Source organism: Xanthocytophaga agilis (assembly GCF_030068605.1).
Classification (GTDB): Bacteria; Bacteroidota; Bacteroidia; order Cytophagales; family 172606-1; genus Xanthocytophaga; species Xanthocytophaga agilis.
Map to the genome: position 1 here is coordinate 57,672 of NZ_JASJOU010000006.1, position 115,343 is coordinate 173,014.

At 37.4% G+C, this 115,343-nt stretch carries 98 protein-coding genes and 1 tRNA gene; 45 read left to right on the forward strand and 54 right to left on the reverse strand.

The window, feature by feature from the left end; genetic code table 11:
- Positions 1 to 320 precede the first annotated feature (320 nt).
- Positions 321 to 827: a YfiR family protein gene (locus tag QNI22_RS18320; protein WP_314512832.1), complete on the forward strand. Its 507-nt coding sequence runs from the start codon at positions 321 to 323 to the stop codon at positions 825 to 827.
- 120 nt (positions 828 to 947) lie between these two features.
- Here QNI22_RS18320 and QNI22_RS18325 read toward each other — a convergent pair whose 3' ends face one another.
- From QNI22_RS18325 to fcl, 16 genes are all read right to left on the reverse strand, one after another.
- Positions 948 to 1,784 (reverse strand): fumarylacetoacetate hydrolase family protein, encoded by an 837-nt coding sequence (locus tag QNI22_RS18325; protein WP_314512833.1) that lies wholly within the window; start codon positions 1,782 to 1,784, stop codon positions 948 to 950.
- 119 nt (positions 1,785 to 1,903) lie between these two features.
- Entirely contained in the window at positions 1,904 to 2,737 is an 834-nt protein-coding gene (locus tag QNI22_RS18330; protein ID WP_314512835.1) for an FkbM family methyltransferase, read from the reverse strand.
- A 203-nt stretch (positions 2,738 to 2,940) separates the two neighbouring features.
- Entirely contained in the window at positions 2,941 to 3,915 is a 975-nt protein-coding gene (locus tag QNI22_RS18335; protein WP_314512836.1) for a nucleotide-diphospho-sugar transferase, read from the reverse strand.
- 8 nt (positions 3,916 to 3,923) lie between these two features.
- Positions 3,924 to 5,129: a glycosyltransferase family protein gene (locus tag QNI22_RS18340; protein WP_314512838.1), complete on the reverse strand. Its 1,206-nt coding sequence runs from the start codon at positions 5,127 to 5,129 to the stop codon at positions 3,924 to 3,926.
- A 4-nt stretch (positions 5,130 to 5,133) separates the two neighbouring features.
- Positions 5,134 to 6,213: an NAD-dependent epimerase/dehydratase family protein gene (locus QNI22_RS18345; RefSeq protein WP_314512839.1), complete on the reverse strand. Its 1,080-nt coding sequence runs from the start codon at positions 6,211 to 6,213 to the stop codon at positions 5,134 to 5,136.
- Between the two features lie 102 nt (positions 6,214 to 6,315).
- Complete coding sequence (locus QNI22_RS18350; RefSeq protein ID WP_314512842.1) at positions 6,316 to 7,380, reverse strand: NAD-dependent epimerase/dehydratase family protein; 1,065 nt, start codon at positions 7,378 to 7,380, stop codon at positions 6,316 to 6,318.
- A 30-nt stretch (positions 7,381 to 7,410) separates the two neighbouring features.
- On the reverse strand, positions 7,411 to 8,724 hold the full coding sequence (locus tag QNI22_RS18355) for a glycosyltransferase (protein WP_314512844.1): 1,314 nt from the start codon (positions 8,722 to 8,724) through the stop codon (positions 7,411 to 7,413).
- A 119-nt stretch (positions 8,725 to 8,843) separates the two neighbouring features.
- Positions 8,844 to 10,055 carry a glycosyltransferase family 4 protein gene (locus tag QNI22_RS18360; RefSeq protein WP_314512846.1) on the reverse strand — a complete coding sequence of 404 codons (1,212 nt, stop codon included), beginning with the start codon at positions 10,053 to 10,055 and terminating at the stop codon, positions 8,844 to 8,846.
- 144 nt (positions 10,056 to 10,199) lie between these two features.
- Positions 10,200 to 11,162 (reverse strand): glycosyltransferase, encoded by a 963-nt coding sequence (locus tag QNI22_RS18365; RefSeq protein WP_314512847.1) that lies wholly within the window; start codon positions 11,160 to 11,162, stop codon positions 10,200 to 10,202.
- Positions 11,159 to 11,800 carry an acetyltransferase gene (locus QNI22_RS18370; RefSeq protein WP_314512848.1) on the reverse strand — a complete coding sequence of 214 codons (642 nt, stop codon included), beginning with the start codon at positions 11,798 to 11,800 and terminating at the stop codon, positions 11,159 to 11,161. Before QNI22_RS18370 ends, QNI22_RS18365 begins: the two co-directional genes overlap by 4 nt.
- Positions 11,794 to 12,873: a DegT/DnrJ/EryC1/StrS family aminotransferase gene (locus QNI22_RS18375; RefSeq protein ID WP_314512850.1), complete on the reverse strand. Its 1,080-nt coding sequence runs from the start codon at positions 12,871 to 12,873 to the stop codon at positions 11,794 to 11,796. Before QNI22_RS18375 ends, QNI22_RS18370 begins: the two co-directional genes overlap by 7 nt.
- A 220-nt stretch (positions 12,874 to 13,093) precedes the next feature.
- On the reverse strand, positions 13,094 to 14,203 hold the full coding sequence (locus tag QNI22_RS18380) for an FkbM family methyltransferase (protein ID WP_314512851.1): 1,110 nt from the start codon (positions 14,201 to 14,203) through the stop codon (positions 13,094 to 13,096).
- 148 nt (positions 14,204 to 14,351) lie between these two features.
- The gene (locus QNI22_RS18385; RefSeq protein ID WP_314512853.1) at positions 14,352 to 15,578 is read right to left on the reverse strand and encodes an ABC transporter ATP-binding protein; all 1,227 of its coding nucleotides are present in this window, start codon (positions 15,576 to 15,578) and stop codon (positions 14,352 to 14,354) included.
- Between the two features lie 52 nt (positions 15,579 to 15,630).
- Positions 15,631 to 16,455, reverse strand: a complete 825-nt coding sequence (locus tag QNI22_RS18390; RefSeq protein WP_314512855.1) for an ABC transporter permease — start codon at positions 16,453 to 16,455, stop codon at positions 15,631 to 15,633.
- Positions 16,456 to 16,537: 82 nt separating this feature from the next.
- The gene (locus QNI22_RS18395) at positions 16,538 to 19,864 is read right to left on the reverse strand and encodes a PKD domain-containing protein (protein WP_314512856.1); all 3,327 of its coding nucleotides are present in this window, start codon (positions 19,862 to 19,864) and stop codon (positions 16,538 to 16,540) included.
- Positions 19,865 to 20,040: 176 nt separating this feature from the next.
- Complete coding sequence (gene fcl, locus QNI22_RS18400; protein ID WP_314512859.1) at positions 20,041 to 20,973, reverse strand: GDP-L-fucose synthase; 933 nt, start codon at positions 20,971 to 20,973, stop codon at positions 20,041 to 20,043.
- A 367-nt stretch (positions 20,974 to 21,340) separates the two neighbouring features.
- Between fcl and QNI22_RS18405 the strand changes: the two genes are divergently transcribed.
- From QNI22_RS18405 to QNI22_RS18415, 3 genes are all read left to right on the forward strand, one after another.
- Positions 21,341 to 22,306, forward strand: a complete 966-nt coding sequence (locus QNI22_RS18405) for a toxin-antitoxin system YwqK family antitoxin (RefSeq protein WP_314512861.1) — start codon at positions 21,341 to 21,343, stop codon at positions 22,304 to 22,306.
- Positions 22,307 to 22,484: 178 nt separating this feature from the next.
- Positions 22,485 to 23,432 carry a ComEA family DNA-binding protein gene (locus tag QNI22_RS18410; protein ID WP_314512862.1) on the forward strand — a complete coding sequence of 316 codons (948 nt, stop codon included), beginning with the start codon at positions 22,485 to 22,487 and terminating at the stop codon, positions 23,430 to 23,432.
- 83 nt (positions 23,433 to 23,515) lie between these two features.
- Complete coding sequence (locus QNI22_RS18415) at positions 23,516 to 24,025, forward strand: phosphoribosyltransferase family protein (protein ID WP_314512864.1); 510 nt, start codon at positions 23,516 to 23,518, stop codon at positions 24,023 to 24,025.
- A gap of 382 nt (positions 24,026 to 24,407) precedes the next feature.
- Here the strand turns inward: QNI22_RS18415 and QNI22_RS18420 are convergent, their stop codons facing one another.
- On the reverse strand, positions 24,408 to 24,959 hold the full coding sequence (locus tag QNI22_RS18420) for a hypothetical protein (RefSeq protein ID WP_314512866.1): 552 nt from the start codon (positions 24,957 to 24,959) through the stop codon (positions 24,408 to 24,410).
- A gap of 424 nt (positions 24,960 to 25,383) precedes the next feature.
- On the opposite strand from QNI22_RS18420, the gene pruA reads away from it, so the two are divergent.
- The 5 genes from pruA to QNI22_RS18445 all read left to right on the forward strand — a co-directional run bounded on the left by pruA (position 25,384) and on the right by QNI22_RS18445 (position 32,017).
- The gene (gene pruA / locus QNI22_RS18425) at positions 25,384 to 27,015 is read left to right on the forward strand and encodes an L-glutamate gamma-semialdehyde dehydrogenase (RefSeq protein WP_314512868.1); all 1,632 of its coding nucleotides are present in this window, start codon (positions 25,384 to 25,386) and stop codon (positions 27,013 to 27,015) included.
- 513 nt (positions 27,016 to 27,528) lie between these two features.
- On the forward strand, positions 27,529 to 29,145 hold the full coding sequence (locus QNI22_RS18430) for a GAF domain-containing protein (RefSeq protein ID WP_314512870.1): 1,617 nt from the start codon (positions 27,529 to 27,531) through the stop codon (positions 29,143 to 29,145).
- Between the two features lie 99 nt (positions 29,146 to 29,244).
- Complete coding sequence (locus tag QNI22_RS18435) at positions 29,245 to 30,222, forward strand: ADP-ribosylglycohydrolase family protein (RefSeq protein ID WP_314512871.1); 978 nt, start codon at positions 29,245 to 29,247, stop codon at positions 30,220 to 30,222.
- Positions 30,223 to 30,304: 82 nt separating this feature from the next.
- Positions 30,305 to 31,183 carry a bestrophin family protein gene (locus QNI22_RS18440; RefSeq protein WP_314512873.1) on the forward strand — a complete coding sequence of 293 codons (879 nt, stop codon included), beginning with the start codon at positions 30,305 to 30,307 and terminating at the stop codon, positions 31,181 to 31,183.
- A 9-nt stretch (positions 31,184 to 31,192) separates the two neighbouring features.
- Positions 31,193 to 32,017 (forward strand): Rossmann-fold NAD(P)-binding domain-containing protein, encoded by an 825-nt coding sequence (locus QNI22_RS18445; protein ID WP_314512875.1) that lies wholly within the window; start codon positions 31,193 to 31,195, stop codon positions 32,015 to 32,017.
- Between the two features lie 13 nt (positions 32,018 to 32,030).
- On the opposite strand, the gene QNI22_RS18450 is transcribed toward QNI22_RS18445, so the two are convergent.
- The 4 genes from QNI22_RS18450 to QNI22_RS18465 all read right to left on the reverse strand — a co-directional run bounded on the left by QNI22_RS18450 (position 32,031) and on the right by QNI22_RS18465 (position 35,199).
- A complete protein-coding gene (locus QNI22_RS18450) occupies positions 32,031 to 32,858 on the reverse strand; it encodes an XAC2610-related protein (RefSeq protein WP_314512877.1) in 828 nt (275 codons plus the stop codon).
- 367 nt (positions 32,859 to 33,225) lie between these two features.
- Positions 33,226 to 33,546 carry a thioredoxin gene (trxA, locus tag QNI22_RS18455; protein ID WP_314512879.1) on the reverse strand — a complete coding sequence of 107 codons (321 nt, stop codon included), beginning with the start codon at positions 33,544 to 33,546 and terminating at the stop codon, positions 33,226 to 33,228.
- A 67-nt stretch (positions 33,547 to 33,613) separates the two neighbouring features.
- On the reverse strand, positions 33,614 to 34,024 hold the full coding sequence (locus QNI22_RS18460; protein ID WP_314512881.1) for an OsmC family protein: 411 nt from the start codon (positions 34,022 to 34,024) through the stop codon (positions 33,614 to 33,616).
- A gap of 317 nt (positions 34,025 to 34,341) precedes the next feature.
- Positions 34,342 to 35,199 carry a helix-turn-helix domain-containing protein gene (locus QNI22_RS18465; RefSeq protein ID WP_314512883.1) on the reverse strand — a complete coding sequence of 286 codons (858 nt, stop codon included), beginning with the start codon at positions 35,197 to 35,199 and terminating at the stop codon, positions 34,342 to 34,344.
- A gap of 178 nt (positions 35,200 to 35,377) precedes the next feature.
- Here QNI22_RS18465 and QNI22_RS18470 point away from each other — a divergent pair, with 178 nt between their 5' ends.
- From QNI22_RS18470 to QNI22_RS18520, 11 genes are all read left to right on the forward strand, one after another.
- Positions 35,378 to 36,856, forward strand: a complete 1,479-nt coding sequence (locus QNI22_RS18470; RefSeq protein WP_314512884.1) for a gluconokinase — start codon at positions 35,378 to 35,380, stop codon at positions 36,854 to 36,856.
- A 303-nt stretch (positions 36,857 to 37,159) separates the two neighbouring features.
- Positions 37,160 to 38,452 (forward strand): sensor histidine kinase, encoded by a 1,293-nt coding sequence (locus QNI22_RS18475; RefSeq protein WP_314512886.1) that lies wholly within the window; start codon positions 37,160 to 37,162, stop codon positions 38,450 to 38,452.
- A 246-nt stretch (positions 38,453 to 38,698) separates the two neighbouring features.
- Positions 38,699 to 39,118: a response regulator gene (locus QNI22_RS18480; protein WP_314512888.1), complete on the forward strand. Its 420-nt coding sequence runs from the start codon at positions 38,699 to 38,701 to the stop codon at positions 39,116 to 39,118.
- Positions 39,119 to 39,281: 163 nt separating this feature from the next.
- Positions 39,282 to 41,102 (forward strand): molecular chaperone HtpG, encoded by a 1,821-nt coding sequence (htpG, locus tag QNI22_RS18485; protein ID WP_314512890.1) that lies wholly within the window; start codon positions 39,282 to 39,284, stop codon positions 41,100 to 41,102.
- A gap of 378 nt (positions 41,103 to 41,480) precedes the next feature.
- On the forward strand, positions 41,481 to 41,978 hold the full coding sequence (locus tag QNI22_RS18490; protein ID WP_314512891.1) for a hypothetical protein: 498 nt from the start codon (positions 41,481 to 41,483) through the stop codon (positions 41,976 to 41,978).
- Positions 41,979 to 42,246: 268 nt separating this feature from the next.
- Positions 42,247 to 42,408 (forward strand): hypothetical protein, encoded by a 162-nt coding sequence (locus QNI22_RS18495; RefSeq protein WP_314512893.1) that lies wholly within the window; start codon positions 42,247 to 42,249, stop codon positions 42,406 to 42,408.
- Between the two features lie 117 nt (positions 42,409 to 42,525).
- A complete protein-coding gene (locus QNI22_RS18500; RefSeq protein ID WP_314512896.1) occupies positions 42,526 to 43,602 on the forward strand; it encodes a molybdopterin-synthase adenylyltransferase MoeB in 1,077 nt (358 codons plus the stop codon).
- A gap of 72 nt (positions 43,603 to 43,674) precedes the next feature.
- Entirely contained in the window at positions 43,675 to 44,115 is a 441-nt protein-coding gene (locus QNI22_RS18505; RefSeq protein WP_314512898.1) for a molybdenum cofactor biosynthesis protein MoaE, read from the forward strand.
- A gap of 30 nt (positions 44,116 to 44,145) precedes the next feature.
- Positions 44,146 to 44,784, forward strand: a complete 639-nt coding sequence (locus tag QNI22_RS18510) for an alpha/beta hydrolase (protein ID WP_314512900.1) — start codon at positions 44,146 to 44,148, stop codon at positions 44,782 to 44,784.
- Positions 44,785 to 44,911: 127 nt separating this feature from the next.
- Positions 44,912 to 46,537 (forward strand): Stp1/IreP family PP2C-type Ser/Thr phosphatase, encoded by a 1,626-nt coding sequence (locus tag QNI22_RS18515; RefSeq protein ID WP_314512902.1) that lies wholly within the window; start codon positions 44,912 to 44,914, stop codon positions 46,535 to 46,537.
- Between the two features lie 123 nt (positions 46,538 to 46,660).
- Positions 46,661 to 49,198: an ABC transporter permease gene (locus QNI22_RS18520; RefSeq protein ID WP_314512903.1), complete on the forward strand. Its 2,538-nt coding sequence runs from the start codon at positions 46,661 to 46,663 to the stop codon at positions 49,196 to 49,198.
- Positions 49,199 to 49,267: 69 nt separating this feature from the next.
- Here the strand turns inward: QNI22_RS18520 and QNI22_RS18525 are convergent, their stop codons facing one another.
- Positions 49,268 to 49,777: a methylated-DNA--[protein]-cysteine S-methyltransferase gene (locus QNI22_RS18525; RefSeq protein ID WP_314512905.1), complete on the reverse strand. Its 510-nt coding sequence runs from the start codon at positions 49,775 to 49,777 to the stop codon at positions 49,268 to 49,270.
- A 210-nt stretch (positions 49,778 to 49,987) separates the two neighbouring features.
- Here QNI22_RS18525 and QNI22_RS18530 point away from each other — a divergent pair, with 210 nt between their 5' ends.
- On the forward strand, positions 49,988 to 51,211 hold the full coding sequence (locus tag QNI22_RS18530) for a CehA/McbA family metallohydrolase (RefSeq protein ID WP_314512907.1): 1,224 nt from the start codon (positions 49,988 to 49,990) through the stop codon (positions 51,209 to 51,211).
- A 145-nt stretch (positions 51,212 to 51,356) separates the two neighbouring features.
- Here the strand turns inward: QNI22_RS18530 and QNI22_RS18535 are convergent, their stop codons facing one another.
- The gene (locus QNI22_RS18535; RefSeq protein WP_314512909.1) at positions 51,357 to 53,102 is read right to left on the reverse strand and encodes a RagB/SusD family nutrient uptake outer membrane protein; all 1,746 of its coding nucleotides are present in this window, start codon (positions 53,100 to 53,102) and stop codon (positions 51,357 to 51,359) included.
- Positions 53,103 to 53,147: 45 nt separating this feature from the next.
- On the reverse strand, positions 53,148 to 56,186 hold the full coding sequence (locus QNI22_RS18540; RefSeq protein ID WP_314512910.1) for a SusC/RagA family TonB-linked outer membrane protein: 3,039 nt from the start codon (positions 56,184 to 56,186) through the stop codon (positions 53,148 to 53,150).
- 996 nt (positions 56,187 to 57,182) lie between these two features.
- Between QNI22_RS18540 and QNI22_RS18545 the strand changes: the two genes are divergently transcribed.
- The 5 genes from QNI22_RS18545 (at position 57,183) to QNI22_RS18565 (ending at position 60,599) form a co-directional block, all read left to right on the forward strand.
- Positions 57,183 to 57,590, forward strand: a complete 408-nt coding sequence (locus tag QNI22_RS18545) for an acyl-CoA thioesterase (RefSeq protein ID WP_314512912.1) — start codon at positions 57,183 to 57,185, stop codon at positions 57,588 to 57,590.
- 164 nt (positions 57,591 to 57,754) lie between these two features.
- A complete protein-coding gene (locus QNI22_RS18550; protein WP_314512914.1) occupies positions 57,755 to 58,717 on the forward strand; it encodes a YihY/virulence factor BrkB family protein in 963 nt (320 codons plus the stop codon).
- Positions 58,718 to 58,903: 186 nt separating this feature from the next.
- A tRNA-Ser gene (locus QNI22_RS18555) sits at positions 58,904 to 58,991 on the forward strand.
- A gap of 209 nt (positions 58,992 to 59,200) precedes the next feature.
- Positions 59,201 to 59,542, forward strand: a complete 342-nt coding sequence (locus QNI22_RS18560; protein ID WP_314512916.1) for a hypothetical protein — start codon at positions 59,201 to 59,203, stop codon at positions 59,540 to 59,542.
- Positions 59,543 to 60,020: 478 nt separating this feature from the next.
- Entirely contained in the window at positions 60,021 to 60,599 is a 579-nt protein-coding gene (locus QNI22_RS18565; RefSeq protein ID WP_314512917.1) for a hypothetical protein, read from the forward strand.
- Between the two features lie 47 nt (positions 60,600 to 60,646).
- On the opposite strand, the gene QNI22_RS18570 is transcribed toward QNI22_RS18565, so the two are convergent.
- Positions 60,647 to 61,141, reverse strand: coding sequence for a hypothetical protein (locus QNI22_RS18570; protein ID WP_314512919.1), 495 nt, complete (start codon positions 61,139 to 61,141; stop codon positions 60,647 to 60,649).
- Between the two features lie 258 nt (positions 61,142 to 61,399).
- Here QNI22_RS18570 and QNI22_RS18575 point away from each other — a divergent pair, with 258 nt between their 5' ends.
- Positions 61,400 to 62,632, forward strand: coding sequence for a hypothetical protein (locus tag QNI22_RS18575; protein ID WP_314512921.1), 1,233 nt, complete (start codon positions 61,400 to 61,402; stop codon positions 62,630 to 62,632).
- Positions 62,633 to 62,649: 17 nt separating this feature from the next.
- Positions 62,650 to 63,447, forward strand: coding sequence for a 2OG-Fe(II) oxygenase family protein (locus QNI22_RS18580; protein ID WP_314512922.1), 798 nt, complete (start codon positions 62,650 to 62,652; stop codon positions 63,445 to 63,447).
- Between the two features lie 64 nt (positions 63,448 to 63,511).
- Here the strand turns inward: QNI22_RS18580 and QNI22_RS18585 are convergent, their stop codons facing one another.
- Together QNI22_RS18585 and QNI22_RS18590 are read right to left on the reverse strand one after the other, a co-directional pair.
- Positions 63,512 to 64,624, reverse strand: a complete 1,113-nt coding sequence (locus QNI22_RS18585) for an FAD-dependent monooxygenase (RefSeq protein WP_314512924.1) — start codon at positions 64,622 to 64,624, stop codon at positions 63,512 to 63,514.
- Between the two features lie 80 nt (positions 64,625 to 64,704).
- Positions 64,705 to 65,571, reverse strand: a complete 867-nt coding sequence (locus QNI22_RS18590; protein ID WP_314512927.1) for an AraC family transcriptional regulator — start codon at positions 65,569 to 65,571, stop codon at positions 64,705 to 64,707.
- Between the two features lie 217 nt (positions 65,572 to 65,788).
- Here QNI22_RS18590 and QNI22_RS18595 point away from each other — a divergent pair, with 217 nt between their 5' ends.
- Together QNI22_RS18595 and QNI22_RS18600 are read left to right on the forward strand one after the other, a co-directional pair.
- Positions 65,789 to 66,604 (forward strand): SDR family oxidoreductase, encoded by an 816-nt coding sequence (locus QNI22_RS18595; RefSeq protein WP_314512929.1) that lies wholly within the window; start codon positions 65,789 to 65,791, stop codon positions 66,602 to 66,604.
- A gap of 157 nt (positions 66,605 to 66,761) precedes the next feature.
- Entirely contained in the window at positions 66,762 to 67,673 is a 912-nt protein-coding gene (locus tag QNI22_RS18600) for a helix-turn-helix domain-containing protein (protein WP_314512932.1), read from the forward strand.
- Positions 67,674 to 67,685: 12 nt separating this feature from the next.
- On the opposite strand, the gene QNI22_RS18605 is transcribed toward QNI22_RS18600, so the two are convergent.
- The 6 genes from QNI22_RS18605 to QNI22_RS18630 all read right to left on the reverse strand — a co-directional run bounded on the left by QNI22_RS18605 (position 67,686) and on the right by QNI22_RS18630 (position 72,500).
- On the reverse strand, positions 67,686 to 68,099 hold the full coding sequence (locus QNI22_RS18605; protein ID WP_314512934.1) for a hypothetical protein: 414 nt from the start codon (positions 68,097 to 68,099) through the stop codon (positions 67,686 to 67,688).
- Positions 68,100 to 68,332: 233 nt separating this feature from the next.
- The gene (locus QNI22_RS18610; RefSeq protein WP_314512935.1) at positions 68,333 to 69,295 is read right to left on the reverse strand and encodes a helix-turn-helix domain-containing protein; all 963 of its coding nucleotides are present in this window, start codon (positions 69,293 to 69,295) and stop codon (positions 68,333 to 68,335) included.
- 102 nt (positions 69,296 to 69,397) lie between these two features.
- Positions 69,398 to 69,850: a nuclear transport factor 2 family protein gene (locus QNI22_RS18615; RefSeq protein WP_314512938.1), complete on the reverse strand. Its 453-nt coding sequence runs from the start codon at positions 69,848 to 69,850 to the stop codon at positions 69,398 to 69,400.
- Between the two features lie 291 nt (positions 69,851 to 70,141).
- Positions 70,142 to 70,963 (reverse strand): alpha/beta fold hydrolase, encoded by an 822-nt coding sequence (locus QNI22_RS18620; RefSeq protein WP_313992124.1) that lies wholly within the window; start codon positions 70,961 to 70,963, stop codon positions 70,142 to 70,144.
- A 546-nt stretch (positions 70,964 to 71,509) separates the two neighbouring features.
- The gene (locus QNI22_RS18625; RefSeq protein WP_314512940.1) at positions 71,510 to 72,148 is read right to left on the reverse strand and encodes an NAD(P)H-binding protein; all 639 of its coding nucleotides are present in this window, start codon (positions 72,146 to 72,148) and stop codon (positions 71,510 to 71,512) included.
- Positions 72,149 to 72,212: 64 nt separating this feature from the next.
- A complete protein-coding gene (locus tag QNI22_RS18630; RefSeq protein ID WP_314512942.1) occupies positions 72,213 to 72,500 on the reverse strand; it encodes a hypothetical protein in 288 nt (95 codons plus the stop codon).
- A 168-nt stretch (positions 72,501 to 72,668) separates the two neighbouring features.
- On the opposite strand from QNI22_RS18630, the gene QNI22_RS18635 reads away from it, so the two are divergent.
- Entirely contained in the window at positions 72,669 to 73,028 is a 360-nt protein-coding gene (locus QNI22_RS18635) for a hypothetical protein (protein WP_314512944.1), read from the forward strand.
- 102 nt (positions 73,029 to 73,130) lie between these two features.
- On the opposite strand, the gene QNI22_RS18640 is transcribed toward QNI22_RS18635, so the two are convergent.
- The 3 genes from QNI22_RS18640 to QNI22_RS18650 all read right to left on the reverse strand — a co-directional run bounded on the left by QNI22_RS18640 (position 73,131) and on the right by QNI22_RS18650 (position 77,624).
- Positions 73,131 to 74,465: a GntP family permease gene (locus QNI22_RS18640; RefSeq protein ID WP_314512946.1), complete on the reverse strand. Its 1,335-nt coding sequence runs from the start codon at positions 74,463 to 74,465 to the stop codon at positions 73,131 to 73,133.
- 124 nt (positions 74,466 to 74,589) lie between these two features.
- A complete protein-coding gene (locus tag QNI22_RS18645) occupies positions 74,590 to 76,722 on the reverse strand; it encodes a xanthine dehydrogenase family protein molybdopterin-binding subunit (RefSeq protein WP_314512948.1) in 2,133 nt (710 codons plus the stop codon).
- Positions 76,723 to 76,865: 143 nt separating this feature from the next.
- Entirely contained in the window at positions 76,866 to 77,624 is a 759-nt protein-coding gene (locus QNI22_RS18650) for a M48 family metalloprotease (protein ID WP_314512950.1), read from the reverse strand.
- Positions 77,625 to 78,188: 564 nt separating this feature from the next.
- Between QNI22_RS18650 and QNI22_RS18655 the strand changes: the two genes are divergently transcribed.
- The gene (locus QNI22_RS18655) at positions 78,189 to 78,962 is read left to right on the forward strand and encodes a DUF2490 domain-containing protein (protein ID WP_314512952.1); all 774 of its coding nucleotides are present in this window, start codon (positions 78,189 to 78,191) and stop codon (positions 78,960 to 78,962) included.
- Between the two features lie 68 nt (positions 78,963 to 79,030).
- Here the strand turns inward: QNI22_RS18655 and QNI22_RS18660 are convergent, their stop codons facing one another.
- Both QNI22_RS18660 and QNI22_RS18665 read right to left on the reverse strand, forming a co-directional pair.
- Entirely contained in the window at positions 79,031 to 80,422 is a 1,392-nt protein-coding gene (locus QNI22_RS18660) for an efflux RND transporter periplasmic adaptor subunit (protein WP_314512953.1), read from the reverse strand.
- 72 nt (positions 80,423 to 80,494) lie between these two features.
- Complete coding sequence (locus tag QNI22_RS18665) at positions 80,495 to 81,961, reverse strand: TolC family protein (protein ID WP_314512955.1); 1,467 nt, start codon at positions 81,959 to 81,961, stop codon at positions 80,495 to 80,497.
- A gap of 258 nt (positions 81,962 to 82,219) precedes the next feature.
- Here QNI22_RS18665 and QNI22_RS18670 point away from each other — a divergent pair, with 258 nt between their 5' ends.
- Positions 82,220 to 83,047 carry an aminotransferase class IV gene (locus QNI22_RS18670; protein WP_314512957.1) on the forward strand — a complete coding sequence of 276 codons (828 nt, stop codon included), beginning with the start codon at positions 82,220 to 82,222 and terminating at the stop codon, positions 83,045 to 83,047.
- An 11-nt stretch (positions 83,048 to 83,058) separates the two neighbouring features.
- On the opposite strand, the gene QNI22_RS18675 is transcribed toward QNI22_RS18670, so the two are convergent.
- Positions 83,059 to 84,198 (reverse strand): acyl-CoA dehydrogenase family protein, encoded by a 1,140-nt coding sequence (locus QNI22_RS18675; protein ID WP_314512959.1) that lies wholly within the window; start codon positions 84,196 to 84,198, stop codon positions 83,059 to 83,061.
- A 315-nt stretch (positions 84,199 to 84,513) separates the two neighbouring features.
- Here QNI22_RS18675 and QNI22_RS18680 point away from each other — a divergent pair, with 315 nt between their 5' ends.
- The 7 genes from QNI22_RS18680 to rfbA all read left to right on the forward strand — a co-directional run bounded on the left by QNI22_RS18680 (position 84,514) and on the right by rfbA (position 92,571).
- A complete protein-coding gene (locus QNI22_RS18680; RefSeq protein ID WP_314512961.1) occupies positions 84,514 to 85,824 on the forward strand; it encodes a UDP-glucose dehydrogenase family protein in 1,311 nt (436 codons plus the stop codon).
- A gap of 90 nt (positions 85,825 to 85,914) precedes the next feature.
- Positions 85,915 to 86,862: a UDP-glucuronic acid decarboxylase family protein gene (locus QNI22_RS18685; protein ID WP_314512963.1), complete on the forward strand. Its 948-nt coding sequence runs from the start codon at positions 85,915 to 85,917 to the stop codon at positions 86,860 to 86,862.
- Positions 86,863 to 87,031: 169 nt separating this feature from the next.
- Positions 87,032 to 88,321 (forward strand): nucleotide sugar dehydrogenase, encoded by a 1,290-nt coding sequence (locus QNI22_RS18690; protein ID WP_314512965.1) that lies wholly within the window; start codon positions 87,032 to 87,034, stop codon positions 88,319 to 88,321.
- A gap of 86 nt (positions 88,322 to 88,407) precedes the next feature.
- On the forward strand, positions 88,408 to 89,433 hold the full coding sequence (gene galE / locus QNI22_RS18695) for a UDP-glucose 4-epimerase GalE (RefSeq protein ID WP_314512967.1): 1,026 nt from the start codon (positions 88,408 to 88,410) through the stop codon (positions 89,431 to 89,433).
- A 73-nt stretch (positions 89,434 to 89,506) separates the two neighbouring features.
- Complete coding sequence (gene rfbB / locus QNI22_RS18700) at positions 89,507 to 90,562, forward strand: dTDP-glucose 4,6-dehydratase (protein ID WP_314512969.1); 1,056 nt, start codon at positions 89,507 to 89,509, stop codon at positions 90,560 to 90,562.
- A 90-nt stretch (positions 90,563 to 90,652) separates the two neighbouring features.
- Complete coding sequence (locus QNI22_RS18705; RefSeq protein ID WP_314512971.1) at positions 90,653 to 91,642, forward strand: SDR family oxidoreductase; 990 nt, start codon at positions 90,653 to 90,655, stop codon at positions 91,640 to 91,642.
- Between the two features lie 68 nt (positions 91,643 to 91,710).
- On the forward strand, positions 91,711 to 92,571 hold the full coding sequence (gene rfbA / locus QNI22_RS18710; RefSeq protein WP_314512973.1) for a glucose-1-phosphate thymidylyltransferase RfbA: 861 nt from the start codon (positions 91,711 to 91,713) through the stop codon (positions 92,569 to 92,571).
- A 134-nt stretch (positions 92,572 to 92,705) separates the two neighbouring features.
- Here rfbA and QNI22_RS18715 read toward each other — a convergent pair whose 3' ends face one another.
- From QNI22_RS18715 to uvrB, 7 genes are all read right to left on the reverse strand, one after another.
- Positions 92,706 to 96,263: a VCBS repeat-containing protein gene (locus QNI22_RS18715; protein WP_314512975.1), complete on the reverse strand. Its 3,558-nt coding sequence runs from the start codon at positions 96,261 to 96,263 to the stop codon at positions 92,706 to 92,708.
- Between the two features lie 80 nt (positions 96,264 to 96,343).
- On the reverse strand, positions 96,344 to 97,876 hold the full coding sequence (locus tag QNI22_RS18720) for a RagB/SusD family nutrient uptake outer membrane protein (protein ID WP_314512977.1): 1,533 nt from the start codon (positions 97,874 to 97,876) through the stop codon (positions 96,344 to 96,346).
- 46 nt (positions 97,877 to 97,922) lie between these two features.
- The gene (locus QNI22_RS18725; protein ID WP_314512979.1) at positions 97,923 to 101,474 is read right to left on the reverse strand and encodes a SusC/RagA family TonB-linked outer membrane protein; all 3,552 of its coding nucleotides are present in this window, start codon (positions 101,472 to 101,474) and stop codon (positions 97,923 to 97,925) included.
- Positions 101,475 to 101,504: 30 nt separating this feature from the next.
- Positions 101,505 to 102,533 carry a FecR family protein gene (locus QNI22_RS18730; protein ID WP_314512980.1) on the reverse strand — a complete coding sequence of 343 codons (1,029 nt, stop codon included), beginning with the start codon at positions 102,531 to 102,533 and terminating at the stop codon, positions 101,505 to 101,507.
- 209 nt (positions 102,534 to 102,742) lie between these two features.
- Positions 102,743 to 103,348 carry an RNA polymerase sigma factor gene (locus tag QNI22_RS18735; RefSeq protein WP_314512982.1) on the reverse strand — a complete coding sequence of 202 codons (606 nt, stop codon included), beginning with the start codon at positions 103,346 to 103,348 and terminating at the stop codon, positions 102,743 to 102,745.
- Positions 103,349 to 103,597: 249 nt separating this feature from the next.
- The gene (locus QNI22_RS18740; protein ID WP_314512984.1) at positions 103,598 to 104,548 is read right to left on the reverse strand and encodes a 1-phosphofructokinase family hexose kinase; all 951 of its coding nucleotides are present in this window, start codon (positions 104,546 to 104,548) and stop codon (positions 103,598 to 103,600) included.
- Positions 104,549 to 104,657: 109 nt separating this feature from the next.
- A complete protein-coding gene (uvrB, locus tag QNI22_RS18745) occupies positions 104,658 to 106,679 on the reverse strand; it encodes an excinuclease ABC subunit UvrB (protein WP_314512985.1) in 2,022 nt (673 codons plus the stop codon).
- A 282-nt stretch (positions 106,680 to 106,961) separates the two neighbouring features.
- On the opposite strand from uvrB, the gene rlmD reads away from it, so the two are divergent.
- The 3 genes from rlmD to QNI22_RS18760 all read left to right on the forward strand — a co-directional run bounded on the left by rlmD (position 106,962) and on the right by QNI22_RS18760 (position 109,588).
- Positions 106,962 to 108,383: a 23S rRNA (uracil(1939)-C(5))-methyltransferase RlmD gene (gene rlmD, locus QNI22_RS18750; RefSeq protein WP_314512987.1), complete on the forward strand. Its 1,422-nt coding sequence runs from the start codon at positions 106,962 to 106,964 to the stop codon at positions 108,381 to 108,383.
- A 21-nt stretch (positions 108,384 to 108,404) separates the two neighbouring features.
- Positions 108,405 to 108,779, forward strand: coding sequence for a hypothetical protein (locus QNI22_RS18755; RefSeq protein WP_313992056.1), 375 nt, complete (start codon positions 108,405 to 108,407; stop codon positions 108,777 to 108,779).
- 380 nt (positions 108,780 to 109,159) lie between these two features.
- On the forward strand, positions 109,160 to 109,588 hold the full coding sequence (locus tag QNI22_RS18760) for a hypothetical protein (protein ID WP_314512990.1): 429 nt from the start codon (positions 109,160 to 109,162) through the stop codon (positions 109,586 to 109,588).
- Here QNI22_RS18760 and QNI22_RS18765 read toward each other — a convergent pair.
- Positions 109,512 to 109,826, reverse strand: a complete 315-nt coding sequence (locus QNI22_RS18765) for a hypothetical protein (protein ID WP_314512991.1) — start codon at positions 109,824 to 109,826, stop codon at positions 109,512 to 109,514. The genes QNI22_RS18760 and QNI22_RS18765 overlap by 77 nt on opposite strands.
- Positions 109,827 to 110,021: 195 nt before the next feature.
- Between QNI22_RS18765 and QNI22_RS18770 the strand changes: the two genes are divergently transcribed.
- On the forward strand, positions 110,022 to 110,432 hold the full coding sequence (locus QNI22_RS18770) for a hypothetical protein (protein ID WP_314512993.1): 411 nt from the start codon (positions 110,022 to 110,024) through the stop codon (positions 110,430 to 110,432).
- Here QNI22_RS18770 and QNI22_RS18775 read toward each other — a convergent pair.
- The 4 genes from QNI22_RS18775 to QNI22_RS18790 all read right to left on the reverse strand — a co-directional run bounded on the left by QNI22_RS18775 (position 110,429) and on the right by QNI22_RS18790 (position 111,855).
- Positions 110,429 to 110,761, reverse strand: coding sequence for a hypothetical protein (locus QNI22_RS18775; protein WP_314512995.1), 333 nt, complete (start codon positions 110,759 to 110,761; stop codon positions 110,429 to 110,431). The two genes, QNI22_RS18770 and QNI22_RS18775, sit on opposite strands and share 4 nt — an antisense overlap.
- Complete coding sequence (locus tag QNI22_RS18780; protein ID WP_314512997.1) at positions 110,762 to 110,908, reverse strand: hypothetical protein; 147 nt, start codon at positions 110,906 to 110,908, stop codon at positions 110,762 to 110,764.
- 153 nt (positions 110,909 to 111,061) lie between these two features.
- Positions 111,062 to 111,295 (reverse strand): hypothetical protein, encoded by a 234-nt coding sequence (locus QNI22_RS18785; RefSeq protein ID WP_314512999.1) that lies wholly within the window; start codon positions 111,293 to 111,295, stop codon positions 111,062 to 111,064.
- A 260-nt stretch (positions 111,296 to 111,555) separates the two neighbouring features.
- Positions 111,556 to 111,855, reverse strand: coding sequence for a hypothetical protein (locus tag QNI22_RS18790; protein ID WP_314513000.1), 300 nt, complete (start codon positions 111,853 to 111,855; stop codon positions 111,556 to 111,558).
- 319 nt (positions 111,856 to 112,174) lie between these two features.
- On the opposite strand from QNI22_RS18790, the gene QNI22_RS18795 reads away from it, so the two are divergent.
- Positions 112,175 to 112,675, forward strand: a complete 501-nt coding sequence (locus tag QNI22_RS18795; RefSeq protein WP_314513001.1) for a hypothetical protein — start codon at positions 112,175 to 112,177, stop codon at positions 112,673 to 112,675.
- 172 nt (positions 112,676 to 112,847) lie between these two features.
- On the opposite strand, the gene QNI22_RS18800 is transcribed toward QNI22_RS18795, so the two are convergent.
- The 3 genes from QNI22_RS18800 to QNI22_RS18810 form a co-directional block, all read right to left on the reverse strand.
- Complete coding sequence (locus QNI22_RS18800; RefSeq protein ID WP_314513002.1) at positions 112,848 to 113,267, reverse strand: hypothetical protein; 420 nt, start codon at positions 113,265 to 113,267, stop codon at positions 112,848 to 112,850.
- 480 nt (positions 113,268 to 113,747) lie between these two features.
- Entirely contained in the window at positions 113,748 to 114,137 is a 390-nt protein-coding gene (locus tag QNI22_RS18805) for a hypothetical protein (protein WP_314513004.1), read from the reverse strand.
- 11 nt (positions 114,138 to 114,148) lie between these two features.
- Positions 114,149 to 114,739: a hypothetical protein gene (locus tag QNI22_RS18810; protein WP_314513006.1), complete on the reverse strand. Its 591-nt coding sequence runs from the start codon at positions 114,737 to 114,739 to the stop codon at positions 114,149 to 114,151.
- Between the last annotated feature and the right edge of the window lie 604 nt (positions 114,740 to 115,343).

Consider the following 115,343-nt stretch of genomic DNA (forward strand, 5'->3'; position numbering starts at 1 on the left):
TGCATAAATCAGGAAAACGAGATCTCCGTCAAAAATGCTCATGATAAGTAGGATAAGTGATAGATGAAACACAAAATTAATCAATAAACTTTACTTATTGAGGGTGAAATAATACATATATCACCTAAAATCTTACGTGCAAAGTACAGATAGTTCATTCACATTTCATTAGAGGAGAGAATCAAAGTATAGATATCAATATCATGCAAAAGAGCAAAAAACTACTACAGGTAGGTTGGATGATAATAACATGATTTTCGCAAGTAAGTGAACAACTATATTTGTTGTCTAAAAATCAACAACCCTTTTTATTAACGACTATGAGAAAAACTCTTCTATTATTTGTTTTAATGCTGTTGGCTCTCCCCAACAAACTTTGGGCCCAGGAGAATGATTACCGTATTCATGCTGTATTCTTATATAACTTCACCAAGTATGTACAGTGGCCAAGTGCAGGGCAATCAGGAGATTTTGTTATTGGCGTAGTTGGCAACTCATCGATTTATGATGAATTGGTAAAGATAACCAATGGCAAAATGGCTGGTACACAAAAGATCGTTGTAACGAAGTTTAAATCAGCTGATGCAATCACTAACTGCCAGATGTTATTTGTTCCTTCTCAGGTTAACTTCGAAAATGTGCAATCTAAACTTGCTGGTAAACCTGTGTTGTTAATCACAGAGAAACCGGGGCTTGCTCAAAAAGGTAGTAACATAAACTTTGTAATTAAAGAAAACAAATGGCGCTTTGAATTGAATGAGAATTCTACCCGCCAGGCCGGATTAAAAGTATCTGCTGAATTGTCTAAGCTAGCTATCAGTGTTTAATCCCATGTATGTTAGTGGCCCATTAAAACATTTGTATTAGATTGACTTTTCTGAGCAGAAATAATAATAAAGCCTCATACATAGTGTATGAGGCTTCTCTTTTTAAGAAAAAGAATATGATTACTCAACTATTGTAGTAAGTAGTCCTATAGGTGAAATACTTATCAGGATCTCATCCCCACTATGTAATGTAAACTCATTAGGGGGAACGATACCTGTACCTGTCATAAGATAACATCCTTGTGGAAAAGAACACTCCCGATAAAGATAGTCAACAAGTTCTGTATGCTGACGTTTCATTTGATCAAGAGTTATTTTACCATAGAAGACAGGATGATTATCCCGTTTGATCTCCATCTGGATTGCTGTATCTATAGGTAATGGCATTTGAGGTACATATAAACAAGGACCTAATCCTGCAGAGCCATCATATACTTTTGCCTGAGGAAGATACAGCGGATTTTCGCCTTCAATACTGCGGGAGCTCATATCATTCCCAATAGTATATCCTACAATTTTCCCATTTGCATTTATAAAAAGAGTTAGTTCCGGTTCCGGTACATTCCACACAGAGTCTTTTCGAATACGAACCTTTTCATTAGGGCCTGTAACCCGATAAGGTGTTGCTTTAAAAAATATTTCCGGGCGATCTGCCTCATATACTTTATCATAAAAAGTACCTCCTCCTGAATCTTTGGATTCTTCCATCCGAGCTACTTTGCTACGAACGTAGGTAACACCAGCTGCCCATACTTCTTGTGTACCAATAGGTGGTAAAATGGTATGTTGATTAAGAATATCAGAAACCCCTACAGGATATTTATTTTGTATGGTTAATTGTAGAAACTCATACAATTCATCCCTGTTTACCAGAGTATCCCAGTCATGATAAGGTGAATCATATATTATTCCTTCATTTTCAATAAAAATGGCAGTAGTAGTGCGGTAAATCTTCATAAGTAGAGATAGTTTACTTGCAAAAGATACTACTTTAAAAATGCTCGAGAAAGAATATTATAAAATTTTGATATTTTACTTAACAGAAAGATGATGATAATTATAAAAGCGAATGGTGATTAACTTTTGAGAAAGTCATTTAAATTAATCTTTCTGGAAATTGCCAGATAGTTTCCGATTGCAAAAATTTCATAATCATAATTATAAGTAGACATAGGATATAATCCATCGCGCATAATTCGGAACAAAGTATAATTATCATTTAATAAATTGAAGAAATCTTCAAAGTATGTTCGAGAATCGATATTCCTGCTTCCAAATTCAAACTGAATAAAATCAATTTGCTGTGATGCTAAAAGCTCTTTACCTCCTTTAAGTACTGCTAGTTCATTTCCTTCAACATCTATTTTCATAAGATGGATATGAGAGATTGCTTCAGAAGAACAAAATTCATTTAAACATTTAATCTCAATTTGTGTTTGTCCATCATACCTATTAACTATGTCATCCCTTTTAGAATACAAGGAATTTAAAGTACTGTCCTGTGAGCTAGTAAAGAATGTTAAAACTTCAGGGGAATCTCCTAATCCAAATGGATATAAAGAGATATATGGGTAGGAGGAAAGTCTTCGAGAAAGTTTCTGAAATGTTTCAGGTAAAGGTTCAAAAGATTTCAACTCCATTTTCTCTCCAAAATTCTGAATGAGGCTTTGTGCGTATTGTCCTTCATTTGCTCCAATATCAAAAATCAGGGGCTTACTGTGATACTTAGTAAAATACTTATGTAGTTTCTTAATTAACCATTCTTCCCCATTGTCATCTATAGAACGGTGTCGGAGATTAAAACCTTTGATGCTAATACTATATAACAAACCAAAAAAAGACTGAAATTGCTTCTTCCCATAGATAGGGTTTAGTATTAAATCAATAAGTGAAATAAGTATTTTCTTCATAATCTGATCATATACTTCTAGAATATAGGCTGTCTAAATGGGTTTTATAATATTGGAAAAGAAGATCCTAATTTTATAAAATACTACTATAAAAGTTTTTGCTATAACTTTCTTCTAATCTCCTTGTTGAAGAATGTATATCTGAACAGGTATTTGATTATCCAATTATTTTTTCCTAGTAAAAAAAGAATAGTTCTTAGATCTTAAATTTGAGTAAAGATTAAAGTTTCTTTTATTTTTTTCATCTTTTGCCATATAGATGGAAAATATTTATAGGCGATATTTCTTATATTATTTGCGAGATTGAAGGAACGCCTGTGAATAGCTTTATGAAATATATAGGCATCTGCTTTACGATTCAATTTTAATTCGCAAGGGTGGGAGATATAATCTAGTTCAAAAGAAGGTATATTATCTAATGGATGATTGAGATGTGTAGTATGTGTAGCGTCTGGTGAGAAACCTATATTAGAGACCAGATTTTGATTTGGTGTAATGCAAATTCCATTATTTTTCCAAATAATATAGGCCCATTGATAATCCCAGGTATCTACCTCATGATTATTTTTATTTTTTACTGTTTGTAATATTCTAAGCCAATAATCACGTTCTCTTTTGCTTTGGAATATCTCATAACTTTTATTGGCAGCAAATTCATCTAGATTTTCTATTTGTATATTATACCTTGACCACGCTCTACGCCAACTAGCCCATCCCCATTCATGAGGGTAAATTGAGAAATAATAAGAATGTACTCCCCTCCTTTTACCAAATTGAAAGCTAGTGCCAGAAATATGCATAACCTTTTCATTATCTTGGTATTTTTGCAGTAATTCTTCACAATATGGAAAAAAACTTTGCACGGGAACACAATCATCTTCCAGAATAATCCCTTGTTCAACATGTTCAAAGAACCAGGTTATTGCTGTTGCAGGACCAAAACCACATCCCAGGTTTTCTTCTTGAAATAATGTTTTAACATTACAATCCCAATTAATTCCGTCTAATACAATTTTTTTGACTAATTCACACTTTTCTTTTTCACCTTCTTTATTTAGTCTTGGGGCATCTGCTGCAATAAAAAGGTATTTGGGCTTGAGTTTTTGAATCTGTTCAAATACTTTTCTAGTTGTATCTGGACGATTAAAAATCAAAAACAAAACGGGTGTTGAAAACATAATAGTATTTAAACTTTACTTAAAACAGTTGCAAATTTTTCGTCAAGCCGATCTATACTATGTAATTGACGATATACTTCGAAATTAGCTATAGGAAAAGGCTCTTTTTTTATTTTATCATACAAAGTTTCTATTGCTTCAATACATTGATCAATATTGCCTGCCTCTACAGTCTCCCCTAATTGATACTTCTTTACATCCTCTCCTACACAAAATGTATCCTGAGCTAATACATATTTCTGAAATATAGCGGCTTTAGTGAGCCGATTGCTAGCACTTGTAAAGTTATCATATACTAGGAAAGGAACATCTAATGCTGTAAAAACTGCATTATACTGGCTTCCTTCATTTAGCTTATCTAAATAAATGAAGCAATTTTCTGGTAATTCATCAAAGAAAGATGTAATCTGTTGAAGCTCATTTCCGGGAAATTGAGAGGTTATAAATTGGCCGACAAAAACAAAAAAGAATTTTTCTTTTGACGCTTTTTGAGCAACTTGTAAAAGAGTCAATACGCCCTGATGCCTATGAAGCCCAATAGCGCCAATAATGATCCTTCCCTTTGCTTTTTCCTTTATTTGTTTAGCTATTTTTTCATTACTATCGGGTGGAGCATCATCTGCGATCTCTGGAAATAAAACTACATCCTTTGATATTCTGGTTTGTAACAACGTAACAATACCTTCATCATGAATAACAACGTTTTGGCAGTGATTCGCTGTAAGTGCAATATCTATATCTGAAGGTGATGGTTTTGTCTTTAATGTATGAGCTAATGTTCTTAAATATCTTGGATGAAAATATAGACCCGACCATGCATAAGGGAATACTATATCTAAGAAGAAAGGTATCAAATATCCTGACAAATAAGAGTCAAGCCATGCAAGAAAGACAAAAGAAACTTTTTGGTTATATTTCTTTTCTGCTTGCCCGATAGTTTTATGTAAATGCCTCCATCGATACAAGATAGAAGCTGGCTCATTAAATCTCTTTAAAGAGATAAATGTCTTATCTGGTAAACTATAATTGAAATTACGTATTTGGTCCTGAGTCCAATCTGGATGAACATCTGCTATCCACTTCTCTAATGTTTCTTCTACAGGTTTGAAACACCAAACAGTGTAGCCTTTGTTAATTAACACTTCAGAAAATATTCTAAGATACGCTGTGTGATGTCCTCCCGATAGCGGGTCAACCAATGCAATAATTTTCATTATTCTATTTTTCTAATTCTACAGACCAACGCTCAACATTAAATTCATAGATCTCCTGTAAGATTCCTTCAACATTATACTTTTGTTTCCATTGTGGATAATGTTGAGCAAACTTATTACAATCACTAACCCACCAGATATGATCACCTATTCGATTTTGCTCCGAATATTTCCAGTTTAATTTCTTTTGAGTAATTCTTTCACAAATTGTAATTCCTTCCAACATAGAGCAGTTGCTAAATCTTCCACCTCCAATATTATATACTTCACCAATACGTGGTGCTTTATAAAATTCGTAAAAAACATTTATCAGATCTGCACTATGGATATTGTCACGAACCTGCTTGCCTTTGTATCCATAAATAGTGTAAGGGGTTTCCGTTACAGTACACTTCATCAAGTAAGCTAAAAATCCATGTAATTGAGTACCAGAATGATTTGGGCCCGTAAGGCATCCTCCTCTAAAACATGCTGTATTCATACTGAAATATCTGCCATATTCCTGTACAAGTATATCTGCTGCTACTTTCGATGCGCCAAACAGACTGTGTAATGTCTGGTCAATACTCATATCTTCCCTAATACCTGTATGATAGGTGTGGCTAGGATTTATTTCCCAACGATGCTCCCTTTCTTCCAATGGCAAATGGTTAGGAGTATCACCGTAGACTTTATTGGTAGATGTAAATATGAAAACAGCATTAGGTGAAAACTGGCGGGTTGCCTCTAAAAGATTGAGTGTTCCATTTGCATTTACACCAAAATCTGTAAAAGGATCTTTTACTGCCCAGTCATGTGATGGTTGGGCTGCTGTATGAATAATCAACTTCAGATCATGTGAATATTTCCTGAAAATAGAGAAGATCTCATCTTTGTTTCGAATATCTACATTGTAATGCTTGTAATGTCCTTTAAGGTCTTGCTCCAGACGTTGGCGTTGCCATTCAGTTGAAGCCTCCTCCCCGAAGAACTCCTTACGCATGTTATTATCAATACCAATTACATCAAATCCTAAACCTGCAAAAAAACGAGTAGCTTCTGATCCAACTAAACCGGCAGAGCCAGTAATGCATACTATACTCATGTAAAAACAATTACTAAGTGATTAAAATATAATAAGTTACAATAATACTTTATTCTTGTTAAATAGGTTAATGGATGTAGTATAAAATTAAAGTTTGCAAAATCAGGTATTTAGGATAGGTTCGAGCATTCTTTCATTTTTCTGGATCCATTCTGTTATTTCATCTACAATTTGACTCACTGGAATAGTAGGAGACCATCCACATAATGTCTCAATTTGTGAATAATCAGAAATATAGACTTTTAGGTCAAGAGGGCGATTTTCTTTTATCTTATCTATAAGAGTAGCCTTTCCTGTACTTTTCTCACAAAGTGTAGTTAATTCTTGTAAAGAAATACTGTTTTTCAAACCACCACCTATATTAAAGGTCTTTCCTGCAAAAGTTTTAATGCTATGAATTTGTATATCTATTAGTTTAAACAGATCCGTTGGGTGTAATACATCTCGTACCTGTTTACCTTCTCCTCCATATCCTATATAATTTAATTTTTGTTGCCAATAGTGTCTTGCTACCCAAAGAACCATAAATCCTTGATCTACTTTTCCCATTTGTCCAGCACCTCCAATAACACCGCATCGATTAATAACTGTTGGAAGGTTGTTGACTGAAAAATATTCCTGAATAAGTAGTTCAGAAGCAAGTTTTGTAGCCCCATAAAATGAGCGGCTACCTGTAAGTGGAAAATCTTCTGATATACCTTTTTCAGAAACGCCAGGTAAAGTTTGGGCGGATTGCCAGGTAAAGCGTGTTGGAAGTTCTGAGGTTACAACACTTTCCAAACTGGCTATAGGATAAACCCGACTTGTAGATAGAAAGATAAATTTTGCTTGGAATTTTTTAGCCAACTCCAGACAATTCACGGTTCCAAACAGATTATTGTTAATTAGCTGGGTCATTGATGAGTTAAGCCCAGCTAATACCGATGGTTCTGCTGATGCATCTATCAAACAATCAAAAGGCTCAATGCCTTCTAAATCTTCAGGGTTACGGATATCCGCATGAACAAATGTAATAGCGTGTGCCTTTAATCGTGTTAGATTTAGTTCTGATCCCCTTCTTTTAAGATTATCCAAACAGGTAACCTTATAGTGTGGATATTTTTCTTTGAAGGAAATAGCTATATGAGAACCCACAAAGCCTGCCCCACCAGTAATGAGTATATGCATAAAAAAGCTATCTAAGACTTATTAAGAATATTAGTTGTTTTGAAGTAGTTCATTGTACAATTTAATATAAGCTCTTGACTGTACTGAACTATCATATTTTTTTACAGCCTCATCCCGGATTTGCTCACGATTAAAGATCTTCGGGTTATCCATAAAAATGTTTAGTTGTTTGGCCAGTGCATCTACACTTACATTATCACATAGGTAGCCGTTAACACCAGATTTAACCATGTCGGGAATTCCACCAATGGGAAATCCAATTACTGGGGTACCACACAATAGAGATTCTAAGACAGTATTGGGAAGATTATCTTCAATAGATGGTATAACAAAAATATCAGCAGCAGAATAAACCATACTCATTAAACGTTCATCCGAAAAACTTCCCAATTCAATAAAGCCATTATTGGTTGACTCAGTACTTTTGGCTCCTACAGCGCATAAAGTTACTTTGTCCTGTAACTTTAACGCTTTCAAGGCATCTGATAGGTACTGATATCCTTTTCGTTGATTATGTATATTATGGGAAACAAATAGTATTACAGGCTTATCTACAGGAAGCCCAAGTATATCTCTGGAATATGCTTTATCTCTGGGTTTAAATACTTTGCTGTTTAATCCATATGGAATATGCTCATGTCTGAAATCCTTAAATAAAGAACTCTTTTTTGATTCATTTAATAACCAGATTGATGGTGATACAATTGTAAAGTTTTTCATCCCCTCCAAAGATTTTTGCTTAACTTTTAATGTGTCAGCTGTATAGTTTGAGTTATCTGTACCTTTTAGCTGGGGACAATTTGTACAGCCTGATATATATCCATCACATCCTTCTGAATAGACACAGCCACCAGTGAATGGTGTCATATCATGTAGAGTCCAAACTATAGGTTTTAGCTTATTCGCAAAAAATGTGGTGTAATCTAAAAAGTTGTTAATCATACAATGTAGATTAACAATTTCAGCTTCTTTGTACAAAGGATGTTGCTCTATTCTATATTGTGAATGAGCAAAGTGGAAGGTTTCTGATCCATATTTTTTCTGACTAATGATTTTTGCCTCATAAGTCATCTTTTTATTAAAAATTGCTTCCTCATCTCTGCCTAATTCATACAGAACCTTTGTATAGATTTTTTTGCTTAATGGAATACTTTTCTTTTTTCTTCTCTGCTCATTTACATGAAATTCATAAAAACTATGTCCATGAGGAATTTCTTTATGTGGGTGTTCAAGCATAAGTAGCTCAGATGATACTCCATCCTCTAATAGTGCCTGATGTAATCGTATACAGGACTTAGCTGCCCCACCTGCTGAATTATTTGTGGTTGATGTTAATACTTTCATTCCTACGTGATATCTTCTTTGGGCTCTTTTAAATATGCTAACTGTACACAGAAGAGTAGCACTCTTTTATTAATCCTGTGAAAATATACAATATTGATTTAAAATCTATTCGCCAGATATTATGACGATTGATTATGCGCGTTTTCTGGTTGTTCAATACCTGGATTGACTTTTTTTATGATATTAAGAATTTGAGGTGCACAAGCAGATGTTATATATTTGTGAGCTACTTTCTTTTTAGCATTTTCTCCGAACGTATATCTTATAGATGGATTCTGCTTCAGATATATTATTTTTTGGGCCATACTTGAAATATTCAAATAAGGAACTACAAAGCCAGCATTCTCTTCTACTAATTCTGGCATTCCTCCTCCTCCTTCAAAACAAATGATAGGTTTACTCAATAACGCATTTTCTAAACACACCAGCGGAAAAGGATCTTCCCTTGAGAGCAAAGTAAATATATCAAAACAAGAAAAATAGGAGATAGGATCTTTTTGTGGTCCTATTAAACGAATAAACTTATTCACATTTGTTCTTTCTGCGTCCATATTTGCTACAAAATAATACTCACTATCAAAGTTACCACCTACCCAAATAAAATAAATATCCTTTGTAGAAATTTGTGAGTATACTTCTTTTACTAATTGTATGAGTAAATCGAATCCTTTTCTTAGATCCATAGTACCTGATAAGCCAACTATAAAGGCATCATCCGGTATATTTAAAGACTGTTTTATCTTGCTAGAATTAGAGGTAAGAGTTATATTATCAGGTACAAATTCATACACTATATCAACAACCTGTTCCTTTATTTTATGTTGCTCTACAAGATTCTTTTTTACGACATTAGCAACAGCTATATAATGGTTCGTGTATTCAAAAAGATAGTTGAAGTTTTCTGGATCATTATATTTTTGGGTAAAGTGAAATGCGTATTCTAGTTCATGAACATGAGTAATTACTCTGCAGTTTAAGAAGGATAAAAAATGTAAAAGCTTTCCACTTTCTATAGAATTTGCATAGATCAATCCAATATTATGTGCTTCTAACGCTTTTTTTAGATTTTTATAATAATTAGGCAACCCTATATACGTATTCCAATTGCCTATAACTTTTCCTTTAAGTCCATTGAGTGGAGTATACGGAAATGGATATAAGTAAGTGGGTGCAATTGCCTCGAATTCAGAACGTAATTCTCCATCCTTTTTCAATAGAATTACAAAATAGATATTTGTATTTTGTTTTAACCACTTTAAAAAATGAAGTAATACAATTGGTGCTCCTGTTCTGGAAGCTTCATGGCTTACAAATAATATGGAATTGAGCATTTTCTGATAATATAATCAATGATAAGCAAGAGAAGGTTTCTTTTTTAATAAGTGTTCTATTTGGGTTCTTGTTACTATTTGAGTAGTTCATAAATAAAATATTTATTAGGTAACTTAATACTTATCAATCATATATTCAATATTTTATTGCTTCTTAAGAAACCGTAATCCTCCAACTAATAATATTCTAGAAAGTTCTTGAATAAAAAAGGGACCTTTAGTTTGTATAGGTTCTGTATTATAATGATAATATTTTAAAAGCATCTTTACTGCATAAACTACTTTACCATTGATGATCGCTGTTTCTTTTTCCTGAACAAGATCTGGCTTTACGAGAGAAAATAAATGTTGTCTTGCCTTTTTTTTGCCTTTATCTAGGAATGGAATATAGTGTGACGGAAGATTTTTTTTTAAGAAATCGTATATGTTTATAAGTTTTTGTGTTTGTTCAATATATGTTAAAGTAGACCATACACCACCATTGTGGTATCTGTATACACCCATCGCCTCATTAAAAAATTTTATCTTACCAAATTGAGCAACATACAAACTTAATGTCCAGTCTCCTACCTTGGCATTAATAAGCCAATCCGGAAGCTTGGTAATGTTTTTTCTGGAAAAAACTATTGAGGGAGTAGAAATGTAATTTTCTAGGCAAAGATCTTTATAGGAAGATGTTTCCGATTGATCTTTGTTACTTTCATAATTTAAATGTTCTCTAGATTCATAATGGAGAACTACTTTGTGAAAACAGATACTATAGTCAGTATTTGCTTCCAGAAAGTTTATTTGTTTTTGTAATTTTTGAGAGCAGGTCCAATAATCATCTCCATCTAATAAAGCAATAAAATCCCCTGTACAACTACTCAATGTAGTTGTAAAATTTCGCATCATACCTAAATTATTGTCAGGTAATAATAGACGGATCTTATCAGGGTGTTTGTTTTTATAAATTTGGATTATTTCTCTAGTATTATCTGTAGAACAATCATCTCCAATAACCAACTCATAGTCAAATGTTGTTTCCTGCATTAATACACTTTCAATAGCCTGAGCTATGTATTTTGCATGATTATACGTAATCATGCAAATACTTACTTTTTTCATATTGGATTTAATTTCTTAATTTCCTTTGCTGGCATTCCGACAACCAGAGTATTTTCATCTACATCTTTTGTTACAACGGCTCCTGCTCCAACAATAACGTTTCTTCCTAGTTTTACTTTTGGTAAAATCACTGCTCCTGTACCTATATTGCAATAATCGCCAATTTGGCAATTACCAGATACATGAACTCCTGGAGATAGTTCACAAAACTCACCCATAATTGTATCATGTCCAATTGTACAATTTAAATTTATAAGACTACCTCTACCAATTGTAACATCATTAGTAATGACAGTTCCTGTCATTATGTTAACACACTCTCCTATCTTATTATTATAGTGTCCTATATTCGCAAAAGGAGAAATTATTGAAGTAGGTATCCCTCCCAACTCAATAAAACGTTTGTATAATGCGGCCCTACTAGAAGGGTTACCAATGCCTAGATTGAAGCCATTTCCATATTTTGTAAAATAATTTGATGCTTCTTCAAAAGTTTTTATGACAGGAAATTTATCGTATAGTATATCTGGTATATCTGTAGATACATTGTCAAAAAAAGCTAGATTGTCAGTTAAGTTAATCTGATAAGCAATTTCTAATACTTCTTTCGCAAATCCTTTTGCTCCTATTATTAACATAGTATTGTCTTTTTGATTAAAGATGTAATCTGATTTATTTCCTCCATTGTAATTTCTGTGTGAAAGGGTAAGCAAAGAACTTTTTTAGACAATTCCTCTGCTATAGGAGTAGCTTGATAAGTTAAGTAAGGCAAGTTGTTTAATGAAGGATAAAAGTATCTTCTTGGGAAAATATTTGCCTCATTTAAAGTTTTACGAACTTGGAGAAGGTCTTCTTCACTAGAAAAAATGACAGGAAAATATGCATAATTATAATCTGTATTGTTTCGAATAGTAAGAAGCTTTAGATTAACTTCTTGCAATGCATTGATATAATATTCATACATGTCTTTTCGACTTCTTAAGATATTGGCAAACTGTGGTAATACACATAACCCCATTGCTGCATGAAATTCAGAATTCTTGCCATTTATTCCTACACCCCAGAACGCTTCCTGCCCATTGTGTCCAAAATTACGCATATAGCTAATTTTGTCTGCCAACTCATCGCTATTTGTTACTATAGCACCACCTTCTACAGTGTGAAAGATTTTGGTTGCATGAAAACTCAAGGTTGATATATCTCCAAAATTTAATACAGATGTATTTTTATATTTTACACCAAATGCATGTGCTGCATCATAGATGACCTTGAGATTATTTCTTCTGGCTATTTCTTCAATGACTTCAACATCACATAGATTGCCATATACATGTGTTGCTAGGATGGCGGAGGTATCAGATGTAATAGCGTGTTCTATGAGATCTGGATTTAAACAAAGATAATCTGGTTCAATATCTACAAAAATAGGCTCACAGTTTTCCCAAACTAATGAAGAGGTCGTTGCTACATATGAAAAAGGTGTTGTAATAACTTTTCCTTTTAAATCCAGTGCTTTAATAGCTATTTGTAATGCAATTGTACCATTATTTACAAAGAACAAATGTTTTACTCCCAAATAGTCTTTTAATCTTTGTTCAAGCTCTATAACTAAAGGACCATGATTTGTAAGATGTACCCTTTCCCAAATACCTTTCAGGTACTCGATATACTCTTCCAGAGGAGGAAGATAAGCCTTTGTAACATTAATCATCTATAATAGCTCTTTTTGTAAATATTGTATTGTGAAAGGTAAGCTAGGGCGTATAATACCTGGCCACTTTTGATGCCAGAATGTTTCTTCTCTATAATCGTGAACTTCAAACTTTAGACCTTCCTTTAAATGATATACAACTACAGATTTATATTCAGTATTTTGTAATTAGTATATACTTTTTACCTAATTATATAGAGTAAATGATTTGTAAAAGGCTCTATACTATAGCAAATAAAACAGTTTCTTCTGCATGAATGGTGTAATGGCCTAAATAGAATTTATATCCCAAGTTCAAGGACTCTAAATAGTTAGGAATGCTGAAAAAATCATCCAGTGAATGATAAATGGCTATTGCAAGTTTAGGCTTAAATTTACATATTGTGTCTTTAGCTCCATATAAAGCAGATAACTCTACACCTTCAATATCCATTTTTATATAATCAACCTTTGTGATTTTATTTTTTTGGACAATTTCGTCAATTGTAATAGTTTGTGTTGTTTCATTATTTTCTCCTAAGGAGTTAAAATCAACACGGCTTCCTGGCCCATTGTCAATGTAATATATTTGCTCATTTGATGTACTCCATAAAGGGTTGGGAACAACTGTAATCCGTTTCTCGAGACTTGGATTTAACTGCAAATTTTTATATAAAAGTTCTATATTACTTGGAATAAATTCAATTGTATAGACATGACCTTTGCTCCCAACTTCATTGGCAAAATATAATGCTGTATCTCCCCAACAACCGCCTGCATCAATAACAACATCATTTTCCTCTGCTTTTATTAAAAAAGAGCCTTCACTGTATTCATATTGTTTTATTACAAAATCTATTAGGATACCCATTGTGTTATAATAAAGTTGAATAGGAAAGCCAATAGATTCTAAGTTATATTTATATAAATTCCAGTTTAAAAAATTAATTTTAACAAAATCGTTTTTCTGTGCTAGGTTATCAATTGAGATAAGATAATTCCAATAGTTTGAATTATTTACAGGAAGCTTTACTTTTTGAAATCCAAGAATTCTGTAAGCAATAATTTTTGTTAGCAAAGCCTTAGACGCTTCAGAATTTAAGATATTATATAGATATTCTAATCCTTCAAAATAGGGATCTAAAGATTGTATAGTTGATATTATAGAATCATTTTTCTTATCAACTTTAAAATAATTTTTCTTATTCAGATATTCTTTAACTTGTTTTCTGATAAAATTTTCTTTAACAGAATGATTTTGTTTAGTGAAACGATAAGTATCAAAATTATCCTCAAAGTTATTATACATATTTAATAATAGCTCATTAGTGAAAGCAGTTATAAATTTCATATATTTTATTTCTAAATATTAAAATCCTTCTCTATAGTGATATATTCCAGTCGATTTTGCTAAATCAAGTATCAGTCTATTAACTATTTTATAGATACTCGATATAAACTTCCAGAGGAGGAAGATAAGCCTTTGTAACATTAATCATCTATAATAGCTCTTTTTGTAAATATTGTATTGTGAAAGGTAAGCTAGGGCGTATAATACCTGGCCACTTTTGATGCCAGAATGTTTCTTCTCTATAATCGTGAACTTCAAACTTTAGACCTTCCTTTAAATGATATACAACTACAGATTTATCTTTAACAACCATGAGATCCAACATATAGTTACCATCATTCAGTAAATTTCCTGGTATTGTCAGAATGGCTTCATAAAAGCCTTTTTCTAGGTTTTGACTATCACTGGCAACAGCAAAAATCGTTTCTCCTTCAATAGTATACAGATGAGAGCTAAGATTGATATAAATATCTGATTGTAAAATCTCAAATTTAATGGAGATGTGTAAAGGTGTACGCACATCAATTTTTTCTATATTATCTACATATTTAGGTATAAGTTGAAATTTTTCAATAGAGACAACTTCGTTTCCAACTGGAGTTTCTATTGAAAGTTTTTCCAATGCTTCATCTTTTAGATAATGGTTTATTGCATTACTTGCTGAACCTATATAACCTATCTTACCTCTTTGAATAACAATACCTTTTGAGCATAAAGCTTTTACTGCTGTCATATTATGGCTTACAAAAAGAACTGTACGTCCTTGTCCTGCAACTTCACCCATTTTACCCAGACATTTTTTTTGAAATTCGGCATCTCCTACGGCAAGTACTTCATCAATGATTAAAATTTCGGGTTCAAGATGTGCAGCTACAGCAAAGGCTAAACGGACATACATACCACTACTATAAAATTTCACAGGGGTATCTATAAATTTGGATACACCTGAAAATTCTACAATTTCATCAAATTTAGCTTTGATTTCCTTCCGGGTCATTCCTAAAATTGTTCCATTTAAGTAAACATTTTCTCTTCCTGACAATTCAGGATGGAAACCTGTTCCAACTTCTAGTAAAGAAGCAACACGACCATTGATTTCAATTCTGCCCTTTGCTGGTTCAGTAATACGAGAAAGTATTTTAAGTAAGGTACTTTTTCCAGCCCCATTTTTTCCAATCAATCCAACAGCTTCACCTTTATTTATTTCAAAGGATATATCTTCTAACGCCCAAAAGTCTTGAGTTGGTAAGCTTTTTTGGGATCCTCTCAATTGATTCCATTTCTTTGTAAGACTATCTCTAAGTGAACCGCTTTTTTGTGCTCCAATCTGGTATAGCTTAGAGAGGTTTTCTACTTTTATCGCAATGTCGGACATTCTTTAATTAATATTTACTCTCTGTTAAATTCTTTCTTTTTTGTTGCACACTCTAAACAATGTCAGCCATAACTCTTTCAACTCGACGAAAATAATATAAGGCTGATATGAATAATCCTGTAGATAGTCCAAATGAAATAAAGGAATAAAAATTTGGAGGATCTGTACCTAATAATGACCAGCGAAAACCTTCAACTATTGCAGCCATTGGGTTCAAATAAAATAACCATTGATAATCAGTATTGATTAAAGTTGTGGGGTAAGCAATAGGAGTTGCATATAAGCCGAACTGAACCATAAAAGGAACAATTTGTTGAAAATCTCGATAGCGGATAGTAAGAGCACTAAGCCAAATTCCTACAGATAAAGCCGTAAGAATAGTCATGAAAATATAAAATGGAAGAAATAGAATATTTTCAGAAGGAGTGATTCCATACCAAAGCATTAATATTAATACAAATAACAAACCAACTCCAAAATCTACAAAACCTACCAAAGCCTTTGATAGTGGAATAATAAGACGAGGAAAATAAATTTTCTGAATCATTCCCTGTGCGCCAATAATAGAATTGCCTGCCTGGTTCATTACAACAGAAAAATATGTCCATGCACTCATCCCACAGGCTGCATATAACGCATAAGGTATATCAGATGGAATACTTTTGGAAATACCAACCGCTTTTCCAAATACTACTGTAAAAATAATAAGAGTAAAAAGAGGTTGAATAACAGCCCATAAAACACCTAAAAAAGTTTGAGCGTAACGTACACGTAAATCGCGATATGCCAGAATGAAAAAAAGATCTCTGTAAGCAATTAACTCTTTAAAGTTTATGCTGAAATTACTTCGATTGGCATCAATAATAAGCTTCGACATTTAATAAAGAACTGAGTTTAACTCAGAAAAGATAATTTATTAAGCAACAAGTTTCAAAACTACAAAATCCTTTTGGCAACACCTACTGAACAATAAATTTCTGTACTTGTACAGAATCACCATAACGTAATATCAATAAATACATTCCTTTATTTGTGACAGAAAGACTCGGAAAAATCTCTAACAATGTAAAAGCATTAAAATTTATTTGAGTATTTGTCAAGGTTGTTTTCTGAATCAGAGCTCCTGTTGTAGTATATATTTCAAAATAGACAGGTCGTTTTTCAGAAAGTGAAAAGCCTACTTTTACATTAGATAAGAGGTCTTTACTAATAGGGTTCGGAAATATTAGTAAATTGTTGATAGTGGAAATATTAAGTGGTATTTTTTGAGTAACTACAGCCTCACACCCATTTTGATGAAAAGAAGTTAGTATTACTTCATAAATTCCTGGTTGTGAATAAGTATGTATGGGGCTCATTTCTGTGCTTTTTATATTATCTCCAAAGTCCCATACATACTGGCTGGCATTGGTAGATTGGTTTATAAAAGAGATTGTTAATGGGTCTGTGGAAGATTGGTTATATGTAAAGATCGAGTTGGATGAGGGTAAAACCGGAATAGTTTTAGAAAGGCTGCTGGTGCAACCAGAAGAAGTAGTAACTGTTAAATTTACAGTCAAAGATGTTAAGGTCTTTGGTATAGTTATGGAGGGTTGTTCTACTACAAATTCACCCAAAGTGCCAAAGTTCCATCTCCAGGTAGTAACAGGGTCATTTGTAGAAATAATATCAGATTTAAATACAACAGTAGTATTGGCACATACTGTTGTATCAGGACTAATGCTTATACCAACTCCTCCTGCTGCAACAGTCTTTGTTAATGTATTGGTACACCGTGATGCAGACGTTACAGTCAACTGCACAGTGTAAGTACCAATTTGAGAATACGTATGAGATGGATTTTGCTCTGTGGAGGGTGTGCTATTATCTCCAAAATCCCAATACCAAGATATTATACTGCCTCCTGAAGGTGGCTGTGATGTATTGGTAAATATAACTTCACGTGTATTACAATTGGATTGAGCAGTAAAATTGGCGACAGGAGATGCAATAACTGTTATAGACTTGGTAAGTGAATCTATACAGCCAAAAGAATTTGTTACTTTTAATTTTACCTGATAGGTTCCTGCACTTGTGAAAGCATGAATAGGATTAGGACTTGTAGAGCTATTTTCAGCACTTTGAGAATCTCCAAAGTTCCAGTCCCATTGTTGAATCGACCCATTATTAGCTATACTTTCATCTGTAAATTGTGTCGCCTCTCCTGCACAAGCAAGGGCAGTAGAGAAAACAGGTGTAGGCAATGAATAAATGGTAACAGATTTTGTTAAAGCTACACTACAACCCGTACTATTCTCAATAGTTAATGTAACCAGATAAGTACCAATTTGAGAATATGTATGAGATGGATTTTGCTCTGTGGAGGGTGTGCTATTATCTCCAAAATCCCAGCTACGTGAAACCAGATTTGTTCCACTCCCAAAAGTAGTTTCATCAACAAATTGTGTTTTGTTTCCTAAACATGCTTGACTAAATGAAAAAGCTATATTAGCACCCTCTTGTAATAGTATAGATTTGATAACATTTGTTTGGCACCCGCTTTGTCCTGTAATAGTTAAGGATACTGTTTGTGTGCCAGAAGATGTAAACTTATGGACTGGATTTTGTTCTGTAGAAGTTGTATTATCACTAAATTTCCACTCCCATTTTACTATCGGATCATCAATGACTGTGGATGCATCTTTAAACTGTAAGGTTTGATATGAACAAGAAGTAGTAGGTAATTCTATATCAGCTGTAGAAGATTGATAAATCTTAACAGATTTAGTAGTTTTATAGGTTTTATTGCACAAATCCCGAAGTGTGAGTGAAACAGGATAATCTTTGGCAGTTGCATAAATATGCTGTACTGGATTTTGAGTAGAAGTTTGACCATCTCCAAAGTCCCAAAAATAAGATACTATTGTATTTCCCTCTACAGCCCCCGCAGCTGTAAATGTCACTGCTTGATTTACACATTGATTGCTTACTTTGAAATCAGAATCTATAAGAGGTCTGACAAAAACAGAATCTGTATAATAGGATACACCATTTTGATTATCTGTTGAAGTAAGCATAATCTTTTGCCATCCACTTTGACTATAAGATATGACGGATGGAATGGCTAATTCTGAGCTAGTTATAGAAGCATTACAGTCTGAATATACTGCTTTTACAACTTCCTTGTCTGTATATCTTAGACCAATAAAAAATGTCTCTGAATTCTCGCTCACAATATCCGGTCCTGCTATTTCTGTTGCTTCAAAGTTGAAAATTCTTTTTATAGAAGGTGTATTTTGAATATCCTGCCCAAAATTAAAATCTATAACCTGAGTATCAAATTGAGTAACAATTGCATGGATATTTGATTCATCGACCACTAACGAAACAGAAGTAAGGGCTGTTCCAAATGGAGATGCGTTAGTAATTTCTGTTACCCTAGGTGAAGAAAAAAGACGCTCTCCAAATTCCAGTAAGAATAATTTATTATTAAATGATGCTGCTACTCCAATCCATTTATTGCAATATCTTTTAATGGAAACTTTCATAATGCCAGAACCTTGAGGGACATCTTGAACAGGGCTTGTAACAATGATTTTATCATTTGTTGGGTTATTAGCAAGCGTATTCCCAAAGTTTACGATAGTAAAAGTATTGCTCTTATGGTTTAGTATAACAGAGATATATTCACCATTATCATTGACAATTTCTAATCCTCTTGGAATTTCGAGTAAGCCATGCAAACTTGTTATATAGCTGGCAGTTGGGATATTAGTAAGCTTATCTCCAAAATATAAACGTACAATATCCTCTGTATTTGAAGAACTTGTGGTTAAATCACCTACAATACCAAACCATTCATTGCCAATTTTGATAAGTTTCATTTGATCTGGAAGTGATAAAAGTCCACCTGGATTACCCAAATTATTAATTGTCGGCGTGTTATTTAGATTGTTGCCATAATCTAATCTTATAATAGTATTATACTCAAAGTCTGTAACAAAACTATACCAGTTAGCTCCATCTTTTACAGTAGTTATTCCAAGTGCCAAACTACTGAGAGATGGTAGAGCAGTTACAAGTTTATATGTTGGTACTTTTTTAAGATCACCATTACAAAAATCCCATGAATAAAGGGTTGCTCCTGTTGATGTGTTACTGATAGTTATATTTTCTCCTATGCAAACTGTATCTGGTAAAGTAAAGCTTGGCCGAGGACATTGGGCTTTGCTAGTTGAAATTGCAAAGAAAAATGCAATCCAGACAACAAAAACCTGCCATGGCTTGCTAAGAGTAAAGAGCTTCATATTGTAAGTCAACAGTTTACACAAAGATAAAGTATGAAATAAAAAAATCCGCAAGAGTGTAAGTTCTTGCGGATTTTTATTTGATTCCTATAGTCGCCACACTACCCTTTAGATAAGAATTAGTATGTGTGCAATTGATGTGAAATAAGTCCAGTTAAAATATGTTCAGAATTAAATCAGGCTGTTACAGCTTCTGAATATTCCTGATACACACGACGTAAACCGTCTTCCAAGCTAATGCTATACTTCCATCCAAAACTTGCTAGTTTGCTTACATCCATTAGTTTGCGGGGCGTTCCATCTGGCTTAGAAGTATTCCATACAATCTGGCCTTCATATCCTATAGTTTTTTGAACCAGTTCAGCCAGTTCCTTTATACTGATATCTTCTCCTGTACCAATGTTTACCAGACCTGGTTCATTGTACGTTTCCATTAAATAAAAACAAGCCGCAGCAAGATCATCTGCATGTAAGAATTCACGGCGAGGAGAGCCACTTCCCCATACTTCTACAGTAGGTGCACCGTTTATTTTTGCTTCATGAAACTTACGAATCAATGCTGGTAAAACGTGTGAGTTATTCAGATCATAATTATCATTAGGACCATATAGGTTGGTAGGCATTACAGAGATAAAATTACAGCCATATTGACTACGATAAGCATCACACATCTTAATACCTGCTATTTTAGCAATTGCATAAGGCTCATTGGTTGGCTCTAGTTCGCCTGTTAAAAGATAGTCTTCTCTTAAAGGTTGAGGTGCCATTTTAGGATAGATACAAGAAGATCCTAAAAATAAAAGCTTCTTAACACCATTGCGGTAAGACTCATGAATGATGTTGTTTTGAATCATCATATTATCATAGATGAAATCAGCCCGATACGTGTTGTTGGCATGAATACCTCCTACTTTTGCAGCTGCCAGAAATACATAATCTGGTTTCTCATCTTCAAAAAACTGGCGTACTGCTGCCTGGTTACGCAAATCCAACTCAGAAGATACACGAGTAACCAGATTGTTATAGCCTTCAGCTTTTAGCTTTCTGACAATAGCTGAACCTACCATACCACGGTGACCAGCAACGTAAATTTTAGCGTTCTTTTCCAATTCTGTATGTGTTTGTATATAAGAAATTACGAATGTATTAGCGATAATAGCCTTTTCAGCTTCAGAAAATTTTTATAATAACTTACATATATATGTTTTTATTCCATTAATAACTAAACATATACTAGATGTAAGCACTAAAAGTGAATTTTTAGCAAATTTGTAAAATAAAGGATCTTATTTTGACCCCAAGTTAGAATTTTATGATAAATTGGTGATCAGCAAGTTAAGAGTATAACAAAAAAATACAGGAAGAACGTTCCTTAAAAATTACATGCTCTATAGGTTAATTTGAACTCTATAAATCTGACTCGAAATAAAAACAATATTTTTGCGTTTCCCAGTAAAGATACTGAATTATCAACTTATGTTTTTCAAGAATAACTTTACTTTCTTTCCTCAGATGGTTCCTGCCTATATACGGTATGGGTTACTCCTGATTGGTTTAGCATTGGGACCGATTGGTATGGCTCAGGAAATTTCAGAAGATAGTCTTATGCAGGAAGATGATCCTGAAGCTGCACTTATTGCAGAACTGGAGGCAGCTAAAAAGAAGAAACCAGATGAAAAGGTACCTCTCAAACAGCCTAAGAATGTATTTTATGGTACCAAGGTTAAAAAAAACTTCATAAAGACCTATTCAACAGGTGGTACAGAAATCGAGATATTCTATTATATCCTGGAGCACAAAGAGGCTAATCCTTATTTACAAAGTGTACAGGAGATTGTCTGGTTTAATCCACACAAACGGGCTTTACAGAAGACGTTGGGTGTAGATAAAAAAGATATGCGGTTATTGCATGGACCTTACAAAAAACTTCGTAATGGAAAAGTTATTGCAGAAGGGTATTATTTTATGGGTGGCAAACATGGACGCTGGGAGAATTATGATGAAAATTATATCCTGAAAGATAAAGTGAAGTACTACAATGGATGGCCAAAAGAAGCAGAGATTACCTATTATGATTCAGATCGTAAAAAAATAAAAGAAATAACAGCTGTACATTATGGAGAAAAGCATGGGATGTATTATGCTTTTTATGAAGGTGGCCAGATAAAAGCCAGAGGGAAATATGATCATAACTATCAGATTGGCTCTTGGATCGAATATTATCAGTTTGGCAAACATAGCCAGATGAGAAAGAAAGAAACTGTCTATCCCAGACGTGCCTTTGACAATACAGAGCCTTATATATCAAAAGAATGGGATGATAAAGGAAAGCTAGTTTTTGATGCAGCAAAGGATGGCAAGAAGACAGATGAAGATGATGAGAAAAATACAGATAAAGTAGCCAAAGATAAAGAGGACAATGATACAGACGAAAAGTTTTGATCATTGAAGATAACTTCAGTAACTGAAAAGACCCTGAGAAATTTAAACTTTCTCAGGGTCTTTTATTTATAACTATTACTAGTATTTAAAGTATATACACAAGAACATATACAGCTCAATATTATTTATTGTTTACTTTGCATCTTGTATTAATTCTGCTCTTTTGTGTGTAATAGTAATGAGAAAACAATACGTAAGACTGCAACAATTTTTAGGTTTTACACGAAAAGAAACAAATGGTTTTTTGATCCTTTCCGGATTAATGTTGCTGGCTATTCTTGCCATGTTTCTGATACCAGTTCTATGGCCTACTTCTACATATGATCCTGTTACTGATAAAAGACAATTAGATAGTTTGGTAGCTTTATTAGATACAACTACCCAGCCTGTTTTTCAGAGAGTAGATACTAAACAAAAAGAAACAATTATTGTTCAAAAGCTTTTTAACTTTAACCCAAATACAATTTCTGTTACACAATGGCAACAATTGGGTGTTCCTGAATTTCTGGCTACCCGAATCTCAAAATATAAAAATAAGGGAGGTGTTTTTCATATTAAGAGTGATCTGAAAAAAATCTATGACTTCCCTCCTGTTCTTTATGAGCAGCTTTATCCATATATTCAGTTGCCTGAAAGTATGGATAGAAAAATGGCTGAACACTTTCCCGAAAAGAAAAATGATTACAAAACAGATCGATATTCAATAAAGAAAGAAACAGCTATTGCCAGGTTTGACCTTAATATGGCAGATACAAATCAGTTAATGGCGATTAAAGGTATAGGGCCTGCCTTATCAAAACGTATTATCAAATACCGGGATGCTTTAGGAGGGTTTCGAGCATTAGAACAAGTACATGAAGTATATGGACTGGATTCTTTAGTTGTGCATGAATTGCTCAAATATGCCTATCTTTCAGAACGTATACCTGTTAAGACACTCCGAATTAATACAGCTTCTGTAGAGGAGATAGATGCTCATCCTTATATATCGCCAAAACTTGCGAAAATAATTGTTGCTTATAGACAACAGCATGGTGCCTATCATTCAGTAGCCGATCTGGAAAAGATTAAAATTTTAGATCAAACAACTCTACAAAAGATCATACCATATGTGAGTTTTGAGTAATTTTGATGCGACGGCCTGAAGTTGGATCGAAAATGAGATATAGGGCCAAAAATTAACTCTAACCATTTTATTTCTTAAATGTAATGACAGTTGCTCCTACATTAATTCTCGATAGAAAACAGGTTCTACAGAAAATCAAGCGGATTGCATATGAGATTTATGAAGATAATGCCAATGAGCAAGAGGTGATTCTCGCTGGAATTTATGATAAAGGCTTTCGGTTTGCTCAGTTACTTCAGGAACAATTAAAGTCTATCTCACCTTTGGCTGTACATTTGGTGAAAATTGACCTTGAGAAACTCTCACCTATACAAAGTGAAATACAACTAGATTGTGAAGAAAGCTTTCTAAAAGATAAAAGTATTGTTTTGTTGGATGATGTACTTAATACCGGACGCACATTAGCACATAGCTTAAAGCCCTTTCTCCAAATTCCTGTAAAAAAAATCCGGGTAGCTGTTATTGTTAATAGAAGCCATACCCTATTTCCTATTGCGGCTGATTTTGTAGGCTATGCGTTATCTACTACTATTCAGGAACATATTGATGTAAATCTGGATGATTCAGATAAGTTAGGGGTTTATCTGAGTTAAGAGTATTATAGGAACAGTCCAAGTGTAAGTATTGGTACTTTTTAATGCCGCCTCCTTACATGTGCATAATTTATGGCAAAAAACAAATCAGTTAAGACAAGGCAATCGGCTCCTTTAATGAAAATTTGTGCATAACTCCGATCACTTTTATTTTAAGCATAATTACAATAAAGAAAAATCTGATCGGAATTCACTGCAAGCACTAAGCCTTCGTAATTAGGCGTAAGGCAAGTTTTGCAGTGAATTTCGATTATCATGTTGCTCTTGGAAGATTCTATTCGAAAGAACGAAAAGGCCTTTACAAAATAATTTAGACTATCTTATAAAAACAGGAAAGGGTGAGAATTATATTCTCACCCTTTCCTGTTTTTATATATTAAGTTTAAAGACCTAATGAAAAATAAGACAAAAAGGCAAGCCATGATGGATTACGAGTTGCTCTTGATTGAGAAGTTTGAGGTACAACACATATGTTCTTACCAAGATCCTTTATTTTCAATTCACTTCTGAGGTATTCAATCATCGTATTTTCTTTTTCACAAACGCCTTTGGATACATCTGCTAGTGCATACAATGTAGCTGAGACAGTCTCAACTAATTCAGGACGTTGGTTTAGAAGTTTCTGTAACGTTTTCATAAACTTCCGGTCCCATATATCCAGATTATCAATCAAGTATTTGAATTCGTTGAAGAATAGATCCTTATAATCCTTAACTTCTTCCTTGTCTGCATTAGATGGCAGAGTTTCAGTAACAATATGATTGGCGAGTCCTTGTAATAAAGACCATTCTTTTTCATCTACCTCACCATCTGTTTTCGCAACCAATAGGGCTGGATAATAGGTTATAAATGCAGAAAATTGCTCATCACTGAGCTTTATTTTGCGAACCTCCTGGTACTCCTCATGTAGTTCTGTTAAAGAAAGCGTATTCATAAAAATGGCTGGTTGAACGAAGCATCTAAGGTACTTCTTTATATATACTATAATCCAGTGTATTTTTTTACTTAATCTGTACAATATATGATATAGGCATAATTAATATGTTTTTTTGCCCGAACGTAAGCATTTACGTAACTTCGCAAGCATATTATTCATCTTATTCTTTGGTTTGTATACGTAAATTCTTTGGATAAGGTCTACTGATTTCCATAAAATAATGGGAATCAGTCCTTACAAAAGTTAAATACTATCATTTAAAGCTATTTTCTTTTAACGAAGTTTTTATGAAAATCGTGTAAAGAATTTGTTAATTATTTTATGTAAAATTTAACTTTTTCAATCTAAAGCGTCAACGGATTCTAGGTGTTTATAAAAATTTTGTTTATTCTCTTACATCAGCAAACATTTATTAACTAGTATGACAAGCGGATTTTTCCACATTCCTGTTCCTAAAAACGAACCTATTTTGTCCTATGTATCGGGTTCACCAGAAAAAACAACTCTGAAAAGAGCTCTCACAGATGCTCGTTCCCAACAGATAGAAATTCCTATGTATATTGGTGGAGAGAAGGTTTATACAGATCAACGAATTCCTCTTTCACCACCACATGATCATCAGCATATTCTTGGGTACTTCCATGAAGGAGACGCCGGACATGTGGAACAGGCTATTCAGGCTGCATTAAATGCAAAGCCACAATGGGAACAGATGAGTTGGGAGCATCGGGCTGCTATATTCCTAAAAGCTGCAGATCTGATTGCAGGCCCTTATCGTGCCAGAATGAATGCCGCTACCATGCTCGGTCAGTCAAAAAATGTATTCCAGGCGGAAATTGACTCAGCGTGTGAAATTATTGACTTTCTTCGGTTTAATGTGGCATATATGGGGGAAATTTATCAACAACAACCTATTTCATCTCAAGGGGTATGGAATCGTGTTGAGTATAGACCATTGGAAGGATTTGTATTTGCTCTGACACCATTCAACTTTACAGCCATTGCTGGTAATCTTCCTGCTTCGGCGGCGTTGATGGGTAATACAGTTGTGTGGAAACCTGCCTACACTCAGGTTTATTCGGCGCAAGTGCTGATGGAGGTCTTTCAGGAAGCTGGCGTACCTGATGGTGTTATCAACTTGATTTATGTGGATGGCCCTGTTGCCGGTGATATCATTTTCAAACATCCTGATTTTGCCGGAATTCATTTTACAGGTAGTACCAAAGTATTTCAGAATATCTGGAAAACTATTGGAGAAAATATTCATCTATATAAGTCTTATCCTCGTATTGTTGGAGAGACAGGAGGAAAAGATTTTGTGATTGCCCATGCTTCAGCTAATCCTAAAGCGGTTGCGGTTGGATTATTAAGGGGCGCATTTGAATACCAAGGACAAAAATGCTCGGCTGCTTCCCGTGCCTATATTCCACATACATTATGGGAGGAAGTGAAAAATTATATGATCGAAGATTTGAAAACATTCCGCATGGGTGGTGTAGAAGATTTTCGCAACTTTATCAATGCTGTAATTGATGAACGGGCTTTTGATAAGATTGCATCCTATATTGACAGAGCAAAAGAAGATCCTGCTGTGACAGTTGTAGCAGGAGGTGGATATGATAAATCAAAAGGATACTTTGTTGAACCTACTGTACTGGAAACAAAGAATCCTCAATCACTGACCATGTGCGAAGAGATTTTCGGCCCTGTACTAACAGTATATGTGTACAATGCCGATAATTTTGAACAAACACTGGAACTGGTCGACCAGACATCTCCGTATGCGTTGACTGGTGCTGTATTTGCGCAGGATAGATATGCTATTGAGCTGGCAAGTGCAAAATTGAAGCATTCAGCTGGTAACTTCTATATTAATGATAAGCCAACAGGTGCGGTTGTGGGACAGCAGCCTTTTGGAGGAGGAAGAGCTTCCGGTACCAACGATAAAGCTGGTTCTTTGCTGAATTTGCTGCGTTGGGTATCAACACGGACTATTAAGGAAACATTTGTATCTCCTACTGATTATCGTTACCCTTTCCTGGCTGAAGAATAAGATAGGTATTCTATAAAAAAGCACCTCTTCTATGGTTATTAAACCTATTGGAAGAGGTGCTTTTTTTATGACAGAAATTATAAAATATAGATAGAATCCTACAAGATTTCTGTAGAAAGAATAAGAATGTACAGGATCTGCTTTTTCGATTATTTATTTATCTTTGTTTTCTAGGGCTACTATTTGTATTTGTTTGTAATAGTTTGATAATCAGCGTGAGGCTTGTTGTTGTATAGGTGTTTCGAGTGAGAAAAAACGCATCTCCTCTTTATAATTTCATATTTGATTTTTATAGAAAAACTTTGCTATGAATCTTAAAATCGTAAAATTTAGTCCACTTTTTCTGAAATACTACAAAATCTTACATCTGTAGTAATACGGTAACTACTCCCTCCTTTTCACATCTTTTTTGCATAGTTGTATTAAGAGTACAGATTTCGAATTATTTAATCTGGTTTGCTAAACTGCTGCAACAATAAAGAATTTAAAGTCAACTATGTAACCATTTTCTCCATGAGAAAGATCATAAAAAATAACTGGCTTATCGTATCTTTTGCTGCTATAGTATTACTCATATTGATAAACATTTGGATTACCATCCGTAACAATAAAGTCATTGAACAAAATTCACTGCTTGAAAAACACACTGAGGAAGTTAAATTGGCCACGCAAGGTATCCTAAATGGAACAGTACACACCTTGGACCTAGGTGTTCGGGGGTATGCTCTGACTAAGGATACCAATTTGTTATCACCTTATAAGTCGGCTTTGGTAAAACATGAACCCTTATTTCGCAAAATAGATTCTTTACTGAAAGAACAAAAGTATGACAAACTGGACTCTCTTCAGTTAGTAAAGCATGAAGTAGATAAATACATCCAGTTTATGGGTGAAATGGTGACACTAGCTGAAAAAGATAGTATGGCCGCTTTTACCAAGATGCTCAAACAAGATAAAGGATATGATGTATGGGTAAAATATGCTGCATTTGAAAAACCGGTTTTTGCCTTTCAAGACCAAATAAAACACAAAGCGCAGGAAAACTATCAAACTGCCATGTATCAGAATATTTTGATACAAATCATATTATTGATTATCACATTGCCTACAGTATACTTTATTATCTATCGTTTGAGAAAAGAAAGTAAGGAAAGGCGAATGTTATTACTGGAGCTGGAAAACTATAATCAGAATTATTTCTTCCATTCCCGCACACAAACTGAACAGGCTACAGAAGAAATAAGTGTAAAAGATATTTTGGATAATTCCATCCAGAATATTCGGCGGGCATCTGATTTTGTAAAGAACATAGCCAATGGAGATTATAGTGTGACGTGGGAAGGAATGACTGAAGCTATTCGGGAGAAAAACACTACCACACTGGCTGGTGAATTGTTGCAAATGAAAGAGCAAATGCAACAGGTAAAAGAAGAAGATCAGAAACGCAACTGGGTAAATGAAGGTCTAAGTTATCTGGGCGAGATCCTAAGAAAGGAGTCTGATCTGACTAAAATTTCAGATCGTGTTTTGGCTGAGCTTATTAAATATCTGAATGCCAATCAGGGAGCCTTATTTATCTTACAGGATGAGAATCCTGCCAGACCTGTACTACAACTGAGGGCTGCCTATGCTTATAACAGAAAGAAATACCTGAATAAAGAAATTGCACCTGGTGAGGGGCTGGCTGGACAAGCCTGGCAGGAAGCTGATACTATTTATCTGACACAAATTCCTCAGGATTACATAAAAATATCATCAGGTTTAGGTGATGCCCGTCCTAATAACTTACTGATTGTGCCACTTAAATACGATGATAAAATTCAGGGTGTGATCGAACTCGCTTCTTTCAAGACGTTTCAACCTCATGAAATTGCCTTCGTAGAAAAATTGGGTGAGAGCATGGCAGTTACATTTGCTTCTGCAAAAATCTCCGAGAAGACCAGTAGATTATTGGTTGAAACTCAGCACATGACAGAATTGATGAGGTCACAGGAGGAGGAGATGCGTCAGAATATGGAAGAGATGCAGGCTACTCAGGAAGAGATGGAACGTAAACGGCATGAGTATATGCAACAAATTGAACAGTTGACTCTGGAAAATAAAGAACTTAAAAAAATGGCAATCGCCTGATACTTGAATAGAAATCCAGCTTTAGTAAATTTTTAATTGTAAATCCTGCTATTTTTGAAGCATCCTGACAACAGGGTGCTTTTTTATTTAACACTACTTATGTCACACCGAAATTTTGCCAGAGAGATTTTATTTGGAGTCGCTGTAGGAGATGCCTTGGGAGTGCCCGTAGAATTTAAAGGGAGAATGGAATTACAGGACAATCCGGTTACTGCTATGATTGGCTACGGGAGTCATCATCAGCCACCTGGAACCTGGTCGGATGATAGTTCGCTTACCTTTTGCCTGGCAGAAAGTTTATGTAAAGGGTATGATCTCAATGATCTGGGACGTCGGTTTATTAACTGGCGAGAGCTGAATTACTGGACTCCTTATGGAAATGTATTTGATATTGGCTTTGCTACTTCTGATGCAATCAGTGATTTGATAAGGGGTGTAAATCCTGTTCATGCTGGCAGATCAGATGAGAGAAGCAATGGCAATGGGTCACTGATGCGGATTCTGCCTCTGTTGCTACATATTAAAGATATGCCTATTGAGAAACGCTATCAATACACGAAAGAAGTATCTTCTGTAACACATGCACATATTCGTTCTGTTATTGCCTGTTTTATTTATTTGGAATATGCTCGTCAGATTATAGAAGGAAAGGAAAAGTTCGAAGCCTTTGAGATAACTAAAAACCTGGTGAATGACTTCTTACAAAGTCAGGCTGTGTGTAGGCAGGAAGAAATAGATAAATTTCATCGTATTCTAATGAATCCGGTTAGTAATTATGAGATAAAACCGATTTATGAATATGATGAGAATGAAATTTCTTCCTCAGGATATGTGCTAAGTAGTCTGGAAGCTAGTTTCTGGTGTTTGCTAAACAGCAATTCGTATAGTGAGACAGTATTGAAAGCAGTGAATCTGGGAAGTGATACAGATACTACAGGTGCTATTGCTGGTGGACTCGCTGGTCTGTTGTATGGCTTTGAGCAAATTCCTGAATCATGGGTAATAGAGCTAGCACGCCGTCAGGATATTGAAGACTTGGCAATGAGACTACACAAGAAATATAATGGGATATCCTAGTCGAAGATTTATCCAGACCCTTATTTGAATACTTTTTAGCTTTTTTGATCGGTATAATCATTTACATGAATTAATAACTCAAATGATCTCTTACAATCCCAAAGAGTGGTTTACATTTATTTTTCGTTTTCACAAATCTGATACACTACGCCAGTTGGCCCCTCTTATGGCAGCACTTGGTGTCTATTCATGGGCAGTAGCCTATATGGAACTGGAATATTGGAAGCTATCAGAGAATAACCATCTTCGTAATCTGACAGTAATACATAGCTTATTAGGCTTCGTGATTTCCATGCTACTGGTTTTTCGGACAAATACTGCTTATGACCGTTGGTGGGAAGGACGTAGATTATGGGGTAGTTTAGTAAATAACAGCCGAAATCTGGCTATTAAGTTAGCTGCAATATTGCCACCAGAAGATGCATCCAATCGTCATTTTTTTAAACGTGTTATTGCATTGTATGCCTCTACGTTAGCCGCACACTTACAGTCAGAAGCAACAAGATTGGCTTTGGATGAGCAGGAACATCCGGACTTGAAGGATTTGGATAAAAGTAAACATTTGCCTAATCAAGTCGCTACCTTATTATTCGGACGGGCAAACAAATTGTATGAAGAAAACAAAATCAAAGAGGCTCAGCTAATTGTATTAAATGGAGAACTGCTTTCTTTTACTGACGTATGTGGTGCTTGTGAACGAATCAAGAATACTCCTATCCCCTTTTCCTATAGTATATTCATCAAAAAATTTATCTTCTTTTATGTGATGACTATGCCTTTTGGGTTTGTCTTTTCATTAGGATATTGGGTAATTCCGGTTGTTATTTTTGTCTTCTATGTACTGGCCAGTATAGAGTTGATTGCTGAGGAGATTGAAGATCCATTTGGTGGAGACGCCAATGACCTACCAACTTTCAAAATAGCTAGCAACATTAAAAAACACATCGGCGAAATATTATAAAACAGAAATATGACTGATACTACTATTAGCACTATCTCTATTCTGGGCTGTGGCTGGTTGGGCTTACCTTTAGCAAAAAAACTACTCGAAAAAGGGTATCTGGTAAAAGGAAGTACTACTACTACTGAAAAGTTAGGTGTTCTGGCTGAATCAGGGATACAACCTTTCTTAATTAACCTTCAACCCAGTGTTGCAGAAGTACATCAGAGTGAGTTATATGAGTTTTTACAGGCAGATATTCTGATTATTGATATTCCGCCACGTACTGTTATTCATGGTGATGAATTTCATGTGCAGCAAATTCGATCTTTAGCCGAATCCATATCAATACCTCTACCTCAAATCATATACATAAGTTCTACTTCTGTATATCCTGATAATAATCAGGTTGCTACTGAGGAAACAGAAGTAATAGAAAGTAATGCAATGGTACAAGTTGAATACTTGTTGAGGAATATTTCTGCTGCTACAACAATACTTCGTTGTGGCGGCTTAATGGGATATGGCCGTATTCCTGGGAAATATGTGGCAGGCAAAACAATTACAACTGGTAATGTACCTGTTAACTTTATATACAGAGATGATGTCGTAGAAGTTATTTGTGAGGTAATTGAGCAGAAAAAATGGGGTGTAACTTATAATGTCGTAGCACCTTTACATCCTGTTCGCAGACTTGTATATGATCAGAATGTAAAAGATCTGGGATTCCTCCCTCCTGTCTATGATGATTCTACATTGCCTGCGCATAAGGTCATCAGTAACGATAAGTTAGTTCAGGACTTAAAATATACCTTTCAGTTTCCTGATCCGGTTGCATTTCCTTATGGATCTTGAAAAGATCTAGAACCTATCTCACATCATATTTCTTATAATTCTCAAAATCGGAAATCAATTTTTGGGACTTGGCGTAAGACATATATTCTTCTGATTTGGATAATATTTGGCCTGTAGTGGAATAGTTTGTAATAAATAAAGTATCTGCATATGGATCTTTATTCAATGTTCTCACTAACCTTAGCTTATTATCTGTCCATTTGTGTTCATAAATAGTGTAACACCCACAGGCACAAGATGCTTCTCTGGATCTGATTATCAAATGATTTTTATCAGCAATAGGATTTCCTCTTACTGATTTTTCGAATGTAGTATCATTGATAAATATATGCTGCTTTGGATCATAGAAATAGAAGGCAAAATGTGCACTTGAGCAACCATTCGATGAAGACGTATGTAAAGCTAAGTCTGTATAATTATCAAAGTTAAAATCAGATAATCGGGTAAATACTGAAAATGTCTTGCCAAAGCTACTCTCATAAATATTCATACTGTGCCATTTTTTATGGTGACTTATGTAAAATCCCATAATGTCATGATCAAAATCTATAAGAACAGCAATAGGCTTGTTTATCTGTGGGTGCTTAAAAATCTTTAAATAAAAGCTTGAAGAATTAATTTCCACAAAAGAGGTTGTAGTATATCCTTTTAGGCGAGAAATCAATATACTGTCTCCTCTTAGGAAATCTTGAGCATTCATGATTGCTCTATCTTTGACAAATAGTTTACTTTTATATTCTCTCGTACTTGGTCGATATTTCTCTACTGGTTTTTCTTTAAAAGAACTACCACAAGCCGTTAAGAATGCTATAATTATGTACGAAATAAGCATGAATTTCATACTAACAAAATTTTGAATAAGGTTTAGGGCCAAAGTCTGAATTCTACTAAAGAATCAACTTTCTGTTAAAGTGGATCTCTGATGAATACTTCTTATAAGTTAGAGACAACTTTTGTAGACTAACCTCAAACCTGAAAATAAAATCTAAAAACTTATGCTCTTAATCAATATGAATGTCCCTTAAGGGTTCAATAAGTTTATAACAGATCATTAAACTGAAAAAATAAATTGAAAATCAGGAAGGCAATAGGAAAGTGGCTCCTGCCTATCACAAAAAATCTCCGGTTGATCAACCGGAGATTTTAACATAGAGGTGGTTGTAACGCCTAAATTTCAACCTTCATATCTATCTGAAAAAATGGCAGTGTTAAGACAGATGCAGTTGTATTTTCTGATCCAGCACTGTTTTAGGAACAGCTCCCAACTGTCTGTCTACTACTTTGCCTCCTTTTATGAATAAAACGGCGGGTATGGAACGTATTCCATATTCTGCGCTCAAAACAGGGTTCTGATCCACATTTACCTTACCAATGTTTACTTTGCCTTCGTAGTCTTTAGACAAAGCATCTATAACAGGACTCAGAGAGCGACAAGGACCACACCAGTCAGCATTAAAATCGACAACGGTTAATTGATCGCTTTCCAGAACTTCTTTCTGAAAATTAGCGTCTGTGAATATTTGAGACATAGTTGTATTGTTTTAGTTGTGTATCAGGATGAAAACATCCTGTATATGCATATCACGAATCTGATTTTTAGATCAGAGATGCGTTTAATGTAATTTCCATATTATACGCCTTACTTACCGGACAAGTAGCCTTTGCTCCTGCTGCGATTTCCTGAAATTGTTCTTCTTTTATACCTGGAATACGAGCCTTCAATGTCAGGTCAGAACGGGTAATCACTCCGTTGTCAAGTATAATCGCAGATTGCGTTTCTAATGATTCTGGAGTAAAACCGGCTGTTGTCAGATCAAGGCTCAGTTTCATGGTAAAACATCCTGCATGAGCTGCTGCCATTAATTCTTCAGGATTGGTGCCGATACCATCTGCAAAGCGAGAGTTAAATGAATACTGAGTTTGATTTAAGACGGTGCTTTGAGTAGTTAAATGGCCTTTTCCTTCTTTAATAGTGCCATTCCAGAGTGCGGTTGCTGTGCGTTTCATATGAGTATAGAGAGTTGGTTTTGTATGATTTAATTAAAATGTATGTATTGAGTGGGTTAGAATTGAAGCGATTGCTTAGAAAGGTCTGCGCTTATTGTGAGCTATTACTCTCACAGGTGCTACTACACTACGATTTGCTAAAATTGTCTCAAGCAGACGATTGGCGATGTTTTTAAGGATTTTCATGTTGTGCTCCTGTTTCTTTGTTTTTGATTAATTTGGATGATACAAAGATATAGTAAGCTGTAAGGCTCTTCAATGCACAAAGAACTCCTTTCGTTGTACTTTTTCCCCCAATAAAAAAGAAGAGCCTTTGCTTAGGCAAAAGGCTCTGACTGTTGGTATTGCTTACGAAAGTGTTGTGGTGAAAATTCGGTTTGCTGAGTAAAGAAACGTACAAAGTAAGCCGGATCATCATAGCCGAGTTTGTATCCGATTTCTTTGACACTTAGATCTGTGTGTGCCAGTAGCCGTTTGGCTTCCAGTAGAATACGGTTCTTGATTAGATCGTTGGGAGAAACATCGCTGTATTTTGTAATCCGTTTGTTCAGGTTTTTAGGAGTCATTTGTAGCAATTCGGCATAATCTGCTACAGCATGCAGACGGGTATAATTGCTTTCTACCAGTTGGCTAAACTTTCGGATAAAATCTACTTCCTGGTGTGACTCTTCATTGACCAGTTCATGTTCCTGCTTCCAGATACGTGTCGATTTAATGATAATCTGTTTGAGTAATATTCGAAGCATCTCTTCCATATTAGATTCTTCGTTTTGCAGTTCAGCAGTAATCTCATTAAGTATATCGTGTATGGATGCAGATTGTTCCTGAGTCAGATAAACTACAGGGATTTCATATACATTACGAAACAAAATGCCATCACAGGATACTTCCTGATCATGAATTTCTACACAGTAAAAGTCGCGGTTATAATAGAGTACTGTGCCTGTTTGTAGACCTTCTTCCAGCTGAATCCATTGGCCCGGATTGACAAAAAACAATGCATCTTGTTTCAGTGAATAGTCTTTAAAGTCAATTGTAATGTGGGTTCCGGCTTTCAGAAAAAGTATTCGTATAAAAGTCATTAACGTTTCCCGATCTGCTGGATGATTTTCTGACACACTTAAATCCAGAATACCAAACCGTTTAAAGGCAAATTCTTTTAGTTGATTGTTCATGTAATTTTGGAAATCAGGCTAATGAAAGCTTAGGTAATGTAATATTCCTATTATTTGATATATAACACGCAACATATAGAGTTACTGTCTGGGTTCGTATCATATGGTCTTTTTTGTAGAGATATTTTGTCAGCTACAGGATATGTGTATGTTTGTACTTTAACCTATTCTGTTTTCTATGTCATCGTATTTTATTGGAGTGGATATTGGTACAACCAGTACAAAAGCCATTGCATTTTCATCAGAAGGACACATCATTTCTCACCATAATATAGGGTATCCTATTTCCCACCCGGAGCCTGAGCAAAGCGAGCAAGATCCAGATGAGATACTGAAAGCAGTAATAGAAACAATCCAGCAGGTACAGAAAGAAGCTAGGACGCAAGGAACGTTAGAAGGATTAAGCTTTAGTGCGGCTATGCATAGCCTTATGGCTGTAGATGTTCAGGGAAAACCATTGACACAACTTATCATTTGGGCTGACAACCGGGCAGGAGCTGTAGCGGATAAATTAAAATTATCACCAGAAGGTATGGAGATCTATCAGGCAACAGGTACTCCTATTCATGCAATGTCTCCATTATGTAAGCTTTTGTGGTTACGAGAGCACAATCCGGATCTTTTTAAACAGGCACATAAGTTTATTGGTATTAAGGAATATGTTTTCTTTCGTTTATTTGGAAAATATGTTATTGATCATTCTCTTGCTTCTGCTACAGGGTTATTTGATATCCATACACTTGACTGGAATAAACAGGCTTTGCAAAAAATACAATTGCCTGTTGACAAACTCTCAACCCTGGTAGATATTTTCCATGTAGAACATTGTTCCTCTGAATGGGCTGAAAGACTTACTATCCCTGATCAAACTCCGTTTGTCATTGGCGCTAGTGATGGTTGTCTGGCAAATGTAGGTACAGGTGCCGTAACGCCTGACCAGGTTTCTATAACAGTAGGCACTAGCGGTGCTGTACGAATTGGCATTCCTAAACCCTGGACAGACAGTAAAATGCAAACTTTCTGTTATGTGCTCACACCCGAATTATTTATAGCAGGTGGAGGGATGAACAATGGAGGTATTATTGCCGAATGGCTTCATAATAATTTGTTTCCTGAACTGGAACAAGGTGACTTTGCAACACTTATTACCAAAGCCTTGTCAGTTCCTGCCGGCTCGGACGGGTTGCTCTTCCTTCCCTATTTATTAGGGGAACGGGCGCCTGTATACAATGCTCATGCGAAAGGTGTATATTTTGGTATTACCATTCAGCATACTCAGGCCCACTTTATCAGAGCAGCCTTCGAGGGTATTGCATTGGCCATCTATCATACAGGGAGAGCATTGCTTGATCAGTTTCCTGAAATAAATACCTTATACGTGGGAGGTGGTTTTGCCCGCTCCAAAGAATGGGTACAGTTGCTGGCTGATGTATATGGCAAACCGATTGCCATTACAGATACAGTAGAGAGTTCTGGTTATGGAGCGGTATTGGTGGGCCGTTATGCTTTAAAAACACTTAAAGCATGGCGCTTAGTACCTGTTGATAAGTCATCTCAGGTATTTGAACCTAACTCTTCTAACCATCAATTGTATCAGCAAGTATTTGATCTGTATTGTAAATTGTATAATACTCTATCTCCTCAATTCTTTTCCTAATATAGAAGTTATATAGCATAAGTAATACTAGTTTGAAACACCTTATCAGGTTCATGGAGACAATATTACCTCCAAATGTAAGGAGTGAGTAATATTTCAAAAATGTTTCATTTTAGGGTTCCTTATTATACTTCTATTTTTGTATGTCCCGGCTGTATTTATTATCCTGTTTTCCGGATAACGCAGAGCTTTGCCTATAGCAGAAGCATTCGTTAAAAACAAAACACATCAAGTTGTATCTATTGCTTAAAAGTGCCTATTTTTTTGTGTAATCTGAGCGAATATTCTCTATAAAATTAATCAATGCTTTCTAACATTAAACTGCCGTTGGGATCGGAAAATCCTTCAAGGTTTGTACAAGAAAGACAAAAGGAGTTTTTAGGTAACATAGCCTGGTTTTGCTTGGCTGTTCTCATCCTTGCTTCTTTACCTGCTATTTACTATCAGGTATGGATAGTACTTTTTGCTCCATGTAGTTTTGTTTTTTTTCTGGGAGTAGTACTTTATTTGAATCGGAAAGGTTTAATTATTGTTGCTGGCAATGTTTTATCTTTTATAACTAGTTTGTTTTTATTTCTTATCTGTTGGATGGAAGGCAAAACAACAGGTGCCCATTTGTATTTTTTGCCACTGATAGTTGTAATACCCTATTTAATTGACTGCAATAATAATACACAACTCATTTTCCATATTCTGCATCCTACTATTCATGCCTTATGGATAAATTTTGGAGATATTCCTCCTCGTCTCCCACAGATTTCAGCAGAAGTACAAGATCTATATACAATATTTAACTTTGGATTTGTTGTTTTTCTCTGTCAGTTTTTTGCCTATCTGATTATTTCACATAATACAGAAAGCACCTACCAGCTTCGTACATCTGAAAAAATGTTGCGAACACAAAATGAAGAGTTGGTAAAAATTAATCAGGAACTGGATCGGTTTGTCTATAGTATTAGCCACGAACTACGTGCACCGCTGGCTTCAGCCATTGGTTTGGGAAATCTTATCAGGGAAGAACAGGATGTGGAAGAGATACAAAAATACAATGATATTATGGTTCAGAATTTAATGCGTCTGGACTTGCTTATGGGAGATATTCTGAAATATTCGCGTAATGCCCGATATGAAATAAGAAGAGATCCAATTGAATTTGAAAAAGAGATTGAAGAGGCTATTCGACAATATCAGTATTTGCATACAGGGGTAGATATAATTACTACTATTCAACAGTCGACAGACTTTTTTACAGATCGATACCGTTTTAGAATAGTCTTGAATAATTTGATATCCAATGCTTTTCGCTATCAGAACCCATACCAGAATCCCAAAGAAATGCATATAGCATGTCAGGTAGATGAGAAAAGGGCCTTATTAAAGGTAAGAGATAATGGAGTAGGTATTGCAGCAGAGGATCAGAATCGAATCTTTGAAATGTTTTATCGTGCTGGAAATCAGATGCCTCATGTAAAACCAGGATCAGGTCTTGGTTTGTATATAGCCAAAGAATCTATTCAGAAGATGAGTGGGAATATTAATGTAGTATCACAAATAGGAGAATTTACAGAGTTTACTGTAGAAATTCCAGCAATGTAGACTAGGAAACACTATAGAATAAGTAGTGTAAAACAAAGACGTGAAAGGCAGCAAATAGTTAAGAGTTAGTTAATTAGTGCATGTATGTAATTTTTATTTATACAATAATGTATATGGGAACAAGCAAAATCAGGTAGGATTAAAAAATCATATATTTGTACAGGAATGCATATATAAACATGATTTCTTCTATTTTTGTGCCTACTAACTGCTATTCCGTTATTTCTCTTTCCACCATATTTGTTAATGAACACCGTATCTACTTCCAGTCAGGAAACTACTTTTTCTAAAAATGGTATTCTCTTTTACTTAGTAGATGACGATGATCTGTTTCATCTTATTCACAATCGTTTTATTAAAAGTCAGCTTCCAGATGCAGAGATTGTGAACTTTATGGACCCCAGAGAGGCATTATCAACGATCCTGGAAAATACTCAGAATCCAGGAATAGTATTATTGGATTTAAATATGCCTTACATGACAGGGTGGGAATGGCTGGCTGCGTTTTCCAAACAGGCTGACCTGTCAACGCTAGCTCTAAGCATATTTATCCTTTCTTCTTCCGACTCTAATCAGGACAGAGCTAAAGTGAAAGACTATCCATTTGTCAAAGGATATCTGGTAAAACCCCTTGCTCAAGCTGATATCAGTAAAATTATCAGTTAATCTACTTCTGTTTTCAGTAATTTCTGTCACTCTGTCAGATTATGGTAACTGGCAAAAAAATTGTCCTGTGACTTTTGGCTTGGTATGACTTGTCTTATAGAAACAAGTTCCTACTCAGTATAGGACTAATCGTTTGCCATTAACCATTAAATCATTTATACATATGACCGTAACAGAAGAAAAAGGTACCATCTCGATTCACACCGAGAACATTTTTCCGATCATTAAGAAATTTCTTTACTCTGACCACGAAATTTTTCTGCGTGAGCTGGTTTCAAATGCTATCGATGCTGTTCAGAAACTAAAAAGATTATCCTCTCTGGGTGAGTATGGTGGTGAACTGGGTGAATTAAAAGTAAAAGTATCTTTTGATGAGGCTGCCAAAACCATTACAGTAAGTGACAATGGTATTGGGATGACTGCAGACGAGATTAAAAAATATATTAACCAGATCGCCTTCTCTGGGGCAAAAGAGTTTTTAGAGAAATACAAAGATGCAGGTGAAGGCAATCAGATTATTGGTAACTTTGGTTTAGGCTTTTATTCTGCCTTTATGGTAGCCGAGAGAGTAGAAATTCAAACACTTTCTTTCCGCGAAGGGGCACAGGCGGCTCGTTGGGCAAGTGAAGGAAATACCGAGTTTGAAATTACCAAAGGTGAAAGAACTGAAAGAGGAACGGATATTATCCTCCATGTAGCTGAAGATTCCAAAGAGTTTCTGGATAAGTTCCGCCTAGAGAATATTCTGAAGAAATACAGTCGCTTTATGCCTATAGCCATTGAATTTGATGGCAAGGTGATTAACAATACCGCCCCAATCTGGGCAAAGTCTCCTAATGATCTGAAAGATGAAGACTATCTTGCTTTCTACAAAGAGCTTTATCCTTTTAGTGAAGATCCATTATTCTGGATTCACCTCAATGTTGATTATCCATTTAATCTGACCGGGGTTCTTTACTTTCCCAAACTGAAAAATGATCTGTCACTCCACCGTGAAAAAATTCAGTTGTATTCACGTCAGGTATTTATCACAGATGAGGTAAAGGATATCGTACCAGAATTCCTTATGCTCTTGCATGGTGTGATTGACTCTCCGGATATTCCATTAAACGTTTCTCGTAGTTATCTTCAGGCAGACAGCAACGTAAAGAAAATCAATACCCACATCACCAAAAAGGTAGCTGATAAGTTATCAGAGTTATTTAAAGCTGACCGTAAAGGATTTGAAGAGAAATTTGACGATATTGGCCTGTTTATCAAATATGGTATGGTGGCTGATGATAAATTCTATGAAAAAGCAAAGGATTTTGTTTTGGTAAAAAATACAGATAATCAGTATGCTACTATCGAAGAGTACCGTCAAAAAGTAGAACCTGTTCAAACAGATAAAGAAGGTTCTGTAGTAATGTTGTATACAACGGATCCAGGAAAACAAGATACATTTATTCAGTCGGCGAAAAAGCGGGGTTACGATGTATTGCAACTGAACGGTATTCTGGATAGCCACTTTATCAATACTCTTGAGTCTAAGTTTGAGAAGGTAAGCCTGAAACGTGTCGATTCTGATACAATAGACAAACTCATCAACAAAGAAGAAACAATCAGTGGTATCCTGAATGATGAGGAAAAGAAGAATCTGAAAGAGTGGTTTGAGCAAACACTGAACGACAAAAACTTGAGCATCAGTGTATCACCACTTCCAACAGATGAGTTGCCTGTGACAATCACTCTGCCAGAATTTATGCGTCGTATGCAGGATATGGCTAAAACAGGTGGCAACCCAATGTTTGGCAGCTTCCCTACTACCTATCAGGTAACAATCAACGAAAACCATACCCTGACTCAGGAAATTCTGAAAGCTGATGAAGCCAAACGTAGACAACTGATTCGCCATGTATATGATCTGGCCCTGCTTTCGCAGAATCTTTTATCTGGTAGTCACCTTACATCATTCATCCAACGTACACTGGATCTGACAAAGTAGGACTTTCTGATACTTACTAACTCTAATCCTGATGACTAAGGTCGTCAGGATTTTTTATGTTATAGCTTCTTTACAAGCTTACTTCTTTATAAAGTTTAATCTATTACAATAGAAACAGTTATCAATAGTGTCCTTTTGTAAACAAGCATGTATGAAATATACTGGAAATATAGCGGTTTATCTAACCAGTTTTTTTATTAATTATTCATTATGAGGGGATTATCTTGATGCTTTTTAGTATTTGGAGAGTAATTTAGTAAATTGTTTTTACCAAGGTAAAGTAATATTGATTGAGGGAGTGTAGAAAATATATAGAGGTTATCTGTTACTTTTGCGTGTAAACTACCGTCCTAATACCTATACTTTATCTACACTTCTATGAAAAGAATTTTATTACCTGCATTTGCATGTATGTTGTTGGCTTCAGGATGTGCCAGTATTGTAAGTCGTACAAAATATCCTGTACAGATTGTAAGTGCGCCAGATCAGGCATCTTTTACTATTACTAATCGCAAAGGATTGGAAGTTGCGGTAGGCACAACACCCGCAACTGTTATGTTAAAGAGTAGTGGTGGATATTTTAAGAGAGCAATCTATTCTATCAAGTTTACAAAAGAAGGATATGAGCCTCGAGTGGTTACTCTGGAAAGCGACGTCAATGGATGGTACTTTGGCAATATTGTTATTGGAGGCGCCTTGGGATTTTTGATTATTGATCCTGCTACAGGGGCTATGTATCGAATCACTCAGAAGAAGGTAGAAGGTGTATTACCACAAGTTACTTCCAGTATAAAACAGGAAAGTCCATCTTTGCGTATATTATCTGTAGATGAAGTTTCCAATGAAATGAAAAACCAGTTGATTAAAATCAACTAATTTCTTGTTATATCCTTCTTGTATGAAAGCCTGTTTTATAAAACAGGCTTTCACATTTTTTATAAAGACTAATTCATCCCAAACTATAGTTAGAGGCTTTTCTCTACAGTCAAAGTGTGCTGTATTGATAGAAAGCTTTACTCTTGCGTTTTATTCACAGCAAGAAAAACTTTGCGGTGAATTCCGCTCAGATTTTATTTTTGCGGTGAACTATGCACAACACAAAAAATGATCAGAACTTTGATCAAAATGAAAAATGATCAGAGTTATGCGTAAACAGAAAATTGCCGTGAGTTATGATCAAAACCTGCTTTCATGGCCAGGCAACCCATCCAGAGCCAGACAGAAGTCGTGCCGTGAACTATGCGCAAGGCAGATAGATTCTTCAAAACTGTTACAACTGGTGCGTATAGCTTATAAAGATTCATAAAAACAAGTAATCCTCTAACCTATTAACCAGCTTAAACTACTTCTATGTATTTTCTGTTGTCAGAATCAGAAGAGCGTATAGAAATTTGTATTTTTAGGTATTAATCCAATAATCGCTATGAATATGGACTATGAGCGATACCAGAAACATCTGCTGTTGCCAGAAATCGGAATAGAAGGACAGGAAAAGTTGTTGCAGGCACGAGTGCTTGTTGTGGGGGCTGGCGGACTAGGTTGTCCCGTATTACAGTATGTGGCAGCTGCGGGTGTAGGCACTATTGGTATTATAGATGCAGACGTTGTCTCTCTATCCAATCTACAACGTCAGATATTGTATACAACTGATTCTGTAGGACGTAGAAAGGTAGAAGTAGCAAAAGAAGTTTTACTTGCAACGAACCCTACTATCACTATTAACACCTATCCTGAAAAATTCACTGAAGACAATGCTCAGGCACTACTTCAGCATTATGATATAGTGGTAGACTGTACAGATAACCTTAAGGCACGTTATGTAATCAATGATGCCTGTGTGCAAGCCAATAAGCCATTTGTCTATGGATCTATCCATCGGTTTGAAGGGCAAGTAGCTGTGTTTAATTACGAGAATGGGCCTACCTATCGTTGCCTGTTTGACGAAGATGATGCTGAACCACCTAACTGTGCCGATATAGGAGTATTGGGTGTATTGCCTGGGGTGATTGGTATGTATCAGGCACTGGAAGTGATTAAGCTTATTACAGGTATAGGCGAACTACTGTCAGGGAAGTTGCTAATGATCAATACACTGCACAACATCTATCGAACCATTAAGATAAAACGTCGTCAGCCTATTATTACAAGTAATCTTCAGGAAGCGAAAACGGTATCTTTAAAAGAAGAGAATCGTATAGTTCAGGTTTCTGGTGTTGTGAAAGGATTCCTGCAAAATCCGGAGGTACAATTTATAGATGTTCGTGAACAAGCGTTAGACAATGCTGTTTTTCCGAAAGAAAAGACCCTTCATATTCCCTTGAGTCAACTGGCAGGATATGTTGATGAATTGCCTCAGGATAAACTACTGGTTGTATTCTGTCAGTCAGGAAGGATGAGTAATGTGGCCGTACAGATGCTGACCCAGCAATATGGACTGATAAATGTCGAAAACCTGGAGGGTGGGCTAAATGGTTTGTCGTCTAAACAACTTCAAAAATAAGCAAAAAAGATATCAGTAGGAAGCTTTACCTTTGTACCTACGAGTAGAGTACTCACTTATACCTGATTAAAAATGGAAGTAGTAAAGAAGATAAAGAAATTATTCATAGACGGACCTATTCAGCCTGATTTTGTTGCTGACTCTATTGCCAAGCATAGTACAAAAACGAATATTGGAGCACATGCTATTTTTTTAGGGCAAGTACGGGCAGATGCAAAAGATGGTTCTGAGGTTACTTCTATCCACTATAGCGCCTATCAGCCCATGGCTGAGCAAATCATGGCTGCCATGCGGGGAGATTTTTTTGCTCAGTACAATGACATGACCTGTCTGCATATCTACCATAGTCTGGGAGAAGTAAAAGCAGGCGAAGTGTCATTGTTTGTATTTGTCTCGTGTCGCCACCGGAAACAGTCTTTTGAAGCATTGGAACATATTGTAGATCGTCTCAAAGCAGAACTGCCTGTATGGAAACAGGAGTTTTACAGTGACCAATCGTATCGGTGGGTATAATCTTTCAGAATATATGATTTTGCATCTGGCATGGTTTATTTGTTCAGTGGATTAGGAGCAGATCATCGCGTGTTTCAATTTCTTGACTTGAAGGATTACCCAACAAAAACAATTGAATGGGTGTTGCCGTTTCCTTCAGAGACGTTGGAGTTATATGCACAAAGACTAATACATGAGCAAATTCAGCAGAAAGACAATCTCATCCTGATTGGCGTTTCTTTTGGCGGGATTGTTGCTACAGAAGTAGCAAAGATTCTGAAGCCAAGAAGAGTCATTCTGATATCGAGTGTAAAAAATAAGCACGAATTACCAATATACTATCGTTGGATAGGTATGTTGCAACTGGATCGCTGGATACCAGCCCGATGGCTTCTCACTCCTACTCTATTGACCTATTATAGCTTTGGAGTTAGAAGCAAACAGGAGATAGATTTACTGAATGATATCCTCAGAAATACAGATCCTATATTCCTGAAATGGGCTATACGGCAGATTTTGACATGGCAGAGTATTCAAAAAATAGAAAATTTAGTGCATATTCACGGCGACAAAGATCGCATTTTGCCGTATAAATATACCAGAAACACCATTCCGATACATGCGGGTGGACATCTGATGATTATCCGGCAGGTGACACAAATCAATGCATTTATCTCAAAACTGATATGAATGTATGCTGAAGAGATGTCATATTCAGGGGTTTATGATATAGTCCAAAAGTTGAAAAAGCGATTTTCCTTAGTATAAACAAACAATATATTCAGATACAACAAATCATTCACAGCCTATTGATCTTATGACACAACCGGAATTTGAAGCAAGCAGCTATACCGACATAGGGAAAGTTCGTCAGACAAATGAAGACTATTATGGGCATTACAGAACTGTTAATGGAGAGGTCTTTGTGATTTGCGATGGAATGGGAGGTCACCTGGGTGGTGCAACTGCGGCTCGGATGGCATCTGAAAGCATTCGTGTATTTTTTGATCATCAACGGTATGAAAATCCTATAGAAGCTTTGCGGCAGGCATTTATGTATGCCAATAGCAAAGTATTTGCTGCATCCCAGCAGAGCCCTGAACTCGAAGGAATGGGCACTACCTGTGTAGTTATGCTGGTACGTGATGGGGTAGTCTATCACGCACATATAGGCGATAGCAGATTGTATCGGTTTACACATGGCAGATTACTACGTCTTACTAAAGATCATACATTTGTACAACAACTGGTAGATCGTGGTGAGATTACTACATTAGAAGTTCTTTCACATCCTCGTCGTCATGAACTGACACAAGCTTTGGGCATTGATCAGGATATTGATGTAGAGATTGGTCAGTTAGTACAGCCTAATCCGGGCGATATTTTTATGTTGTGTAGTGATGGCTTATCCGGAATCATAACGGACGATGGCATAAGTCAGGTACTTTCACAGAGTGTATCTGTAGACCACAAAGCCAAGCAACTGGTGGAGATGGCCAACAATGCCAGTGGAGCTGATAATATAACAGTACAGGTAATTGGATTCCAGGCACAGGCTGAACCTGTGGTTACGGAACCTCTCATTACACCTCCTCTGAACGTTTTTGATTTTCCTTCAACACCGACTCCTACAAAAAGCGAAATCTCAGAGAGTTATGAGACTCCGAGACAGAACACCTACGCAAAAGAAACTGCCTCTTATCAAACAGAGAGTACAGAGACAAAGCCTAATCCCAATCAAACAATATCAGAAGAACCTGTGAAAAAAACATCCTCAAGACCTGATCTTGCTTTAATTTTATTGTGTGGCCTGGCGGCTATTACTATAGGTCTGTTTATTGCTGGTTGGAAATACATATCCAGTGATCCTGTTGAGAGTTCGGAACTCAATACAGTACAAGCCAATACAGAAACAGGGGCAACAAACACAGACACAGAGGCTACTGAAGAGGAAGGAACGGAGGAAAAAGAAATACCTGATGTTACAGCAGAACCCAAGCCTGTCTCTACTCCTATAAAGAAGGAAGAGCCTAAGAAAGAGGAGCCTAAAAAGGAAGAACCAAAGACTAATGCCGAAAAACCAAAAGCAGAGGAAACTCCGAAAACTACAGTCAATATACCTGCTGGAGGGACCACTATTACACATACTGTTAAAGCAGGTGAGACATTCCGCGGCATTGCCAACCGTTACAATCTGAAATATGAAACACTAAAATCCCTTAATCCTCAAATTAAGGATGTTGACAAGGATATTAAGTCAGATGTAACCAAGCTAAAAGTAAAAGTAAAGGCAGAACATGTGGTAGGAGCCGGAGATATTTTAAGTGTGGTGTCTAAAAAGTATGGGGTCTCTAAAAGTCTGATTATGGCAGCTAATAAAAAGACTGCAGATCGGACAGAAAGAGGCGAGAAACTTGTTATCCCATTACCGGAAAAACAATAAAACAACCATTCATCCGTCTTTATCCCAAAACCCGCAATGTATTCAAACTTTGCGGGTTTTGGTTTTGTTAACGTTCTTATTCACACTTTGTTTGTATACTTATCATCCTAATTGTCATACTTCATGTTTCGCTGGTTAGTTCAGATGGCATGGCGCGATAGCCGAAAGAGCCGCCGAAGATTACTATTATTTATGTCTGCGATTGTGCTGGGAATAGCGGCATTGGTAGCCATCCAATCATTCTCTGATAACCTGTCACAGAGTATTGACGATCAGGCGAAAGAATTGCTTGGGGCAGATTTGTCTCTTTCTTCCAACAAGCCCCTGCCTGATTCCACCCGCAATGTGTTTCAGAAGCTTGGACGTAAACGTTCCGAAGAGGTAGGATTTGCGTCTATGGTGTTGTTTCCTCATAACAATGGAACCCGTCTGGTACAAGTAAAAGCCATCTCAGGAGGGTTTCCGTATTACGGTACCATCGAAACTGTGCCTGCTTCAGCTTCAAAGGCTATCCAGATTGCTAATGAGAAGAAGATCCGCCATGCGTTGGTAGACGATGCACTGTTGGTACAATTTGGTGTACAACCGGGTGATTCCGTAAAGATTGGTGATGTGACTTTTTACATTGCAGGGCGTGTCAATAAAATGCCTGGGCAAACGGCCATAACTACCACAGTTACGCCAACTGTATATATCCCCTATGCCTTTCTGGATGATACTCATTTGCTACAACGAGGTAGTCGGGTAAATTACCGGTTCTACTATCAGTTTACTTCTCCTGCTCAGGCAGAACAATGGGCGAAAAAAGAAGAAAATCATCTGAACAAAAGCGGGATAAATTTTGAGACCATTGAAGGTAGAAAAGAAAGCACAGGCAAAGCATTTGCCAACCTCACACAGTTTCTGAATCTGGTGGGATTTGTGGCACTGCTGCTGGGTTGTGTAGGTGTTGCCAGTGCCGTACATTTATATATCAAAGAAAAAATTGCTTCTGTTGCCGTATTGCGTTGTCTGGGAGCAAAAGGCTGGCAGACATTCCTGATATTCCTGATTCAAACATCTGTAATGGGCCTTCTTGGAGCTATTGCAGGTGCAGCACTGGGGTCTGCTATCCAGTTTGTATTGCCTACTGTATTTGGCGATTTCTTGCCTGTGAGTGTAAGTCTGAGTTTATCATGGAGTGCTATTATCCAAGGTATAGGCATTGGGTTGCTGATGGCAGTATTATTTGCCTTACTGCCCTTACTGATTATTCGGAGAATATCACCTTTACGCACCTTACGTTCTTCCTATGAAGGGGATACCTCTTCCCGTGATCCCTGGAGATGGCTTTTGTACCTTTCGATTCTTTTATTTGTAGCCACATTTTCTTATCTACAAAGCCATAACTTAATCCTAGCAGTTAGCTTTACAGGGGGAATGTTTCTGGCATTTACTATTCTATCTCTGGTTGGATATAGCCTGATGTGGGCTGTACGGAAGTTCTTTCCTACATCCTGGAGCTATGCCTGGAGACAAGGGCTTGCCAATCTGTATCGGCCTCATAATCAGACATTGGTACTGATTACATCCATTGGATTGGGAACCTTTCTGATTGCTACCTTAAATCTGACACAGACACAATTGCTTAATCAGGTTTCTTTTACAGGCAGTGGTAACCAGCCGAATATGGTTTTGTTTGACATTCAGCCTGGACAAAAGGCAGGGGTCAACGCATTGGTAAAGAAATATAACTTTCCTGTTATTCAGCAGGTACCTGTGGTAACCATGAGACTAGCAGAAATTAAGGGTAAATCCATTGAATCGATTCAGAAAGATACAAGTGCCAATATCCCTGAATGGGCTTTGAACCGGGAGTATCGGGTTACTTACAGAGACACCGTGATTGGTTCCGAAAAAATAGCTTCCGGAAAGTTACGAAAAGTAGCTTCGCCCACTGATACTATCTTTGTTTCTCTGGAAGAGCCTTTTGCCAAACGATTAAAACTAAAGTTGGGTGATGAACTGACATTCAATGTACAAGGGGCTATTATGCGAACAAGGGTTGGCAGTACACGCGAAGTAGACTGGAATAGAGTGCAGACTAACTTTCTGGTTGTATTTCCAAGCGGTGTACTGGAACAAGCCCCACAGTTTAATGTACTGGTGACTCGTACTCCTGATACACAAATCGCTGCCAGATTCCAACAGGAACTGGTGACTCAATATCCAAATGTATCAGCGATTGATCTGGGGCTTATATTAAAAACGCTGGATGAAATTCTGGCTAAAATTTCGTTTGTTATTCGCTTTATGGCCTTGTTCAGTATTCTGACGGGTTTGCTGGTATTGGCAAGTTCTGTTATTATCAGCAAATACCAGCGTATTCAGGAGAGTGTATTGCTGCGCACTATTGGTGCTAATCGCAGACAGATCCTGTTGATCACTTCCATAGAATATCTGTTTTTAGGTCTGTTAGCTGCGCTGGCAGGAATTATTATGTCGACGGCAAGTACATGGGCGTTGGCAAAGTTTGTATTTGAAACACCTTTCGTACCTGTGTATATGCCATTAGCTATTGTTGCGTTGTCAGTTGCTATCCTGACAGTACTTATAGGTATTTTCAATAGTCGTGAAGTACTATCCCGCCCTCCGCTTGAGGTACTAAGAGCGGAAGTATAAGTAAAACTATAAGCTATTTTAGAAAATGCCCGTCCGCAAGGTCGGGTATTTTTGTTGGGACAGTACTGCTTACTCCCAACTCTGCCAGAGAGTCGGATTACGTTTTGTATACTCAAGTTGTAACAGATACGACTTAGTCTTGAGTCCTCCTGCAAATCCGGTTAACTTACCTGAAGCACCTATAACCCGATGACAGGGTGCAATAATAGAGATAGGATTTTTGTTGGCTGCCCCACCTACTGCACGTACCGCATTGGGATCTCCGATCTGCTGGGCAATCTGACCATACGTCCGGGTTTCACCAAAGGGAATAGTCAGAAGGGCCTGCCATACCTTTTTCTGAAATTCTGTTCCTGTAAATTCCAGAGGGAGTTCAAAACCTGTTCTTTTTCTCCCAAAGTATTCAGCTAATTGGTTGCCTGCCTCAACCAGGAGAACATGATCTTCCTGTTCTATACTTTCTTCCAGCTGTATTCGGGTAGGGTCATCATTCTCCCAAAGCACAGCCATAAGGCTTTTGTCAGTAGCTACTAACGTCAATTCACCTACCGGAGAGTTTATTTTTTTGTGATAATACATTCAATCTGTTTTTGAATAGGTATGTACTACCTGGATGAAGCAAAATATGCCTTATCTTTCAAAGCTATCATAAAATCATAAATTATACACAACGGTCTTTTAACAAAAGCGTAACAGTATTGCCTCTTATTTGTCTATACCTTTGCTGCCAATCAATAGTCAAACCCTATAACTATAAACCATAATAAAGTGTTTAAAACAACCAACAGAATGAGACTTCTGGAAATGGCTCTGCATAAAAGTTTTGTTTGCACAGGAATGTTGCTGACAATGGCCTGTAGCCTTAGTTCTTCCGTGATGGCACAATCCGGTCATGTGAATCCATGGGAAAAAAAATACATTGGCAAACTACCTCCCATTGCCAGCCTAACAGAAGGTATGTGGCTAAAAGGGGATCTCCACCTCCACTCCCGGCATAGTACCGAATCGTCTAATAATCCTATCTCAAAAATTGTTGCCTTCTCTAAATCAGTTGGTATGGATTATATAGGTATTACGGATCATGATAACCATGTGAATGGAGACGTTGCCCATCATACCTGGATAGATCCGGAGTTTAAAACAGATTCTTTGTTATTGTTATATGGAGCAGAGTGGACCACTACCCGAGGTCATGGCAATACTTTTTCTGCTAAACCGTATGACCACCAACAGCTATACGACGTTCGGGATCAGCGGGATGTAGTAACAGCCGGAGTAAAGAAAAAACTGGGCATTCACCTCTCAGCTAATCACCCAAGTGGAAAAGATCATTTTGGATACTCCTATGATATGATCGAATCGATTGAAGTCTGGAATTCGGCTGTATGGCCCAAAAATGCCAATGCTATCATGATCTGGGACGATATGCTTTCGTCAGGTCACAAACTAACCGGAAGAGGTGGAAGCGATGCCCATCATGGAGTGCCTGATTCACCGGAAAAGGCGACCAAAAACAGTGTGCAGGCTACTGCTAATTATGTAGGAACACCAACTACCTGGGTGTTTGCCAAAACACGTACGTCACAAGGTGTCATAGATGCACTTACCAATGGACGGGTTTGTGTCAGTGCAAATCCGTATGCACCTCGTGTCGAATTTTATGCAGATCTTGATGAAGATGGAAAGATGGATATGATGATGGGCGATAATGCCAAATCGACTGGGAAACCAGTAAAATTCCGTGTACAATTAAGTGGCAATGCTCTTCCGGATGCATCCTACACCATAAATGTGATAAAAAATGGAGGTCCGTTTGCTACCTTTCAGGCTACGGGAAAGCTTCCTGTTGTTGAGTTTACGGATACACCAGTTACAGGGAAGCGAAGTTATTACCGTGTTGTGGTAGAAGGGCCACAAACTGCCTATCCACAGGTACCCGGATCAATGGCTCTAAGTGAAAATATGGTTGCTTTATCCAACCCCATCTGCTTTAACTTTGACCCTGATTTTTGAGTATTCTCCTTGCTTTTGAATACAGTTCTCTATCTCTTATCTAATAAGGCTGGTTTATTTTTAATCTATTTGCGAGTCTTATAAAAAAAGAAACCGGCAAAAAACAGAGTTCCTTGCCGGTTTCTTTTTTGGGGGATATTTGGGATTAATATCCCTGATTTTGTACCATGTACCCTTCTAAATTAGAGGCACCGTCGATTGCTTTTTGAGGAATCGGAAACAATCTTTTGTGTACATCTTTGTCGTTCTTACCTGTCCAGGTTCCTTCGTATTTGCCAAACCGTATCTGATAGTTTCTTCTCAGTCCTTCCCAGTACAGTTCAAATCCGCTTTCACGGAATAATATATCCAGGTCAATAGATGTCAATGCTTTCGGAGTTTGTGCAGGGCGGGCATTTCTGGAAGTACGTAATGTATTAATATCTTCCAGTGCTCCGGCATTGTCGCCATTTCTCAACTTGGCTTCGGCACGCATCAGATAAATTTCTCCCAGACGGACCAAAACCAGATCAACACTGCTATAGGAACAACAATCATTGGCTGTATGACTAAACTGGTATTTCGAAAACCGGTAACCCGTATTATGCAAACTCCCCTCTGTGGTAAAATCCACCTGAAGTGTATGATTAACATAACTGAGGTTTGCCCCACTTGTCCTCTTGTTAATAACAGGATATATTCTCACCGTTCCATCGGAACAAGTTAGAATATTGCCTTTCGCATCCTTTCTGGGACCCCAAATAATACCACGAATAAATCCTCTGTCAATTTCAAAATTGGTAGCTTTCACACAATAGTAATGGTCAGCGTCATTTGTTGGATTTACTCCGGTAAGATCTTTCAGATTCTCTGGCACAATCGTATTCTTCTGATAAAAACGGGCATCTGCCTCCGCTTGATCTATACTGCCATACGCATCAGCCCAGGTCTGAATAAAGTCAGGGGTAGCTGCTGCGGCATCGGTACCTCGGGTATTAGGGAATTCTGGTCTTGGAACCTGGTCACCGGAGATGGACCAATACGCCCAACGCTGATGTTCGGTCTGGAGTAAGCCTTTTTGATCAAGTGAAAAGATCAGTTCGGAGTTGCTGTTGTTATTATCGTTAAAGAGTGCAAAGTATTCAGGCGATAAAGTGTGAGCACCTGAAATAATACTGCTTGTATACTGTATCACTTTGTCCATATCCTCCTTCTTAAAGTTAGGCGTGCCATAGGGATCACGATAAACAGCAGCATTTAAGTAGAGTCGAGCCAGCAACGCACGCACGGCATCTTGAGTAAATCTACCTGGCCCGTTGTTAGTACCAATCACATCTACAACTGATAGAAGTTGGCTTTCGAGGTAGTCAATGGCTGCTTGTCCTCTTAGAATTTCGGACATAGCGTCTGAACGTTCTTTTTTGAAAATAAGACCCCAGTTGTCGAGTGCCATCATATTCAGATAGGCATTCATGGCGATCATTTCATTCAGGGCGCCTGCTGCTGCTGTATTACCCTTTGCAGCTTCTACTTTTAGTTTTTCCTGGGCAATTACCGTTCTGAATAGGCATAGGGTTATTTGGGTCCAGGTATCTCCTACCAGCGCATTGCTGGGAGTCATTAAATGTTGATGAACCGCAATGTATTTGCCTCCATCATACCAGTCTTTACCCCCACGATTTGGCAGGATAGCCTCATCAGAAGCAATTTCCTGTAGTCCAAAGTTATTGGTGTGCAGCCATACCTGACGGAGCATACCATAGGCAGGGGCTATCGACCCGCTGACTACTTCTGCCTGACCGGAGCCGGTTAGAGACTCATCCAGAATTTCTTCATCTAAAGAGGTACAACCAAAAAATGTGAGTAAAAATACAGCCACCAGCAGTATTCTATTCAATTCTATATTTTTCATTTGATTTGTTTTTTAATGATAGTAAGAGAATGGTTTGTTTGTTGCCTAGAAAGTTGCATTAAGGCTGATCAGGAATGTTCTTGCTTTAGGATAGGTAAAATAGTCTATACCAAAAGTTTGCACTCCGCCTATCGTTGACCCTGTGTTGATTTCAGGATCAAATCCGGAATATTTAGTGGCTACAAACAGGTTTTGACCAGTCACTGCCAGACGGATGTTACGAACAACATTGGCCAATCCGATCTTTTCAGGAGCCAGTGAATAACCTAGTGTTGCATTGTTTAGTCTCAGGAAAGAACCATTCTCCAGGTAACGGGTAGATACGGTGTTAGCGTTTGACGTAACTTCATTAGGATACTTAGTGGCAAAATCTGTTGTGTTGTTAGACGTGGTCAATTGTGCTTTGGTAAACAGACTCATAGCCGTGTGATTGTAGACTTTGTTTCCGGCTACACCATTAAAGTTGATACCCAGGTCAAAGCCTTTGTATCTAAGGTTTATGTGATAAGCATAGATGAATTTAGGGATCGCACTACCTACTACACGGCGGTCATTGTCTAATATTGCACCATCACCATTGTTATCTTTAAACTTGTTGCGGCCATCTTCGCCAATTCCCTCAAACTCATACATATAGAATGCACCTATTGGCTCATTGGTAATATAGCCATTGATGGTGGCACCGGTTTGTCCCGAACCTTGAGCTGCGCCAGTAGTTAACACAGAATAAGGCGATTTTTTTACCTTGTTTTGAATGTAGGTAACATTACCACCGATGTTATACGAGAAATCGTTATTGATTTTACCATTGTAATCCAGCGCAAACTCAAGACCGTTGTTCTGGATCTTCATACCTAGGATGTTAGTCCAGTAGAAAGAGGTAGGCTGCACCGGATCGATTGGGGTCACTTCCAGAAGGATGTTTGAAGATTGTTTGTTAAAATAATCCAATGTACCTGTCAGGCGATTATCCAGGAAAGCGAAATCGATACCCACATTGATTTGGGTAGATACTTCCCATTTCAGATTTGGGTTTGCTATACGTGTATATGCTACTCCGTATGGATAACCGTTAATGGTAGTAGTAGTAGGGTCAATGGGATACGTATTATAACTTTTATCTCCTGTTATCAACCGATCTTCTGAGTAGCTGGTTTTTGTAATCTTGGAAGGAATCTCCTGATTACCTGTTTGTCCCCAGCTTGCCCGTAATTTCAGATTGCTGAAAAACGAGTTGGTCATAAAGGCTTCGTTGCTGATATTCCATCCTGCGGCAACCGAAGGGAAATAGCCATACTTGTTATTGGCACCAAACTTGGAAGATCCATCGGCACGCAGGGTTGCCGTAAACAGATATTTGTCTTTGAATGTATAGTTTACTCTTCCAAAGAATGACTGTAGTTCGTTTTTCGTAGCTGATGCATTTACTGTTGTAGGAAATCCCGTTGTACTGGTTTGATCCTGGTATTGTGGGTCGATGTTATTATTGACAAATCCATTGTACGTAAATGTTCTGATTTCTTCCAGGAAGCTTTGATAGGAGTGCCCCGCCAATAAGATAAGGTTATGATTGTCTTTACGCCAGTTGTAGTTAAGGGTATTCTCTACAAGTTTATTTGTATTTGCGCTAATAGTAGTGGATAATGATCCGTTTGCTACATTAGACTCATTCACAACCGATGGAAACGGTTTGTACTGCTGGTCACGAGTAGTACCGGAATAATCAACACCAAGGTTCAGCTTATACACCAGACCTTTCACGATTTCTACAGAAGGTGAAATGCTAGCCAGAATACGGTTGTTAACAGCCTTGTCACTGTAGATTTCATACCTTTTCAATGGATTCAGGTTATTGGTAGGCAACAAAGTAGGTTGACCATCGGTATAAGCTGGAATCGTAGGATTCAAACTAATCATATCCGTGATGGTGGAGGTGATACTTGGACGTAAATTTTCAGTACGAGACGCTGTCAGATTATAGTCTATATTCAGCTTGCCATTGATTGCCTTCTGATTCATATTCAGCTTGCCGGAATACCGTTTCAGATTGCTCTTCTTCAGAATTCCCTCCTGATCCTGATAGCCTGCGGATGCATAGTAGGAGAACTTATCACTAGACCCACCACCGATAGACAAATCGATTTGTTTGGACAGGCCGGTTTGAGTCAATTCGTCTTGCCAATCGGTATTTCCCTTGCCGTCGATCAGATTACCCTTATTAGCTACTACTTGTTTACGAAACTCATCGGCACTGAACACCCCTATTTTTCTGGACAATGAAGACCATGCTGTTGAGGCTGAAAAGCTCATTTCTGTTTTTCCGGCTTTTCCTTTCTTGGTAGTAATAACCACAACCCCATTGGCCGCTCTGGCTCCGTATACGGCAGTAGCACTGGCATCCTTCAGCACGTCCATGCTTTCGATATCATTGGGGTTAAGAAAGTTTAGCGGGTTGGTATCAAAGCCCTGAGAGGCGTTGTCAATCAAAAAGCCATCGACCACATACAGCGGTTGTGTTCCGGAACGCAAACTACCAATACCACGAATAATGACGTTTTGGGCAGCTCCAGGCTCACCACTGGAATTTGTTATGTTAACACCTGAAATTTTTCCCTGCAAAAGTTGGCCCGGATTGGTAACAACCCCACGGTTAAAGTCTTCACTTTTTACAGAACTGATAGCACCAGTTACGTCAGATTTTTTTTGTGTACCATACCCTACCACTACTATTTCATTGAGGGTACGTACATCCTGTGTCATGGTCATATTAACTTGTGTCTGATTACCCACCACTACCGATTCGGGCATCATTCCAATCAGAGAAAATAATAATACGTCATCAGGCCCGCCAACTACGATACTGTACTTTCCGAAATTATCAGTGACTGTACCAGTGGTTTTTCCCTTAATGGTAATGGCTACCCCTGGTAAGGGTTCTTTGGATGTATCAAATACGGTACCCGTTACGGTCTTTTGGCTCTGGGCAAATGCAACAGGCATGCTGCAGCAGACAATAACTCCGAGCAGCCATAGACAGATCATGTGTTGCAGCCGGAATTTGAAAACGTGAGTAATTGTAGGCATACTACTACTGTTAAGAAAGATAAAATGGTTAGACAATAAGGTGCAGCTTTACCGCCAAAGAGGATAAAACAGATTGGAGCAAAAACTGCAATAACGTGCAAAGAAACGAGTTATAGACAAGGGAGATATGAGCCCGACGTTAGCGTATTATTAACTTTTCTTCATTAGTTATTTTGAAAGTTAATTCTCTACTTTGCAAATTTTTGTGTTTGCAGCTCTACTATAAATTACACGTATCTCGTCCCAGGATGAGTCTATATCTTAATCAAAAAACGAAAAAGGGCAAAAACAAAAATCTTTTAAATGGGAAACAAGTCCATTCAAAGCGTGTTATCTGATCATACCTTAAGCAAACCCTGATCCGTTGTGGTAAATTTGAACCAGAATACCCATTGCCAAATGATGTGCTGTCAATGGAAAAAGCAATCCCCAAACGATTGTATCCAATTTCTGCCTATGAACTAACTCTAAATGCTAATGTACTAAAAAAACAAAGGATAGTAATATCATTTTTAGATAAAAGAAGGAAAATATAGAATTTTATTGTTCATGATGTATTCTGGCTTTTTCTTTTTTATAATATGAATATAGCTTTCTATAGTTTTTTCTTTGTCGATTTCTGCTGAACGAGGCGTTAAACTGAATTATGCTCAGGTGAGATTTACAGTTTCTTCTATGCATGTAGTAAGATGAGAAAATAATTGCTACTCTTATGATCAAAAATAATCTGCCTAGAGTTCACTACAAATTTGTCGATGCGTTGAATTCACCACAAGAATTCTTTTTGAGCGGGATTTACTGTACAAGTTTTTATGCATATTGTTCAGGTCAAATGGTTTGCTGTGTATAACTATTTGTACTATCAAAAAATGGATCAGCATCTCTTCTTTGCTACATTCCTCTCTTTTGCTTTTTCTTTGGAAAACCTTTTAGTTTGCCCACTCATTATATAAACCTGTCTGAATAATTACAGACAGGGCGTATTAACCTAAAACTATGTATATACACGAAGAAAGAATACGCGTTTGCTATGCAGATACTGACCAGATGGGATATGTTTACTATGGCAACTATGCCCGTTATTACGAAATAGGCCGAGTAGAATCGCTGCGTAGTCTGGGCTTTAGTTATAAAAAGCTGGAAGATTCAGGTGTAATGCTGCCAGTATATGAGCACAGCTCCCGTTACCATCAACCTGCCAAGTATGATGATTTATTAACAGTAAAAGTGCTGATCAAAACAATGCCCACTGTACGGATGTTATTCAGTTATGAGATTTACAATGAAGAAGGAACCTTACTAAATACCGGAGAAACTACACTGGTGTTTATAGACAAACACTCAAATAAAATCACCAAAGCTCCTACAGATCTGGTACAAAAGTTGAGACCCTATCTTCAGTAAACATTTCTATGTAATTTATACGAATACCTCACATTATCTCCCTTTTATTGGGAAAACCTGCTATTTTTAAGATCCGATCAATAGAAAATAGTATGGGAGTTGGGTGAGGTCAAAGATAGAGAATCTATAATTGTTGTTTTACATCTGGTAGTTGTTGTAAAAAGGTGAATAAGTATAAAAGACGTTTATTTCGGAAGCTTGTCCCAATAAAGCAGAGGTTATCACGGATTCATTTGCGGGATGGACAAACTCCTCTCTGGTTAGTACTGAAAAAGCTTATAGAAGAGATTGACAAGGACGATTTAGGGCCTAGTGCAAATGCCGTTGCATTTAGCTTTACCTTATCCGTCTTTCCATCTATTATCTTTTTGTTTACACTCATACCTTACATTCCTGTAGAACATCTGGATACGCAGATCCTGGAATTGATGGGACAGGTGCTACCTGCCAGTGTATACAAAGAGCTTTCTGCCACTATTATTGATATTGTGAGCCGTCCACGCAGCGGATTGCTGTCTTTGGGTTTTGTCCTGGCTTTTTACGCTGCAACCAATGGTATGATGTCTCTGATGGGTGCCTTTAACAGAGCCTATAGAACTATTGACCGGCGAAGTTTCTTAAAAACACGTTTGATTGCTACGGGGCTAACAGGACTTCTGGTATTTGCATTGGTCATGGCTGTGGTAGTAGTGATTATCGGGAACGTAGTATTAAAATGGTTGGTCAATCATGATGCCTGGGGACTGCTCAATGACGATGTATCCCTGTTTCTTATTTCCGGCTTGCAATATGGTGTCACCTTTGCGTTATTCTTTGTCGCTATCTCCATTATCTATTATTGGGGGCCTGCCATTCACAAACGCTGGCGTTTCTTTTCTACTGGCTCTGTTACAGCTGCTGTTTTGTGTATTCTGGTCACACACTTCTTCTCCTATTACATCAGCAACTTTGCTTCGTATAACCGCCTCTATGGGTCTATCGGAACTCTTATTGGTTTGATGTTATGGTTCTTCCTGCTGTCATTCATCATTCTACTGGGCTTTGAGATCAATGCTTGTATAGACGAAGTGCAACGAGATATTCATGCTAAAATAAAACGGAGAGAACGCAAGGCGCAGAGTACATAATTCACTTTTTTTGATCATATATAAGCAGGCATTGCAATAGTAAAATGGTTACTTTTCCTGTTGTAGTAGGTAAATAATAAAAAGTTTTTCGTTGTAATAATCTCATTACCAGTTGTATGTATGTAGTGAGATTATTTTTTTTTAGAAAAGTTTGCCGGAAATAGATTGTGTTTGTACTTTTGTGGTGGAGAGATGGCAGAGTGGTCGATTGCGGCGGTCTTGAAAACCGTTGAACTGCGAGGTTCCGGGGGTTCGAATCCCTCTCTCTCCGCCACTAACTACTGATACCAGTTTGTCACGAGACATAAAAAAACAGGAGATAAGCATATATGTTTATCTCCTGTTTTTTTATGTCAAAAGTGTATTTTTAGGGTGCATATAAACGCAGATGGACTATTCATTTTCAGTAAGTGAAGAGTGCATTATATACATAGCTTCAACATTCAGGATATTGAAATCAAATATAAGCGTAGATAACCAACAATGGATCAGGTAAAGAGCAGTCAGATTGCAAGACAGAGAATAACCAAACAGTATCAATGGGCAATGTATAGTTACGTGGCACCTGTAGTTTTATTTGTCCTATATCTGATTGATGCTAATACCTTTGGTTTGACAAAGATGTTCTTTTTTGCAATCTCTTTGATGAGTTTGATTCCTTCCGCATGTGTTGGTTTATTTTTTACAGTTAGAGGAGTAGTAATGGCATTTAAAACCAATGATTACCAGAAAAAGGATATTGGATATGCCAATCTGTTGATGGGGATTATTATGGCATTTGCTGGTGTAATAGCTATCGGATTTCTTTATGTGATGGTTAACTGATTAATCCTTGTCATATGGTTTGTGTTTATTAGGTCTAAAATATAACCACCTGATTTATCTTTGACACACTCAGGTTTTCCTTTCTTAATCTTTCTGATTACAGTAAGAGCAACACCTGCCTTTCTGCAAATTCTTCCTGAGTTAAACCTAATTGCTTTCTTTTATCCTGTACAAAGTCTGATAATTTGTGTATATTATACATTTTTGCCTATAATATGTCCTGATGTAAATTTCTCTATTATTCTTGTTGCCATAAAATCCTTCCAAAGCAAAATATAGCCTTTGTGTCTTGTCTTAAAGGCCAGCATATAAATCAATAGATTATAAAATTAGGCTTCCATGCAAGAAAATTACCTACTGAGAAACATAAAATCAGATACTTGAAATAAATGAACTTTGTTACATCCATATTTTACTAATTGGCATAGAATTAGCTCGGGAACAGTACAATTTTCGTTAAAGATTAGTACATTACTATATGAAATTTTTACTTTTTTTTCTAATGTTACCTGCCTTCGCAATAGTTCAACAAGATGAAGTAAATAAAGGTGAACAAAAATCAGTGCCAGATTCTACACTGCAGAAATGGATGCCTCCGAAAGGAGTTATATGCGAGTATCTTAAAAATGAAAAAGATGAGTTTACTGGCAAACAAATAATAGAGGCAGGGACAGACTATTTTACTGTTGGGCTGAATGGGTCCTATTTATACCTGAAATATCAACGGAATGACCTGTTTTCTGGTGATCTGGGAAGACTATATTTTATAGATCAGGGGGCTACCTTTTATTTAAAGCTGGATAATGGTGCTGTCATGAATTTAACTGTAGCAAAAGTTAAAAACAGTAAAAGTGGAAATATTATCATTTACTGCCCTTTAACGGAAGATCAACTTACGTTTCTGGCGAATCGAACAGCTGTAAGATATCGAATTGAACTGGACGTTGATAACCATGATGGTGATGTTATACAACGTCAAGGGAACAAGATGAAACAAGGAGCCCAATGCCTGGAAATGTATCTGGATTATGAACATTACAAAGCAGCCAAAAAGTAAGTACCCAGGCAATCCATAAAGTTTTTTACTAAAAGGTTAGGTCTGAATTAGCCTTCCAGGAATCCTCTTTTCTTATATCTCTTTTCCATTACCTCTAGGTCTATCTGGGATTTTGGATTGATCTGCTGGATGGTTTGAATGCCGTAAATCATTACCATAGACGCCGCACCCGTTTCTATATAATAAGGGCAGATTTCGCCGGTTAGTAATTCAAGCCTTCCCGTCTCTACTTTTTTCCCTCCTAACCCTTTAAAGTTTCCGGAAAACTTTTGCTTGAAACTTTCAATTGTATGTTCATGTACAACTACACCTTCCTTGCTGATTATTCTTTGTGTAGTTAACAAAGTCCATTGATCAATGGATATATAAGTAGAGCATATCGGTAATTCTGTTTCCGTTAAGGTAATTTCACTAAAAGCCTCCAGATTAGCTGATTTCCCGTCTTCATAGAAAGCAGTCAGTTGAAAGTTATAAGGGGTCATTGTATGCCGTTCAATAGCAGCAATACAAATTTTGTGTATGGATTGGTCTGACTTTTTCATATCACTTTATATGGGATAACTAAGTTGTTCTTATTTGTTAAGCAAACATAGCAGACTCTTTTTGGCAAAAGCCAACGAAAGAATAGAGAATCCCGAAGGTATGTATCATGTAATGTCATGGACATGATTCATTACTAAATCTCACTCCTTTTTATTTGCTTTGCTACTAAGCACTAAAATGTCTTTTTAGGAATGAAACTAATCCCTTCAAACAAAAGTGCGAACCTCATTTTTAAAGACATATAAACTTTACCAAAAATGGCTACATCGCAAATCGAAAATAAAATTTCCAAAGACAAAAATATCCTTCTTGTTTTACAGAATGATCAGGATACAATTTCTGAGCTTCAGTCTTTGATCAATACCTTTTGTGGAAAAGTGGTAAACAGTTTTTCGGACGATCTGGTCGAAAGAAACGATATACGCCTTTATGTATGCGGTGATATACAAAAGCTTACTGAAAAGAAGACCCCTTTATATATTATCAAAGAACTATCTGTTCATTACGAAAATCACACAAATGAAAATGCCCGGATCATAACACTTGGTGAGGTTCCCATCATCGTTAGCAATGCAGGTGTCTATTTTAGAAACCTGTTTGCAGACGATGATTACTTTAGTAAGATCAAATCGGAACATGTGTTTCAGGAATTAACCGAGTCAAATAAGCAATCTAAGGCTCTACGAAAAGGAATTTATTTGACCAAAATCACAAAAGAAGAAAGTAAAGAGGGAAATGCCATCCTGCATTATCGGCTTTTAAGATGTTCCAGTAATTTGACCGGGCCTACTGATAACTTTCGTGCTACTGACCACAAAATTATCAATCTATTAAATGATTTGGTCAGGTATGTTTTTGAGCAGGAAACTGAACTGAACCATGTGTTAGTGCAGATTTATGAAAATAAGAGGAAAACGATTGATACCGAAAAGGAGGTTAAATCAAAAATTAAAGCACATTCTGATAAAACCAAGGATATGCCGAAAGACGGACTTATTGCCTTCTGCACTTTCTATGATAACCTTACCAGCGAACACCTGAAACGTTCAACTACAGACAGATATGATTTGTGTTATAAACAGACAAGTGCGTTAACAAGGTTACACTTCAAATTAAAAAGCTCAGTCTCGGATGATACACTGGAAAAAGAATTCAGTGTTACGTTATATCCAAATTCAGTGTTTATAATTCCACTTTCTACAAATAGATTATATACCCACAAGATCAGACCCTCTACTTTAGGTGTTGATCAAATACCGACGCGTATGGGGTATGTAGTTCGGTGTTCCAATGCAGAGGCTTTGTATATGAATGACCAGGTGTATATAAAGGAAAATATAGGTCTGATTAAGCTGGAGGAAATGACCCCGGAATTACAACAGAATCTGAAGGATTCGTATTATGAGGAGAATGTATCAGAGAAACTAATTGAATATGGGAAGATTCATTTCAGCATGAACTCCGGGGACTATGAAAAACCTATTTATTAACATCAGATAGAGGGACAATGATTGATTCTGGATTTTATAAGATAGAACTTCCTCTAACCGGAAATCTGTTCGAGGAGTTATTTCATTCTATTGAATTTGAATCTGTAGCAAAAGGCAGAGTAGGTAACCATCTGGTGCGTGTGGAAGCGAAGGGTATACCCATAGTGAGAACTACTACCAAATACACAATACCTGCACATAATTTTTCTGCTATTCACCATAATATAGTGGAGGCAATCAACCATACTATTATAAAGGAAAATGTACCTAATATACCTACACAGCATTTTAACAATGCATTAATAGAAGTGTATGATTGTACCTATGCTAAAATGAACTATCATTCAGACCAATGCCTGGATTTAGCTGCTGACTCCTATATCGGCGTTTTTTCCTGTTATGCTCAACCAGACCAATTATCAGAGCAAAACATACGAAGGCTTCTGATCAAAGACAAAATAACAAACGAAGAATCTGAAATTGAATTAACTCATAATTCAGTGGTGTTGTTTTCTTCGGAGACTAACATTAAGTTTCAACATAAAATTATACTAAAACCAACACTAAACGGAAAACCAATTGTACCAGATATTAAATGGCTAGGGATTACATTCCGAACGTCAAAGACCTATATTCAATTCAATGACAATTTACCCTATTTTGCTACGGGTGATTTACTAGACCTAGCCAATCAGGAGCAAGAATCTGAATTTTTCAAGTTAAGAGGACAAGAGAACCGAAGCTTAGATTTTGTTTATCCAAACCTAACATACACGCTGAGTTTAGCTGACAGGATGGTCCCAAAGAGTAGTTGACAGGTAATAAATTCTAACTGCCCATACCAGGTCAAACAATAATGGTATGGGCAATGAAAATGTGTTAAAAGCCATCTCTGTTTCTTTTGCGAATCGCTTCTTCTGTTCTTGGAATAAAGTTTTCTCTGACATTAAATTCTGCTTCTGCCTGGACTTCTTCAATAAACGGGCGTAAATTTTTATTGTAGTCCTGAAATGCTAATTCAAAATTTCCGTTGTGTTTTTGTAGCGCATCGGCCAGTGCTGTAGCTCCTTCCACTGCGAGTGAGCCTCCCATGCCCGCAGCAGGCGAAGCACAATAGGCTGCATCACCCACCAGTGCTACTCTACCTTTTGTCCATGATGGCATTTTGATCTGACAAAATTTGTCAAAATAGAAATTCGTTGAATTTGCTATCTCTTCCAACAATTCTGCTGTTCTCCAGCCTTGCCCTGTAAATTGTTGCAGAATTATTTGCCGTTGTTGCTCTGTATTACGATAGTCATAGGGAATCTCTTTTTCTGAAAGGAAGGAAAAAACAATATCCGTTTTATCCTTGTATGCATTCAGCATATACGCCTTACCCGGCACATTATAAAATTGCATGGTGTTTGGAGTAATTAGCGATTTATTCACAATTGAGATAGAGAAGTAGGCTTCCAGAAAATGTGTATATTCTCTTTCGTCACCAAACCAGATTTTTCGTATACCCGAATGGGTGCCATCACAGCCAATTACTAAATCAAATGCTTGTTGTGATCCACTTTTAAAAGTGACTTTTATATCATCTTCTGTTTCGATTAATGAAGTAACGCTGTTGTTAAAAATAAACTCAACATCATTTTGTACACTATCCAGTAAAATACGCACTAACTGGGTTCGTTCAATTTCGATTTCATTACTAAGATGTTTTTCATTGTTCAGCAAAAGTGAGTTCTCAGTTACATCCTCTGCATTCTTAAATTCTATCCGTTCCAGATTCAATGCATGTGATTGTAACTGTTCGAAAAGCCCCATACGTTTCACAAGATCAACTGTCTTTCCCCGAAAATCAACGGCTGTACCACCCAATCTGGGTTCATTGGCAATTTCAACTACGGTTACAAAGTAACCCAGTTTATTTAGCCAATATGCAGTGGAAAGTCCGGCTATGCTTGCACCTGAAACGAGTACCTTTTTTTCTTTTGATGAGTTCATTGTCTGTATGATTTTAGTTGACAATGCAAAGAAAGAGCGTACAGCAGGGAAAAAAATGGCAATACAGAGCAGCTATTGGACTAATCGAGGTTTTTGTTTCGGAAAGCCAGCGCTGTCATCCCGGTAACCTTAGTAAATAGCCGTGAAAAATAAGGGTAGTCGTCATAGCCTAATTCTGTGGCAATTTCTTTTACTGATTTATCCGAATGAAAAAGCAAGCGCTTTGCTTCCAGCACTACCCGTTGCTGGATGTGATGTGAAACAGAATGGCCTGTTGTATTCCTGACACATTCGTTTAGGTAGGGTGTTGATATATTTAGTTCTTCAGCATAAGAAGCCGGACGTTTGGTTATGGTATAATTACGTTCCAATAGCTTCTTAAATGCTTTGGTGACACTATCAAACCGTGAAAGTTTGTCTGTTGATGTAGATTGCTCTACATAGTGTGAGGCAACCAATGCTACCAATACATTGCAACTATCTTTCAGTAATGAGTGATAGAGTTTATTCTTTTTCTGTTCAGTGAATTTTATGCTAAGTGCTACAGCCTCAGAAATAACCGAAAACGTTTCTTTCTCTAATAGCAATGGTTTTGTAGGGGTGATGTCTTCTAACAATGTTAGGTACACAGGATTCAGATTTTCATTACTGATAGACCAACTGCTAACGGTTACATTGTCAAATGCCAGTATACGATGTACCTGGTTTGGATGCATGTAGATAATAGATGGAGATTTAATGGTATACTCTTGAAAATCAATTTCAATGGAAACAGATCCTTCTTCAAGCAAGAAAAAAGAATGACTATCCTCACGGTGTGACTGAGTCGCTTTTTCAATTTCCACAGTACCAAAATCCTGGAAAGATATCTTCTCAATCGCAACTCCTTCACCGAAGTCGGTTCCCATAGAGTTTACTGGAATGGATTTTATTTTTTTAGCTGTCATCTTCTGAAGTTACTGGGTAAAGATAGTTTTTAATGAATGAATAAGGTTTAACAAACTTATAAATGCAGCCTGAAAATTCTCCTATAGGCGATTATGACAAGTAACTGTCCTTCCAAATGGGCACAATCCGCAAAAAGAATACAACTACCCTGAATTAGTATTATATCCCACTACCCTTTTTGCAAGACTTTTACATCATAATTAAAACCTCAAAAAAATGAAAAAGACAATCTTAATTACGGGTGCAAGCAGTGGTATTGGAAAAGAAACTGCAAAGTTATTTCAGTCAAAAGGATGGAATGTTATCGCTACGTTACGCACTCCTGAAAACGAAACAGAACTGACAACGTTAGACAACATATTGGTTACTAAACTGGATGTGCTGGATATACATTCTATCGAAAATGCAGTTAATGAGGGCGTCCGAAAATTTGGCAAAATAGATGTATTGTTAAACAATGCAGGTTATGGTGCATACGGTCCTCTGGAGTCTTTTTCAAGGGAAAGAATCATTCGTCAGTTTAACACCAATGTAATTGGGCTGTTAGATGTGACAAAGGCACTTCTCCCCCATTTTCGCCAAAACAAAAGTGGTGTCATCATTAATATCTCGTCTATTGGTGGTAAAATGAGCTTCCCGTTTGGTGCTTTGTATCATGGAACCAAGTTTGCTGTAGAAGGTATATCTGAATCATTGAGTTATGAAGTTGAAGAGTTTGGTGGGAAAGTAAAAATCGTTGAGCCAGGTGCTATTGCTACTGATTTTTCAGGGCGTTCGTTTGACTTTAGCAATGAGGCAAGCCTTACCGAATATCAATCTTTAGTTGAAAAAACATTGGCAGGAATGGCAATTTTATTTCAAAACCCTTCATCGGCCAGTGTGGTCGCCAATGTAATTTATGAAGCGGCTACAGATGGAACTGATCAGTTGCGATACACAGCTGGAGAGGATGCTAAAGTGATGATCTCAAACAGGAGCCAATTAGATGATAAAGCCTTTAGAGAAGCTGTGAAAACCCAATTTGGATTTTGATTTTTACATGTAGGGAAAGGAGCCACATAGTAAGATATCCATAGCTCCTGTCCCTACATTTTATACTAAGAGGTTCTTTGAAAATTGTGGTAGTCTGACTTTTACCAAAAAAGAGAATATATTTATATCATCTATCTACAATCAGTACCGATACTTTATGAATCAGTTTTTCCATTTACAAACCATTTCTGATTTACTCAAATTATTCGAGTTAAACCAGACTCTCAAGCATCCTTTGATAGCTGTTGTAGATCTCAGTAACTTACCTGAACATGTACATGATAAGAAGAAAATTTCATCTGATTTTTATGCGGTTATGTTCAAAAATTATAGCAAAAATAATATAAAGTATGGACGTAAAACTGTTGATTTTCAAGAGGGCAATCTGATTTGTATGGCTCCTAACCAAGTCATAGAAATGGATGATGATATTGAAGTATCTGCAACTATGATGGGTTGGGGATTATATTTTCATCCTGATTTAATTCGGGCTACTTCTTTGAATGACAAGATGAAGGATTATAGCTTTTTCTCTTACGAAATATCAGAGTCCCTTCATCTGTCCGAAAAGGAAAAACAGACTTTATATGATTGTGTAGTAAAAATTGAATCTGAATTACAGGAAAATATTGATGTCCATAGCCAGGCCATTATTGTTTCCACAATAGAATTGCTCTTAAATTATTGTTCCCGGTTTTATGGAAGACAGTTTATCACCCGAAAAAACTCCAATAATATTGTAGTTGTTCAAATCGAAAAGATTTTGAGTGAATACTTTAAGGGTAATAGCATAAGTGAAAAGGGTTTGCCGACAGTAAAATACCTGGCAGATCAGGTAAATTTATCTCCAGGTTATCTGAGTGATCTATTGAAAAAAGAAACAGGAAAAAACACTCAGGACCACATACATTTTTATCTGATTGAGGAAGCCAAAAACAGTCTGCTAAGTACTAATAAATCTGTTGGTGAGATAGCCTATGCACTGGGCTTTGATTATCCTCAATATTTCAATAAACTCTTCAAGCAAAAAACTGGCAAAACACCTATAGAGTTTAGGAGTATGAATTGAAATAAATTTCTTTTAATCTCTAACTATCCCTGCCACAAATAATAGTATAACTCCAATCACCATCACGACAAAGCCGTATTCGATTTGGATTTCCTTAATCATACCATCTGCCAGGCCACGAAGAGGGTTACTCACTAGCCTTACTTGCATTTCAGTTCGTAAGGCATCTATGGCATGTTGGAAGTTTATGTAAGTGTATCCTATCACGATTACAGCTGATAGTGCCGTTGCACTCTGAAACAAATTCTCTTTTAGTATAGCCAGAATCAACGCAATCATAGCAATCGCTGCTATAACTACTCCATAACCTAAACCATTCTGAAAGTAATTAATACTGCCATAAAGGGGAACTGTAAGAATAGGCATAAAGGTACTCACGAAGAGTAATAGAGATCCGATAACTCCAAGTAGTGGGGCAGTTTTCATAGGGAAAAGCTTTGATACTAAACTACTTCGGAAAAATACTACTTGATGTGGATGATTTCTACTACTGATACCAGAAACGGGGAAAATGCCCTGCGGATGCGGGAAAAATACCCCTTTTGTATTTACGATGCAGGGTGATAGTAGTACAGCTAAACTACCTTGCTTTTAATGCATGGCAAAGTTTAGCCAATGTATACTAAGAAGAGACAAGAAGATTTTTTGCTAAAGCCAAATTATGTATTGCGGTACTGAGAAGGTGACAATTGTAATTGTCGCTTAATGAACGTACTGAAATGAGTAGGACCTTCAAAGCCAAGTGCATAGGCAATATCTGATATAGGCCAGGATGTATGCTTCAACATGATTTTGGCTTCCTGCAACAATCGCTGCATAATGATCTCGGAAGTAGTTTTTGCAGTAACTTCCTTTACGGACTTATTCAGATGGTTGACATGCACTGCCATCTGATTTGCAAAATCAGATGCGGAACGAAGTTGTATTTCTGAAGAAGCACTCTCAAGAGGAAATTGTCGTTCAAGGAGTTCTAAAAACAATGAGGTAATCCTGCTGGCTGCGGTTACTTTTTCTGGAACAGTATTGATTGCCGGACGCATTTTAATGGCACTATGAATCAATTGGAGTACCAGTGTTCTGATAGCATCGTCCTTAAATTCAAACTGACCATTTTTCTCATTTAGTATTTGCTCAAAAATGGCCTTAATAGTTGAAAGTTCTTCTGTGGTCAGTTCATATACAGGAAATCCTCCTGGTTTGAAAACCGGATATTCCTTTATTCTGCCAAAGCGTTCAAAAAAAGCTTCATTAAAAATACAACTAAATCCTTGTTGGTTTGGCGTAAGAGGTTCCCAGTTATAAGGGATTTGTGGATTGGCAAATAACAGTCCGTGTTCACATACTTCAAACGTCTTATCTGCATAGTGTATACGGTTGTTTCCTGTAATAATGCAGATCTTGAAATAATCCTTGCGGCCAAAAGGAACTTGTATGTCTTCAATATCCGGATCACCTATACGAAAGATATTAAAGTGGGCGGCATTCCTGTCTACCTCTGCAGCAGACAAAAATGGACGATTTGCATAATATTCTTCTATTGTTTCTGGTTTAGCCAATTTGTCCTTCAGATTTTGATTTGAAAAGATTCTTTTCAGAAGGACAAAATTACGCAAATATTTCATGTAAGGGTAATGAGTAATTATTAGAGAAGGGATTCTGTTGGATAAAAATATACTGGGTGGAGGTTATAGATTCACCTGCACCCAGTTTGCATAAAACAGGCATTATGCATGACTGCCTTCAACAAAACTTGCGAGTGGGGCATTGATAGCTTCAAGTGCTACCATAGGATTCCAGAAGTCTACATATTTGACGATTTCTCCATCCTCATTGGTTGTCACCACTGAGATATACTTCTGATTGTAAGGCTTGCCTGTAGAAATGGCATGACCACTACTGGTAAACTCTGCAATGACAAGTGTAGGATCTTCAGTTCCATGAAAATGCAGGTTCTCAAATTGTACCTTAAAATGTTCAGGGAAGTTCTTCATATACTCATATAAGGCTTGCTTTCCTTCTACATGTTTGGGAAAATCGGCTGGACCATAAGGAAATTCTAATATACCATCATTGGTAAATAAGTCTACCCATTCAGTAATTCTTCCTGAAGACAGGTATTCCAGGTGATTTTTAAAAGCTTGTTGTGCAAGAGTTCTGATTTGTTCTTTCGTTTTCATGATAGTTACTTTGTATGTTTTGTTGTTATTTGTGATACAAAAGTAGTATGAGAACGACCCCTGCCGTTATAAAAAATCAAGCAGGTATTTCTAAAAATCAATCAATTTTTAAATTGCTCTATTTTTTATGCTGTCAGGAGGCTTTTTACCTCAGCGTTGAGATATGAAAGAGGAAGAGGAAATATGGAGAAAACTCAAATCCAGTTTTATGTTGCTGCTTTATAACTGTGACTATGTAAGTTGCTGCACATATCAGCTATCCAATATATGCAGCAACTATTCTATTCCTACTTATGACTTGATAAAGTTCAGAATATCAGCATTTATAGTTGCTGCTTCTGTTGTAGGCATTCCATGAGGGAAACCTGGATAAGTGATTAGCTTACCATGTTTCAGTAGCTTGGCAGCTAGTAAAGCAGTGGTTTGGTAAGGAACAATCTGGTCATCTTCTCCATGCAATACTAAAACAGGAACATCTACATTTTTAAGATCTTCTGTGAAATCAGTCTCAGAGAAAGCTTTTACACATTCATAATGAGCCAGGATGCTGCCTGACATACCTTGTCTCCACCAGTTTAAGCGAATGCCGTCTTTTTCTACTGCTCCTTCACGATTATATCCATAGAATGGCAGTGTAAGATCTCTGAAAAATTGTTGTCTGTTGGTAGCAGTCTGCAAACGGATATCATCAAAAACATTCATCGGAACACCATCCGGATTTTGAGGACTTTTTACCATACTAGGTGTTACAGCACTGACTAAAACAGCTTTGGCAACCCGACCTTTGCCATATTTATTCACATAGCGAATTACTTCTCCCCCACCAGTTGAATGGCCTACGTGTATCGCGTTTTTCAAATCCAATGCTTCTACCAGTTGAGCTACATCTGAAGCATATGTGTCCATCTCATGCCCGGATGTAGTTTGAGTAGAACGTCCGTGACCTCTTCTATCATGTGCAATTACCCGGAATCCTTGTTTGAAAAAGAAGAACATTTGTGCATCCCAGTCATCACTTGACAATGGCCAGCCGTGGTGAAAAACGATAGGTTGACCAGTACCCCAGTCTTTGTAATACAGTTCTGTTCCGTCTTTTAATTTTAGTGTACTCATGGTAATGAATTGGTTAAATGGTTAAGAAAAAATTATACTTGTTAAGGGTACTTGATTCATATTGATATGAACACGTCTTAGAAAATCAGAATCCTAAAAAATACTAGGCTGATAGCATTATGACTGATAACGACGTCATTTGTTGTCACAGGTACAACCCGAATACATTGCATAATTAGAGAGTGTCTTCTTTCTATCGAATAGAATAGCTAAATCCAGACCATAATTGCAATTGCTTGATTATTAAATAATTATCTGTGTGTATTGAAAAAATAATTTACGGTATTTCGTAAATTTATTAGACTGTTTTACTTATTCTCCAATATGAAATTTAAAAAATCAACCTAACTAAAGCCTACTATGCTTTATCATGCTTTATCTTGAGAATAAGTATTTTAACAGAGATATAGGATATTCTGGGTCAAAATAGCAAAAATTGAACAAAGGCCTTGTTTGATGAGTATTTTTATTGATTTGATTATTTTAATCAGACCAAGTATTGTTCGAGATGAAGATTCAAACTGAATGAGCAATCAATAGAAGATATTAAAATCCAAAGATTTTATCCAGTTCTATAATATGTTTTCCTGAAGGTAGTACTTTGGGCGCTTTTGCCAGCTTCTCTGCTAATATGGAGGTGGATAGCGGACGAAATTTTCGAATTATGCCTAATTTATTCATGAAGCGTAAAACATTGGCTGTAATACGTTCACTTGGCCGGTCTGTGTTTTTACGTAGTAGCATCCCGGGTTTAAAAATAATATACTGATCAAAGGCAAGGCTGGCAATCTTCTCTTCCAGTTCTCCTTTCATTTTAGAATAAAATACGCTACTGGATGGAGAAGCACCGTAGGCAGAAAGTAAAACAGCTTTAGGGATGCCGTTCTTTTTCGCTAGTTCAGCAAATGTTGCAGGAACCGTATAATCAATATGCCATTGTTTTTCTTTGGAACCAGCATCTTTCAATGTAGTTCCCAAGCAAGAAAACCACACATCTCCCTGAATAGAACCAGCTACTTCTTCCAGTTTATCAAAATCAGTGAGGATTTCCGATAATTTGGGATTTGTCATTCCGATGGGACGACGTACAAATACTATCACTTCTGTATAGACAGGATCTTGCAGAAGGACATTGACAAGATCTTTTCCTGTAGCCCCTGTAGCTCCGATAATCAGTGCTTTCATGTTTCTACTTATTTATTGTTACAAATGATGATTATGCTATGATAATTGTTCTATAAATACACAATCAAATTGATAAGAATACTTCTTTTACAATATACGCAGACCTGAGTAGTCCTACTGACAGAATAGATAGACCTACCCATATAGTGTGTTTTTCTTTTCGGGCGAGAGCAATGGCACTAATTCCTAATAACATCAACAAAATTCCTGCAAGCCAGGTGTAAATCATTAAAAACATCAACAGTGCTCCATCTGTTTCTACAATATTTTGTATGAGAAAAGGAATTACTACTGGCAGTATAGCAATAAGTGTTGCCAGAATAAAGTATGTATTTATATTTCGAGAAGCCATATAGTTTTATAGAATTTAGTTAAGATATGTCCATCTAATGATTTCTGCATTCTAATGTTGGTTATTTTTTTTAAGTATATGGTCTGATTATTTTATAGGAATTATCTTTATGTAAGTAGCATAAATTTTGAATCAGTAAGTTATACTATATATCAGTCATTTATTACTATGAATACTAAACCTATTGGACCAAAAATACATGGGGCTATCGATTATGGTTTTGTGGCCATGCAGGCATTAGCTCCCAACATATTTAATTTGAAAGGATCTGCACGGACTCTTTGTTATACTTTTGCGGCTACACAAGGGGTTATTAATTCATTTACTAACTATCCCTTGGGGTTAAAACGCCTTATACCATTTCATCTTCATAAACAGATAGAAACTCCGGTTTTGCCAGCATTGGTAGTGCTACCCTGGATAACAGGAGCTTTTAAAGAAGGAAAAGCGCGTCGTTTTTTTCTTGCTTCTTTCGGAATTGCATTAGCTACCTATTTATTAACCGATTATAGAGCCTATCAAAAATAATCCGGTGTTGGTAATTAGTGCCAGAACATCAAGCTATACAATCCAAAGAGTTGATGTCCTGTCAGCTCTTTGGATTGTATAGCTTGATGTATCATACTGAAGTTATAATACTTTGGAAAGCAGATAAACAGTCAGAAATGTAGTGATACTCATAAGGATAGTTGCAACAGAATAACTTCGTAACATAGTACGCATATCCAGGCCAGAGAATTTCGCAATTACCCAGAAATATGCATCATTAGCATGAGAAATCATCATAGAGCCACTTCCCATAGCAAGTACACATACTAATCTGCCTGTTTCATTATTTAAATGTAGTGCAGGTAATAGTGGCAAGACAATAGATGCTGCTGTAATGATGGCAACGGTAGACGAGCCCTGAGCAGTCTTTAAAACAGCAGTAAGAATAAATGGAAAAAGTAGACCTATGCTGTCCAATTCTATTGATTGACTAACGTGTTCTCCTATTTTAGTAGTAGTTAAAATTGCGCCGAAAGCCCCTCCCATTCCAATAATCACAAGTATCTCTCCTGCTTTTTCGGTTGCTTTATGTAATAATTCAGCCAGTTCGTTCTTCAGCCAGTTTCGTTTAGCCATAAAGGCAAGAACTATCCCAAGTAGCAAGGCAATGATTGGATTACCTACATAAGAAAACATCTTTAGCCAGCTATAGGATGTTAAGAGTTTTGTGCTTAAAAAAGGCCTGATACCAATTAAAAGTATAGGGATAAAAACAGGGAGACAGGCTACAAGAAGAGAAGGTTGATGGGTAGGTTTTACTTTTACACTATTTACAATGATCTCCTCTGTGAAAGAGGCTGATTGTTTACCCGAATAGATTGCCCATAAATTACCAACTATCATAGATGGAATAGCGACTGGAATACCTATTAAGAGTAGTTTGCCAAAGTCAGCTCCAAGAGTAGCTGCAGCGGCTGCACTTCCTGGATGAGGAGGTATTAGACAATGAACAGAATATAAACCTGTAGCTAAGGAAACAGACATTATAGAGATAGGGACTCCTGCACGTTTTGCCATCGAGTGATTGAGACCGCTTAATACAATATAACCAGAATCACAGAATATAGGCAAACCCACTATAAAGCCTGTAATGCTCATTGCCAAGGGAGCAAAACGATTGCCCATCTTTTGTAAAAGGAAGGTCGCCATTACAGTAGTACTGCCTGTATGTTCCAATACTAATCCCAATGTACTACCCAGCACAATAATTAAACCCAAGGATTTTAATATATTCCCAAACCCATCTTTTATTACTGTAACAGTTTCATCTAATGGCATATTAGCTCCTAGTCCAACAACCAGACAGGTAAGAAATAACGCAAAAAAAGCAGGTACTTTGTAGCGTGTTGTAAGTACGACAATCAAACCGATTCCCACAATGAGTAATACAATGAGATACGGTAACGAATGCATCATTAGGTTTTGTAGTTAGCAGTCTTGGATACATAAGATGGTGTATTAAAGAAATAAGAATACTACTTACAAAGCAAATAGTTGATTACCAAATTAATGAACTTGTTCATTCAACAAATTACCAGACTTATAATTGTATGGGTAGGGTATGAATGTGCTTGCCTGTTGCTGCAAATATCGCATTGGCAAGCGCAGGTGCAATAGGTGGTACTCCAGGTTCTCCGACTCCCCCCATCTTTTCTGTACTGTTGGCAATATACACCTCAATCTTGGGCGTTTCACTCATTCGAAGTATTGGGTAGTCGTGGAAATTACTTTGTTTTACTCTCCCTTTTTCAAGTGTTATCTCACCATATAATGCAGCCGTGAGGCCATATATAATACCACTCTCCATTTGGGCACATACTCCGTCCGGATTCACTGCCAATCCGCAGTCAATAGCACATACAACCCGATGTATCCTGATTTGTTGGTTTTGTACAGATAGTTCCACTATCTGGCAGACATAACTTCCCATAGCTGCATGCACAGCTACCCCCCGAAAAATACCTTTGGGTAAAGGTATGTACCATCCGGCTTTTTCAGCAGCCAGGTTAAGGGCAGTTAGATGACGAGGATAATTTTTTAATAACATACGTCTATATTCCACTGGGTCTTGGGAGATGCGTGCTGCCAGTTGGTCAATCATAGTTTCTAAAACAAAAGCCGTATGTGTATTACCAACCGAACGCCAGGGAAGCACAGGTACACCTACTTTGGTGGTATGCAATTCAATGGAATGATTGGCCGTTATTTCCAGATATGGTGAACCATTTACGCCATCTATCGAACTGTAATCAATACCTTTAGGAGCAATCCATGATTCCAGTGGTGTATTGACAAAAAGAGATTGACCTACAATGCTGTGGTTCCAGAAAATAGGATTTCCTGCTTCATCTGTTTCAACATGTACCTTATGTAAATAAACGGGTCTGTAATAACCACCCTGAATATCATCTTCCCGTGACCAGACCAGTTTGATAAACTGACCACTTACTTGAGCTATCTGTACAGCTTCCATTACCCAGTCGCCCTGAAAAGAACCTCTTCTACCAAAGCTGCCCCCAATAAAGGGAGTCTGGAACAAAACCTGTTCAGGCGGTAATTGTAAAAAAGTGGCTACTTCCTGCTGGTGTAATAAGGGAGACTGAGTTCCTGCCCATATTTCACAGAGATTGTCTTGTATCTTCACTGCACAATTCAGTGGCTCCATAGGGGAATGGGACAGATACGGGAATGTATATTCTACCTCAATAGTATGCTTGGCTTTTGGTAATGCTATTTTACTTTCTTTCTGAACAACAACTTTCCCTTTTGTTTTTGCCAATTGTCTATATTTTTCTATTAGTTGAGTACTGTCAATTTCCTCATTAGGACCAAGATCCCATTCAATCTTAAGGGTCTCTTTTGCTTTTTGTGCTGTCCAATAATTGCTGGCTAGAACTGCAATACCTGTAGGAATCCGAAATACTCCATGTACTCCCTGAATGGCTTTTGCTGCATCTGCATTAAATGATTTGACCTTTCCTCCAAAAACAGGCGCATGCGCTACTACTGCTGTGAGCAAGTTTGGAAATTGCATATCCATACCGAACTTGGCCTGTCCGTTTACTTTGATAGCTGCATCCAGCCGTTTTTGGGGTTTGCCTATATATTTCCATTCACTAGATGGACGTAACTGAACAGTTGGTATGGGTAGCTTAGATGCGTCTTCTGCCAATTGACCATAACTCACCTGTTTCGTTCCTGAAATGACATACCCATTCTCTGTTTTACAGGTTGCAGGTTGAACATTCCATTTTTTTGCAGCAGCTTGTATCAACATAACACGAGCTGTAGCACCCGCTTGCCTGTATCTGTCAAATTCGGAAGTTGTTGAGCTGGATCCTCCTGTACTTTGTTCAACAGGAGGCCTTTGAAAATCTTCTTTTTTACCAGGTGGACTGTGCGTAATTTTTATATGCTGCCAATCGCAATCCAGTTCCTCAGCAATCAGCATGGATAAGGTAGTGCATATACCCTGCCCCATCTCTACTTTGGATAAAATGATATGTATAGAGTTATCTTCATCAATGCGAAGGAATGCATGAGGAGAAAATACAGAAGACGATGTGTGGTTTTTAATTGCTAGAGGCAATAGTATGGATACTAGTAGACCTCCACCAGCCAAAGTGCTAACCTTCAAAAAATCTCTCCGGTTTATTTGATTCTTTTTCTTCATATGTTAGACTACAACTGTAATACAACATAAGAAAACCAGAAAGGAAAGAATGTGCAAAAAAGAATGACAACCTGGTAAATATACTTGATAACTTACACAAAGTAATATAATACTGTTTTATTTTATAACTTGTGTATAGCGTATTACCAGTTTAAATGACCGGTAGGTGCTGGAGGATGTACTCTTACATAATCCAGACTTTGGAGAAAGTATTTTTTTGTTTTCTTGTCCAGATGCTCTATCCAGGAAGGTGTGATTTTGATCTCTCCTTTAAAGTAATGAATAACTGCCATGGCATAGGCAATAACCTGAGGTGGCAGATATCCTTGTTTTCCAATACGCCAGTGGGAAGAGCTTACTTCATAAACTGTTGCATTGCTACTGAGGAATATTCCAAACCCATAGGCAATGGCTGTTAAATCTGTGAGATATTCATTCTCTTTTTCGTCTGAATAACCAATATCATGTAGGCCTATCAAAACATGATGACTAAGCTCATGAGCCATAACGGCAATTAAAGAAGCTGGGTTATCAAGTTGCTTCTTTTCTATAGTAATGGCCTCACCATCTTCATCTCCAAAATACAAACCGCCTATTCCGTTTTCTCCTTTCTCAATAGCTGTAAGCAATCCATTGCCAAAATCCAGCTGATCGTTGATAAAGTCTAGTTGGATGTGTGATACATTTACACTGCACAACTCCCCTATACGTGCCAATACATAGAAGGCATCGTCCTGTTTACCTGTAAATGTCCAGTCAAAGAAATCCTTTGTTGGTAAAATAGTTGGAAAGTTTGCCAATTCAACCAAGTTGCGATCAAGCCAATCCAGATTGTTTTCGATCCACTCTTTATCTTCAGGTGTAACCGGACAACTAAGTTCTTGTTTTTTCTTCCAGAACATACAATGCAATTTAATAGCTAGCAAAGAGTATATATTCTGGCAGATTTACAATGTTATTTGCTCTCTGATATTACATAGACAGGTGGGATAAGAAAGTTAAGCCAAAAGTTACCTTTCTAAATGTATGTCAATAACGTCTGCCCAAAGAGTGAGAATCCTCTATATGAGAATAAAGTCTTCTTTGGATAATAATTTACTTAATAGTATTACAGTAATTCTACAGTAACACTCAGTTCATATTAAGTATGATTTTGGTTATGTAATATTATATTTCTGTTTATTTTAAGTTTTTGCGGACTCAATGTTAATTTATTGTTAACGAATCAATGAGTTTGTAAGTACATGTACTTATAAATTAACATTAACAAAACATTGCAGTTATTACCAGGTAATATTTGAAGTTTACTTTTGTAGAGTAAAACCTCCATTGAAACATCTCTGCTTTAATTAAACTACATGCGTTACTGTTACGTATTTGTTAAGTTTCTTCTCATACAAGGACTTATATTAAGTTTTCATAATATTTCTAGCCAGGCACAATCTGCTCATTACAACATAAACCAGATGTTCTGGAGTGAAACCACTATTTCCGGATCTATCAACAGTAAGGTTCGCCTCCAGTTAGATTATCAATACCGCACACAAGGCATCTCCGATGATCTGGAGTCTCAAAGAGTAAATAATCAGGTGTCTGATACACGTACAGGATTGTTTACACATGCTTATCAGCAGGTGTTTCGTCCATGGATTGCATATCAAGCAAATAAATATTTTCGTGTTTCATTATCACCTATTGGCTGGTGGGGTACCTGGCGACCTACTGCTGATAACAAAACGACCTTTGAACCAGAACTACGTACAACCACTCAGGTATTATTCTCTTATCCTTTAGGGCGTGTGATATTTGAACAACGTTTTCGGTATGAGTTTCGCTTCTTTGGAAATAGACTTCTCACGGATGGTTCTCAGGGAAAAGATTACTATTCTAATCTGTGGGATAATACAACACGTAAAGGAAGACTACGCTATATGACAAGGGTATTCATACCCCTTACTCAACGTCAGATGAAAGAAAAAACTCTCTACCTGGCTGCTAGCGATGAGATTATGATAGGTATTGGCTCCAATGTTATTCATGAGAAAATATTTGATCAGAACCGTTTGTATGTGGGCCTAGGTTACAAATTTACTCCTCAGTTTCGACTTGAAGCAGGTTATGTAAATCAGTTTCAACCCCAAAAACGCCTCACAGATGGCTCTAAAAACTCAGACATGAATAATATACTGCAGATCTTTATTGTGATTGATGATGTTAACAAAATCTTAAAGAAACTGTAAGAGTACTGTAATAAAAAGAGAGCCCACTGTTTACAAACAGTGGGCTCTCTTTTTATTAGATCGTTACTTTATTTCTTTTTAGGATCTTTTTCCTCTTTTTTGGTAGCAATCAGATCATTTGCATTCAGTTTTTTGGCGATTACATTATAAGGGCCTGATACAACTTCATCCCCTTCCTTTAAGCCACTAACAATCTCAATGTTATCATAATCACTGATACCTGTTTTTACTTCTTTCAGTTCTGCTTTACCATTGTTATTTACAAATACAACTTCTTTAAGCTCCTGAGTGGCTGCAGGCTTTGGTGTAGTTTCTGTGTTATTATTATTGTTATCATTATTAGAAGCAGTAGAAGGAGCTGCCTTACCATCTGGAGTACGTGTAGTTACTGCTGCCAATGGTACAGATAACACACCTGATTTGCGTGCTGTGAGGATCTCAACTGAGGCAGTCATACCAGGGCGGAAAGGAGATAACTTACTTTTTGTACTGACCAACTCCTTATATGATTCCTGTAGAATCCGCACCTTTACCTGAAACTCTGTTACAGCATCTGTTGAAGTTGATTGTGTTGTAGAAGATGCCATCCCATTAGCTGTATTGGCGATTTCTGTTACAATGCCTTTAAACTTCTTCTTCAAACTTGTATAGGAGTCTACTTCTATAATAGCGGTATCACCCAAGTGTACACGCACAATATCATTCTCATTTACATCTGCCTGCACTTCCATATTGTTCAGGTTCGCAATACGTAGCATTTCCGTACCAGCCATTTGAGATGTACCAACCACACGTTCGCCCAGTTCTACATCCAGTTTAGAGATAGTACCACTTACCGGAGCATAGATGGTTGTTTTACGAAGGTTTTCCTGAGCATCCCGTAATCCTGCTTCTGCACTTTGTACCAGGTATCTGGCTGCTGAGATCTGTTCTTCTGCTGCTTTTACATCTTCAACAGCTGCTTTATAGTTTGTCTCTGCCGTTACCCAATCGGTGTTGGAAATAACATTTTGCTCAAATAGCCCTTTATTTCTCTTGTACTCTATCTCTGCCTGAGCAAGCTGAACCTTAGCCCGTGAAAGTTGTACATTTGATTGGGCCAGACTTGCTTTGTTATTATTGACCGTAGCTCGGGCACGATCAACCGCTGAAATATAGTTATCAGGCCGTATTCTAACCAGTAATTGTCCTTTTACTACAGAGTCTCCTTCATTGACAGGTAATTCTATGATCTCACCTGATACATCAGGACTAATCTTTACCTCTACTTCTGGTTGAACTTTTCCAGAGGCACTTACCTTCTCAATGATTTCGGTTTTCTTAGCTTTGGCTAGTTCTACTTCGGTTGGTTTTTCTTTGCCGATCCATCCGGCTTTTTTGCCAACAAAAGCAAACACCAGAAGTAATACAACTACCGAAACAAGAATAATTAACAAGCGATTTGTTTTCTTCTTTGCCATTGAGGTACAGATAAGAGGTAAGTATGGTAAACAATTTAATATATTTTGTAAAGGATCAGTTATTGACTCTTTTTATTCAAAAGTAAGCGGCTTGTTCTGATAGAAATCAAGAATTTTCACACGGAAATAATAAGTATATTTAGAGTTGATCAGGTTGGCCTGAGCTCTGGCCAGATTGTTTTTTGATGTATTATAGTCTAATGAATTAGCAAGGCCTGCACTAAAACGAGCTTCGTTTGATTTAAACGAAAGATCCTGAGCTGCTACCTGGTCTCTGTTTGCCTGGTATTGAGATGAAGCAGCACGGAGGTCATTGTAGGCCTGTTCAATGTTCTGACGTAGGGTTACACGGGTACTTTGTGCATCAAGTTCATAAGACTTACGTTGTACTATTGTCTTGCTAATATTGTTCCGATATTGCCAGCCATTGATAATTGGAATAGATAAACTAAAACCTACATATTGACCTAAGTTATCACTTATTTGTGAGCCAAAGCTGTATTTTTCCTGAGTATAGGTTGTTGATTTTTGAATAGAAGTTACAGTATAAGGTACTCCATCTACAGTAACATTACCTATTGTAGGATATACTTCTCCTGTTTTAACATATTTGGATTGACCACTTGAGTAGTATGTATTCAACCCTGCAGACAAATATAATCGAGGGAATAAATACCCACGTGCAGACATAATCGAATACTTACTGCTTTCAACACGGATGTCTGCTGCTTTAATACTAGGTTGAGTTCTAAGCGCTTCATCATAAATGTTGGCAGCTGTTTGTGGATATGGATTGATAGTTGGATCTGGAAGCTCAATCTTTTCAACTTCAAAGTTATCCTGTGCTGGAAGATTCATCGCCTGCATCAGATTTAACTTTGCTAGTCGAAGGTTATTTTCGGCAGTAGTTAAACTTAGTTGATCATTCGCTAATTGAGCTTGCAGGTCAAAAAGGTTAGTTTGTGGAAGTGAGCCTGCCTTCACCAGTTTATCCGTACGCTCCACTTGTAAACGACTTACTTCAAGCTGGCTGGTTGCTGCTGCAACTAACTCCTGATTTTGCAACACTTGTAAATAATACAATGCCACATTAAGACTTACATTGTATTTGGATTGTTCAATGTCTTCCTGGGTTGCCTGATATAATCGTTGATTTTGTTTGTATGCATGTATCTGTTGCCCACCCTGAAATAAGAGAACGTTACCAGAGATACCATAATTACCCGTTTGTGTAGTCTGATTAACGAATTGGTTGGTTGTTGGATCAACATATCGACCAAAGTTCCATTGAAGAGATCCATTACCTGTTATAGTCGGTAAGAATGCCATTTTAGATTGGAAGTATGTTACCTCACTTGTTCTTGCCTGAAGTTCACTTTTCTTAATTGTGATGCTATTTTGCATAGCGTAATCCACTGCTTCACGCAATGACCAGATGTCATCATTGTTGACCTGTTTTTGAGCTTGGCTTTGAGCTTGTATGCTGCTTATACTTAAGGCTAGTAAGCCAGTTAAAGCAGCTTTTTTTAACGTTTTCATAGGTAAAGTTTTCAGAGATTTCATAAAGATGATAGTTTTGGTGTCCGGAAGCTATTTTCCTAAGTTTATGCCAAAATCCTATTTTATTGATTACCAGTTGGTTGTGTCGAGCTGGTTGTTCATAATTGAACACCTGTGTTCGTTTCCGGACATTCTCTGCCAGTAAAAAAGTTTGATTTTTTCTGTAGGGACTTGAGCAATATTACGTATATGCAGGTTTTGTCTGAAAAAAATAATGATAAATGGTGAAATGATTCCATGAAGGCAGTATTTAATTTTATGGTGGTAGAGATGGAGAATATCTCTGACAATTTGGATAACAGAGCCTTTCGATATGGAGATGGTTTGTTTGAAACAATAATTGTGCAGAATAAAAGAATTTCTTTTTTAAAAGACCATTGCGAGAGGCTTTTGGATGGGATGAATACGCTTCAGATGAACGTACCTGCGGGCTTTTCTCTAGATTATCTGCAAAGGGAGATCATGCAATTGTGTGAATTGGTCGGATTGCCTCATGATGCCCGATTACGGCTTCAGGTGTGGCGTAAGCCAGGAGGATTATATACACCTGAATCGAATGAAATTGATTTTTTGCTAACCGCCCTTCCTCTTACACGTCCTAGTATTTCTATAAAGAATAGACTTATCTTTTATGAGGATATCCGATTACATCATTCTATTTTGTCACCCTATAAAACCAGTTCCGCTTTACCTTATGTAATGGCAGGTATTGCCCGTAAAAATGCAGGTGTAGATGACGTTATTTTGATAGATGTATATGGGCATATAGCAGAATGTGTAGCTTCCAATATTTTCTGGATTAAGGGAAATGTTTTGTATACGTCTGGTTTGGAGAGTGGATGTATTGCAGGTATTATGAGAAAAAATGTTCTGAAAGAAGCTGCTTTGAGGTTTGAAAAAGTAAAGGAAGGCTTATTTTACAAAGAAACCTTATTAACTGCTGATACAGTTTTTACCTGTAATGTTGCAGGTATTCAATTAGTAAAAGAAATTAATGGAGTATCATTTCATACAGATACTCCATTAACAGATTGGTTTTCATGGTTATTGTCAGGAAACCAGTAAAGTTTGCGAGTCTAATGTAAAATTTCCCGTCCGATTACCATTTTCTGTATCTCACTGGTACCTTCTCCAATAGTACAAAGTTTGGCATCACGATAGTATTTTTCAACAGGAAAATCTTTGATATATCCATACCCTCCAAAGATCTGGACTGCCTCATTCGCAACTTTTACAGCAACTTCTGACGTATAATACTTAGCCATGGCAGAAGCCTTAGATACAGGTAACTTTCGATCTTTCAGATCTGCAGCCTGATAAGTTAAGAGACGGGCTGCTTCGATTTGTGTTGCCATATCTGCCAGTTTGAATTGAATAGCCTGAAAATCTGCAATAGGCTTTCCAAACTGATGACGTTCTTTGGCATATTGAAGTGCTGCTTCGTAGGCTCCTATAGCTATTCCAATACTTAAGGCAGCAATGGATATACGCCCGCCATCCAGAATGGCAAGTGCTTGTTTAAAGCCTTCGCCTACTTTACCTAGGAGTTGACTCTTATGTATTCGGCAATCCTGAAATATTAACTCTGTTGTTTCAGATGCCCGCATACCTAGTTTGTCTTCCTTTTTACCAGCAAAAAATCCAGGTGTGTTCTTTTCTATAATAAACGCAGATGCATTTGTGTGTGTATTCGGTGCACCTGTACGAGCAATGATAACTGCCACATCTCCGGATTTTCCATGTGTAATAAAGTTCTTGCTACCATTTAATATCCAGTAATCCCCATCCTGTATAGCTACAGTGCGCATGTTACCAGCATCAGACCCGGTATTTGGTTCTGTGAGGCCCCATGCTCCTATCCATTGACCTGTAGCTAATTTAGGGATATACTGATACTTTTGATCTTCATTTCCAAATTGTAAGATATGATTTGTACACAAAGAGTTATGAGCTGCCATGGAAAGTCCAATGGCTCCATCTACCTTGGCTATCTCAACAATAGCTGTTACATAAGCTACATAGTTGAGTCCTGCACCACCATATACATCTGGTACAAGTACTCCCATTAAACCTAGTTCTCCTAACTGGTTAAATAATTCTACTGGAAAATGTTGCTTCTCGTCCCACTCTCTTACAAAAGGACCAATATGCCTGAGGGCAAATTCTCGTGTACTCTGAGCTATCAAGTCCAGGTTTTCGAATGTCTCTGTTACCATAGCTATCATTTAGATTTATAGTTGTTGAGAAGGTGATACATTGGTCTAATCTAATCAAATAAGCAATCAGGCAATGTGTGTCTCTAATATTCAAAAAAATATCGAATAAGTACAGTTTTAGTATGACTAAATCTTACATTAACAAAACGAAAGAAGAAATTCCAGAAAAATTAAACTTGTGATTACTTCAAAATATTTACTTTTGATTCCAGATTTGTATAAACACTCATGTTTGGGTGCCTAATTGAAAAAATCACACATTTTAAAAAGAAAAATTATATATCAATCAGTTAAAACCTCACAAACCTTTATTTTATGAAAATTGCTGTTGTCGGAACCGGATATGTTGGTCTTGTAACCGGAACTTGTTTTGCTGAAACGGGGAACCGTGTTACTTGTGTTGATATTGATGTTAATAAAATTGAAAAGCTGAAAAGTGGTGTCATTACTATATATGAACCAGGCCTTGATGTGTTATTTGACCGTAACATCAAAGAAGGGCGATTGCTTTTCACTACTAATCTGGCCGAAGGCATAAAAGATGCAGAAGTTATCTTTTTAGCTTTGCCAACACCTCCCGGAGAAGATGGTTCAGCAGATCTTAAGTATATATTGAAAGTAGCTGATGACTTAGGTCCATTACTGGCAGATTATGCAGTAATTGTTGATAAAAGTACTGTACCTGTAGGAACAGCTGAAAAGGTACATGCACGCATTGCTAAAAATGCTAAAGTTGAATTTGATGTTGTTTCCAATCCGGAGTTCTTACGTGAAGGTGTGGCTGTAGAAGATTTTATGAAGCCAGACCGGGTGGTAATTGGTACAAATTCAGAGAAGGCACGTAAAGTAATGAGCAAATTATATGCTCCACTGGTACGTCAGGGTAATCCTGTCATCTTCATGGATGAACGTTCTGCAGAAATGACAAAATATGCTGCCAATGCATTTTTGGCTACCAAGATCACATTCATGAATGAAATTGCCAATTTATGTGAAAAAGTTGGTGCAAACGTAGATGATATTCGTCGTGGTATTGGGACAGATTCACGCATTGGCAAACGATTCCTTTTTGCAGGTATTGGATACGGTGGAAGTTGTTTTCCAAAAGATGTGCAGGCTTTGCATAAGACTTCCGAAGAATATTCTTATGATTTCAAGATTCTGGAAGCTGTCATGGGAGTAAATGAAAATCAGAAAACAAAACTTCTTCCCAAAATCAAACAATATTTTAACCACGACTTGTCTGGTAAAACTATTGCTGTTTGGGGGCTGGCCTTCAAACCTTATACAGATGATATACGCGAAGCACCTGCGTTGGAAAATATTAAAGAATTAGTAGCTGCTGGTGCTAATGTGCGTGCATATGATCCAGAGGCTATGGAAAATGTTAAACGTATTCTGGGGGATCAGATTATCTATACAAATAGTCCTTATGAAGCATTGGAAGGCGCAGATGCTTTGTTTATTGTAACAGAATGGCCAGAATTCCGTTCTCCAGAATTTGAGCGAATCAGTAGTTTATTGAAGAATAAAGTGATCTTTGATGGCCGGAATGTATTTGAACTTGATCAAATGCGTGAACTAGGCTATACTTACTATAGTATAGGCAGAGATGTTGTAGCCTAAGTTTATTTCCTGATTCAGGAATCTCTGATAAAATTATAAAAGACTGTTTTCTATCTTCATTGAGAGATCAGAAATGCCTAACGTAACTATATGAAAAGAGTACTCATCACCGGAGGAGCCGGTTTCTTAGGGTCGCACTTATGTGATCGTTTTATTAAAGAAGGCTATCATGTAATAGCTATGGATAACCTGATCACAGGTGATCTGCGTAATATTGAACATCTGTTCAAGCTGCCAAACTTTGAATTCTATCATCATGATGTTTCAAAGTTTGTACATGTTCCAGGACAGTTGGATTATATCTTACATTTTGCTTCTCCTGCCAGTCCTATTGATTATCTGAAGATACCAATCCAGACGTTAAAAGTTGGATCTTTAGGGACTCATAATCTGCTGGGACTTGCTCGTGCAAAGGGAGCACGTATACTGGTTGCTTCTACATCCGAAGTATATGGAGATCCTCTGGTACACCCACAAAAAGAAGATTACTGGGGAAATGTAAACCCTGTAGGCCCTCGTGGAGTATACGATGAAGCAAAACGTTTTCAGGAAGCCATCACTATGGCTTACCACACGTATCATGGTGTAGAAACCCGTATTATACGTATCTTTAATACCTATGGCCCTAGAATGCGTTTGGATGATGGCCGGGTATTGCCTGCATTCATTGGCCAAGCTTTACGTGGTGAAGACCTTACCTGCTTTGGTGATGGCTCACAAACCCGTTCATTCTGTTATGTAGATGATCTTGTTGAAGGTATTTATCGGTTGTTGCTAAGTGATTATGCCTCTCCGGTTAATATTGGCAATCCTTCTGAGATTACAATCAAACAATTTGGTGAAGAGATTATCAAATTAACAGGCACTCAGCAAAAGTTGATTTATAAGCCACTTCCACAGGATGATCCTAAGCAGCGCCAGCCAGATATCACTCTGGCAAAAAAGATCCTGGGATGGGAGCCAAAGGTATCACGCGAAGAAGGATTAAAAATTACATATGAGTATTTTAAAAAAATAGTTTCTCAAGAGAAAAAATAACGCCTATCTTGTTTTGTGTAGGCAGTTATCAGATGTGATTAGTGGAAAATTCACTAAAAACATACTGATAGCTGCCTATTTTTTTTTGAAAAAGACTCAGGTTGCCAAAAAGATACTATTTTTGAGGCATTAATTTATTCACACATATACTCATCTAGTTATTCTGTCAGTGTATAATCAGCTTGTTACCAAGGAAAAAATATTAGCCGTCATCGGATTAGGCTATGTAGGACTCCCTATTGCATTGGCCTTTGCCAGAAAAATCAAAGTCATTGGATTTGATATCAATGCTAAACGTATTCAGCTAATGCAGCAAGGTATTGATCCTAGTGGGGAACTTGATTCATCAGAGTTTACAGGTTGTGATATTACCTTTACTGATTCTCTGGATGTTTTGAGGCAGGCTTCATTCTTTATTGTGGCCGTTCCTACACCTATTGACGCACATACAATGCCTGATTTAAAACCTTTAATAGGTGCTTCAGTTTCAGTTGGAAAAGTGCTCGAACAGGGAGACTATGTTGTATATGAGTCAACAGTTTATCCCGGCTGTACAGAAGAGGACTGCATTCCTATTTTAGAAAGAGAGTCTGGATTGAAGTTTCCAAATGATTTTAAAGTTGGATACTCTCCTGAACGTATCAATCCTGGTGATAAAGAACATACACTCTCAAAAATTACAAAGGTGGTTTCTGGATGCGATGTTGAATCATTAGATATAATTGCAAAAGTATATGAGTTGGTTGTGGATGCAGGAGTCTATAAAGCGTCATCTATTAAAGTTGCGGAGGCTGCAAAGATTATTGAAAATACACAGAGAGATCTTAATATTGCATTGATGAATGAACTTTCTATGATCTTTGATAAAATGAAGATCAATACGTATGAGGTTCTGGAGGCGGCTGGTACTAAGTGGAATTTTCTCAAATTTAGTCCAGGTTTGGTAGGTGGTCATTGTATAGGTGTAGATCCCTACTATCTGACCTATAAATCAAAGGAGTTGGGACATACTCCGGAAGTAATTCTGAGTGGACGTCAGATTAATGACTCCATGGGAGCCTATGTGGCGAAAAAAACTGTTCAGTTAATGGCTAAACAGGGCAAAGATATTACCAAGTCACGGGTACTGGTTATGGGGGCAACCTTCAAAGAAAACGTAGAAGATATACGTAACTCTAAAGTGGCTGATGTTGTGAGTGAACTTATTAACTTTAGTGTACAGGTTGATGTAGTAGATCCACATGCTGATTCAGAAGAATTAACCCATGAATATGGTTTTGGGCTGATAGAGAAACCCCAGGGACAATATGATGCAATTGTAGTTGCCGTGAATCACAAGCCCTATCTGACATTAGAAGAGTCTTATTTTCATTCACTTAGTAATGGAAGTGGTATATTAGTAGATATCAAAGGTGTTTTCCGAAATAAGATTCAGAAGTTAATCTACTGGTCCCTATAATTAGTGTTACTTGTAAAATAAAAATGCTTTGGTATTTCAGGACTTTGTTTATATATTAAATTGCTAACATACACATAATCAGTTAAATGAGTAAGATATTAGTAACTGGAGGTGCCGGCTTTATTGGCTCTCATACTGTAGTTGAGCTATACCAATCTGGTTATGAGCCAATCATTGTCGATAATTTTTCCAACTCAGAGAGAAGTGTATTAAAAGGTATAGAAACAATTATTGGTAAAGCTCCCAAAATCTATGCAATAGATTGCAATGATAAATTGGAGATGGAAGAAATATTCCAGCAGGAGAAATCAATACAGGGTATTATCCATTTTGCAGCTTATAAAGCTGTAGGAGAATCTGTAGAAAAACCGTTGGAGTACTTTCACAATAACCTTGGCTCTATGCAGGTGTTATTGGAACTGATGTTGCAATACAATACAAGCCAATTGGTATTTTCATCTTCCTGTACAGTATATGGACAGCCTGAGAAGTTACCTGTTACAGAACAAACGCCTTTCCTACCTGCTCAGTCTCCATATGGAGCAACAAAGCAGATGTGTGAAGAAATACTTCGTCAGACTGTAGCTATTGGACATAAGCCTCTCAAAGCAATATCTTTACGTTATTTTAATCCAGTGGGCGCCCATCCTTCTGCTCAAATTGGTGAATTACCAAGAGGAGTACCTGGAAACCTTGTTCCGTTCATTACCCAATCTGCGGCAGGATTACGCCCTCCTATTACAGTTTTTGGTAATGATTATAATACTTCAGATGGTACCTGTGTACGAGATTTTATTCATGTTGTGGACTTGGCAAAAGCGCATGTGAAAGCCTTACAACTATTAGAAAAAGAAACCTCAGACTCATATTATGAGGTTTTCAATATTGGCACTGGTAAGGGAAGCACTGTATTAGAAGCTATTCATGCTTTTGAAGAGGCTACTGGTATAAAGTTACAATACAAAATTGGTCCACGCCGACCTGGTGATATAGAAAAAATTTATGCAGAGGTAAATAAATCTTCAGAAGTATTAAACTGGCACACAGAACTTTCCTTGAAGGAAGCTATGCGAGATGCCTGGAACTGGCAACAAAAATTACAATCTAAATAATAAGAACAAGACAATAATTTTCTGATAGAGGTCAAAGAAGTTTACACTGTCTGAAGTTTTGAATCAAGATATTATGAAAAAGATACTTATCACTGGAGGAGCAGGTTTTATAGGATCGCATGTTGTAAGACGATTTGTAAACCGTTATTCAGATTACCATATTTTTAATCTTGACAAACTTACCTATGCTGGTAATTTGGCTAACCTGAAAGATATTGAGAATGCATCAAACTACACTTTTATAAAAGGAGATATTACGGATGCAGAAGCTCTGAAGGTTTTATTTACACTACATAACTTTGACGGGGTAATTCATCTGGCAGCTGAGAGCCATGTAGATCGTTCTATTAAAGACCCACTGGCATTTGTCCATACAAATGTAATTGGTACAGTACAACTACTCAATGCTGCGAAGGAAGCTTGGAAGGATGATCTGGATAATCATTTATTTTATCATGTATCTACTGATGAGGTATATGGCTCCCTGCATAATCCGGATGAATTCTTTACAGAAGAGACATCATACGATCCCCAATCTCCTTATTCTGCATCCAAAGCAGCTTCTGACCATTTTGTACGAGCATACCATAATACATACAAACTGCCTGTTGTATTATCTAATTGCTCTAATAATTATGGACCTAACCATTTTCCTGAAAAGCTAATCCCTTTATGTATTAACAATATCAAAAACTATAAGCCTCTACCTATTTATGGAAAGGGGGAAAATGTTAGAGATTGGTTATATGTTCTGGATCATGCTGCTGCTATAGATGTAGTTTTTCATAAAGGAAAAATTGGCGAAACCTACAACATAGGTGGTTTTAATGAATGGACAAATATAGACCTAGTTCGTTTGTTATGTCGTATTATGGATAGAAAGCTTAATAGAATTGAAGGTGAGTCTGAGAAGCTTATCACTTTTGTAACTGATCGGGCCGGACATGATCTTCGTTATGCTATTGATGCTCAAAAAATAATGAATGATTTGGGGTGGAAACCTTCACTTCAATTTGAAGAAGGACTGGAAAAAACAGTAGATTGGTATTTAACCAATACAGAATGGCTTGAAAATGTAACCTCTGGCGCTTATCAGGACTATTACACTAAACAATATCAACATTCATAATTTTAATTTGCTGATTGTAAAAGGCAATCTTGTATAATGTCTTATTATTAGCAATATGACATTATACAGTATATATCTTCTGACCTTTTTATGTACGAAACACCTTTTCATACAAAAGATTTATCTTCTTATAATTTTCTAGTAACGGGAGGAGCCGGATTTATTGGATCTAATCTGGTTGAGTATCTGCTGAAATATAATGCAGGCAAGGTTCGTGTGTTGGACAATTTATCTACTGGCTATCGGGCAAATTTGGAGACATTTATGTCATATTCAAACTTTGAATTTATAGAGGGTGATATTCGTAATCTGGAGACATGTCAGACCGCTTGTCAGAATATTGATATTGTACTGCATCAGGCTGCTCTGGGATCTGTGCCACGTAGTGTAAATGATCCTATCACAACTAACACTGTGAATATTGATGGATTTTTGAATATGTTAGTTGCTGCCAGAGATGCGAAAGTGAAACGGTTTGTCTATGCTGCTTCATCCTCAACCTATGGTGATAGTAAAAAGCTTCCTAAGATAGAGGATGAAATCGGAAGACCGCTTTCTCCTTATGCAGTAACTAAATATGTGAATGAATTGTATGCAGATGTATTTGGCAAAACATATGGCATGCAAATCATCGGATTACGTTATTTCAATGTGTTTGGCCCAAGACAAAGTCCTCAGGGGGCATACGCTGCTGTAATTCCATTAATGATTGATGCATTACGAAATGGAGTATCGCCTAGAATATTTGGTGATGGAGAGCAAACTCGTGATTTCACCTTTGTTGCAAACGCAGTACAAGCAAATATTAAGGCAGCCTTTGCTTCTGAAGATGCTGTTAATCAGGTTTATAATATTGCTGTTGGTGAGCGAACTTCATTAAATCAATTGTTTTCTATTCTGAAAGATCATATTAATCCTGTCATTGTTGCTGAACATGCACCTAACCGAGCAGGAGATATTCGGGATAGTCTTGCAGATATTTCAAAAGCAACTCGCTTACTGGGTTATGATCCTAAAGTTCGGTTTGAGCAGGGCTTAAAAATTACCGTCGAGTGGTTCAGAGATAATTACACAGCTTGATCAGCAACATCATAAAATAATCTCAAGACAGGTATTTAGTATTCAATACTCACTCTTAATAAGCTTATATGAAAGGTATTATACTTGCGGGTGGATCTGGAACCCGCCTGCATCCACTTACACTGGCAGTAAGTAAACAATTAATGCCAGTGTATGATAAGCCCATGATTTATTATCCATTATCTACTTTAATGCTTGCAGGCATTAAAGACATATTGTTTATATCTACTCCCCATGACATGCCTATGTTCCAAAAGCTTTTAGGTGATGGATCACGTCTGGGATGCAATTTCTCTTATGCTATTCAGCCTAGTCCTGATGGATTAGCCCAAGCTTTTATCATTGGAAAGGAATTTGTTGGAAATGATAAGGCTGCCCTCGTTTTAGGAGATAATATATTTTATGGAAGTGGTTTGGGAAAATTATTGAAGCAGCATAATGACCCAGTTGGAGGAAGAGTATTTGCCTACCATGTGACAGACCCGGAGCGATATGGTGTTGTTGAGTTTGATAAAAATATGAAAGCGGTTTCTATTGAAGAAAAACCTGCCAAACCCAAATCCAACTATGCGGTTCCTGGCTTATATTTTTATGATAATGATGTAGTGGAAATTGCTAAAAATTTAAAACCTAGTCCAAGAGGTGAACTGGAGATAACAGATGTAAATCGAAAATACCTTGAAGAGGGTAAGTTGCATGTTGGTGTTTTGGATCGGGGTACTGCCTGGCTGGATACAGGAACATTTACTTCACTAATGCAGGCTGGTACTTTTGTACAGGTAATAGAGGAGCGTCAGGGTTTAAAAATTGGTTGTATTGAAGAGGTGGCTTATCGGGAAGGTTTTATTTCTGCTAGTCAACTTGAAGAAATTGCACAACCTCTTGTAAAAAGTGGGTACGGCAAGTATCTGATGAGTGTACTTGGGTGATTTTTATTATAAAAAATCAAAGTTTAAAGTAAATAAAGAGGGAATAAAACTTAAGCAATCATACTAGCTTACTTAAGTTTTGTTCCCTCTTTATTTTAATAGCAATCCGATCATTTTATAGGTATAAAACTTATTTATCTGGAATGTTGAGCAATCTCTGAATGAACAACAATTTTGCGGCTTTGACTTTTCTGATCGAAGATCAAAACTTCTGTGACACCATTTGGTACAATTAACGTGTGTGTTGTTTGTGAGAGATAGCCAGAACCATAATGAAACTCTTCAAGACGTTTCTTTCCATTTGCCCATCGTAACTCTGCTTTAGTGTCTGTTAGATTTAACCGTATGTAGGAAAATGTAGCGTCTTTATTTTGTGGATGCTCAAATACCTTTACACTATCCTGGTTTTGTGTAGCTATCACTAATCTTTCGTTTGTACTTACTACTATTTGGGTAAGTGCTTTAGCATCTCCATCTACCTGAAATCCGGTTTCTGTTATTGTTGCTGAAGTAAAGTTGCCCTTTCCATTTCCCTGTAAATACAGACCTATTCCTGCATCCATCCAACCTGAGAGTGTTTCTCTACTGTAGTCATTGCCTACTGCCAAAATATCCAAATTTCCATCATTGTTCACATCATCAGTAAGCAGTCCAAAAATAGGTGAAAATTGTGCCTGTACAGGAAGCGGGTGCATAACAAACTGTCCCTTGCCCTGATTTTCAAGATAAATAGAAGAAAAGGTTGTAGCTTTAAGAATAAGAGCATCTTTCAGTTTTTCTGAATCAAACAACTCTGCAAAAGTAGACTTCCCATATAAAGCATAACTTGTTAGTGTTTTACGGAAACTTACTATCTGATCTGTTAATGTCTCACGTGGATGAGAGATATATTCTTTGTCATCAATATATCTGCAAAGTACAGGGTCCATTGTACCATTCTGATCAAAGTCTTTGGCATACACACAGACAGGGTATTTTTCTGATGCCTGAAACAATGAATTCCTACCCAGGTTTCCTGCTACATAGTCTATATCTCCATCGTTGTCAAAATCACCTCCTGTAATGCTGTTCCACCAACCTCCGGAATTAGGTAGTTCAGATTTTTCAAATTGCTTTCCTTGTTTATTGTGGAAGAATGTAATAGGCATAAACTCACCTATTACAATCAGGTCAGTCCATCCATCATTGTCGTAGTCGGTCCAGAGAGCTGAAGTAACCATTCCTGGTTTTTCCAGTTCCGGACATAGTTCTTGAGTATTATTTGAGAAATGGCCTTTTCCATCATTTTGCAATAAATAGCTCACAGGGGCAATAGGGTATTGAGTTGGTGAAACCCTTCCTCCTACAAATAGGTCAAAATCTCCATCCTTATCATAGTCACAGGCTACCACACAGCTACCGCTGCTTTCTGTTTTAGGTAGAGCATTACTATCAGGGGTAAATACTCCTTTGCCATTATTACGATAAAACCTGTCCTGATACTGATGCGTTTCTTTTCCAAATTCGCTGCTACCACTTACACAATAGAGGTCATTGTCTCCATCATTGTCTGCATCAAAAAGTAATATACCTGTATCTTCTGAGGTCTTATTAGGCAAAGACTGTTGTTTGAACTGATGATCTGTTGTTTGCAAAAAAATAGTTGCATGATCGTTGGCAGAGCCGCCAATGATGAAATCATCTAAGTCATCACCATTAATATCCCCAACAGCAATAGAGGGACCTTGTTGAGAGTGTTTATGAGGTAATAAAGCTTGTCCATACTTAAAGTCAGGAAAGTCAGTTTCCTGATGTTTATATGTAATTGAATGGATTTCTTCAAAAACAAAAGGCTTTGTTGTCGATGATTTGATGGATTGTTTTTGAGCATTTTTTTCTTGCAGAGTGATTATCTGGTCTGTTGAGAGAGTACCTAGACGTTGTTTGTTGCCATTTTGCCAGATTACAACCAAAGAGTCAACTTTTGTAGCTTTTCCCATACCAAAATGCTCATAATCTTCGATGGTTGATTTATAACCTCTTTGAATCTCGTGTTCTGTGTATTGTGTTTTACCATTGTAGTAAACCCATACCTTGGCTCCTAGTCCTGAAGTATTGGGTTTGTCTCCTTGAAGACGTATTCTTAAAAAATGGTTTGTATTAGATTTAGAAGCTTCTTTTTGTAGTTGAACCACATTGTTGCGATATACAAAAGCTTCCTCATCGATATTATTCATTACCATATCCAGATCCCCATCATTATCGAAATCTGCATAGGCTGCTCCATTAGAATAAGAAGGTTGATCCATTCCCCACTCGCTGGCAAGATTAGTAAAGGTTAGATCACCATTGTTATGAAAAATGCAGTTAGGCTTTTTGACACCCTCTAATCCTTTAACCGCTTTAATTGCATTTTTTATACGGGCTTCATCTGTTCCAAACAAAGAGGCTTCCCTACTATAGCTTACAAAATCCAGGTCTGTAATGTCTTTCCGATATCCATTTGTGACTAACAAGTCCCGATATCCATCATTATCAAAGTCTGCCAGCAGGCTACTCCAGCTCCAGTCAGTAGCGTATATACCCGCCAGATAGCCAATATCACTAAAGGTACCATTCCCATTATTTATCTGTAGTACATTTCGTATGTGCTGGTTCTGGTAATTTTGTCTACGATTCAGAAAAAAACGATCATATCCTATTGTAGAAAACATTGTTTTTTGACGAAGATTATCTTCTGGCATCATATCCATCACAACTATGTCATTAAGCCCATCATTATTTATGTCGGCAATATCCATTCCCATTCCGTTGTGTTCTGTATGCTTGAATGCTTTCTTTGCCTGATTAGAGAAGGTGCCATTACAGTTATTGATCCATAGATGATCATTGGAAAGAAAATCGTTTGCGCAATAGATATCCGGATACCCATCTCGATTAATATCATTAACGACAATGCCCAATCCCCATCCTTCTGTTTGAATACCACTTTCTTTGGAAATATCTTTAAAGCTGGGTAGTCCATTGGCTCCACTACCTTCATTGCGAAAGAACTTGTCTACACTTTTCCCTGTACCATCTGTGTGTTGTCCTACAGCCTGGTTTCGATCGTAATTTTCATGTGAAGAATTTGTAAGTAAATACATATCCAGATCGCCATCTCGGTCATAATCCAGAAAGGCTGCCTGAGTAGAATAACTGCTATCTGCCAGACCTATTTGACTGGCAACTTCATCGAAGGTGACATTGCCTTGTGCGTCAATGCCTTTATTAAGGTAAAATAGGTTTGGTACTTTTTTATCTTTATCTGGGTGTATAGTGGAAACATAGATGTCTAATAAGCCATCCTGATTCAAATCAATCATAGCTACACCCGTACACCAATAGTTAGTACTGACACGCGCTTTTGCAGTAATATCTTCAAAATGAAGATCTCCTTTGTTAAGATACAGTTTGCTGGAAACCATATTACCTGCAAAAAATATATCCTGAAGCCCATCATTGTTTATATCCCCTACTCCTACTCCACCACCATTGTAAATATATTCAAACCGCAGTGCATTAAATGTATCACTTTCCATTATCTGATTATTGAACGTGATACCTGTATGATCAGATGTAAGTAGTGTAAAGAGAGGTTCTTTTTTGGGAGAATTACATCCCAGTAATCCTCCCAAACACAGTATCCAAACACAGATTCGGATTATATTCATAAGAGTAGTGGTTAGAATCAACAAAAAGGCCCCATCATTCATACAATGAAGGGGCCTGAACAGTAAAAATAATTTCTGTATTAATAGCCCGGATTCTGATCTGTTGGTTTCAGACTGGCATTGGTTGAAAACTCTTCCTGCGGAATAGGTAGCAACTCATATTTATTGGCTTGGAAGTAGCTAATAGGTTCAGAAGTGAGTTTCCCTTGTTTTCTCCAACGTAGAATATCTCTATTCCGGATTTGCTCCCCTGCCAGTTCTACCCGTTTCTCATGCTGAATAGCACGAAAAATTTCAGCTTTGCTGTTTACAGGATAATTGGTAGTTGGATATGCAGGCATACTTACACTGGGCCTGCTACGTACCTGATTCAAATACGCAATCGCATTAGCAGGAGTACCTACTTCGTTTTCACATTCTGCCAACATCAATAATACTTCTGCATACCGGATGATACGCATATTCATGGCACCAGTATAGAAAGTAAGGTCATTTTTATACATGCTAGTGTACTTTTTCCAACTAATCTTTTCCTGTCCACCGGCAAAGTTTGACAAATTGCCTTGTACCAGAGCATCTGTTAAGGTGCTTGCATCGTTGTTGAATTTATCTCCTATCCGATAAAATGTGTCACTAAAGCGAGGATCATTTTTGGCGTCTCCCTTGCCGGTACGTTCATAGTCACCTAATAATGCATCTGATGGAATAAGGTTTCTCCATCCAATGGCGGAATATTCCTGTGTACGACTATTTCCTTCTGTTCCCAAATTATTTCCATCATAATCCCAGTTAAAAGAACTATTTTGGAAACTGATCTCAAAAATAGATTCGCTGTTAAATCCAGTCTCTTCTTTAAAGTTATCAGAATAATTGCTAACCAGAGAATAAACTTTAGAATCTTTTACTTTTTCAAGCTCTGTTTTGGCGGAAGAATAATCTCCTATGGTCATATAGACTCTACCTAAAAGAGCTTGCACAGCTCCCTTGGTAATCCGGCCCTTGTCGTCTGAGCCATAGGAAAGAGGGAGATCTGCTTGAATAGCTGTTAACTCATCAATAATAAACTGATATACTTCATCTACGTTTGAACGTGGAGCAGATTCTGCAAGTGTTTCAGTTGGTTTCTTATATACAGGAACTGCTCCCCAAAAAGCAACCAGTTCAGAATAAGACCATGCTCTTAGAAATCTTGCTTCAGCTAGTAGCCTATTTTTTAATTCGTCTGTAATGTTTTGTGTGTTTTCTGAGCCTACAATTACCGCATTAGCCCGATGAATAGTACGATAATATCCCTTCCAAACATCCGTCATTACACCATTACTGGTTTGGAGTGAACCTGTTAAAACCTGATTCCTAGCTCCTTCGAGTTGTCCTCCTCCTGAAGCTACATCATCAGATCGTAAATCGTGTAAGAAGAACCATTCACGACCTGTAAGTCGAGGACTTTGTACCATAGCATAGATCGCATTTACTCCTTTGGTAAGTTCATCTGCATTGGAATAATAGGATTGTGGAGTCCCACCATTGGGGTTGACTTTATCAAGGGAATCTTCGCTACATGCCCCTAACAGCATTATCACAACTAAGCCAAATTTTTTTAATGTATTTTTCATACGATAGTGTCTTTTAGAATACTATAAATTATGCATGCAAAGAGCTTCAAAACCCTGCTTGTAAGCCAATAATAAGAGTTCGGGCTTGAGGGAACTGTCCATAATCAATACCTTGTACCAAGCTTCCATTATTTACACTAAGTCGAGAACCTACTTCTGGATCATATCCTTTGTATTTTGTTATGGTGAATAGGTTCTGAGAAGATACATAGAGCCGTACATTGGTCAGATAGCCTTTAGTGAAGGATTTAAGTGCATCTGCGGGGACGGTATATCCGATGCTGAAATTTTTCAAACGTAGATAAGACCCGTCTTCAATAAACCGATTAGAAGTACGACTATTGGAATTAGGATCTCCATCTACAGCACGTGGTATGTTCGTATTTGTATTATCTGGAGTCCATGCGTCCAATACTGTTGTGCTTGAGTTAAATAATCGAAGCATTCCTTCTGTTAATACACGTGTGCCATTATAGATTTTATTTCCTTGCACTCCCTGGAAGAACATACTCAGATCAAAACCTTTGTAGTTAGCTGAAAGGTTAAGGCCGTATGTAAATTTAGGGAGGAAGCTACCCAGGTATACCCGGTCGGCATCTGTGATCTGATTGTCTCCATTCACATCTTTAAACCGAATATCTCCAGGACGAGTGTATTTCCCCTTGTTATCGGCTTTATTGTATTCTGTCAAGTTAACAGTTCCATCGTTATTGAGAGGTAGGTTTTGAACTGCAGAACTGGGCTTATTGTCATTTCCTATAATTTCAGATTCATTCTGATAGATTCCATCAACTAGCCAACCATAGAAAGATTGTACAGGTTGCCCAGCTTCTGTACGTGTAATGCTTGTGTTACCATAGTCCTGAAGAGCACCTCTATCTAATACACTAGTAGGCGAATCCAGTTGTTTTACCTCATTTTTGGCAACACCTATATTAGCTCCAATACTCCATTGAAAAGCTCCCGATGTCTGGTTGTAACTGCCCTGAAACTCATAGCCCCAGTTCTTCATCTTTCCAATATTGGCAATAGTTGGATTTGAGTACCCGGCAGATACGGCAGGCGAAACTTCCAGGATCAGATTGTCCGTATTTCTTACATAATACTCAAGAGAGAAGTTAACTCTATTATTCAAAAATCCTGCATCCAGACCAACATTGCTCATTTTAGTTATTTCCCATTCCAGCTCTCTGTTACCTAACTTGTCATAATAGGCTCCTAGCACAGGGGATCCACCAACTCCTACTGAAGTATTAGCTGTAACGGTTGCCTGCCATAAATAGTTGGCTGGAATATACCCTAAAGATCCATAACTACCTCTCAACTTTAATTCTGAGATAAATGGAATATTCTTCATAAAGTTTTCTTCACTGATTCTCCAACCTATGCCAATTGAAGGGAAATTGCCGAATTTTTTTCCCGGAGCAAAATGAGATGCGCCATCACGGCGAATGGAAGCACTTACTAGGTATTTGTTTGCATATTCATAATTCAGACGTCCAATATAGGAGTAAACCACCCAATCATTACGTGTACCAGTAAATGTTCTGTTATCTAATCCATTCAATTCCTTAAGTTCATTGGATGTGGTTGTTCCCTGTGCATCTATGGCTGTAGATTTCAAAGACTGGTATTCGACAACTGCCAGAGCATTAATGGTATGCTTTCCAAATGTTTTATCAAATGTCAGTTGATTGGTATACACTGGAGAAAAGCTATTGGAACGAATTTCCCGTAATACAGCGGGGTTGCGACTGTTGAAGCCTTCCGAATAAATAGGTTGATAAATGTACTCTCGGGAAGTCTGATAGTTCACACCTACATTGAAGCGGTATTTTAGCCAGGAAGTAAGCGATACATCTAGGAATAGTGAACCTAGAACTCTCACATTTGAGGTTTGATCCAGATCCTGTAATGCAGCTCGAACAGGGTTTTGAGGATCAGAGCCATCAGCACCAGTCGTACCACCATAACCACCAATATTGTTTGGATTGTATAAAGGAATATAAGGTGTCATACGAATCATATTCTGAATCTGTGAACGGCCACCAGCATTTTGCTCTCTACGCTGATACCCATAAGAAACTAACAATGTTTGACCAAGTGTTACACCTTTTAATAATTGATGGTCAGAGTTCATGCGGAAGTTATACCGATCATATCCTGTCCCTTTCATGATACCTGACTGACTGAAATAACCCACAGAAGAATAAAACCTTGATTTTTCATTTCCTCCAGATACAGATATATTATTGTGTGTAATAGGAGCAGATTGAAATAATGCATCCTGCCAATCTGTATCTGTTTGAGCAAATGTCTGAGAGGAACCCTCATAAATAGGATCGTTCATAGTCGAGAAGCGAGGCGGAAGCGCTGCTCCTGCATTGTTTCGGAGCGCTGTACCATATTGAAGATACTGATCTCGATTTAGAAGATCAAGTTTGTTCCATGCCTTTTGGACACCTATATAAGAATCTAATTTTACATGGATACTACCGTCTCTTGTACCTTTTTTAGTAGTAATTAATACAACTCCAGCCGCTGCTCGTGATCCATAGATAGCAGCAGAGTTTGCATCTTTGAGTACTTCTACTGACTCTATATCTTTTGAATCGAAGTTAGAGAAGTCTCCAACATTAACAATGCCATCTACTACATAGAGAGGATTAGAGGCATAGTTGATAGAACTAATACCTCGAATACGTACCAGAGGCGCTTCGCCTGGTGCGCCATTGTTTGTTACAATGGCACCTGCAACCCGTCCTTGAATGGCTTGTTCTACGCTAGGCACAGGTAATGCCGCAATCTCCTTGGAAGATACACTTGATATTGCACCTGTTACAGATGTTTTCTTCTGTGTTCCATAGCCTACTACAACCACTTCACTCAGAGCTTGTAAATCAGGATTCAGTTGTACATCTATGATTGTTCGATTGCTTACCTGTATTTCTTCTGTTGTATACCCAATGGATGAGAATACCAATACTCCGTTTTCAGGTACACCACCTAAAGTATAACGTCCCTCTCCATTGGTTGTAGTCCCTTTGGTAGTTCCTTTAATGGATACGCTTACTCCTGGCATTGCATCACCACCCTCGCCGGAAACTTTACCACTTACTGTGATTTCCTGTGCGTTTAGGAGATTTTGCAATCTTTCCGCCTTTGGTAATGCAATAGCATTAATTTGGTTGGATGCTACTGCATTGTCGTGCTCTGACTCTCTGGAAATATGCTTAATCAACTTGAAATTAACTTTTTCTTCCGGAGCATAAATCACATAGATGTTGTCAATCCGTTTGTACTTCAAACCTTGAGGGGTTAGTAGTTCATCCAGAATTTTACCTAGCTCCTGTGAGGAAGAAGAAAAAGCCTTGACCGTCTTGTTTTCTAGTACAGTATTCTTGTACGTAAAATGGACGTCATACTTGTTTTCCAATTCTCCCAGAACTTGTATCAAAGACTGGGCTGCAGGTTCAGATTTTTCTAAGGTTGGTCTCGGAATCTGGACAGCAGCCAGGCTCTGTGCAAATCCTGATAAGTACACAGATCCGGATAGGAGTACTGTGCCAAGGAAAAGATGGTAGCGGTTGTTTTTCATGGAACACATTTGTTTTAAAAAGTAGGGGAACTATTTCGAGATGGTTATCCGATTGTTGGTAATCTGGATTTTAACATTGTATGTAGTGGATAATACATCAAGAAGATTTTTAATATTGCGTGTTGGTAATACGCCAGTTATACTTTCAGATAAGAGTTGTTCATTGGTAATAGAGACTTCATATCCGTATGTTGTCTCAATACGTTTAGCTATTTCTGCTAGTGAAGTATTTGTTAATACCCAAAAATTTTTTGTCCAGGAACTTTGATTCTCTGCCTGAATAGTAATCTTTTCTATCTTTTGATTGGTTTCTGAGAACTTTACCATCTCACCAGGAACCATAAGAATATCCTTTGACGGTTTAGCTGTTTCTAGTTTGAGTTGGATCTTCCCTTCATTAAGGCTGACAGCTGTCTGGTGTTCATGTTGATTAACATTAAACTTTGTTCCCATTACCTCTACAGTAAGATCATCTGTGTGCACCTGAAATCTGGCTGCCGGATCATGAGGCGTTTTTTTGGTAACTTCAAAAAAAGCTTCTCCTTCTAACCATACTTCACGAGGTTTGTCAGATTGCCAGTTGCGTTCAAAATGCAGCGTTGAATGTGCATTGAGTGTAACCTTCGTTTGATCAGGAAGTGTAATTCTTCGTATCTCTCCATACTTTGTAGCATAGGATACCTGTTGGTTTAAATACCAGTAGGAAATAGAAGAAACTGCAAATGTTCCTATAAGCAGGCCAGCTGCAATGTGTTTCCAGTTGGTATACCAGGTTAGTTTTTTTTCTTCTTTAACGATAGGAAGTATCAACTCCTTCTTTTGTATACTACTCAGTATGTTTTGAAGCATACGGTGCCGTTGTTCCTCTAACAAAAGATCAGTCTTGAATTGAAGAGCATGTATAGTCTGGCGAGCTTCTTCTAATTCATTTCTTTTTTCTGGGTGTTGGAGTTGCCATGTATCCCAGAATGAATCGGTTTCTTCATCAGGACATAGAATCCATTTCTGAAAATGTTCATCCAGTGCAAAATCCAGAGCTGTATAGTGTAGATAATCCATATAAAGAGAAGAGGATTATTGATAAAAATAATTGTCTTATATACACATAATACATGGGATACTAAAACTTCATCATTTTTTTTGAAAAATTTTTCAAAAAATTATCCAATAGTTTTTCCCCAACCCAAATACCTTGTCAGTTAATCTGGTTTCTTAAAAGGATGCATGCTTTTCATTTGAAAAGACAGGAGTAGAGTAATAAGAGGAGGTTATTCAAAGGAGGGAGAAAAAATTAAAAATATAAGTATCAAAAACAATCGGCTTATATAACGCTTGATAACATCAATAGCTTTTGAGACCAGATTATATACAGAACGCAATTCAATAGCCATAAGGGATGCAATCTCTTCATAGGAGAGATTTTCATAAAATTTAAGAAAAATTACTTCTCGCTGACGTTTGGTTAATTGTTGGAGAGCTTGTTGCAGTTGTTGTCGTTGCTCAATAGAAGCTTGTTCAGTGACCAGGGAGAACTCATAAGAAAGTTCTACCTCAAAATCATAATCTTCTGAAAGATTATTGAGTATGTATTTGTGTTCTCGCTCCAGTTTCCGCAGCATCTTATTTCTAAGTGATTTCATCAGGAAGTACTTGGGAGAGTCAGTGTCACTTAGGTGATCTTTCTTATTCCATAATTCAATAAACAAATCCTGAATAGAATCTTCTATCAATGCCTTGTCAGGAGTGAAACGTTTGCCATAGTTGTACAATGTTTGTACATAGGTGTTATACAATTCCGTAAAAGCAGATAGCTCCCCTGCCCGGAACTGGTTCCAGAGTATTCCATCCTGTTGCTGAAGCACCTGCTTTGACATGATTGGTAGGAAAATATAGAACAAGTCATAGTTACATTAGTAAATGTAAATCTTTTATTTTAAAAATACTATTATGTCTCCTTAGTTGTATAAAACTTTTCCTTAGTAGATTGACCATATTGTTATAAAGTGGAATGCTTTACTTTATAACGAGAAGCAAAATTTAAAGAGTAAGTAAGTATTATAAATAAAAAACCTTCTGGCTTATATGCCAAAAGGTTTTGTCTCATGTTTTCAATAATTACCTTTTCAGATATTTGGATGACTATAACGAGCACTATATGTGCAAATCCAGTCATATAGCTTATATACATCTTCTACTTTAAATAGCTGAGTTCCAGAGTTCATAGTAGCTGCAGATCCACAAGCAACTCCCATACGGACCATCTCCTGAGGTGTCTTGCCATTAGCAAGGCTCCAGGTCATACCTGCAACCATACTATCCCCTGCTCCAACCGTACTTTTCTTCAAAACAGTGGGCGCTGGTATATGTTCATGTCCATCTTTGGTGACTAGTAGCGCACCAGCAGGCCCCATAGAGACAACTACAATTCCGCAATCTCCCCGATTTATTATTTCTTTTGCTGCATCGTCTACATCATCTGTTTCCAGCGTCTCTACTCCTACCATTTTACTAAGCTCACCCAAATTAGGTTTGAGTAAAAATACGCCCTCATTAGCTGCCAGTTTCAGTGGCTCTCCAGAGGTATCCAGAATCAGACGTGCATCGATTTCTTTTGCTACCTTTGCTACTCTGGCATAGAAGTCAGCAGGCAATCCAGGAGGTAAGCTGCCACTTGCTACCAGATAATCTGGCCGGGCAGCCTTTATCGCTTCCAGACACGACAAAGCCTCTATTTCTGAAAGTTGAGGTCCAGGCATCCCAAATCGATATTGTGCATTGGTTGAATGATCAACAACAATAAAATTTTCTCGAGTCCATTGTTCTGTGGGAATAGCCTTGCAGGTAATTTTATCATGCTGTAACAAATCAATCAAAAGAGTACCAGATGGACCACCCGCTGGGAAGATAGCCAGGCTCTCCCCTCCTAATTTATGTATCGCTTTTGACACATTAATTCCACCACCACCCGCTTCAAACTTAGGATTTTCACAACGTAGTTTATGTTCTGGTACCAGCCGATCAATGCTTGTACTTTTATCAATGGCTGGATTTAAGGTTAATGTTACAATACCCATGTAAAGAAGCTGTCCTAGTAAAGATTAATTTGTTGAAATGCTGTGATCTGTACTAACAGATCACAGCAAAGGCAAAATATTACTTTATTCTACTCTTTTCCAACAAAAATCAACGTTCTTTAAGCATACGTTTTAATTCTGTCATTTCATCCCGGAAGCGGGCCGCTTCCACAAAGTCCAGATCCTTGGCTGCACGTTCCATCTTTTTCTGAGTTTCCTGAAGTAATTTTTCCAGTTGGTCCCGTGACATATAAGAAACAATCGGATCAGCAGCTACACTTACCTCCTCACTCTCTACATAATATTGTTTGGCTTCCTTTCGGGCATCGGCTACAGATGTCTGAGTAAGAATGGCCTCGCGCGATTTTTTCACTGTGCGTGGTGTAATACCATTGGCTGTATTGTAATCCTGCTGAATGAGGCGCCGTCTATTGGTTTCATCAATAGCTTTCTGCATAGATTGTGTCATCTTATCTGCGTACATGATTACTTTGCCTCTGTCATTACGAGCTGCTCTTCCTATTGTCTGTATCAAAGATCGTACATCTCGCAAGAATCCCTCTTTATCAGCGTCCATAATAGCGACTAACGTTACCTCTGGCAAGTCAAGACCTTCACGTAACAGGTTTACACCTACCAGTACATCAAATACACCCAGACGTAATTCGCGAAGAATCTCCACCCGATCTAAGGCTTTAACTTCTGAGTGAATATATCGGCATCGGATTCCTAACTTGTCCATGTATTTAGTCAACTCCTCTGCCATACGTTTGGTCAATGTAGTGACTAATACTCTTTCCTCTAGTTTTACTCTTTCTTCTACTTCATCCAGCAGATCATCTACCTGATTCAGACTTGGACGAACTTCTATTTCCGGATCCAACAAGCCTGTAGGACGAATGATTTGTTCAACCACAACGCCTTCAGATCGTCTTAGTTCATAATCTCCAGGAGTTGCCGAAACATAAATAATCTGATTGGTTAACTCCTCAAATTCATTGAAGGTAAGAGGTCTGTTATCCAATGCAGAAGGGAGTCGAAATCCAAACTCTACCAGTGCTGTTTTACGGGATCGGTCACCGCCCCACATAGCCCTGATCTGAGGTAAGGTGACGTGGCTTTCATCCACCACCAATAAAAAGTCATCTGGAAAATAATCCAGCAAGCAGAAGGGTCTTGCACCTGGAATCCGACCATCAAAATAGCGCGAATAGTTCTCGATACCTGAACAGTAACCGAGTTCACGCATCATTTCCATATCAAATTCAGTTCTTTCTTTAATACGCTGTGCTTCCTGGTACTTGTCTTCTTCTTCAAAATAACGTATCTGTGCTACCAGGTCACTTTGAATATGCTGGATGGCGCTATTTAATGTATCACGTCCTGTTACGAATAGGTTCGCTGGAAAAATAGAAATAGCTGGTTGGTCAGAAAGCTTCCGGCCTGATTGAGGATCTATACGTTGCAGTGCTTCTATCTCGTCTCCAAAAAAGATAATCCGGTAACCATAATCCGCATAAGCAGGGAACACATCTACAGTGTCTCCCTTAACCCGAAATGTACCACGTGTAAATTCTGCTTCTGTTCGGCTATATAAAATATCGACCAATGAAAATAAAAGTCGGTTACGAGCCAGTGTCTGTCCTCTTTGCAACTGTAAAATACTCTTCTCATATTCTTCCGGATTACCCATACCATAAATACAGGATACAGACGCCACTACAATCACATCTCTTCGCCCACTCATAAGAGCTGAGGTAGCCGAAAGCCGTAGTTTCTCTATTTCCTCATTAATCATCAGATCCTTTTCAATATAGGTATCTGTAGTGGCCATATAGGCCTCTGGTTGGTAATAATCGTAATAGGAAATAAAGTATTCAACCGCATTGTTGGGAAAAAACTGTTTAAACTCTCCATACAGCTGAGCTGCCAGAGTTTTGTTATGACTTAATACCAGAGTGGGTTTCTCTACATTCTGGATAACATTGGCAATAGTAAATGTCTTACCAGAACCTGTTACACCTAGTAATGTTTGAGAAGGTTCTCCTGTTAATACTCCTTCTGTCAATTGTTCTATAGCTTTAGGCTGATCGCCTGTTGGTTGGTATTCTGATGTTATCTGAAAAGACATAAATTAATCCGGTTTTCAATAGTGATTTTGAAAAACATGCTGCTAAAAACCTCTTCTCAAAGTGAAAAGTCTTAGGAAAAGGCCTTTTGAAGAACGATTTTTACTTATACATAAGTTCCTGTGTATGAAAGATAAATAATTTGGCCAAGACATAAAAATGCAGGTTTTATATATGCCTCTGTTTAGACTTTTCATGTATTCATCCAACTATTAAATACATTCTGTTTTCTAATCATTGGTAAATACTGTTTTTCGGAGACATTTCCGTAATTTTGCACTCGTATGCGAAAAAAGAATAAAAGTTATCCCATTCTGGAGAAAATTACTGTCAGCGATTTTGCTGCAGAAGGAAAATGTCTGGCCCGTTATGGAGAGATTGTGGTATTTATTGAAGGCATAGTGGCTCCAGGTGATGTTGTAGACTTGCGTGTATTCAAGCAAAAGAAAAATTTTTGGGAAGCACAGGTAATAAAAATCCATGAAGCCTCGTCTCAAAGAACTACTCCATTTTGCCAGCATTTTGGAGTTTGTGGAGGATGTAAATGGCAACATATTCCCTATACAACACAACTTGCGCAAAAGCAGGATCAGGTAACTGACAATCTTGAGCGGATTGGAAAGATTCACTTGCCTGAAATACAACCCATTCTTCCTTCCAAAGCAACTACCTATTACCGCAATAAACTTGAATATACCTTCTCATCTAACCGATGGCTGACAGATGAGGATATGCAGAAAGGAGAAATAACAGATCGAACAGCGTTGGGTTTTCACATTCCCAAACGATTCGATAAAATACTGGATATAGAAACTTGTTATCTACAGCCTGACCCTTCTAATAAGATCCGTTTGGCAGTAAGAGAATTTGCTCGTCAGAATAACTATCCTTTCTTTGATTTGGTAAAGCAAGAAGGTTTTTTGCGGAACTTAATTATCCGTACTACCACCACTGGTGAATTAATGGTAATTGTACAAGTGTTTTCCAAAGATGAACCAAAGCTTTATGCTTTACTTAATTTTCTGAGAGATACATTTCCTGCTATCACCTCACTACAATATGTGATCAATGCCAAAGGAAATGAGACATTTCATGATCTGGAAGTTGTGACCTACCATGGCAAACCCTACATCACAGAGAAGATGGAGGATCTGGAATTTAGAGTCGGGCCTAAATCCTTTTATCAAACGAATGCAGAACAGGCGCTAGAATTATATAAAATAGCAAGAAGTTATGCTGATCTTAAAGGGAATGAATTGGTATATGATTTGTACACAGGTACAGGTACGATTGCCAACTTTGTAGCTCGTCAGGCAAAAAAAGTGGTTGGATTAGAGTATGTGTCTATGGCCATTGAAGATGCTAAAATCAATTCGGAAGTGAATGGCATCTCCAATACCGCATTTTTTGCTGGCGATATGAAGGATTTGCTGACGGAAGACTTTCTGCAAGCGAATGGATATCCGGATGTAGTCATTACTGATCCTCCGCGAGCTGGTATGGATGCCAAGGTAGTCGAAATGCTGCTGAAAGTAGCTCCACAACGTATTGTCTATGTAAGTTGCAATCCTGCTACGCAAGCTCGGGATCTGGCTCTACTGGATGAGAAATATGTTGTAATGGCTGTTCAGCCTGTAGATATGTTTCCGCATACATACCATGTAGAAAATGTAGCATGGCTGGAGAAAAGACCTGTGAGTAACTAAATAAAAACTACACAACCAAGTATGATTGATAATAGTGCTAATGATCCTGAACTGAATGGTCGTTATTTGGGAACCATCAGTAAAGACTTTGTATTAGTAGCAGATGCCGTTAAAGAGGCTTCGTATGCTATTCGTAAACGAGGGTTTTCTGACTATCCGATTTTTCCCGTTTGTACAATTGAACTCCCTATTGGGCAACTGCTGATTCGTAAATATGAAGTAGGTACAGACTGGAATTACTATGCTTCCTTTTTGGATGAGTTTGTTCAACGGAAGATTGTGGAAGATGAAGATGTTTTCAAAGCTGCATACAAAGATCCGGATGAATACTGCTGCTTATTCGTTGTAGATGAGGAATTTACCAATTTCGTTTTTATTCCCTATCCAGAAGATTAGTAATTGAGACAATTGCCTCATTTATAGTGGTTTTCGCGATAGTTTGTCCACTAAGATGTAAAATAGTAACACTATCTTCTTACATTAAGATAGTTTAGACTTTATAAAAATTGCACTTATCTGACTTTTTTTTGTAAAATAAGTCGATGTTTTCTTGACTTTTTGAAACGCGTGCTATATCTTTGGATATATAAAATAAAAAATAGGACTTCATGTAGTATGACAATATAACGGTTAAGGTTAAGAATTACATTTTATCATAGTTTTGTATGGTTTGATTGTAAAAGGGGACAGCTTCTGGTTGTCCTTTTTTATTTTTTAATCAATTTAAAATCAGTTATTTGCAAATCCATACAAAAAAATACACAGTTTTTTACACAATGAGTAATAACCTTGACCCTGATTACGAGGCTAGACTTTTCCATTCCAACTGGGACATAATAAAAAGATGGTACATTGATTTTCGCATCTGGGATACCGACAAACAAGCCTTTATTCGTAAGCAGTACACTGCAATGAATAAGTATAAAATACTTACTCAACGGACCAAAGATGCCAACGCCGCACTAAAAGAAATCAGACAACTCCTGGCTGATGGAGTAGCGGTTGGTACCCCTACCAATGCAATCCGGAATCGATTCGATCTTGAAAAGTTTACGATGGAGGAAGCCTTCACCTATTATATAAATATGAAGGATGGTACTCTAGAAGGCAATGAGGAAAAAACGTTAGTTAAGAAACATAATCCATCGGCAGCCAGTGCCAGCAGTCTACATACTGACCTGGTTTCAGGATGGCTGTTCCCTTGACATTACCAGGATTGAGCAGCCAGTAGGAACCAGGATCAGTAGTAGCTTTCCACTCAAAGTAAATCCAGTCTTTCCCATTAAAGGCACTCAGCGTCATATAGTCATCAAATCGGTTGGGGACAGGGTTGTTCTTGCGGATTCCTATAATATTCAAGTGAAAGGGTTTACCGTCATCGAACCATCTGTAATTTTTTGATGCTACCGCTTTTTGTAGGAGAGACATGCTGTATCGTGCCATAGACTTACTTTAGAGTGATGGCACGAAAGTAGAATTTCAGACAGGTATTGGGTAGGACGGTTTTTGATCCTACAAAAAGTCCTATTCAGACGCCTTTTAAGGGTGCTAGTCTACATAGGACGAAAAGGGCAAATCCTGTGACAGATTCGATTAGTTTATTTTTGCTTATTTTGTGGTCTTCTAAATGTAGTAGGTATGAACACTAACTCTGAAAATACAGAGAATAACAAACGTATTGTAAAAGCTGTGGTAGTCGCTTTACTAATTGCGCTATGTCTGGTTTTCCTTGTGAAAGGATATGATGCATTGGAGATAAAATATAATAGTGTTTTAACTGTAGGACAGGTTACAGAGATAAGACAGATTAAAAGTAGAAATTACGGCATTTCCTATACCTATACTGTCAATGGGTATAGATATGCAGGATATACCGCCATTGGAGGCATTAAAGGTGATGAAAAAGATTTAGTGAATAAGAGCCTACCAATAGTATATTCATCCAAACATCCCGATAAAAACACATTACTTGTGTCAAAAGACGATTTTGATTTTTACAATGTATCTATTCCGGATTCATTCAAAGTTGTCCTGAAACGATTTTATTAACCAGCCATCTGCCAGTCTGTAAAATTGGTGTCATTGATTCGGGCAATCCGATCTTTGTAATCTCTCCATACTTTTCTGAGTGTATCCATATCATAGTGATCTGGATTGAACTCATATTGATTATAGAACCGTCTTACTGCTGACCAATCACTCTGACCCGCAGTCACCTGGCCGATCATATAATGAATGAAAGCTGTCTGCATATATTTCTTCAGATAATCTCCCAATTCTTTTAGCTTCTGATCAGAGATGGTATAATGTTTCAGATCCTGCGGGAGTTGCACTTTCAGACTGGATTTTTCAGGTTGCTGTACTAGCCGTGGCTTCACCTAGCGAAAGGGTTCCTGGTGAACCACAAGGCGCATAAGTCTACCAATATCAGAGGCTTGGTGAATGCGTACTGGTTCTGGTCCTAATGTTTTGATAAGAAAATCCTTGACGTGTGGACGAAGTGGAATGGTAAGGATCTTAGGCATAGCTGTAGTTTTTAATCAAATGTACAGTTTTGCTAAATCTTACTCCTAGTCATAAAATAAACAAATCTTACTATATGCAGTTTTTTGCGGAAAAAATGCGGTTTAAAGCGGAGCGTAATTCCTTTAAGGTACCATTAAGATCTATTGGCAAGATTAAGTAAGCACCTCAGTTGTGCTCACTCTTTTTACTTTGGAGAGGAAATTTGTTTGCTTGTCATTATGGCCGTAGAGTTCATTCCATTCTGCCCATCTTTCACTGCCCAACAGAACGTAATTGACATCAGTAACCCAGAATCCATCTGTGGCTGCTAGACTTGCATGTGTGCAAATATGAAGGTCTATTAAACAGCCTTCTGCGTCCGATATTGTAAGGGTATGGCGTTGCATTAGTTTTCCAGATATCGATTCTAAACCATTTATGTAATTTTCTGTTCGAGATGCTTGAATCTGTATCTGAGAAATGAGTATCTTTCTATACTTCTGCTCTAATCCATTGAATAATAATACGATAAATTTCTGAGCTAAACAATGGAGAAGTAAATTGTTAGTAAATATTATCAGAAAAAATTTTCATAAAATAGTAAAAAATGGTTCCAATATCAGAAAATGTTTTTAGGAGCTTCTATAATTATGTATTGGTAATTTGCTTAATTTCTTTTGTCAGTAATTAGAACTATATCCGGATTATGGTATTTCTCAAAATCCCATAAATCCTCAATAAGGGTATGAATTACTTGCACTCCCAATTCCATCTCCAGATCATCCAGCTTTCCCATATGGATGTATTCAATTCCTGGTACAAGCTCTAGAATCTTCTCAAGACCCCCTAATTTGTCTATTTCGAGGGCAACTACAGCAAATTGTTGTGTGTGGTTGAGTATATACTGGCGAAAGGGGACATTATGTATAATCTGTCCAGATTCGTTGTAAATAGGAAGGGTTTGCATAAAGTTATAAAGGTTGAATTTATTGGCTTTGTACAAATTAGGATTTAATCTATACTGTCCTATATACCCATTTAACGCTGCCTGACTTTTAAAATCAGTTCTCTCTTAATATTACTAAGTGATTGAGAGAATAGAATCAATAATGCATAATTTCGCAATAAAAACATACATATATTCATCTACCTGGCATTTCCGGATGATTGGCTGTTTTTGATTCATTAATTAAATTGAAGTTTATAAACTTATCTTGCCTACGAAATCACGCAATTCCTACAAGGATACAAGTTTTATATACGCTATTCACTAATACTAACTAATTATGGGAGTTTCCGCTGGATTGAATATGTATTTTTACACTCAGGAAGAGGAACTGAAGAAAAAGATAAACCTTTTGAGTACTGTTACTGACGATATTTACTATCTTCTGATTTATGAATATGGAGATGACAAGCCAGAAGGCCTAAACCAGTTTACTGAACAGGAACAGGAGGTAATGCGTTTATATTTTGATGAGGAAAGCCTAACTGCTAGTGAAGGGTATGGCATTGTAAAATCTAATATTCAGTCGCCTAAAGAGCTGGTAAAGATCTGGAGTAAACTACAAAGCTACTTTGTTAAAAGCTTTGAGAAAGAAATGGTTGATTACCACACTCAACTAACATCAAATCCTTCTCCCACATCACAGATGGCTCCAGATACTTTTAAAAGAAAAATATCAGATGGTGCATGGACAGCAGCTTCCACGTCTATTATAATTACAAGGCTTGAGCAAGCTATTGATGATGACATGCTTGTAGAAATAACTATTGAGGATTATTAAGAGATACAATACCCGTCTAGGTGAGCGTTGAGAGCTGCCTGTCTTTTCAAGCAGCTAGCTCAGAGACATACAAAAAAACAGCCCTTATAGACACATCTACAAGGGCTAGCTATTTACTTTTATCACGTTTTTAGAAAGAAAAATCTCTTGATTTCAACTAGTACGGGCAAGTTTATGTCCCCTGTGCAGCTGATTCACCTATATTGTTGGCAATAAGATTAAACACAGAGAAAGGTGCTGTATTTGAAAATGAGCCAGCTAGAGTATTATCAAAAATACTTTTGCTGATAAGACCTTTTTTAACAGTGACATTGATATGTACTGAAATGGTTGCATTATTTGGTGTAAAATTGCTAACAGTTACAATCACTTGAGGACTGTTTGAAATCTGAAATTGTCCATTACCAGTTAAAGGAGTGGGCTGTGTTGATTTTTGATGTCCATTTCCAAATGGTCCAGAATATTGCACATCGTAGTCTATTCCAAAGCTTGCAGGAGAATAGCTTGTTAATATTAAGCTTAAGGTGGTAATGATTTTCTCGCCAAGAACAGATGTATTATCTGTTTTCGAATCGATTACAACATTTGACATATAGGTAAAGTGATGGGTTAACTGCTACTCTGTTTCAGGCTTTTCGCATATCGCCATAAGTATGATTGATCTATATGTTTGTATGGTGCATTAAAGCTAAATCTGTTCCTATCTTATGTCAATACCTCATTTGAGGTATTTTTATGTCATGATAAGTTTAGGCTTCATTTTACACCGCCCCATATGTCCATTCAAAGCTGCCCGGCTTTTAAAATCAGTTCGTTGGCAATAGGTGCAAACCAGCTGTAGATCATTGCTTTCTTGTGGTTCTTGACATCCCAGTCCAGGTAGGCTGTCAGGTCTATGAGTGGATCGCTGTCGTAGCCGTTTTTGTGTAGCTCATCCTTTTCGTGGACTCGTACATAGAGGGCATTGAGGTTGCCGGAGAACTCATAAAAGACAACGTATTGAGAACTCTGTATCAGGTGACACAGGCTGATGGCTTCGCCTATGAATTTGTTTTCTCATTGGAATGATGGATTAACGAAGGTGGAGCCGATCCTGGCGAGGGTGTGATTTGATTACTTTGTCTGGCTGGTCGATGGCAAACTGTAAGAAAGAGTCTATCGTGGCCTGGTTCAGTTGGGTATGGAGCAGAAACACAAAGCTGATCGGTAGTGAGAGGCGAACCTGCTTTTGATCCCGAAAGAGCATATAGGCAAATTTCTTATCTAACAGCTCCTGTACTTTCATCAGATCTCGGAGTATAAGAAAATCTCCTAGTCGGACCCGGTAGGTGTATTGTTCATACTGGTGGTCAATAACCTTCTCTAACGTTTCGGCTCGTAGTTTTACAGCTTCTGCAAGGGCATATAAGCTATCCTGTTCAAAGCTTAGTTTGAGTTTATCTTCGCGGAATGTTGTTTGCATGGAAATAGAATTTAGTTTTTACCGGAGAACCATTTGTCGCAATACTCCCGATAGAAGTCAGTAAGTAAGCCGTATTCGTAGCCTTCTTCTTTCTTGTCCCGGCAGTAGATGATTAGCTTTTCGTGGGTGTCAAAGGTCTTACTGCTCAGGTGTACTTCCAGTTGTTTGGTAAAGGCTTTGCCTTGGGTTTTACTGCGGTTTACTGGTAAGTCTGAGATCTTTTTTCCCTGTTTGATGTGTTCATACAGATCATTTAAGTCCCGTACATTTTCGTTTTTTACCAGTTCCTGAGAAAGAATCTTATACTCAGTTTTGTAAAGTTCCAGGATCGGGTGTGAGTGTTCCCAGGTGTAGGTTTTATCGGGTCGCTGGACAATGGTAGCACATAAGGCTCGGCCATCCAAAAGGTAACTCAGACAGAGGCGTACAATCTTGTTGAGCAGATACACCTTGTCGTGAGGTTCGGGGATTCCCTGGTCTTTGGAGTAGCCTTCGATCAGATCCCGCTTGTTTTTGGGATTGGTGTCATCTAATACCAGGTAGTGTTTGAATGTGGCTCCCCACTTATCGCCTCTATAGGGCTTCTTTCTATCAAAATACATGTGGTTTTCAGGGTGTTGGATTAGCGTGTTTTCGGTTTTTTCGCGCTATGATTTTCTAAAGGTTATAGGTTGTTATCAAACGTGTTAACCAGTCTTTACGACAAATGGGAATAACCAGGGTGTAACCTTTATTAAACAAGTTTACTAAGATGCATAGCAAGTCCTAACCGATAACCAGAAGTTCAGATAGGCAAAAAATAAAAGACAATACATATCTACCCCTGAAAAATTTTCGCTGTTTTGGGAATTTTTTGTGTATCTTACCCTACCAGAAAGCGGAAATTATCAGACTCACCAAAAGCTGCGCATTCTCTTGGTCAGGCGGGTTTTATGTGATTAATAAGATCTGTGTGTCTGTTCTGTTTTCTGCTATTGTTAAGTTAAATTAAGATGAGTTCAGTTTTACGACTGGCTGTTTCAGCCTTTTGTAACTATCTAACTTGAAACAGTCCCGACACAAAGTGCCGGGATTGTTTATTTCCAATAGTTACACTACTACTATACATTACGCCTAGATGTGCAATTCCTGCAGGAATTGGATATAGACTTTTAGCTGGCCATACACGATCTTAGCCTGTTCTATCTTGTCCCAATACAGCGGATT

Coding starts and splice junctions, on each gene's coding strand:
- QNI22_RS18320 (WP_314512832.1), top strand. CDS start 321: ATGAGAAAAACTCTTCTATTATTTGTTTTAATGCTGTTGGCTCTCCCC.
- QNI22_RS18325 (WP_314512833.1), bottom strand. CDS start 1,784: ATGAAGATTTACCGCACTACTACTGCCATTTTTATTGAAAATGAAGGA.
- QNI22_RS18330 (WP_314512835.1), bottom strand. CDS start 2,737: ATGAAGAAAATACTTATTTCACTTATTGATTTAATACTAAACCCTATC.
- QNI22_RS18335 (WP_314512836.1), bottom strand. CDS start 3,915: ATGTTTTCAACACCCGTTTTGTTTTTGATTTTTAATCGTCCAGATACA.
- QNI22_RS18340 (WP_314512838.1), bottom strand. CDS start 5,129: ATGAAAATTATTGCATTGGTTGACCCGCTATCGGGAGGACATCACACA.
- QNI22_RS18345 (WP_314512839.1), bottom strand. CDS start 6,213: ATGAGTATAGTATGCATTACTGGCTCTGCCGGTTTAGTTGGATCAGAA.
- QNI22_RS18350 (WP_314512842.1), bottom strand. CDS start 7,380: ATGCATATACTCATTACTGGTGGGGCAGGCTTTGTGGGTTCTCATATA.
- QNI22_RS18355 (WP_314512844.1), bottom strand. CDS start 8,724: ATGAAAGTATTAACATCAACCACAAATAATTCAGCAGGTGGGGCAGCT.
- QNI22_RS18360 (WP_314512846.1), bottom strand. CDS start 10,055: ATGCTCAATTCCATATTATTTGTAAGCCATGAAGCTTCCAGAACAGGA.
- QNI22_RS18365 (WP_314512847.1), bottom strand. CDS start 11,162: ATGAAAAAAGTAAGTATTTGCATGATTACGTATAATCATGCAAAATAC.
- QNI22_RS18370 (WP_314512848.1), bottom strand. CDS start 11,800: ATGTTAATAATAGGAGCAAAAGGATTTGCGAAAGAAGTATTAGAAATT.
- QNI22_RS18375 (WP_314512850.1), bottom strand. CDS start 12,873: ATGATTAATGTTACAAAGGCTTATCTTCCTCCTCTGGAAGAGTATATC.
- QNI22_RS18380 (WP_314512851.1), bottom strand. CDS start 14,203: ATGAAATTTATAACTGCTTTCACTAATGAGCTATTATTAAATATGTAT.
- QNI22_RS18385 (WP_314512853.1), bottom strand. CDS start 15,578: ATGTCCGACATTGCGATAAAAGTAGAAAACCTCTCTAAGCTATACCAG.
- QNI22_RS18390 (WP_314512855.1), bottom strand. CDS start 16,455: ATGTCGAAGCTTATTATTGATGCCAATCGAAGTAATTTCAGCATAAAC.
- QNI22_RS18395 (WP_314512856.1), bottom strand. CDS start 19,864: ATGAAGCTCTTTACTCTTAGCAAGCCATGGCAGGTTTTTGTTGTCTGG.
- QNI22_RS18405 (WP_314512861.1), top strand. CDS start 21,341: ATGTTTTTCAAGAATAACTTTACTTTCTTTCCTCAGATGGTTCCTGCC.
- QNI22_RS18410 (WP_314512862.1), top strand. CDS start 22,485: ATGAGAAAACAATACGTAAGACTGCAACAATTTTTAGGTTTTACACGA.
- QNI22_RS18415 (WP_314512864.1), top strand. CDS start 23,516: ATGACAGTTGCTCCTACATTAATTCTCGATAGAAAACAGGTTCTACAG.
- QNI22_RS18420 (WP_314512866.1), bottom strand. CDS start 24,959: ATGAATACGCTTTCTTTAACAGAACTACATGAGGAGTACCAGGAGGTT.
- pruA (WP_314512868.1), top strand. CDS start 25,384: ATGACAAGCGGATTTTTCCACATTCCTGTTCCTAAAAACGAACCTATT.
- QNI22_RS18430 (WP_314512870.1), top strand. CDS start 27,529: ATGAGAAAGATCATAAAAAATAACTGGCTTATCGTATCTTTTGCTGCT.
- QNI22_RS18435 (WP_314512871.1), top strand. CDS start 29,245: ATGTCACACCGAAATTTTGCCAGAGAGATTTTATTTGGAGTCGCTGTA.
- QNI22_RS18440 (WP_314512873.1), top strand. CDS start 30,305: ATGATCTCTTACAATCCCAAAGAGTGGTTTACATTTATTTTTCGTTTT.
- QNI22_RS18445 (WP_314512875.1), top strand. CDS start 31,193: ATGACTGATACTACTATTAGCACTATCTCTATTCTGGGCTGTGGCTGG.
- QNI22_RS18450 (WP_314512877.1), bottom strand. CDS start 32,858: ATGAAATTCATGCTTATTTCGTACATAATTATAGCATTCTTAACGGCT.
- trxA (WP_314512879.1), bottom strand. CDS start 33,546: ATGTCTCAAATATTCACAGACGCTAATTTTCAGAAAGAAGTTCTGGAA.
- QNI22_RS18460 (WP_314512881.1), bottom strand. CDS start 34,024: ATGAAACGCACAGCAACCGCACTCTGGAATGGCACTATTAAAGAAGGA.
- QNI22_RS18465 (WP_314512883.1), bottom strand. CDS start 35,199: ATGAACAATCAACTAAAAGAATTTGCCTTTAAACGGTTTGGTATTCTG.
- QNI22_RS18470 (WP_314512884.1), top strand. CDS start 35,378: ATGTCATCGTATTTTATTGGAGTGGATATTGGTACAACCAGTACAAAA.
- QNI22_RS18475 (WP_314512886.1), top strand. CDS start 37,160: ATGCTTTCTAACATTAAACTGCCGTTGGGATCGGAAAATCCTTCAAGG.
- QNI22_RS18480 (WP_314512888.1), top strand. CDS start 38,699: ATGAACACCGTATCTACTTCCAGTCAGGAAACTACTTTTTCTAAAAAT.
- htpG (WP_314512890.1), top strand. CDS start 39,282: ATGACCGTAACAGAAGAAAAAGGTACCATCTCGATTCACACCGAGAAC.
- QNI22_RS18490 (WP_314512891.1), top strand. CDS start 41,481: ATGAAAAGAATTTTATTACCTGCATTTGCATGTATGTTGTTGGCTTCA.
- QNI22_RS18495 (WP_314512893.1), top strand. CDS start 42,247: ATGCGTAAACAGAAAATTGCCGTGAGTTATGATCAAAACCTGCTTTCA.
- QNI22_RS18500 (WP_314512896.1), top strand. CDS start 42,526: ATGAATATGGACTATGAGCGATACCAGAAACATCTGCTGTTGCCAGAA.
- QNI22_RS18505 (WP_314512898.1), top strand. CDS start 43,675: ATGGAAGTAGTAAAGAAGATAAAGAAATTATTCATAGACGGACCTATT.
- QNI22_RS18510 (WP_314512900.1), top strand. CDS start 44,146: ATGGTTTATTTGTTCAGTGGATTAGGAGCAGATCATCGCGTGTTTCAA.
- QNI22_RS18515 (WP_314512902.1), top strand. CDS start 44,912: ATGACACAACCGGAATTTGAAGCAAGCAGCTATACCGACATAGGGAAA.
- QNI22_RS18520 (WP_314512903.1), top strand. CDS start 46,661: ATGTTTCGCTGGTTAGTTCAGATGGCATGGCGCGATAGCCGAAAGAGC.
- QNI22_RS18525 (WP_314512905.1), bottom strand. CDS start 49,777: ATGTATTATCACAAAAAAATAAACTCTCCGGTAGGTGAATTGACGTTA.
- QNI22_RS18530 (WP_314512907.1), top strand. CDS start 49,988: ATGAGACTTCTGGAAATGGCTCTGCATAAAAGTTTTGTTTGCACAGGA.
- QNI22_RS18535 (WP_314512909.1), bottom strand. CDS start 53,102: ATGAAAAATATAGAATTGAATAGAATACTGCTGGTGGCTGTATTTTTA.
- QNI22_RS18540 (WP_314512910.1), bottom strand. CDS start 56,186: ATGCCTACAATTACTCACGTTTTCAAATTCCGGCTGCAACACATGATC.
- QNI22_RS18545 (WP_314512912.1), top strand. CDS start 57,183: ATGTATATACACGAAGAAAGAATACGCGTTTGCTATGCAGATACTGAC.
- QNI22_RS18560 (WP_314512916.1), top strand. CDS start 59,201: ATGGATCAGGTAAAGAGCAGTCAGATTGCAAGACAGAGAATAACCAAA.
- QNI22_RS18565 (WP_314512917.1), top strand. CDS start 60,021: ATGAAATTTTTACTTTTTTTTCTAATGTTACCTGCCTTCGCAATAGTT.
- QNI22_RS18570 (WP_314512919.1), bottom strand. CDS start 61,141: ATGAAAAAGTCAGACCAATCCATACACAAAATTTGTATTGCTGCTATT.
- QNI22_RS18575 (WP_314512921.1), top strand. CDS start 61,400: ATGGCTACATCGCAAATCGAAAATAAAATTTCCAAAGACAAAAATATC.
- QNI22_RS18580 (WP_314512922.1), top strand. CDS start 62,650: ATGATTGATTCTGGATTTTATAAGATAGAACTTCCTCTAACCGGAAAT.
- QNI22_RS18585 (WP_314512924.1), bottom strand. CDS start 64,624: ATGAACTCATCAAAAGAAAAAAAGGTACTCGTTTCAGGTGCAAGCATA.
- QNI22_RS18590 (WP_314512927.1), bottom strand. CDS start 65,571: ATGACAGCTAAAAAAATAAAATCCATTCCAGTAAACTCTATGGGAACC.
- QNI22_RS18595 (WP_314512929.1), top strand. CDS start 65,789: ATGAAAAAGACAATCTTAATTACGGGTGCAAGCAGTGGTATTGGAAAA.
- QNI22_RS18600 (WP_314512932.1), top strand. CDS start 66,762: ATGAATCAGTTTTTCCATTTACAAACCATTTCTGATTTACTCAAATTA.
- QNI22_RS18605 (WP_314512934.1), bottom strand. CDS start 68,099: ATGAAAACTGCCCCACTACTTGGAGTTATCGGATCTCTATTACTCTTC.
- QNI22_RS18610 (WP_314512935.1), bottom strand. CDS start 69,295: ATGAAATATTTGCGTAATTTTGTCCTTCTGAAAAGAATCTTTTCAAAT.
- QNI22_RS18615 (WP_314512938.1), bottom strand. CDS start 69,850: ATGAAAACGAAAGAACAAATCAGAACTCTTGCACAACAAGCTTTTAAA.
- QNI22_RS18620 (WP_313992124.1), bottom strand. CDS start 70,963: ATGAGTACACTAAAATTAAAAGACGGAACAGAACTGTATTACAAAGAC.
- QNI22_RS18625 (WP_314512940.1), bottom strand. CDS start 72,148: ATGAAAGCACTGATTATCGGAGCTACAGGGGCTACAGGAAAAGATCTT.
- QNI22_RS18630 (WP_314512942.1), bottom strand. CDS start 72,500: ATGGCTTCTCGAAATATAAATACATACTTTATTCTGGCAACACTTATT.
- QNI22_RS18635 (WP_314512944.1), top strand. CDS start 72,669: ATGAATACTAAACCTATTGGACCAAAAATACATGGGGCTATCGATTAT.
- QNI22_RS18640 (WP_314512946.1), bottom strand. CDS start 74,465: ATGATGCATTCGTTACCGTATCTCATTGTATTACTCATTGTGGGAATC.
- QNI22_RS18645 (WP_314512948.1), bottom strand. CDS start 76,722: ATGAAGAAAAAGAATCAAATAAACCGGAGAGATTTTTTGAAGGTTAGC.
- QNI22_RS18650 (WP_314512950.1), bottom strand. CDS start 77,624: ATGTTCTGGAAGAAAAAACAAGAACTTAGTTGTCCGGTTACACCTGAA.
- QNI22_RS18655 (WP_314512952.1), top strand. CDS start 78,189: ATGTTCTGGAGTGAAACCACTATTTCCGGATCTATCAACAGTAAGGTT.
- QNI22_RS18660 (WP_314512953.1), bottom strand. CDS start 80,422: ATGGCAAAGAAGAAAACAAATCGCTTGTTAATTATTCTTGTTTCGGTA.
- QNI22_RS18665 (WP_314512955.1), bottom strand. CDS start 81,961: ATGAAAACGTTAAAAAAAGCTGCTTTAACTGGCTTACTAGCCTTAAGT.
- QNI22_RS18670 (WP_314512957.1), top strand. CDS start 82,220: ATGAAGGCAGTATTTAATTTTATGGTGGTAGAGATGGAGAATATCTCT.
- QNI22_RS18675 (WP_314512959.1), bottom strand. CDS start 84,198: ATGGTAACAGAGACATTCGAAAACCTGGACTTGATAGCTCAGAGTACA.
- QNI22_RS18680 (WP_314512961.1), top strand. CDS start 84,514: ATGAAAATTGCTGTTGTCGGAACCGGATATGTTGGTCTTGTAACCGGA.
- QNI22_RS18685 (WP_314512963.1), top strand. CDS start 85,915: ATGAAAAGAGTACTCATCACCGGAGGAGCCGGTTTCTTAGGGTCGCAC.
- galE (WP_314512967.1), top strand. CDS start 88,408: ATGAGTAAGATATTAGTAACTGGAGGTGCCGGCTTTATTGGCTCTCAT.
- rfbB (WP_314512969.1), top strand. CDS start 89,507: ATGAAAAAGATACTTATCACTGGAGGAGCAGGTTTTATAGGATCGCAT.
- QNI22_RS18705 (WP_314512971.1), top strand. CDS start 90,653: ATGTACGAAACACCTTTTCATACAAAAGATTTATCTTCTTATAATTTT.
- rfbA (WP_314512973.1), top strand. CDS start 91,711: ATGAAAGGTATTATACTTGCGGGTGGATCTGGAACCCGCCTGCATCCA.
- QNI22_RS18715 (WP_314512975.1), bottom strand. CDS start 96,263: ATGAATATAATCCGAATCTGTGTTTGGATACTGTGTTTGGGAGGATTA.
- QNI22_RS18720 (WP_314512977.1), bottom strand. CDS start 97,876: ATGAAAAATACATTAAAAAAATTTGGCTTAGTTGTGATAATGCTGTTA.
- QNI22_RS18725 (WP_314512979.1), bottom strand. CDS start 101,474: ATGAAAAACAACCGCTACCATCTTTTCCTTGGCACAGTACTCCTATCC.
- QNI22_RS18730 (WP_314512980.1), bottom strand. CDS start 102,533: ATGGATTATCTACACTATACAGCTCTGGATTTTGCACTGGATGAACAT.
- QNI22_RS18735 (WP_314512982.1), bottom strand. CDS start 103,348: ATGTCAAAGCAGGTGCTTCAGCAACAGGATGGAATACTCTGGAACCAG.
- QNI22_RS18740 (WP_314512984.1), bottom strand. CDS start 104,548: ATGGGTATTGTAACATTAACCTTAAATCCAGCCATTGATAAAAGTACA.
- uvrB (WP_314512985.1), bottom strand. CDS start 106,679: ATGTCTTTTCAGATAACATCAGAATACCAACCAACAGGCGATCAGCCT.
- rlmD (WP_314512987.1), top strand. CDS start 106,962: ATGCGAAAAAAGAATAAAAGTTATCCCATTCTGGAGAAAATTACTGTC.
- QNI22_RS18755 (WP_313992056.1), top strand. CDS start 108,405: ATGATTGATAATAGTGCTAATGATCCTGAACTGAATGGTCGTTATTTG.
- QNI22_RS18760 (WP_314512990.1), top strand. CDS start 109,160: ATGAGTAATAACCTTGACCCTGATTACGAGGCTAGACTTTTCCATTCC.
- QNI22_RS18765 (WP_314512991.1), bottom strand. CDS start 109,826: ATGGCACGATACAGCATGTCTCTCCTACAAAAAGCGGTAGCATCAAAA.
- QNI22_RS18770 (WP_314512993.1), top strand. CDS start 110,022: ATGAACACTAACTCTGAAAATACAGAGAATAACAAACGTATTGTAAAA.
- QNI22_RS18780 (WP_314512997.1), bottom strand. CDS start 110,908: ATGCCTAAGATCCTTACCATTCCACTTCGTCCACACGTCAAGGATTTT.
- QNI22_RS18785 (WP_314512999.1), bottom strand. CDS start 111,295: ATGCAACGCCATACCCTTACAATATCGGACGCAGAAGGCTGTTTAATA.
- QNI22_RS18790 (WP_314513000.1), bottom strand. CDS start 111,855: ATGCAAACCCTTCCTATTTACAACGAATCTGGACAGATTATACATAAT.
- QNI22_RS18795 (WP_314513001.1), top strand. CDS start 112,175: ATGGGAGTTTCCGCTGGATTGAATATGTATTTTTACACTCAGGAAGAG.
- QNI22_RS18800 (WP_314513002.1), bottom strand. CDS start 113,267: ATGTCAAATGTTGTAATCGATTCGAAAACAGATAATACATCTGTTCTT.
- QNI22_RS18805 (WP_314513004.1), bottom strand. CDS start 114,137: ATGCAAACAACATTCCGCGAAGATAAACTCAAACTAAGCTTTGAACAG.
- QNI22_RS18810 (WP_314513006.1), bottom strand. CDS start 114,739: ATGTATTTTGATAGAAAGAAGCCCTATAGAGGCGATAAGTGGGGAGCC.